This window comes from Wolbachia endosymbiont (group A) of Sympetrum striolatum (assembly GCF_947250715.1).
Classification (GTDB): domain Bacteria; phylum Pseudomonadota; class Alphaproteobacteria; order Rickettsiales; family Anaplasmataceae; genus Wolbachia.
Genome location: NZ_OX366342.1, coordinates 749,728 through 865,070, shown reverse-complemented (window position 1 = coordinate 865,070; position 115,343 = coordinate 749,728). Strand labels below are relative to the sequence as shown.

The 115,343-nt window shown below is 35.6% G+C and carries 102 protein-coding genes, 1 tRNA gene and 10 pseudogenes (2 of these 113 only partly in view); 58 read left to right on the top strand and 55 right to left on the bottom strand.

The window, feature by feature from the left end; all coding sequences use genetic code 11:
* The 6 genes and pseudogenes from OOK87_RS04245 to OOK87_RS04220 form a co-directional block, all read right to left on the bottom strand.
* A pseudogene (locus OOK87_RS04245) lies at nt 1-953 on the bottom strand (phage terminase large subunit family protein) (it extends 886 nt beyond the left edge of the window).
* Between the two features lie 157 nt (nt 954-1,110).
* Nucleotides 1,111-1,314: pseudogene (locus OOK87_RS04240) on the bottom strand (hypothetical protein); the annotation flags it as partial.
* On the bottom strand, nt 1,310-1,807 hold the full coding sequence (locus OOK87_RS04235) for a hypothetical protein (protein WP_264688163.1): 498 nt from the start codon (nt 1,805-1,807) through the stop codon (nt 1,310-1,312). The pseudogene OOK87_RS04240 and the gene OOK87_RS04235, both read right to left, overlap by 5 nt.
* A gap of 35 nt (nt 1,808-1,842) precedes the next feature.
* The gene (locus tag OOK87_RS04230; RefSeq protein WP_264688162.1) at nt 1,843-3,084 is read right to left on the bottom strand and encodes a DNA modification methylase; all 1,242 of its coding nucleotides are present in this window, start codon (nt 3,082-3,084) and stop codon (nt 1,843-1,845) included.
* A 190-nt stretch (nt 3,085-3,274) separates the two neighbouring features.
* Complete coding sequence (locus tag OOK87_RS04225; protein ID WP_264688161.1) at nt 3,275-3,742, bottom strand: RuvC family protein; 468 nt, start codon at nt 3,740-3,742, stop codon at nt 3,275-3,277.
* Nucleotides 3,743-4,031: 289 nt separating this feature from the next.
* The gene (locus OOK87_RS04220; protein ID WP_264688160.1) at nt 4,032-4,451 is read right to left on the bottom strand and encodes a hypothetical protein; all 420 of its coding nucleotides are present in this window, start codon (nt 4,449-4,451) and stop codon (nt 4,032-4,034) included.
* Between the two features lie 486 nt (nt 4,452-4,937).
* Here OOK87_RS04220 and OOK87_RS04215 point away from each other — a divergent pair, with 486 nt between their 5' ends.
* From OOK87_RS04215 to OOK87_RS04200, 4 genes are all read left to right on the top strand, one after another.
* On the top strand, nt 4,938-5,369 hold the full coding sequence (locus OOK87_RS04215; RefSeq protein WP_264688159.1) for a hypothetical protein: 432 nt from the start codon (nt 4,938-4,940) through the stop codon (nt 5,367-5,369).
* A 252-nt stretch (nt 5,370-5,621) separates the two neighbouring features.
* A complete protein-coding gene (locus OOK87_RS04210) occupies nt 5,622-6,614 on the top strand; it encodes a leucine-rich repeat domain-containing protein (RefSeq protein ID WP_264688158.1) in 993 nt (330 codons plus the stop codon).
* A 326-nt stretch (nt 6,615-6,940) separates the two neighbouring features.
* Nucleotides 6,941-7,837: a hypothetical protein gene (locus OOK87_RS04205; protein ID WP_264688157.1), complete on the top strand. Its 897-nt coding sequence runs from the start codon at nt 6,941-6,943 to the stop codon at nt 7,835-7,837.
* A gap of 8 nt (nt 7,838-7,845) precedes the next feature.
* A complete protein-coding gene (locus OOK87_RS04200) occupies nt 7,846-8,319 on the top strand; it encodes a hypothetical protein (RefSeq protein ID WP_264688156.1) in 474 nt (157 codons plus the stop codon).
* Nucleotides 8,320-8,492: 173 nt separating this feature from the next.
* On the opposite strand, the gene OOK87_RS04195 is transcribed toward OOK87_RS04200, so the two are convergent.
* Together OOK87_RS04195 and OOK87_RS04190 are read right to left on the bottom strand one after the other, a co-directional pair.
* Complete coding sequence (locus tag OOK87_RS04195; protein ID WP_264688155.1) at nt 8,493-9,098, bottom strand: hypothetical protein; 606 nt, start codon at nt 9,096-9,098, stop codon at nt 8,493-8,495.
* A 261-nt stretch (nt 9,099-9,359) separates the two neighbouring features.
* A pseudogene (locus tag OOK87_RS04190) lies at nt 9,360-9,599 on the bottom strand (transposase); the annotation flags it as partial.
* A gap of 68 nt (nt 9,600-9,667) precedes the next feature.
* On the opposite strand from OOK87_RS04190, the pseudogene OOK87_RS04185 reads away from it, so the two are divergent.
* The 4 genes and pseudogenes from OOK87_RS04185 to OOK87_RS04170 all read left to right on the top strand — a co-directional run bounded on the left by OOK87_RS04185 (nt 9,668) and on the right by OOK87_RS04170 (nt 15,164).
* Nucleotides 9,668-10,899: pseudogene (locus tag OOK87_RS04185) on the top strand (IS256-like element ISWpi15 family transposase).
* A 236-nt stretch (nt 10,900-11,135) separates the two neighbouring features.
* The gene (locus OOK87_RS04180; RefSeq protein WP_264688154.1) at nt 11,136-11,351 is read left to right on the top strand and encodes a hypothetical protein; all 216 of its coding nucleotides are present in this window, start codon (nt 11,136-11,138) and stop codon (nt 11,349-11,351) included.
* A gap of 7 nt (nt 11,352-11,358) precedes the next feature.
* A complete protein-coding gene (locus OOK87_RS04175) occupies nt 11,359-12,906 on the top strand; it encodes a hypothetical protein (RefSeq protein WP_264688153.1) in 1,548 nt (515 codons plus the stop codon).
* Nucleotides 12,897-15,164: a hypothetical protein gene (locus OOK87_RS04170; RefSeq protein ID WP_264688152.1), complete on the top strand. Its 2,268-nt coding sequence runs from the start codon at nt 12,897-12,899 to the stop codon at nt 15,162-15,164. The genes OOK87_RS04175 and OOK87_RS04170 overlap by 10 nt, the downstream gene beginning before the upstream one ends.
* 89 nt (nt 15,165-15,253) lie before the next feature.
* Here OOK87_RS04170 and OOK87_RS04165 read toward each other — a convergent pair whose 3' ends face one another.
* From OOK87_RS04165 to mgtE, 6 genes and pseudogenes are all read right to left on the bottom strand, one after another.
* Nucleotides 15,254-16,231, bottom strand: a complete 978-nt coding sequence (locus tag OOK87_RS04165) for a hypothetical protein (RefSeq protein WP_264688151.1) — start codon at nt 16,229-16,231, stop codon at nt 15,254-15,256.
* 95 nt (nt 16,232-16,326) lie between these two features.
* A pseudogene (locus OOK87_RS07455) lies at nt 16,327-16,572 on the bottom strand (ankyrin repeat domain-containing protein); the annotation flags it as partial.
* 12 nt (nt 16,573-16,584) lie between these two features.
* On the bottom strand, nt 16,585-17,430 hold the full coding sequence (locus OOK87_RS04160; RefSeq protein WP_264688149.1) for an ankyrin repeat domain-containing protein: 846 nt from the start codon (nt 17,428-17,430) through the stop codon (nt 16,585-16,587).
* A gap of 170 nt (nt 17,431-17,600) precedes the next feature.
* Nucleotides 17,601-17,816 carry a hypothetical protein gene (locus tag OOK87_RS04155; RefSeq protein WP_264688148.1) on the bottom strand — a complete coding sequence of 72 codons (216 nt, stop codon included), beginning with the start codon at nt 17,814-17,816 and terminating at the stop codon, nt 17,601-17,603.
* A 174-nt stretch (nt 17,817-17,990) separates the two neighbouring features.
* Nucleotides 17,991-19,181 carry a WD_0033/WD_0034 family tandem repeat-containing protein gene (locus tag OOK87_RS04150; RefSeq protein WP_264688147.1) on the bottom strand — a complete coding sequence of 397 codons (1,191 nt, stop codon included), beginning with the start codon at nt 19,179-19,181 and terminating at the stop codon, nt 17,991-17,993.
* Between the two features lie 445 nt (nt 19,182-19,626).
* A complete protein-coding gene (gene mgtE, locus OOK87_RS04145) occupies nt 19,627-20,997 on the bottom strand; it encodes a magnesium transporter (protein WP_253308930.1) in 1,371 nt (456 codons plus the stop codon).
* A 154-nt stretch (nt 20,998-21,151) separates the two neighbouring features.
* Between mgtE and prfB the strand changes: the two genes are divergently transcribed.
* Together prfB and OOK87_RS04135 are read left to right on the top strand one after the other, a co-directional pair.
* A protein-coding gene (gene prfB, locus OOK87_RS04140) for a peptide chain release factor 2 (RefSeq protein WP_264688146.1) occupies nt 21,152-22,256 on the top strand; the annotation gives its coding sequence in 2 pieces (ribosomal slippage) (nt 21,152-21,226 and nt 21,228-22,256; 1,104 coding nt in all).
* Between the two features lie 64 nt (nt 22,257-22,320).
* Nucleotides 22,321-23,811 carry an ankyrin repeat domain-containing protein gene (locus tag OOK87_RS04135; RefSeq protein ID WP_264688145.1) on the top strand — a complete coding sequence of 497 codons (1,491 nt, stop codon included), beginning with the start codon at nt 22,321-22,323 and terminating at the stop codon, nt 23,809-23,811.
* A gap of 23 nt (nt 23,812-23,834) precedes the next feature.
* On the opposite strand, the gene OOK87_RS04130 is transcribed toward OOK87_RS04135, so the two are convergent.
* The 3 genes from OOK87_RS04130 to OOK87_RS04120 form a co-directional block, all read right to left on the bottom strand.
* A complete protein-coding gene (locus OOK87_RS04130) occupies nt 23,835-24,179 on the bottom strand; it encodes a DMT family transporter (protein WP_264688144.1) in 345 nt (114 codons plus the stop codon).
* A gap of 16 nt (nt 24,180-24,195) precedes the next feature.
* Nucleotides 24,196-24,510 (bottom strand): DMT family transporter, encoded by a 315-nt coding sequence (locus tag OOK87_RS04125; RefSeq protein WP_064124961.1) that lies wholly within the window; start codon nt 24,508-24,510, stop codon nt 24,196-24,198.
* 108 nt (nt 24,511-24,618) lie between these two features.
* Complete coding sequence (locus OOK87_RS04120) at nt 24,619-25,725, bottom strand: D-alanyl-D-alanine carboxypeptidase family protein (RefSeq protein ID WP_253308928.1); 1,107 nt, start codon at nt 25,723-25,725, stop codon at nt 24,619-24,621.
* A 1,338-nt stretch (nt 25,726-27,063) separates the two neighbouring features.
* On the opposite strand from OOK87_RS04120, the gene radC reads away from it, so the two are divergent.
* Entirely contained in the window at nt 27,064-27,738 is a 675-nt protein-coding gene (gene radC, locus OOK87_RS04115) for a RadC family protein (RefSeq protein WP_264688484.1), read from the top strand.
* 152 nt (nt 27,739-27,890) lie between these two features.
* Nucleotides 27,891-28,181: a GIY-YIG nuclease family protein gene (locus tag OOK87_RS04110; RefSeq protein ID WP_264688143.1), complete on the top strand. Its 291-nt coding sequence runs from the start codon at nt 27,891-27,893 to the stop codon at nt 28,179-28,181.
* A gap of 643 nt (nt 28,182-28,824) precedes the next feature.
* Here OOK87_RS04110 and OOK87_RS04105 read toward each other — a convergent pair.
* Nucleotides 28,825-32,274 (bottom strand): UvrD-helicase domain-containing protein, encoded by a 3,450-nt coding sequence (locus OOK87_RS04105; RefSeq protein WP_264688142.1) that lies wholly within the window; start codon nt 32,272-32,274, stop codon nt 28,825-28,827.
* 81 nt (nt 32,275-32,355) lie between these two features.
* Between OOK87_RS04105 and OOK87_RS04100 the strand changes: the two genes are divergently transcribed.
* From OOK87_RS04100 to pstB, 7 genes are all read left to right on the top strand, one after another.
* A complete protein-coding gene (locus OOK87_RS04100) occupies nt 32,356-33,222 on the top strand; it encodes a 4-(cytidine 5'-diphospho)-2-C-methyl-D-erythritol kinase (RefSeq protein WP_264688141.1) in 867 nt (288 codons plus the stop codon).
* A gap of 4 nt (nt 33,223-33,226) precedes the next feature.
* Nucleotides 33,227-33,583, top strand: a complete 357-nt coding sequence (locus OOK87_RS04095) for an Mth938-like domain-containing protein (RefSeq protein ID WP_253307338.1) — start codon at nt 33,227-33,229, stop codon at nt 33,581-33,583.
* 1 nt (nt 33,584) lies between these two features.
* A complete protein-coding gene (locus tag OOK87_RS04090; RefSeq protein WP_264688140.1) occupies nt 33,585-34,394 on the top strand; it encodes a metal ABC transporter permease in 810 nt (269 codons plus the stop codon).
* Between the two features lie 131 nt (nt 34,395-34,525).
* Nucleotides 34,526-34,714, top strand: coding sequence for a hypothetical protein (locus OOK87_RS04085; protein WP_096618007.1), 189 nt, complete (start codon nt 34,526-34,528; stop codon nt 34,712-34,714).
* A 5-nt stretch (nt 34,715-34,719) separates the two neighbouring features.
* Nucleotides 34,720-35,736 (top strand): DNA polymerase III subunit delta, encoded by a 1,017-nt coding sequence (gene holA, locus OOK87_RS04080; RefSeq protein WP_264688139.1) that lies wholly within the window; start codon nt 34,720-34,722, stop codon nt 35,734-35,736.
* A 364-nt stretch (nt 35,737-36,100) separates the two neighbouring features.
* Nucleotides 36,101-36,886 (top strand): 4-hydroxy-tetrahydrodipicolinate reductase, encoded by a 786-nt coding sequence (dapB, locus tag OOK87_RS04075; RefSeq protein ID WP_264688138.1) that lies wholly within the window; start codon nt 36,101-36,103, stop codon nt 36,884-36,886.
* Nucleotides 36,883-37,641, top strand: coding sequence for a phosphate ABC transporter ATP-binding protein PstB (gene pstB / locus OOK87_RS04070; protein WP_253307333.1), 759 nt, complete (start codon nt 36,883-36,885; stop codon nt 37,639-37,641). The genes dapB and pstB overlap by 4 nt, the downstream gene beginning before the upstream one ends.
* A 206-nt stretch (nt 37,642-37,847) precedes the next feature.
* Here pstB and OOK87_RS07450 read toward each other — a convergent pair.
* The 3 genes and pseudogenes from OOK87_RS07450 to OOK87_RS04050 form a co-directional block, all read right to left on the bottom strand.
* Nucleotides 37,848-39,251, bottom strand: a pseudogene (locus OOK87_RS07450) (hypothetical protein).
* A 193-nt stretch (nt 39,252-39,444) separates the two neighbouring features.
* A complete protein-coding gene (locus tag OOK87_RS04055) occupies nt 39,445-40,776 on the bottom strand; it encodes a DNA recombination protein RmuC (RefSeq protein ID WP_264688135.1) in 1,332 nt (443 codons plus the stop codon).
* A 434-nt stretch (nt 40,777-41,210) separates the two neighbouring features.
* On the bottom strand, nt 41,211-42,410 hold the full coding sequence (locus OOK87_RS04050; RefSeq protein WP_264688134.1) for a phage major capsid protein: 1,200 nt from the start codon (nt 42,408-42,410) through the stop codon (nt 41,211-41,213).
* Between the two features lie 92 nt (nt 42,411-42,502).
* On the opposite strand from OOK87_RS04050, the gene OOK87_RS07475 reads away from it, so the two are divergent.
* A complete protein-coding gene (locus OOK87_RS07475) occupies nt 42,503-42,760 on the top strand; it encodes a hypothetical protein (RefSeq protein WP_264688133.1) in 258 nt (85 codons plus the stop codon).
* 229 nt (nt 42,761-42,989) lie between these two features.
* On the opposite strand, the gene pyrF is transcribed toward OOK87_RS07475, so the two are convergent.
* From pyrF to OOK87_RS04020, 5 genes are all read right to left on the bottom strand, one after another.
* The gene (gene pyrF, locus OOK87_RS04040; protein ID WP_253307329.1) at nt 42,990-43,658 is read right to left on the bottom strand and encodes an orotidine-5'-phosphate decarboxylase; all 669 of its coding nucleotides are present in this window, start codon (nt 43,656-43,658) and stop codon (nt 42,990-42,992) included.
* Between the two features lie 36 nt (nt 43,659-43,694).
* On the bottom strand, nt 43,695-45,047 hold the full coding sequence (locus OOK87_RS04035; protein WP_264688132.1) for a coiled-coil domain-containing protein: 1,353 nt from the start codon (nt 45,045-45,047) through the stop codon (nt 43,695-43,697).
* Between the two features lie 90 nt (nt 45,048-45,137).
* On the bottom strand, nt 45,138-46,436 hold the full coding sequence (locus OOK87_RS04030; protein ID WP_264688131.1) for a coiled-coil domain-containing protein: 1,299 nt from the start codon (nt 46,434-46,436) through the stop codon (nt 45,138-45,140).
* Nucleotides 46,429-46,620: a hypothetical protein gene (locus OOK87_RS04025; RefSeq protein WP_264688130.1), complete on the bottom strand. Its 192-nt coding sequence runs from the start codon at nt 46,618-46,620 to the stop codon at nt 46,429-46,431. The genes OOK87_RS04030 and OOK87_RS04025 overlap by 8 nt, the downstream gene beginning before the upstream one ends.
* Before the next feature lie 65 nt (nt 46,621-46,685).
* Nucleotides 46,686-49,268 (bottom strand): valine--tRNA ligase, encoded by a 2,583-nt coding sequence (locus tag OOK87_RS04020; RefSeq protein WP_264688129.1) that lies wholly within the window; start codon nt 49,266-49,268, stop codon nt 46,686-46,688.
* A gap of 439 nt (nt 49,269-49,707) precedes the next feature.
* Here OOK87_RS04020 and OOK87_RS04015 point away from each other — a divergent pair, with 439 nt between their 5' ends.
* Together OOK87_RS04015 and OOK87_RS04010 are read left to right on the top strand one after the other, a co-directional pair.
* Nucleotides 49,708-50,550, top strand: coding sequence for a hypothetical protein (locus OOK87_RS04015; RefSeq protein WP_264688128.1), 843 nt, complete (start codon nt 49,708-49,710; stop codon nt 50,548-50,550).
* Nucleotides 50,551-51,017: 467 nt separating this feature from the next.
* Nucleotides 51,018-52,292, top strand: a complete 1,275-nt coding sequence (locus OOK87_RS04010) for an MFS transporter (protein WP_264688127.1) — start codon at nt 51,018-51,020, stop codon at nt 52,290-52,292.
* A gap of 542 nt (nt 52,293-52,834) precedes the next feature.
* Here OOK87_RS04010 and ftsL read toward each other — a convergent pair.
* Together ftsL and rsmH are read right to left on the bottom strand one after the other, a co-directional pair.
* Nucleotides 52,835-53,146 (bottom strand): cell division protein FtsL, encoded by a 312-nt coding sequence (gene ftsL, locus OOK87_RS04005; RefSeq protein ID WP_264688126.1) that lies wholly within the window; start codon nt 53,144-53,146, stop codon nt 52,835-52,837.
* Nucleotides 53,143-54,096, bottom strand: a complete 954-nt coding sequence (gene rsmH, locus OOK87_RS04000; RefSeq protein WP_264688125.1) for a 16S rRNA (cytosine(1402)-N(4))-methyltransferase RsmH — start codon at nt 54,094-54,096, stop codon at nt 53,143-53,145. Before rsmH ends, ftsL begins: the two co-directional genes overlap by 4 nt.
* Nucleotides 54,097-54,315: 219 nt before the next feature.
* Here rsmH and OOK87_RS03995 point away from each other — a divergent pair, with 219 nt between their 5' ends.
* Nucleotides 54,316-55,527 carry an MFS transporter gene (locus OOK87_RS03995; RefSeq protein ID WP_264688124.1) on the top strand — a complete coding sequence of 404 codons (1,212 nt, stop codon included), beginning with the start codon at nt 54,316-54,318 and terminating at the stop codon, nt 55,525-55,527.
* A gap of 50 nt (nt 55,528-55,577) precedes the next feature.
* Here the strand turns inward: OOK87_RS03995 and map are convergent, their stop codons facing one another.
* The 3 genes from map to ftsA all read right to left on the bottom strand — a co-directional run bounded on the left by map (nt 55,578) and on the right by ftsA (nt 58,192).
* Entirely contained in the window at nt 55,578-56,360 is a 783-nt protein-coding gene (gene map, locus OOK87_RS03990) for a type I methionyl aminopeptidase (protein WP_264688483.1), read from the bottom strand.
* 150 nt (nt 56,361-56,510) lie between these two features.
* Nucleotides 56,511-56,816, bottom strand: a complete 306-nt coding sequence (locus OOK87_RS03985) for a nucleoside triphosphate pyrophosphohydrolase (RefSeq protein ID WP_264688123.1) — start codon at nt 56,814-56,816, stop codon at nt 56,511-56,513.
* Between the two features lie 137 nt (nt 56,817-56,953).
* Entirely contained in the window at nt 56,954-58,192 is a 1,239-nt protein-coding gene (gene ftsA / locus OOK87_RS03980) for a cell division protein FtsA (RefSeq protein WP_264688122.1), read from the bottom strand.
* A 137-nt stretch (nt 58,193-58,329) separates the two neighbouring features.
* Here ftsA and def point away from each other — a divergent pair, with 137 nt between their 5' ends.
* Together def and OOK87_RS03970 are read left to right on the top strand one after the other, a co-directional pair.
* Complete coding sequence (def, locus tag OOK87_RS03975; RefSeq protein WP_253309681.1) at nt 58,330-58,869, top strand: peptide deformylase; 540 nt, start codon at nt 58,330-58,332, stop codon at nt 58,867-58,869.
* The gene (locus tag OOK87_RS03970) at nt 58,859-59,680 is read left to right on the top strand and encodes a uracil-DNA glycosylase (protein ID WP_253309680.1); all 822 of its coding nucleotides are present in this window, start codon (nt 58,859-58,861) and stop codon (nt 59,678-59,680) included. Before def ends, OOK87_RS03970 begins: the two co-directional genes overlap by 11 nt.
* Nucleotides 59,681-59,769: 89 nt before the next feature.
* On the opposite strand, the gene OOK87_RS03965 is transcribed toward OOK87_RS03970, so the two are convergent.
* A complete protein-coding gene (locus OOK87_RS03965; RefSeq protein WP_264329155.1) occupies nt 59,770-60,042 on the bottom strand; it encodes a hypothetical protein in 273 nt (90 codons plus the stop codon).
* Between the two features lie 520 nt (nt 60,043-60,562).
* Between OOK87_RS03965 and OOK87_RS03960 the strand changes: the two genes are divergently transcribed.
* Entirely contained in the window at nt 60,563-61,582 is a 1,020-nt protein-coding gene (locus OOK87_RS03960) for a leucine-rich repeat domain-containing protein (protein WP_264688121.1), read from the top strand.
* 345 nt (nt 61,583-61,927) lie between these two features.
* On the opposite strand, the gene OOK87_RS03955 is transcribed toward OOK87_RS03960, so the two are convergent.
* Together OOK87_RS03955 and OOK87_RS03950 are read right to left on the bottom strand one after the other, a co-directional pair.
* Nucleotides 61,928-62,221: a transcriptional regulator gene (locus tag OOK87_RS03955; protein WP_264688120.1), complete on the bottom strand. Its 294-nt coding sequence runs from the start codon at nt 62,219-62,221 to the stop codon at nt 61,928-61,930.
* Nucleotides 62,203-62,883, bottom strand: a complete 681-nt coding sequence (locus tag OOK87_RS03950; protein ID WP_264688119.1) for a helix-turn-helix domain-containing protein — start codon at nt 62,881-62,883, stop codon at nt 62,203-62,205. Before OOK87_RS03950 ends, OOK87_RS03955 begins: the two co-directional genes overlap by 19 nt.
* Nucleotides 62,884-63,862: 979 nt before the next feature.
* Between OOK87_RS03950 and ltrA the strand changes: the two genes are divergently transcribed.
* The 9 genes and pseudogenes from ltrA to OOK87_RS03905 all read left to right on the top strand — a co-directional run bounded on the left by ltrA (nt 63,863) and on the right by OOK87_RS03905 (nt 70,972).
* Nucleotides 63,863-65,113: a group II intron reverse transcriptase/maturase gene (gene ltrA / locus OOK87_RS03945; RefSeq protein ID WP_253309676.1), complete on the top strand. Its 1,251-nt coding sequence runs from the start codon at nt 63,863-63,865 to the stop codon at nt 65,111-65,113.
* 557 nt (nt 65,114-65,670) lie between these two features.
* A complete protein-coding gene (locus OOK87_RS03940) occupies nt 65,671-67,464 on the top strand; it encodes a reverse transcriptase/maturase family protein (protein ID WP_253309139.1) in 1,794 nt (597 codons plus the stop codon).
* 168 nt (nt 67,465-67,632) lie between these two features.
* Nucleotides 67,633-67,827, top strand: a pseudogene (locus OOK87_RS07345) (PD-(D/E)XK nuclease family transposase); the annotation flags it as partial.
* 359 nt (nt 67,828-68,186) lie between these two features.
* Entirely contained in the window at nt 68,187-68,453 is a 267-nt protein-coding gene (locus OOK87_RS03930; RefSeq protein ID WP_264688118.1) for a hypothetical protein, read from the top strand.
* Between the two features lie 8 nt (nt 68,454-68,461).
* The gene (locus OOK87_RS03925) at nt 68,462-68,701 is read left to right on the top strand and encodes a reverse transcriptase N-terminal domain-containing protein (protein WP_253309103.1); all 240 of its coding nucleotides are present in this window, start codon (nt 68,462-68,464) and stop codon (nt 68,699-68,701) included.
* A 147-nt stretch (nt 68,702-68,848) separates the two neighbouring features.
* Entirely contained in the window at nt 68,849-69,448 is a 600-nt protein-coding gene (locus tag OOK87_RS03920; RefSeq protein ID WP_309166908.1) for a group II intron maturase-specific domain-containing protein, read from the top strand.
* Entirely contained in the window at nt 69,445-70,230 is a 786-nt protein-coding gene (locus tag OOK87_RS03915) for an Rpn family recombination-promoting nuclease/putative transposase (RefSeq protein WP_264688117.1), read from the top strand. Before OOK87_RS03920 ends, OOK87_RS03915 begins: the two co-directional genes overlap by 4 nt.
* A 20-nt stretch (nt 70,231-70,250) precedes the next feature.
* Entirely contained in the window at nt 70,251-70,775 is a 525-nt protein-coding gene (locus tag OOK87_RS03910) for a pyrimidine dimer DNA glycosylase/endonuclease V (protein ID WP_253309106.1), read from the top strand.
* Nucleotides 70,748-70,972: a hypothetical protein gene (locus OOK87_RS03905; RefSeq protein WP_253309107.1), complete on the top strand. Its 225-nt coding sequence runs from the start codon at nt 70,748-70,750 to the stop codon at nt 70,970-70,972. The genes OOK87_RS03910 and OOK87_RS03905 overlap by 28 nt, the downstream gene beginning before the upstream one ends.
* A gap of 81 nt (nt 70,973-71,053) precedes the next feature.
* Here OOK87_RS03905 and OOK87_RS03900 read toward each other — a convergent pair whose 3' ends face one another.
* From OOK87_RS03900 to OOK87_RS03885, 4 genes are all read right to left on the bottom strand, one after another.
* Nucleotides 71,054-71,791, bottom strand: a complete 738-nt coding sequence (locus OOK87_RS03900) for a latrotoxin-related protein (RefSeq protein WP_264688116.1) — start codon at nt 71,789-71,791, stop codon at nt 71,054-71,056.
* A gap of 372 nt (nt 71,792-72,163) precedes the next feature.
* Nucleotides 72,164-74,680, bottom strand: a complete 2,517-nt coding sequence (locus tag OOK87_RS03895) for a J domain-containing protein (protein ID WP_264688115.1) — start codon at nt 74,678-74,680, stop codon at nt 72,164-72,166.
* Between the two features lie 16 nt (nt 74,681-74,696).
* Nucleotides 74,697-74,951, bottom strand: coding sequence for a DUF1016 N-terminal domain-containing protein (locus tag OOK87_RS03890; protein WP_264688114.1), 255 nt, complete (start codon nt 74,949-74,951; stop codon nt 74,697-74,699).
* Between the two features lie 145 nt (nt 74,952-75,096).
* A complete protein-coding gene (locus OOK87_RS03885) occupies nt 75,097-75,783 on the bottom strand; it encodes a TerC family protein (protein WP_253309112.1) in 687 nt (228 codons plus the stop codon).
* Between the two features lie 334 nt (nt 75,784-76,117).
* Between OOK87_RS03885 and OOK87_RS03880 the strand changes: the two genes are divergently transcribed.
* From OOK87_RS03880 to mutS, 3 genes are all read left to right on the top strand, one after another.
* Nucleotides 76,118-77,209, top strand: coding sequence for a Fic family protein (locus OOK87_RS03880; protein WP_264688113.1), 1,092 nt, complete (start codon nt 76,118-76,120; stop codon nt 77,207-77,209).
* 185 nt (nt 77,210-77,394) lie between these two features.
* The gene (locus OOK87_RS03875; RefSeq protein ID WP_264688112.1) at nt 77,395-78,204 is read left to right on the top strand and encodes an ankyrin repeat domain-containing protein; all 810 of its coding nucleotides are present in this window, start codon (nt 77,395-77,397) and stop codon (nt 78,202-78,204) included.
* A gap of 598 nt (nt 78,205-78,802) precedes the next feature.
* Nucleotides 78,803-81,316 carry a DNA mismatch repair protein MutS gene (gene mutS, locus OOK87_RS03870; RefSeq protein ID WP_264688111.1) on the top strand — a complete coding sequence of 838 codons (2,514 nt, stop codon included), beginning with the start codon at nt 78,803-78,805 and terminating at the stop codon, nt 81,314-81,316.
* 186 nt (nt 81,317-81,502) lie between these two features.
* Here the strand turns inward: mutS and OOK87_RS03865 are convergent, their stop codons facing one another.
* Together OOK87_RS03865 and OOK87_RS03860 are read right to left on the bottom strand one after the other, a co-directional pair.
* Entirely contained in the window at nt 81,503-82,666 is a 1,164-nt protein-coding gene (locus OOK87_RS03865) for a porin (RefSeq protein WP_253309116.1), read from the bottom strand.
* Between the two features lie 62 nt (nt 82,667-82,728).
* On the bottom strand, nt 82,729-83,544 hold the full coding sequence (locus OOK87_RS03860) for a hypothetical protein (protein WP_253309117.1): 816 nt from the start codon (nt 83,542-83,544) through the stop codon (nt 82,729-82,731).
* A 505-nt stretch (nt 83,545-84,049) separates the two neighbouring features.
* Here OOK87_RS03860 and OOK87_RS03855 point away from each other — a divergent pair.
* The 5 genes from OOK87_RS03855 to OOK87_RS03835 all read left to right on the top strand — a co-directional run bounded on the left by OOK87_RS03855 (nt 84,050) and on the right by OOK87_RS03835 (nt 88,806).
* Complete coding sequence (locus OOK87_RS03855; RefSeq protein ID WP_253309118.1) at nt 84,050-84,196, top strand: hypothetical protein; 147 nt, start codon at nt 84,050-84,052, stop codon at nt 84,194-84,196.
* Nucleotides 84,197-84,403: 207 nt separating this feature from the next.
* A tRNA-Arg gene (locus tag OOK87_RS03850) sits at nt 84,404-84,481 on the top strand.
* Between the two features lie 82 nt (nt 84,482-84,563).
* Nucleotides 84,564-85,682, top strand: coding sequence for a molecular chaperone DnaJ (gene dnaJ / locus OOK87_RS03845; RefSeq protein ID WP_264688110.1), 1,119 nt, complete (start codon nt 84,564-84,566; stop codon nt 85,680-85,682).
* Nucleotides 85,683-85,899: 217 nt separating this feature from the next.
* The gene (locus tag OOK87_RS03840; protein ID WP_264688109.1) at nt 85,900-87,534 is read left to right on the top strand and encodes a ribonuclease J; all 1,635 of its coding nucleotides are present in this window, start codon (nt 85,900-85,902) and stop codon (nt 87,532-87,534) included.
* Nucleotides 87,535-87,543: 9 nt separating this feature from the next.
* Nucleotides 87,544-88,806, top strand: coding sequence for a Tol-Pal system protein TolB (locus OOK87_RS03835; RefSeq protein ID WP_253309121.1), 1,263 nt, complete (start codon nt 87,544-87,546; stop codon nt 88,804-88,806).
* Here OOK87_RS03835 and OOK87_RS03830 read toward each other — a convergent pair.
* Complete coding sequence (locus OOK87_RS03830) at nt 88,797-88,961, bottom strand: hypothetical protein (protein ID WP_253309122.1); 165 nt, start codon at nt 88,959-88,961, stop codon at nt 88,797-88,799. The genes OOK87_RS03835 and OOK87_RS03830 overlap by 10 nt on opposite strands.
* Before the next feature lie 93 nt (nt 88,962-89,054).
* Here OOK87_RS03830 and OOK87_RS03825 point away from each other — a divergent pair.
* Nucleotides 89,055-89,273, top strand: a pseudogene (locus tag OOK87_RS03825) (IS66 family transposase); the annotation flags it as partial.
* A 34-nt stretch (nt 89,274-89,307) separates the two neighbouring features.
* Here the strand turns inward: OOK87_RS03825 and OOK87_RS03820 are convergent.
* The 6 genes and pseudogenes from OOK87_RS03820 to OOK87_RS03795 all read right to left on the bottom strand — a co-directional run bounded on the left by OOK87_RS03820 (nt 89,308) and on the right by OOK87_RS03795 (nt 96,167).
* Nucleotides 89,308-90,538 (bottom strand): annotated as a pseudogene (locus OOK87_RS03820) (IS256-like element ISWpi15 family transposase).
* A 192-nt stretch (nt 90,539-90,730) separates the two neighbouring features.
* A complete protein-coding gene (locus OOK87_RS03815; protein WP_064125248.1) occupies nt 90,731-91,324 on the bottom strand; it encodes a Maf family nucleotide pyrophosphatase in 594 nt (197 codons plus the stop codon).
* Nucleotides 91,302-91,565: a translation initiation factor IF-1 gene (gene infA, locus OOK87_RS03810; RefSeq protein ID WP_164224845.1), complete on the bottom strand. Its 264-nt coding sequence runs from the start codon at nt 91,563-91,565 to the stop codon at nt 91,302-91,304. Before infA ends, OOK87_RS03815 begins: the two co-directional genes overlap by 23 nt.
* A 146-nt stretch (nt 91,566-91,711) precedes the next feature.
* Complete coding sequence (locus OOK87_RS07530; RefSeq protein WP_264688107.1) at nt 91,712-94,039, bottom strand: hypothetical protein; 2,328 nt, start codon at nt 94,037-94,039, stop codon at nt 91,712-91,714.
* Nucleotides 94,040-94,210: 171 nt separating this feature from the next.
* Nucleotides 94,211-94,633, bottom strand: a complete 423-nt coding sequence (locus OOK87_RS07525; protein ID WP_264688106.1) for a hypothetical protein — start codon at nt 94,631-94,633, stop codon at nt 94,211-94,213.
* Between the two features lie 256 nt (nt 94,634-94,889).
* Nucleotides 94,890-96,167, bottom strand: coding sequence for an adenylosuccinate synthase (locus OOK87_RS03795; protein ID WP_264688480.1), 1,278 nt, complete (start codon nt 96,165-96,167; stop codon nt 94,890-94,892).
* 180 nt (nt 96,168-96,347) lie between these two features.
* Between OOK87_RS03795 and OOK87_RS03790 the strand changes: the two genes are divergently transcribed.
* Entirely contained in the window at nt 96,348-98,015 is a 1,668-nt protein-coding gene (locus OOK87_RS03790; protein WP_264688105.1) for a hypothetical protein, read from the top strand.
* 67 nt (nt 98,016-98,082) lie between these two features.
* Here OOK87_RS03790 and OOK87_RS03785 read toward each other — a convergent pair whose 3' ends face one another.
* Nucleotides 98,083-98,250 (bottom strand): hypothetical protein, encoded by a 168-nt coding sequence (locus OOK87_RS03785; protein WP_264688104.1) that lies wholly within the window; start codon nt 98,248-98,250, stop codon nt 98,083-98,085.
* A 71-nt stretch (nt 98,251-98,321) separates the two neighbouring features.
* Complete coding sequence (gene ccmC / locus OOK87_RS03780) at nt 98,322-99,032, bottom strand: heme ABC transporter permease CcmC (protein ID WP_264688103.1); 711 nt, start codon at nt 99,030-99,032, stop codon at nt 98,322-98,324.
* A 150-nt stretch (nt 99,033-99,182) separates the two neighbouring features.
* On the opposite strand from ccmC, the gene OOK87_RS03775 reads away from it, so the two are divergent.
* The 4 genes from OOK87_RS03775 to OOK87_RS03760 all read left to right on the top strand — a co-directional run bounded on the left by OOK87_RS03775 (nt 99,183) and on the right by OOK87_RS03760 (nt 100,669).
* Entirely contained in the window at nt 99,183-100,001 is an 819-nt protein-coding gene (locus OOK87_RS03775; protein ID WP_264688102.1) for a pyruvate, water dikinase regulatory protein, read from the top strand.
* Nucleotides 100,002-100,070: 69 nt separating this feature from the next.
* Nucleotides 100,071-100,199: a type B 50S ribosomal protein L36 gene (ykgO, locus tag OOK87_RS03770; RefSeq protein ID WP_006279631.1), complete on the top strand. Its 129-nt coding sequence runs from the start codon at nt 100,071-100,073 to the stop codon at nt 100,197-100,199.
* Between the two features lie 49 nt (nt 100,200-100,248).
* Nucleotides 100,249-100,563, top strand: a complete 315-nt coding sequence (locus OOK87_RS03765) for an FtsB family cell division protein (protein ID WP_264688101.1) — start codon at nt 100,249-100,251, stop codon at nt 100,561-100,563.
* On the top strand, nt 100,532-100,669 hold the full coding sequence (locus tag OOK87_RS03760; protein WP_264688100.1) for a hypothetical protein: 138 nt from the start codon (nt 100,532-100,534) through the stop codon (nt 100,667-100,669). Before OOK87_RS03765 ends, OOK87_RS03760 begins: the two co-directional genes overlap by 32 nt.
* Nucleotides 100,670-100,858: 189 nt before the next feature.
* On the opposite strand, the gene OOK87_RS03755 is transcribed toward OOK87_RS03760, so the two are convergent.
* A complete protein-coding gene (locus tag OOK87_RS03755) occupies nt 100,859-101,788 on the bottom strand; it encodes an AEC family transporter (protein WP_264688099.1) in 930 nt (309 codons plus the stop codon).
* 306 nt (nt 101,789-102,094) lie between these two features.
* A pseudogene (locus OOK87_RS07520) lies at nt 102,095-102,238 on the bottom strand (N-acetyltransferase); the annotation flags it as partial.
* Nucleotides 102,239-102,254: 16 nt separating this feature from the next.
* Between OOK87_RS07520 and OOK87_RS03750 the strand changes: the two are divergent.
* Complete coding sequence (locus OOK87_RS03750; protein WP_264688098.1) at nt 102,255-103,418, top strand: multidrug effflux MFS transporter; 1,164 nt, start codon at nt 102,255-102,257, stop codon at nt 103,416-103,418.
* A 28-nt stretch (nt 103,419-103,446) separates the two neighbouring features.
* Here the strand turns inward: OOK87_RS03750 and prfA are convergent, their stop codons facing one another.
* Nucleotides 103,447-104,526: a peptide chain release factor 1 gene (prfA, locus tag OOK87_RS03745; RefSeq protein ID WP_253308954.1), complete on the bottom strand. Its 1,080-nt coding sequence runs from the start codon at nt 104,524-104,526 to the stop codon at nt 103,447-103,449.
* A 103-nt stretch (nt 104,527-104,629) separates the two neighbouring features.
* On the opposite strand from prfA, the gene yihA reads away from it, so the two are divergent.
* The gene (gene yihA, locus OOK87_RS03740; RefSeq protein ID WP_373457554.1) at nt 104,630-105,226 is read left to right on the top strand and encodes a ribosome biogenesis GTP-binding protein YihA/YsxC; all 597 of its coding nucleotides are present in this window, start codon (nt 104,630-104,632) and stop codon (nt 105,224-105,226) included.
* 4 nt (nt 105,227-105,230) lie between these two features.
* Nucleotides 105,231-106,142 carry an acetylglutamate kinase gene (argB, locus tag OOK87_RS03735; RefSeq protein ID WP_253308952.1) on the top strand — a complete coding sequence of 304 codons (912 nt, stop codon included), beginning with the start codon at nt 105,231-105,233 and terminating at the stop codon, nt 106,140-106,142.
* A 424-nt stretch (nt 106,143-106,566) separates the two neighbouring features.
* Here argB and OOK87_RS03730 read toward each other — a convergent pair whose 3' ends face one another.
* A complete protein-coding gene (locus OOK87_RS03730; RefSeq protein ID WP_264688095.1) occupies nt 106,567-106,752 on the bottom strand; it encodes a hypothetical protein in 186 nt (61 codons plus the stop codon).
* Between the two features lie 272 nt (nt 106,753-107,024).
* Between OOK87_RS03730 and OOK87_RS03725 the strand changes: the two genes are divergently transcribed.
* From OOK87_RS03725 to OOK87_RS03700, 6 genes are all read left to right on the top strand, one after another.
* A complete protein-coding gene (locus OOK87_RS03725; protein WP_264688094.1) occupies nt 107,025-108,740 on the top strand; it encodes an ABC transporter ATP-binding protein in 1,716 nt (571 codons plus the stop codon).
* 686 nt (nt 108,741-109,426) lie between these two features.
* Nucleotides 109,427-109,999 carry a hypothetical protein gene (locus tag OOK87_RS03720; protein ID WP_264688093.1) on the top strand — a complete coding sequence of 191 codons (573 nt, stop codon included), beginning with the start codon at nt 109,427-109,429 and terminating at the stop codon, nt 109,997-109,999.
* A gap of 76 nt (nt 110,000-110,075) precedes the next feature.
* Complete coding sequence (locus tag OOK87_RS03715; protein ID WP_264688092.1) at nt 110,076-110,861, top strand: hypothetical protein; 786 nt, start codon at nt 110,076-110,078, stop codon at nt 110,859-110,861.
* A 69-nt stretch (nt 110,862-110,930) separates the two neighbouring features.
* Complete coding sequence (locus OOK87_RS03710; RefSeq protein ID WP_264688091.1) at nt 110,931-111,347, top strand: hypothetical protein; 417 nt, start codon at nt 110,931-110,933, stop codon at nt 111,345-111,347.
* A gap of 348 nt (nt 111,348-111,695) precedes the next feature.
* Complete coding sequence (gene argS / locus OOK87_RS03705) at nt 111,696-113,402, top strand: arginine--tRNA ligase (RefSeq protein WP_253308947.1); 1,707 nt, start codon at nt 111,696-111,698, stop codon at nt 113,400-113,402.
* A gap of 54 nt (nt 113,403-113,456) precedes the next feature.
* Nucleotides 113,457-114,383: an ankyrin repeat domain-containing protein gene (locus OOK87_RS03700; protein ID WP_264688090.1), complete on the top strand. Its 927-nt coding sequence runs from the start codon at nt 113,457-113,459 to the stop codon at nt 114,381-114,383.
* Nucleotides 114,384-114,520: 137 nt separating this feature from the next.
* Here OOK87_RS03700 and OOK87_RS03695 read toward each other — a convergent pair whose 3' ends face one another.
* Nucleotides 114,521-114,640 (bottom strand): WPE palindromic element domain-containing protein, encoded by a 120-nt coding sequence (locus OOK87_RS03695; RefSeq protein ID WP_264688089.1) that lies wholly within the window; start codon nt 114,638-114,640, stop codon nt 114,521-114,523.
* A 386-nt stretch (nt 114,641-115,026) separates the two neighbouring features.
* Nucleotides 115,027-115,343 carry the 3' portion of an FtsW/RodA/SpoVE family cell cycle protein gene (locus tag OOK87_RS03690; RefSeq protein ID WP_253308944.1) on the bottom strand. It continues 790 nt past the right edge of the window, so only the last 317 of its 1,107 coding nucleotides appear in the window; its start codon lies off the right edge, out of view; its stop codon occupies nt 115,027-115,029.

Here is a 115,343-nt window from a genome sequence, read left to right as displayed (position 1 = left end):
ATCTTCCACTGCTTGTTTCCAACTATACCAGCCTACTGGGCTATACAAGCTGAAAGGTGGAATCCTATTTTTGCCCCTTCTTTTGCCTCTTTTTTTCCTTCTTTCCCTGTAGCTCTCCATTTTCCACGGGCTAGCATCTCTGTTTTCTGATGATTTTTTATTTCTCCCCTACACTCTATGCAAACGTAGTGGGCTGTTGAGGGATCTTTATCTTTCCACTTTATCTGTGGCCATTTTAACACCTGATAGTAATTACAATGCGGACATGGGAGAAAGAAATATCGTTTGTCTGAACTCTCAAATTCCTTCTCTATTCTGCTGATTCCATGAACCGTTGGTGTTGAAACTAAGAATATTTTTCGCCGCGTAAATGTATTAGTTCGCGCGATACTGAGAAGAACTGGATCTCCTTCTCCTCCTGAATCTCCTGGATATGCATCTACCTCATCTAAAAAAAGATATTTTACCGGCATTGAACGCAGACCCACTGGACTATTGGCACCTGTTACTACTACCGTTCCTCCCGGAAACTCTTTGCTCTGCACAGTATTCCCTGAATCTCTCGACCTTGGATCTTTTATTTTACTCCTTAAACATGGGGTATCTTCAATGAGCGGCGCAAATCTTCCCTTTGACCAACGCGTGCCCATTTCTACTGTTGGCTGTACTACCAGCATTGGCCCTGGCGTCTGATCAATAATATAACCTATCCAGTTATTCCCTGCTTCTGTTCCTCCAATCTGCGCTCCTTTCATGAATACCACCTTTTCAGCCGGTGAAGACGAAGATAGTGAATCCATTATTTCTCTAAGGTACGGCGTTCTCTCTGTTCTCCATTTCCCTGGCTCTGATGATGCTATTGTTGAAAGTTGACGACTCCTATCTGCCCACTCTGATACTTTAAGTAGCGGATCTGGCTTTAACCCTGTATAAAAGCTACTGCTATAGATCATAATGTTATTTGCTGCAATTGTTGCACTTTTAAGGAGAAAAAGAGGTATTTTTTGTCTGCAGTAAGTATCTGCTGACGCTTTACTTAAAATCATTATTGCAACTAATATAGGCTCACTAAGGCGATAAGACGCTTTTTTAGTAATTTATATGTAGTCATTAAAATACACTTTGTGTTAGTTCTTCCAATGCAACTCTGATTTCCTCAGTCAGTGTCTCATGGATCTTCTCTGTGTCGTTCATCGATGCTAGTAATGCTGATACTCTGTCTGGGATATTGAGGAGATTGTTTCTCACTACTCTTGCCACGTTAAATGCTTCAGTCTTTACTTCCTCTACTGAGATAAGTTCACCAATTTCAGCAAAATACACTTTGTGTTAGTTCTTCCAATGCAACTCTGATTTCCTCAGTCAGTGTCTCATGGATCTTCTCTGTGTCGTTCATCGATGCTAGTAATGCTGATACTCTGTCTGGGATATTGAGGAGATTGTTTCTCACTACTCTTGCCACGTTAAATGCTTCAGTCTTTACTTCCTCTACTGAGATAAGTTCACCAATTTCAGCTTTTGCTTTTGCCTCCAGCAGTTTTCCCCGCTCCATCTCGTTTTTTATCCGGGTTTTAAGCAACATCGTGGAAAGTTCATTATTTCCTCTTTTTTCCCCTTCTTCTCCACCTTTTCTCCTCAGTGGTTGACTTGGATCTCTAATTGCTTCTATTGCTCTATTTGCTTGTTCTCGGTCAATCAAACCATCCTCCAGCTCAACTATTCCTTTCTTTACTAAGTAACAGACGTACTGCTTTGAAACTCCCAGTTCTCTTGCCCATTCCGTCTGCGTGATTTTTCCTCTTTCCACCTTTCTTTCCCCTCTTTTTTCCCTTATTTCGTCCCTTACTGTCTTGATTCTTGAATTTGTGCGAAAGTTTTACCAGAACCAAAAAGGGTGGAATCTCTTCCCGTATACACCTGCCAACGCTTTATCGTTACATCTACAAACGTAGGATCTAGCTCTATCGTCCTACAGATTCTTCCTGTCCTCTCACAGGCAATTAATGTACTCCCAGAACCACTAAATGGATCAAGAACTATGTCTCCTGGTCTACTGCTGTTTACTATCGCTCTCTCCATTAACTCCACTGGTTTCATCGTTGGGTGCAGCGAGTTGTACGTTGGCTTATCGTAAAACCATAGGTCACTTTGATTGCGTCCTCCATGCCACTCACGTTTATTGCCGTTTTTCCAACCGTAGAGTATTGCTTCGTATTGTCTTTGGTAATCAGATCTTCCTAGCGTAAAATGATTCTTTGCCCAAATGATGAATGTCGACCATCTTCCACCTGCTTCTTCAAATACTTTTTGCAAGGTCGCCAAAAGCTCAGATGATGATGCACAAATGTAAATTGCCCCTTTGGTGTATGCTAAAACGTGAGTACAAATGTCATACAGAAAAAGTTCGTATTTTTCACCTTGATCATCGTTTAATATCTTCTTGTCTTCTCTCTCTTGACTGTCACCATATGCTACGTTATACGGAGGGTCACACACCGTAATATCTGCCATTTTATCGTCTAATACCGCTTTAAACGATTCAACCAGACAACTATCACCACAGTAGATTCGATGACCACCTAAAATCCACAGATCCCCTGGTTTTGTTATTTCCACTTTTTTGTCATCACCAGCTAAATCAGAAAATTTTTCTCCCTTTTCCCCTTGTTCTTCCCTTCCATCAAGGTTATCAAGAAAGCGTTGGACTTTTTCTAGCTCAAATCCAGTCATTTTGAGGTCAAACTGCAAATCTTCTAACTCTTGAATTTCTACCTTTAAAAGATCATCGTCCCACTTTGCCCAGTTAGCTGATTGATTTGCCAGTAACCGAAAAGCTTTGGTTTGGGCATCACTTAAGTTATCACTGAGCACCACTGGAATACTTTCCATACCCAGTTTCCTTGCTGCTTTAAGCCTTAAATGACCATCAACTACAGTTCCATCGCTTTTTGCAACTATCGGAATACGAAAACCAAACTCCCGAATTGAAGCGCACATTCTGTTTACTACATCGTCATTCTTGCGAGGGTTGCGATCATATTCGACAAGATTTTCAATAGGATAGTAGTGTATTGCTAAATTCATATTCTTAATATTTTATTAAATTGCTATATTTAAATTCTTAACAACTAATTAAAAAGTTAATAATCAAAATACGTCTGACGCTAGAGAAGGTTTGGGCTTTTTGCTACCAAGTCAGCCTGGCTGGCGGGAAGGACCCATATTTCACTCTGGTCCTTTGTTATGAAAATCGTTATTTATAGTAGAATTAGTATTAAAACTCATTATGTAAAATATTAATATCACAGCATTCGCTAAAACTCATTATGTAAAACATTAATGCCAAAGCATCTACTTCATTATCGTCTTGAGGAAAAAAACCTTTGCCTTTCACAGCTTCAATGACTTCACCCTTACTTGCATTGCCTTTGCCTGCTATGAAACGTTTTATCGTCTTCACCGGAACACCTTTGTATGGTATATGATGCTTTTCACACCAAGTAGCTAAAACAGCAAAGAAACCACCATAACAATGCGCAGCATCAGTTCCAAGGTGTCTTCTTACTTCTTCAAAATACACTACAGAAATGTCTTTCAAGGAATTAAGCCAATTACTAAAACTTAAGAAGCACATGCCACCTCCGCTGAAACGGCTACCATGAAAATTTTTGCTCCCACTTTGAATTACTCCATCTGTAAGAATAGCCCAGCCAGTTTGTTTGCCGAGGTCGAGTGTTATCATTTGCTATAATTTTACTGTTTAAAACTATGAGTAGCCTGTTTGACAATCAAAAACTTGCTAATGCCCAATAAGCTGAGTTTCCTCCCCCTAATAGTTATATACAGTAAATGTAACTTTTTGTTCAGTATTAATTATCATTTTATTGCACAATTTGGTAAAGGTGTTTGAGATAATCTAAATCTTGATAGTTGCTCCACTACCTTATTTCTTTTATCCATTGTTTCTTTTTCAGTCTTTTCCACTTCATTTCTACATTTTTCAATCTCTTCTAAGTTTTCTTCTGACTCTTTTATCCTTTTATCCTTTTATCCAGTAGGTCAATGAAGGCATTGGTGTCAGATTTTAAGTTTTCCACTTCTTTTTTGTCTTTACTTTCTTCTATCCTTTTTTTTATCCGGGTTTCGATATCAGAATCTAAGTTTTCTTCTATTTCTCTTCTCTCTATACTTTTTTCCAGCAAGTTGATTAAGATATTAATATCAGATTCTAAGCTTTCTACCTCTTTTCCAAAAACTTTTATATAATCCAAAATAAGATCTAGTATAAATTTATCTCCTCTATAATTCAGCTCAGGTTGTATTGTCAATAGCCTTATGAGCTCAATCGTTGCTTCTTTTCTTTTTTCTACATAGCCATAGATTTCAGCCTCTTCTAAAAGTCTAAAAACATCAATATTGTCGCGCAAAAAGTCTAAGTTCCTTTTCTGCATGATTTCTCATATTTGTTAGTCTCAGCTTTAGTTTTTTTAGGCAAAAGCTTGTCTAAGTTGCTTTAAATCTTTATCATGAGTTGAAGAGTGCATAATGAACATAAGACGCCTAAGCAAAGAAACCTGTTATTGCTTTTGCATTAAAAGGGTTGTTGTTATCATCGAAATATTCCATGAGCCTCTCATCCGGTGTTTCTTCTTCTATGGCAGTAACTTCAAACTTTTTTCCTTGAGCTACCTCTACAATTTGCTGATTTCATCACTGAGAGTTTTGCAATTAATTGCTCAGAGATTTTAAACAAAAGCTGTTCTACTGACATACTTTGCTATACCGAAATTATGAAAACTGTTCACTTTTTTGAAAAAATATTTTACAACGAATAAAAAACGTGATAAACTAAAGCAGGGATTTTTTTATAACAAGTAAAAGTTTAAAATAAAAAATAATTTAGAAATGCCTTGTAATCGAGTTTTAAGCTACTCTACATGAGCAACTTAGGTCTTGGTGGTATCTCTATTGCTTCTTCAGATGATATTAGAAATCAAATACAAGAGAAAAATGATGAACAACGAATAGGAGTACAATCTGTATGTAATGGTTTAAGTGGTAGTACACAAACAAAATTCAAATCAACAAGCAGTAAAGCCTATGCTATAGAAATAGGGTGTGGTATGATTATTGGAGTAGCTATAGCATACCTTGCAGGAGCTGCTGCTTTAACCTCTGTTGCTACTGTTATTGCAGTGTTGCTTGTAGCTGCAGTGATTGGCGCACTGGTGGGTTATGGTATTAGCAAGTTTTGTGAAAAAGTTAGTGAAGAGAAACGAGAGAATTCTGATATAAGTACATGTGCTGCTGTTAAGAGTGTGCTTTTTGGTGCATTTGCTACTGGGTATTCTAAAACGTTGCAGTTTTAGTTCAAAATTAGCCTATTTTCACAACGCCGCTTTTATTTGAATTGTTCTCACAAATATACGTACCTTTTCGTGTTTTTGGGGAAAGTAAATAAACAAATTTGTTATGACACTAATTGACATGGTATCTTTGTTAAAATATTTTGTGAAAAAGTGGTTGACTTATAGTTTGGATATCTTAACGATAGCGTTAGTATAGGTATATTTGTTATGTATGCTTGTATGTTACATGATAGCATTAATATAGAGGGTAAAATGAACTTTTCTCAATATGTCAAAGATGACGCTTTAGTATCATATAACGCCACAATAAATATAAGCGAATTGGTAGGCTTTTTACAAAGTAAAATACACATTACAAAACTTTTTTTACCGTTTTGCGATATTGATGAAAAAGGTGCAGAGGTCTTAGCTAATGGGAATCTTTCACATCTTACTTCACTTAATTTATGGGGTAATAGTATAGGTGAAAAAGGTGCAGAGTTCTTAGCTAAAGGTAAGCTTTCAAATCTTACTTCACTTAACTTACAGTCTAACAATATTGGTAAAAAAGGTGTAGAGGCCTTAGCTAAAGGTAAGCTTTCAAATCTTACTTCACTTAACTTACAGTCTAACAATATTGGTGAAAAAGGTGCAAAGGCCTTAGCTAACGGTAATCTTGCAAATCTTACTTCACTTGGTTTAAGGGGTAATAGTATAGGTGAAAAAGGTGCAGAGACCTTAGCTAAAGGTAAGCTTTCAAATCTTACTTCACTTAACTTACAGTCTAACAATATTGGTGAAAAAGGTGCAAAAGCCTTAGCTAACGGTAATCTTACAAATCTTACTTCACTTAACTTACAGTCTAACAATATTGGTAAAAAAGGTGCAAAGGCCTTAGCTAACGGTAATCTTACAAATCTTACTAAACTTAATTTATATAATAACAGTATTGGTGATGATGGTGCAGGAGCATTAGCTAAACTGAAAGAAAGACGTGAAGCTGAAACAACAAGATTAAGAGAAATGGAAGAAAGTCAAAATAGGGTGAGAGAATTAGAAGAGAGATATCAAATTGAAATAACAGCATATAGATTAAGAGAAATGGAAGAGATGCACCAAACCGAAATAACGAGATTGAGAAAAGAAAGACAAGATATGGCAAGAGAAATAGAAAAGTTAAAAGAAGAAAGGCAAAACACGGCAAGAGAAATAGAAGAAATAAGAGCTCAGCTTATGGAATTTAGAGCTGCAAGAGATTCACAGTAAGCAACTACTAGCCCTGCAAATCAAACTAATGATCAGCCAGATCTAAGTAGCAGGTTAAGTGAAGCGCAATCAGTGCCGGCATGTTCAGTTACTAAGCTCGTTGCATTCTGACGATAGTGATATTGAAGTAATCAGCAGACCGTAATGTCGTTAATCTGGCAGGCATAGCTAATTAACAAGCAGAAGCATAGCAGGATCAGAGGTGTGCACATCAATGTCAGTGAAGTTTGTGGAAGTCAAGAATACTAAAGTTAGAAAAATTATTCTTGCATTAGCTTTTATCCGTGCTATGTATATTATACATAATATCTTTATCGAGGGGGTGTATGACTGAAGGTATTTTCGAACCTGAGCAGGTTTCTAATGCAAAAATAAATCTCAAAATAAGTGAGACAGAAGAATCACCTAGTGGGTCAGTTACTGAAGAACTGTATGCAGAACATTTTGATCGGCAAACTCTTGAAAGTGGTACAGTATCGTCAAGTCAAGAACAAAGTGATGATTCTGATTACTGGGATGAGTCCGGTATTGCAGATAAAAATACTGTTGTTGAAAATTCTCTTATTTCAGCAAACTCAGTTTTAATGGGGTTAGGAAAGCTGTTAACTGAAAGCGAAAAAGTTTTGATTGATGAATTTTATAGAAAGATGGAAAATATAGTAAGAGCAAAGGTAGAAATGCCTCGCCAAGGTGAACACAGAAATTCTACAAAGGTTACCCTGGAGAATATGGAACATTTAATAGATGAATATTTGAAAAAGAAAATAAAGCTAAATTTACGCTGTGATGGCTATGAGTACACTGTAGCGAACTTTGTGTTCAAAAAAATAATTGATATTGCTAATGCTGATAGTGTTATGCGTATAACGCCTACTACTAGATCACGGTATAAAGATTATAAGGAAGAGGAAGAGGCAATAGATGAGTGGACAGAGGGTGAAGAACCTTTATTCAATATTGTCAATAAGATATTATCAGCAGGTGCAAAAATAGAGTCTGATTTTTATGATCATAGTATGGTAAGTGAAGTTATGTGGGGAAATGATGAACCTATTTTTGCAGAATGCGGAAAAATTGAGAAAGAACTAAAAAGTATAGCATATAAAGGTTTAGTAAACAAGAATGAACAAGCTCAAGATGATGATCTAACAGTAGAAGCGGATAACAATCTTGTTTTTTTAGGTGGCCACAAAACAGTATTGTTGAAGTTGCAAAGGTTATAAATAGTAAGGTGAATGAAAATTTCAATATAGAAAGTGGCATTTTACAGATTGGAGAAAGTATAATAAGAGTTGAAAATGTAGGAGGAAAAAGAAATTACACAGATGTCTTAGAAGGCAGCGTCGAGATGTCTTTTACTACTGAGGTAGGAAAGATTAGTATTTATCTAAGTTCTAGGGATGAAGGTAGTAATAGAATAAAAGTAGAGCTCGATGAAAAGAGCCAGGGAAAGTTTGATAAATTAAAAGATCAATTAAGTTTAGGAGAAAGCTGCTTTTTAGGAGGGAAAAGTGTTCTACAAGCTGTAAAAGATGGAGGTTTTGAAAGAAACGGTGGTATACCTATAGAGTTAGCTGAAACTATTAAACAATCAGATTGTGTAGTGAAAGAATCAGGCGTTCCGTCTACTCTTGTGAGTCCGATTGGTAGTTTAGACTCGCCGAAAAAGAAGGAAGCTTCAAGTCAAACAGTAGGCCATTTATAGGGTGGAGATCCCTATGGTGATATTAAATTAATAGCTTAGGAGTTTTTCTAAAGAAATTATCTTGTTTGAAAAATTACTTGACATTTATGGTCTTTCAATCATACTACTAGCTTTAAGATTCTGTAGATCCAGTTGTTCTATGTCTTCCACTTTTTCTAGCTTTGTGCCAGGCTTTAGAGCATTATACACAACGCAAAACCCATACAAACCAACCCAACAATCCCTCCAACTACCGCTATAACGTGTACTTTGGAATATTCAATCAGTAGATAAGATGCAACACAACTTACCAATAACACCGCACCAACAACACCAGCCAGGATTGCTTGCCTTTGTTGCGTTAACGGTTTGTTTTTTTCGTCTACAGAATTGCTAAATCTACTATCAAAACATGGTTCGGAAGTTGGCTCTACAGTAGTTTCTATTTGCGCTTTTTCGCTGCTTTCACTTATAGGTTGAAGATCTTCACTATTTATATTACATAATTTTGTGTCAGTTTCTGTAGCTTTATCAATTACGTGAGTAGTATCTTTATTTGTTACACCATATTTACATACTTCACGCACTTCCTTACTATTTTCATCTTTAGCTGTAGTAGTTTTGGTTGTAGGTGTGGTTTGCTGTTCTATGGTCGTTTTTATGCTAGGAATATCTTCTAAAATTTTTTGCCTTCTTCTCTTTTCTGTGCTGCTAGAAACACTTGGCTCTTGTTCTTTTGCGGCAGCGCTATTTTTGAATTTTTTAGCAATACTTTTCCATATTTTTTTCGGTGTTCTCATAATGTTTTTCTCCTATTGTTTTTATAAATTAAGATCATAAAACTTCTCCAGATACTGTCTTTCATGTCAATAGTAATTTTAAAAAACTTTTTAAACCGAATTTAAATTCCATTGATTAGTGTAGCTGTGCTTTAAGTTTGTGCGGACGCACAGCTACACTAATTTAGGGAAGCTGACCTATTTGTTACATTTCTCAGTAAAAACTCTACTATCTCTGGTCAAAGAGTTAGAAAAGGTAAGCAACTTTCTCATGTCAATGAGTCACTTAACTAAACCACCATTGAATGGTTGATTGTTTTTAAGAATACCAAAAAATACATGCATTAGTTTTCTCATCAGCGCAACAATTATAACCATTGGGCATTTTCCTCTACTTTCTAAACGTTGGCAAAACTTTTGAAAGTGAGAATTATGATTCTTGGCTACTATAGCTGGCATATAAAGAGCTTTGCGAATACGCTCAGATCCTATTTTACATATTCGACTTTTTTTACTTAGGGAGTGTTAAATAAACTGTGTCAAACCGAAAAAAAAGTAATAAATTGATATAAAAAAATGGAGGTTTGACAATGAGTCAGAAAGTAGTAAACAGAACTACCGGTTTGGTAGATTATAAAGAATTAGAAACAAATATCCTGTCGTCTATACGAGAAGGAAGACCGTTGACAGGAAGAGATGGAGCATTAACACCGTTTATAAAAAAGTTGCTGGAGGTAAGCCTGGAAGGTGAAATAGAAAACCACTTGTCGGCTGAAAGCGAAGAGAATAATCGAAGAAATGGGAGGAATGCAAAGACTTTACGTACAAGCGCAGGGTCATTTGAGCTTTTGACGCCAAATAGATAGGGAAGGAAGTTTCGAACCACAAATAGTCAAAAAAAGGCAAACAAACTTACATCCAGAGCTTGAAACGAAGATTTTGAGCACATTTGCCAGTGGTATGGGCTATAGAGATATAGTGTCACATGTTGAGGAAATTTATGATCACAAAATATCGGCGGCAGAGATATCAAGTATTACTGACAAATTGCTACCAGTAATCAACGAATGGCGTAGTCGCCCGCTGCAGTCTGTATATCCGATAGTTTTCATGGTTTTTTAAAGTCAAAGAGGACGGGCATTGCGTAAGTAAATGCATGTATAACATATTAGGCATAGATCAAAATGGCAAAAAAGAAGTATTAGGTTTTTATTTGGCTGAAAGTGAAGGAGCTAACTTCTGGTTGGGAGTGCTAAATGACCTCAAAGAAAGAGGAGTAGAAGATATCCTTATTGCCTGCGTTGATGGGCTGAAAAGCTTTCCTGCAGCTATAAACAGTGTCTTTCCTAATGCGGAAGTGCAGATGTGTATAGTGCATCAGATACGCAACTCACTGAAGTATGTGGCCAGTAAAGATGCGAAGAGTTTTTTGAGCGATTTAAAGAAGGTATATCAAGCTTCAAGCAAGGAAATTGCCGAGAATTATCTGTTGGAATTGGATGAAAAATGGGGCACAAAGTACCCTATGGTTATAAAATCTTGGCAGAATAATTGGGAAAACTTGTCTGGTTATTTTAAGTATTCTGGTCCAGTTAGGAGGATAATCTACACCACCAATCCCATAGAGGTGCTACATAGGCAAATTAGGAAATTCACTAAGACCAAAGGCTCATTTACCAGCATAAATGCCTTGTATAAGCAGGTATATTGTGCTATAAAGAAGGCAGAGGAAAAGTGGACGATGCCTGTACATGATTGGGCATTAACTATCTCTCAACTTGATGTTTTCTTTCCTGGCAGATTGAAAATTGAGTTGAACTAAAAATGCGGTTTGACACAGTTTATTTAACACTCCCCCAAGCTCTGATATAGACGAGCCTGTATTGTCTAATCACGTAAGTAATAACCTCAGCAGATGATTTATAATGTTATAGTTATAAGGGGGTTTTTGTGAAAAATAGGGATCTTGTAGTCCTCTTATTAATTTTAGCATTAGTGGTTCTTTTGCTTATTTTATTGTTAATGTATTTTTTTAAATGGAAAAAGGAGGGTAGTAAAATGTTACCAAATAAAAATGGTGGTGCTAGTAGCACTGGTATGGGAAGTGTACAACATAAAGAAGTTCCTAATGTATCACTTAATTCTCAAGGTGTAGAACGTAAGGATAAAGAAATTCCTACTGCATCTAATTCTCAAAGAGAACAGAGGCAAGATGATTTAACAGTAATAGATCATATGACTTTGGAAGATACGCTCAGGATACTTAAATCTTGATAACGTGTTGTCTGAGCTTGATGATGATCTAAAGGACGTTAAAGCGGGAAAGAGAACTATAGAAAACCACAAGGAATATTTTAAAACACAAGTTGACAAGAAACTTACACAACTTTGTAAAAAATATCATCCTAACTCGCCAAAATGGCACAGTATACCTGAAGAAGAAAGACCAAAAGCTCAAGCAATACAGGCAAAATTAGATGACATACGAAGTATATTGAAGCATTTTAATGAAAACTTTTCCCAATGTGATAATTTTAAATACAGCTATTTTAGCAAAGTACGAGTTGATTTTTTAGGTAACAAGGAAAAATTAAAAAACATAACTTACACAGTACTAAACAAGCTAGGCGAGTTATCTCATATTAAGTACGAGAGGTTGGTACCTGATCTCAATGGGTTTTTAAGGTCAAGTCAAGCTAGCATGAAAGGTTTTATCTCAAATAATGTGGACCACTTCCAAAAAGAAAAAGATAATGCTGAATGTTATTTTCAAAGTTATTTAATTGGTTATGAAGAATTGCGTACTAATCTAGAGTTGTTTTGTGATCTATGCAAAGAAAATGATCGCATGGAACCTATTGCAACTCAGATGTTAGAAGAGTGTAAAACTCAGGGTAAAATATTAAATAAAGTTTCTGGTCATTTAATAAATCACGAATATTCTTATTGCATTAATGATAAACGAAGTTACGAACAAGCAGAGAAAGATTTTACTTTACCGTTTATAGAGTATACTAACATTTTAGCTATATGTAATGAGATAGTTAATACAAAAAGGTGGAGAGAGCTTGTTAGTAATGAAACGATATATAAAACTGTGGCTGATAACAAGGTTATTAGAAATTTAAATAGCTTTTTATCATTGCATGAACTTTCTCATTACCTTGTAACATATTATTGCTATGGAAATGAGGAAAATGGAAAATTAGCTGCTAAGCTTTTGCATATTAACTCATTGGATAAAGAACATGCATTACAGCTGCTTGTTCAAATAATCAATGTATACTCAAATTGTCTAGAAAAGGAATTTCAGCCTGAAAAGGATTTTTATGAAAAAGTTGCAGAAGTGCAGATGAATTTTCTGAGGACAATGAAAAATTTGGGTGATGAATTTTGTAAAGATCTGAGGCAATACAATGAGCAACTTTACGAAGTGCATTTGGAGCGGAATGAAGTAGTATCAGAGATGTGCGAACAAATTCGCGAGCAAGGAGAATTTTATAAACAAGCTTCAGAGCTTTGTGAACAAGCTTCAGAGTCTTGTAGGCAAGATTCAGAGTTCTTAATAGGACATTTAGAACGTGAGGAAGCAGCCAGTGCAGAAAGGGAGGAAAGGTTAAAAAAAATGATTGAAAGTGTTAAAGAACAACGCAACAAACTTAGTTGTAGCTCATCTAGCCAGCAACAGCCTGCAAACCAAGCAGATGATCAGCCAGATCCAAGTAGCGAGCTAAGTGGAGTGCAGCCAATATCGCGCAGTCAGTCACTGGATTCTTCACATTCTAACGATAGTGATGTTGAAATAATCAGCAGATCACAATGTCGTTAATGTGGCAAGAAGAAGCAATTAATTTTCTTGCTGGGCAGAGAAAATATAGAGTACTATGGTGGGGTTTTGGCCCCACTCTGCTTGAGAGTTTATGCAAAAAGAAAGGCTTTAATGCTAAAAAACTTTTAGAAGATAAGTTTTCTGAAGGAATAAAAGAACAGTGTATAACATTGCTTGAGGCTTTTGGTGAGGAAAAGTTGTATTGGTGGTGGCCGTGGAGTGGTAAGCTAAAAGATGCTCAAATAGATAAGAAACAATGTCAGAGGGCAGGAGAATATGGGAACTATTCTTGGTTTTGGAAGATAGTTTTGGGTCTATTTACTTCAGTTTTGATTCATTGCCGGGTTCTACAATGGAACAGTTTAGTTACAAATTATTATGGGGGTTGTATGTTTAAAAAGGGAAGTTTTGAAGGCAGAAATCAAGCAAGAAACAGAAGTCAAGAAGTACCAACAACATCGACTAATATTTCTGATAATTTAAATAAAGGACCTGATTTGATGACTCTGGGTGATGTATTAAAATTGTTTGGTTTACCTAAGCTGCTACAAGAACTTGACGTTAGTCTTGAAGAGGTAAGAAGGCATATAAAGGATGAAAAAGAACATGAACAACGTGTTAAGGATGCTGATAAGGAAATCAGGAATTTGTCTTTAAAGTATCACCCTGATAGAGTTCAAAATAGAGGTGGCTCTGATGAAGAAGTAGCACAAGCTAAAGAGATGCAAACCGCACTGGGTACAACAAGAACGGTATTAAATAGCCTTACTAAAGCATTTTTAAAGGATCTTGATGTTGACTATAAGTATGGGTTTTATGCAAAAATGGAAATTAGTTTACTAGGAAATGAAGATGAGGTAAACAAGCTGAATTTTGGAATATTAAATAAATTAGCTAGAGTGTCAGAAATTAAACAAGGGAAAATAATAGCAAACATAAATAGCTTTTTAAAGGCAGGCCAATGTGGTATAGAAAGCTTTATTAATGATGAGTTGGATAATTTTAAAAGAAATAGAGATGATGCTCTACTCTATTTAAGCATGTGTGTTAAGGGATATAAAAAATTAGTTAAAGAGTTTAATGAAGTAAAAAAAGAGTGTGGGAAAGTGTGCGAGAAAGATAAAGAACTGAAAGGTATATATTCTTCAATATGTAATATGTTAATTGAGAGTGAAATGCAATTGGATATGTTGCAAGAATTAGATGAGTTTGCTACAGACTCCTTACAAAAAAAGTTTCAACCTCCCAGAGTTTATGAAGATGCGGATGAATATTTTGTGCTACCGTTTATAGAATATGTTAGCGTTTTATTGATGTGCAGTAAGATGTGTGTTAACGTAGAAAAAAAGAAAAACAAAGAGAAGAAATCATGGTTTTCTTTCCTTCTGGAAGGGAATTCATCACAGGAAACGAAGGAAAATTCAGAGATTAATTTTGAACAAGAAAGGGTGTTATACGGTTATGCGCATTGTTTAGCATCGTATTTTAACGGCAATAATGAATACGGAAAAAAAGTAAGAGACATCCTTGAAATAACAGGTAATAAGGAAATCAGCCATGAAAAAGTGAGAAATAGATTTTTTGAAATCATAAAAATAATCAAGAATAATTTAGCACATAAATTTAAACCTGATTCTTATATAGAAGGTGGTGTTGGAAAATATATTATGGAAGAGTACATTAAATGGACAAAGATTATGGATGATGTATTGAAAAGAGCAGAGAAGTCTATAGCTGATACTGACACTTATATAGAGAGCTCTAGAATAGAGAATAAGAAGCTTCGAGAAGATTGTGATAGGGTCATAAGAGGGAATGCAAAACTTGAAGAAGAATGTAGGAGATCTACAGAAGAGAGTAGAAAAACGAGAAAAGAGTTACAAAACTTTACGCAAGAATTGTTTAACTATATAGGATATAGCAGAATAGCTCAGAATGAAGAGGCAAGTACTAGCCAACAACAACCCTATGCTCAAGGTACTAACGATCAACAACAAGAATCAGCTATTCAGGCTTCTAATGCTAAATTTGATCAGCAACAAAAACCAAATGCTCAAGCTGCCAATGATTCAAATGTGCTGCCAATGTCGCGTAGTAGGTCGTCAAGCCTGTCAAGTTCTGGCAGTAGCAATAACGATCAGTCAGGTCCAAGTAGCAGGTTAAGTAAAGTGCAACCAATTCCACACAGTCAGTCATTAAGTTCTTTATATTATAACGATAGTGATATTAAAATAGACAGCAGATCACAATGTCGTTAATCTGACAGGCGTAGCAAGTTAAGCGGAAATGGCACAAGTGTGAAAGGAGGTAATGTTAGGTTAATGGTTTAAGAGATTTTCTAAAGAAATTATCTTATAGCTTCAAGATTGTGTAGGCCAGTCACTTGACATATTACATTGGTAGGAATACCCACTTCAAGTAGATTTTTTGCCATTTCTGTTCTCCCTATTTTTTTACCCTTTTCTTTATCAATCTGTATTCTTTTAGATACTGACATAATTAATGAATAAAATTTATCACGTATTTCTTCATCCTCAATTTTATTATACTCTCTCACTAAATCTAGTACTCCATTTTCTCCTTCTCTATCCTCATTACTTCTTTCAATTTCAACATTGCCTTTTTCTATTAGTTCACTAATTTTCGGCAGTAGAGTTTGAGCGTGCGTTGATAATTTGTCTGCTGCGTTACATAGTTTTCCTATTGTCATGATATGTGTTCCTTGCTCATAGCGTCGTATTTGACCACCTGTTAAACCGACTTCATTTCCTAAATCCTCCTGAGAACGTCCTCTTGCTAGCCTCCAGTCTTTCATATTTTCCCCTGTTTTATAGGCTATAAAATTAACTATCTCTGTTTTATTATGTTTCTCAAGTTCATCTTTAGACAAGCCTGTTGTTTGGAGAATGATATCAACAGAAATACCCGCTTTAAGTAAATTCTTTGCTACTTTAATCTTTCCTGCTTTTTTACCTTCTTCTTCCCCCACCTGGATAGATTTATTTAATGCATAGGCTATCTTACATAATTCCTGGTTCCTAAATTTTTTACATTCTCTAACTAGATTTAATGTTTTTTCTACCTCACCTTTCTCTGATGCCATCGATTCAGGCAGTAGTTTTGCCATATCAATCATTAGTTCCACTACTATCATACAGAATATAATGATTGAAATCGGATTTTCCCCTCGCTCATATCTGGACATTTGCTTCTCTAATACTCCGACTTTACTTCCTAGACCTGCCTGAGTATATCTTTTCTTTTCCCTCTCATGTTTTAATTTTTTCCCTACTTCGTAGTCTGTTAACTTTGTGTCATTAGTCATGTCTCTTTAAAAGAATCTCAAGAAAAGATATACTCTTTAACCTAAGATTCTATTAAAGGAGACTTTCCTTTGCACTACCGTAAGAGAGTAAGACTTCAGTAAAAATCATATTTGATGATGTCCAAGCTGTCCTTCTCAACGTTTTCAACATTTTCGGGAATAGTTAATTTTCTTGTTCCTGCTATGTATTCAACTACCTCTAAATAATCATCATTCCATTGACCATTAAGGGCATAATGTAATGGTGTATTCCCATATTTCTTAGTGGCCTTAATTTCAGCTCCTCTCTCTATGAAATATTTTACTAAATCAATGTTAGCGTGGTAAGCAGCCCAATGTAGAGGCGTTCTGCCCTAATTGTCAGTTACATTTATATCCACGTTTCGCTTCTCCACAAGATACTCTACTACTTCACTATTATTCCAATAAGCTGCCCAATGTAGTGGTGTACTACCTAGATTATCAGTGACATTAAAATTTATTCCTTCTTCTTCTACTAGATATTCAAGGACACATGACATACCAGACTCATCGCCTATAGCTGCATAATGTGCTAGCGTACAACCATTGCTACTAATGGCATTCTTGTCGGCACCATCTTCTATAAGATTTTCTACCACATATGAGTACCCACAAAAAGCAGCTATATGCAAGGGTGTTATCCCATGTCTATTAGTTGCTTTCACGTTTGCTCCTTTTTCTACTAGATATCTAGCTGTTCTCTCACAACCACCATGAGCAGCGTGATGCAGAACAGTATTACCCTTCTTGTTTGCTGCATTTATGTTGAAGTTTTTTTCTTCCACTAGATATTGAACTATTTCTAACTTACCGTCTATAGCAGCTATATGCAGAAATGTTTCACCATTTTCTTTAGTAGCATTAATATTAGCTCCTTTTGCTATAAAATGTCTTACTATATCTAAGTTACTTGCTTCATGTAGAATGTTATCACTAACATTAGCCCCTTTCTCTACAAGATATACAGCTATATCTGTGCTACCTTTATAAGCAGCAATATACAAAGGAGTATATCCATACCTATTAACAGCATTAATACCAGCACCTTTTTCTATAAGATGTTTAACTGCTTCAAGATTACCTTCTTCCACAGCTAAATGCAAAGGCGTATTCCCTTCATCATTCTTAACATTAACATCTTTCTTATCTACTAAATACTTTTCTATGATATTACACATACCAACCTCACTAAATTAATAAAACTATTCCATTCTACAGACACAAACATTATTTTTTTATTAACTGTAAAACCCGTATAAATTCCTATATGCACTGCTTATTCTCTCTCATGAGGATACTCCTAATCGTGTTAATATCTTATATGTATTAATTAATAAACTCACTTTCTTCACTCTTCAATGGCCTCTTCTATAACAGCAGCTATTTCGTTCAGCTTCTTCACCTGATTAACCTCTGGGTTCTCACGCATTTCCTTTAGCACCTTTTGATAAAGATCTTGTCTTTTCTCATTATCGAGCAGTTTGCAGTATAGTTTTAGCTGCTCAGGGGTCTTTGATAGTAGTCGTGCTAACACTGATTCTCGGTTATTGTTATTATTACTCATGTAAAAATCCTCACTAATTAACGCTTCAATTTTTTTTAATGTTTACTACTATTTTCTTAGTAGTATTGGCATAAAGCCATCTATTTTGGCGGAAGTCAAGAAATTTTTTAAATATTTATTTGTTATTAATAATAGTAAGGATATCAATATATTAATTTCGGTAGAGCATTTCCTTCACAAACTAGGAAGAGATTTCACATCTAGTTGCTCTACATTTTCCACTTTCTCGAGCTGTGTGCTGGGCTTTAGTGCATCATACAACGCAAAACTTATACACGCTAATCCAACACTTCCCCCAATAATCGCTATGGCATACATTTTCAATATATAAGCTACAACACTACTGACTAGTAACGCCGCACCAACACTACCAGCCAAGATTGCTCGTCTTTGTTGCATTGATGGTTTTTCTTTTTTGTCTGCAGTATTTTCTTTGCTAGATCCATTATCAAAACATGCAGCAGAAGAAAGGCTGTTGGAAGCATTTGGTTCTTGTATGTCAGTTTCTGTTACAGCAGTTTCATTTTTTTCGCATATTCCAGTATTATCAAGCTTTTCTATTGAAGCAGCGATGTGCTCTATAGCTATTGTATTACTTTCATTACTATTTTCGCATGGCTCAAGATATTCATGTTCTATAGATTCTTCAAGACTACTTTTATTACTATTTTCATATGCGTCAGCCGGTGTCTCGATATTACCAATAGTATCTTGAAGCACTTTTTCACTTCTAGCTGTAGTAGTTTTGGCTGTTACAACAGTGGGCTTCTGGGTTGCTCTCCTACTAACAAGTTCTCCGGAGAATTTTAAGATTTCTTCTACAGCCTCACTATTTTTACGTGCTTCAGCATAGGTAAATGGGGTGTAAGTCATTTCCTCGCCATTTGAATGTTTTATCGTTATTCTTTTTTTGACAATCTCTTTCAAGATACCATTTTCCTCAGAGATCTTTAACACTGCTCTAATCATGTCATTGTCTCTACGTGATATAGCATCTGTAAGTATTGTATGAGTTTCTTCCCGACCATCTGAATGTTTTGTGGTTATTTCTTCATTCAGAACTTCCTTTAATAGTTTTTGTTTTTTGGCTTCTTCTAAAAGATCTTTTACAGCTTGATTATTTTTATGACTTATAGCATAATGTAGTAGTGACAATGTCTCCTCTCTACCCTGATACTCGTAAGTTATTTTCGCTAAAAGAATCGTGCTTGCGTTATAGCTGGACTTTTTGAATATTCTATTTCTAAACTTTTCGGCAACACCTTCCCCTTCTTCTATTTTTCTTGCTAGTTTTTGAATATTCTTTCTATCTTTATTTATTAATTCATATATGTCACATACTAATGTCAATTTTGACGTTTTCATAATGTTTTCCCCTATTAAGATTTATTGATTTAGTGGTAGTAGTTGCAGTTGCTCACCCCATAAAGTTGGTGCTTTCTTTCAATCAAAGGTATTCTACTGTTTTAAATTCCATGTAAAGATTTAGCTTATCTTTTACATCTAAACAGCATTAACACGATTTGGCTTTTTGTAGATGAGTAATTCTCTAGGAATTATCCTATTGAATTCTATGATATTATTTTTTGTAACATTGTCTAAAGTGCCCAGACACTGGGATCCAGGAATTTTATTAAGTTGGTAAGCATAAAAGTAGCCATTTTATGTAAAAATACAACATTTTGATGATTATGAAAAGGCTAGATTCCAGTGTCAAGCACTGGAATGACACCATTCGCTGTACAGTTTACCTTTAAAAATGAATGTTCGTACAGCTATGGAATAAATCGCGGTATAGCTATAGATAGTATCAGCTGTTTAATAAAAAGATCGTAGCTAAACCAAGAAACATAAGAGCTGAGAGAATATCAGTTGTTGCCGATGTTAGGATTGAAGAAGAAACTGCAGGGTCAGACTTTAAACGGTGAAGCATTATAGGAATGAAAGTTCCGATGAACGTTGCAATAATTGACATCATAATCATGGAGACCACAAAAATCATCTCCACTTTGAAATTGTGAAATCTTATTGCTAATACTACGAGTGAAATGGTAGATAAAATTACCCCGTTTATAAGACCTATTAAAAATTCTTTCATCAGTACTCTTTTTGCATTTTGCTCAGTTAGATATTTTGTTGCGATTGCCCGGATGGTTAGCGTTACTGTTTGGGATCCTGCATTTCCGCTCATTGATGCAATTATCGGCATGATTATTGGCAGTACTATAAAACTTTTTATTACATCATCGAAAAAGCCAACTACTATGGAACACATTGTTGCAGCTAAGAGGTTAAACAGTAACCAAGGTAGCCTTTTAATTATAGTTTTATGTATAGGGGCATTTATATCGGCTTTAGAAGATACACCGCTTATTTTGAGTACATCCTCTTCTGTTTCTTGTTGAACAACTTTTATCACATCTTCAATTAAGATCACACCAATAATTTTACCATTCTTATTTACTACCGGAGCCGATAATAGAGAGTAATCTTTAAATATTCTTGCTACTTCCTCTTGGTCTACTCCAGTTTTAATGATTTTTATGTCATGATCCATTATCTCTTTTATTATTGTGTCTCCTGAGTGAGATATTACCTTATTTAAATTAACACTGCCTATAGGCTCTAATTTTGAGTTGATAATGAATATCTGGTGAAATCTTTCTGGTATTTTTTTATAGTTGCGCAAGAATTCCATTAGCTGATTTATCGTCCAATAATATGGAGCTATAACCATATTTTTATGTATCAACCTTCCTGCACTTTCTTCTGGGTATGATAACAACTCCTCTACTAATTTTTGAGTTGCATTGGGTAAGTAGTTAAGTATGTTTTCTATAGACTTTCTATCCAAATCTTTCACTATGGTTACTATATCTTCTACATCAAGGAGCATTAGTAACTTTGCTGTATTTTCTATTCCCAATGTTTCTATGATCTCTCTTTGTAAATCTGGCACTACATGCACTAGGGCATCACTTAACAAATGTTGATCGAGGATATTAACTAATTTCTCCCTGTGATCACTGATTGAAGTAGATAAAAAATAAGCTAACTGAACGCTATCTATCGTTTTTACAATATTACAAACATTTTCTAGCTCCTCGTTATCAAGTGACTCTATTAAGTCATCAATAGCCTTTTTGTCTAAACCATAATGAGAACTTATTTTAATATTCATTACTTTACCTTATTTTTTAATAAATATACACACTTGATTTCCTTAAACATTAAAGTATAATGAAATTATTTTGAATTAACTATCATATGGTTAAATTTCTATTTTGTTTGCTGTTATTGTTAGTAATAGTAAATATATTAAAATCTAAAGTATAATGAAAACTTATTCAGAAATTTTCGAATACTTTCAAGGCTTAAATAAAAGTATTTCTCTTATCAGGAGGTGTCTTTGACATAGAAAAATTAAAGTTGCGTCTTGAAGAGCTGGATTCCCAAGCGTCGAATGATAATCTGTGGCAAGACAATCAAAAGGCACAAGAAATTTTAAAAGAACGTTCTAAAATTAAGCATGACGTAGAGTTGTTTTTAAAGTTGGAAAGCGATTACAACGATGCCATTAGCTTAATGAAGTCTGCTATTGATGAGAATGATGAAGAATTTTTCTCTGAAGTTGAAAGTGAATTAGCTAAGCTAGAGAAATTAATCAAACTTAAAGAGACAGAATCCTTATTTACTGGTGAAGCAGATAACAATAACTGCTTTTTAGAAATCCACTCAGGAGCTGGTGGAACAGAGAGCAATGATTGGGCTGAAATGCTGATGCGCATGTATGTAAGATGGGCAGAAATTTATCACAACTTTAAAGTTGAAGTTGTAGAAAAATTAGAAGGAGAGTCGGTTGGTATAAAGTCTGCAATGATAAAAATCGTTGGAGAAAAAGCTTATGGGTGGGCAAAAAGTGAAAGTGGAATTCACAGGCTGGTTAGAATATCGCCGTTTGATGCAAATGGTAAACGTCATACCAGTTTTGCAAGTGTAGGAGTAACTCCAGTGATAGAAGATTCAATTGATATTGCTGTGGATGAAAAGGATCTAAAGATCGACACCTACCGTGCTTCCGGAGCAGGCGGTCAGCACGTGAACAAGACTGAAAGTGCGGTACGCATTACGCATATTCCAACTGGTGTTGTAGTTCAATGCCAAAATGGTCGTTCTCAACACAGAAATAAGGATGAGGCGTTAAAATTACTTAAAGGACGTTTGTACCAAATTGAAATGGAAAAAAAAGAACAAAAGATGGCTGAAGAATATGGTAAAAAATGCGATATAGGCTGGGGCAATCAGATCAGATCGTACGTTATGCATCCATATCAAATGGTGAAGGATTTAAGAACTGGACATGAAGTGGGTAATATAAATTCTGTTTTTGATGGTAATATAGATTGTTTCATAGTTAGTGTGCTTACTAAGCAAAATTAGGTAGGGTTAACTTTCTTGTCATAATATATGATAATTAAAATATTGTTAAAGTAGGAGTAAAGTTATGACAATTGAACACGAGCAGTGGGAAAGAATGCTAAGTGCAATTGATGCTGACAAAAATTTAAGTAAAGATAACGTAATTGGGAAGATAAAAGAGAAATTATCACAATATTCAGATGAATATAAAGAGTGGGAAGGAGCTGGTTTTGGTGTAAACCACTTATTTGCAGTAGAATATGGATTATTGCATTTAGCTATCCACAATAATTTAGAAAATGTGGTGAATGCTCTATTGGGAGTAGAAGGAATCAATGCTAATGCAAAAAATGGATATGGAGACACTCCTTTATGTAAGGCTGCTCGCCGTGGCTGCACTAAAACAATAAGAGCTCTAATAGACAACGGAGCAGATGTTAATGAAAAAGATAATCATGAATGTACTCCTTTGCATTTGGCTTGTGAAAATGGTCAAACAGAAGTAGTAAATCTCCTATTGAAAAGAGAAGATATAGATGTTAATGCAATAAGTAAAGATGGGTATACTCCTTTACATTTGGCTACTGAAAAAGGTTACATAGAGATAGTAAAAACTCTAATAGAAGGAGAAGGAGATGTCAAAGCGGTAGATAAATATAGGAATACTCCTTTACATTTGGCTGCTAAAAAAGGTCGCATAGAGATAGTAAAAACTCTAATAGAAGCAGGAGCAAATGTTGATGCAATAGATAGAGATGGACGCACTTCCTTACATTTGGCTATTCAATATGGTTGTAAAGAAACAGTAAAAACTCTAATAGGAGCAGGAGCAAATGTTAATGCAGCAGATGAAGATAAACGCACTCCCTTGCATATAGCTACTCAATTTTGCCGTAAAGAGATAGTAAAAATTCTAGTAGAAGCAAGAGCAAATGTTAATGCAGCAGATAAATATGGATGTACTCCTTTACATTTTGCTGAAGATGCAGAGACAGTAAAAACTCTAATAGGAGCGGGAGCAAAGGTTAACGCATTAGATAAAGATAAACGCACTCCCTTGCATAATGCCAAGAATGAAGAGACAGCAAAAGCTCTAATAGGAGCAGGAGCAAAGGTTAATGCAGTAGATAAAGATAAATGCACTCCCTTACATATGGCTGCTCGACGTGGTTGCAAAGAGGTAATTGAGACTTTAATAGGCAAAAGAGCAGATCTTTTGTCAAAGAATAATGATAATAAAATTCCGAGCGATTTTGACAAAAATCATTATATAGTTCGGCATGTGAATTTTCTTTTATCTGAAGAAAGAATGAAACGACATGACCAACAGGGTAAAATATCTCTTGTTGCTTTCAGTTTAACAATATTGTTTGGTACTGCTATAACGATAACACTTTTTGCAATTGGAACAATTACAGCTGGGCTATATCCTGTAATAGGAGCAGTAGTTACAGTTGTAGCAGCAGCATTAGCGGTAGCTTATACTACAGTTAGAATGTTAGAACCTAGTACTAAAATGGATGAAACGAAAGAAGCGCAAAACGTAAATGGGAATGTGCAGGAAGTATTTCCTTAATATAATTCCAATTGTGGGATCTCTTATTCCATTTTATCAACAGTTTGTTTTGCAGTATCAAACAATTTTAATCCTATAATCCCGAATGTAACTAAAATAAAGCATATTACTTCGAATAAATTAACTGGTTCATTAAATAGGTAAACTCCAAGTATCGAAGCTCCTATAGCACCTACTCTAGTCCAAATTGCATAGCATACTCCGATAGGTATAGAACGTATAGCGAGCAAAAGTAAATACGTACTAAGAGCCATGGAGAGTATGCTAATTATTGATGGTACGAGATGAGTAAATCCACAACTATGCTTAAGTGTTATGACCCAGAACACTTCAATTAGTGACGATAAGAGTAAATATATCCAATTCATGCATAAATTTTTAGGTTTAAATAGAGAGCTTTAGCCCTATGGTTCCTATTACAATTAAAATGATACATAAAACTTGAGATAAATTAATATTCTCTGTGAAAGCGGTTGCACCAATTATAGTTATTCCAATTGTGCATATTCCAGAGGAAACTGCATAGCATACTCTAATAGGTAGAAAGCATGCTGCAAGAGATAAAAAGTAAATGCTAATGATCATAATTACCAATGTTGCAATCGAAGGCACAACTTTAGTAAAACTGTTACTAAACTTTAACGTTACAGCCCACAGTATCTCTAGGATACTAGACAGCAACAAATATAACCAGCACATTTTCGTAACATTTCAATCTTGTATTGTAACAGAAATTGTTAGTTAAAACTACACTAAAGTGCAATAGATCTCTCTTTCGAAATTGCTTTGAAAGCCAATATATTAAACTTAAAATAACATTCTAAAAAACTTTTCTACGAAATTCAATTCCTGTACGTCATTTGCTGCATAAAGAGGCGTAGTTTGTTGCTCAACACCTGGTATTTCTACAAAAACTTTGCCCACTTCTTGACCTTTTTTAATGGGTGCAGGTATCATATCTTTATATTCAATACGCACCTTAATTTGGTCATGCAATTTGCGGTTGTAAGTTATGGTAACATCGTTTGCAACTGTAATAGGCACTTTTTTATCTTTTCCATAGAGAACATTTACTTCCTCAACTACACTGTCTTTAGCAAATATTTTCTTAGTATTAAAATGTTTTAAGGAGTATTGTATCAGTCTTTTTGCTTCTTCTATTCGCTCTTTCTCAGTGTTTAAACCATTTACGACAGCAAAAATTCTCCTATCATTTCGTTTTGCAGATGCTACAATGCCATAACCACCAGCATTTGTATAACCGGTTTTTAAACCGTCAACCCCAATGTCGTGAAAAAGTAGAAGATTTTTATTCTTTTGTGCAATTTCGTTATATGTCAAATATTGTTCAGAAAATAAATCGTAATATTCAGGAAAATCAGTGAAAATCCTTTTTGCCAGCATTACCAAGTCTTTTGCGCTCATAAAATGATCTCCATCTGGCCACCCGCTTGAGTTGACAAAATGACTGTCATTCAGGTTCAAATTTTGTGCAACCTCATTCATTTCAGCCACAAAATTCTCTTCTGATCCTGCAATACCCTCGGCTAGTGTTATGCAGGCATCATTACCTGAGACTATTGTAATTCCTTCGAGTAATTCCCTCACCGTAACGGATTGACCTTCTTTCAAAAACATAGAAGAGCCTTTTCTTTCCCACGCTTTTCTGCTTACTCGAAATTTATCCTCCATGTGTATTATTCCAGCTTTTAGATAATCGAAGGCTATATATAAAGTCATTAGCTTGCTCATTGAAGATGGGGCCATTTTTTCATCAGAATTATGGTCAAAAATGAATGAATCTGAAGCTAAATCTAAGACTACTGCTTGCTTTGCTTTGGTTCTAAACTGGTATGAGTATGAAGAAAAAGGAAGTATAAAAACTAATAGCAAAATTACCAATCTGCTTAACATATCTATAATTTTAAATTTACAGTGCACTAATTAATAGTATAATTTTACAGGGGCATTTCAATAGATCTCTTGCATAAAACTTGCTTGACAAACTCCGCCAGCCCCCTTATTATGATAGTGAAGGTATTCAGTTATCTTCATCTGTGCAGATTAAACAGCAAGAAAACAACGTAGTTGGCGTCTTATTTTTAATTTTTTGCACTATGTGCACCTTATGTCTTCACAACATTTCTGGGTTTTTACCTATATAAGCTGAAACGCGCTTATAAGTCGTTTAAGACAGTATAGTACGCCAATTTGCAGGATTAGAGAGTGACAACTAGCTAACACGGGGTTTCTTTTGCCTTTTTTTCTGCTTAGTAAATTTCTTAAACATTTAAACAAAGGTGAGTTGCATTTAAAAGCAGCTAAATTGCAGTGTTTAAGACTTAAAAAACGCCAATACTGAAAGTAGACAATGACTAGGGCTTCTTTTGCCTTTTTTTTCGTTTGGTAAATTTCTTAAATATTTATGGCTAAACGACAACCGTCATCCCGCTACGTGTTAGCGGGATCTCTTGTTAGCGGCTGAGATACCGCGAATGAATCGCGGTATGACGGTTAAGTATCCCGCTACGTGTTAGCGGCTAAGAGATACCGCGGCGGTATGACGGTGTAGATAGTAATTCGTCATCCCGCTACGTGTTAGCGGGATCTATGCTAAGAGATACCGCGGCGGTATGACGGTGTAGATAGTAATTCGTCATCCCGCTACGTGTTAGCGGGATCTATGCTAAGAGATACCGCGGCGGTATGACGGTCTGCGGCGATATGACGGTTCGCGGTGGCATGACGATAACTTCGTCATCCCGCTACGTGTTAGCGGGATCTATGCTAAGAGATACCGCGGCGGTATGACGGTCTGCGGCGATATGACGGTTCGCGGTGGCATGACGATAACTTCGTCATCCCGCTGCTTGTTAGCGGGATCTAGAGATACCGCGGCGGTATGACGGTCTGCGGCGATATGACGTTTCGCGGTGGCATGACGATAACTTCGTCATCCCGCTGCTTGTTAGCGGGATCTAGAGATACCGCGGCGGTATGACGGTCTGCGGCGATATGACGGTTCGCGGTGGCATGACGATAACTTCGTCATCCCGCTACTTGTTAGCGGGATCTGCTGAGATACCGCGAATGAATTGCGGTATGACGTAGAGCTCGCGTCAGCTACTTTGATGACACAATTTACTGTCTTTAAAAATGAATGTTCTTACAATTGTGCGTCATGCGCTTTATTAAATATTTTACTTAAAAATCTAACTTCTTATTATACAAGAGATAAGCAATTCACTAATGATGAAAAATTACGAAAAGGGGCATAAAAAGCGCCTAAGAGAGAAAATTATTTTAGATAATGGACAATCATTACTTGATTATGAAGTTTTAGAGCACATTTTATATTCAGCATACAGTAGAATTGATGTAAAGCCGATAGCAAAGAGTTTGATAGAAAATTTTGGCAGTTTGAATAAAGTTTTTAATGCTGACCTGGAAGCACTGCAAAATGTTGATGGTGTCAGCAATGCAGCAATATCTGCCATCTTTTGTGTGAAACAAGCCTTTGTTCGTTCTGCAAGAGAAGAAATAAAAGACCTGCCTATAATCGATAACTGGGAAAAATTGCTTGATTATTTAAGAATAAGCATAGGAAGCCTCAATAAGGAAAATTTTCGCGTCATCTATATGAATAAAAAGTATCGTCTAATAGCGGAAGACCTGCAAAACGTTGGTACAGTAGATCAAACTCCTCTTTATGTCAGAGAGATCATCAAGCGCGCACTTTTGATTGGTTCAACATCCATTGTAATATCTCACAATCATCCAAGCGGAGATACACAACCTTCAAATAGCGATATATCTCTCACTAGGCAACTAGCAGAAGCTTGCCAAAGTATAGGAATAGAATTAATAGACCACATTATTATTACATTCAGTAGCTATTTTAGTTTCAAGGAAAATAGGTTGTTGTGAAAGCTTTTATAGCTACAGTAACTTAGATTTACCGACAATCGTCATTCCGCTACGTGTTAGCGGCGCGGCGGGATGACGGTAAGTTTTATTGTGGCACGATGGTGTAGTATAATGTTGGTAAACCTCAGTTACTTTAGCTATAAACGATTAAGATGAAGTTATCATATATCTATATACTTACAAATAAAGCTAATAGCACATTATATATTGGTGTAACTGCAAATTTGATCAAGAGGATTTGGAAACACAAAAACAAAATTGTTTCAGGTTTTACATCAAGATATAATGTAAATAAACTTGTATATTTTGAAGAGTTTGAAGATATAAGTTTAGCTATTGCAAGAGAAAGGCGCCTGAAAGAATGGCCAAGGCAGTGGAAAATTAATTTGATCAATCAAAAGAATCCTAGCTGGGTTGACTTATATTACTTAGCTTTAAGATAGCTATGCTGAGATCCCGCTAACACGTAGCGGGATGACGAGAAAGGAGCAGCAGGATAACGGTTAAGTAATTCGTCATTCCGCTACGTGTTAGCTGATGAGATACCGCGAATGAATCGCGGTATGACGGTTTGCGGTGGTATGACAGTTAAGTAATTCGTCATCCCGCTACTTGTTAGCGGGATCTATCCGCAGCGGTATGACGTAGGACTGCTGTCATCCCGCTGCTTGTTAGCGGATGAGATACCGCGAATGAATCGCGGTATGACGGTTCGTGGTGGCATGACGAGAAAGGAGTGGCGGTATGACGGTTCGCGGCGGCATGACGATAAGCCTCGTCATCCCGCTGCTTGTTAGCTGATGAGATACCGCGAATGAATCGCGGTATGACGGTTCGTGGTGGCATGACGAGAAAGGAGTGGTGGCATGACGGTTCGCGGCGGCATGACAGTTAATTAATTCGTCATCCCGCTACTTGTTAGCGGGATCTATCCGCAGCGGTATGACGTAGGACTGCTGTCATCCCGCTGCTTGTTAGCGGATGAGATACCGCGAATGAATCGCGGTATGACGGTTAAGTAAGGGATCTATGCTAAGAGATACCGCGGGGTATGACGTAGTAGCTATTTCTTGTAATCAAGTTTCGTTAAAGGTCAGATTGAATGGTTAAATCTTCCACCCAAATAACCACACACTCTACTTGCTTGTTTGGATATATTTCTTGTACTAAGGTTTTATAGGTCAGCATTTGCTTTTTTATTTCATTTAATAAGGAAACAGAAACGTTACGGTGTGATTTGTAGTCAATTATGATCGCTTTATCTTGCGTTATGCATAGCCTATCTAGTCGTACTAATACTGGTTCGCCATCGATTATTCCACTCAGTGTAATCTCTGATTTGCCTTCTAAGTCAAACAAATAGCCATATTTTTCATTAAAGGCCAATATTTTACTGTAAATTTCATCCTTATCTTCACTGGTGTTTATATTGTCAAGATATTTTCTGACCCAGTTTTTTCTCCTTTCTTTTTCTATCTTGGGCATATATTGTAATATGCTGTGGATTATTAAGCCTCTTGTATAACCATCTGTCATCCAAGTAGCTGATGCTGATTTTCCTTCTTTTTTACTGGATCCCAGTGTCAAGCACTGGGATGACAGGGGAGGACGCTGGGATGACAAGGAAGGATGTTGGAATGACGAAAGAGGGCGCTGGAATGACATTGATAGGTTTGGCGGAAGGGAAATGACTGGAACGTCAAAATAATCACGTTTTTTATAAATGTAAGGGTAGTTTGCGTTCACACATAGCACTTCAACTTTTTCTTTAAATATTGGCTGTAAGTATGCTTGTTTCTTTTCATATCGTTCTCCATACTGAGTGATTAGATCATACCAAGAGCCCTTTTGCACTGGCTCTTTACTTAAGATGTATAACTCATCTTCAGCACGTGTGAGTGCTACGTATAATAAACGCAAATATTCGTTATAATCCTCTAGTTTTTTCTCTCTTTTTACTTGATCACAATAAGCGTTATTGTTTTTTCCACACCAAAATGGCACTTCCGTTCCATCAAAGATAATGCTTTCACTGTTTCTTGGCACTGTGTTTGTATCAACCAAAAATACTATGGGAGCTTGCAGACCTTTTGATTTGTGAATTGTCATTATTCGCACAGCATTGCGTTCTGATTGCATATCATTCTTAATCTCCGGGTTATTCTCCTTGATCCACTGAACAAACGCTTGAAGAGATGGGTTTTCAAATTGCAACACAAGGTTCATAAATTCGTCTAGAACCTCGAAGCACTCAAGACCTAGCCTTGCAGCAAATTTCTTCTTACCTGTACGCAATATATGTGTAAATAGTGCAAGAGGAGACTCTATGCGAGATAAGTTAATGAGATAGTTTAATTCACTATAGATAACCACAGAATAATCCCGAATTCTTTCCCATAGTGAATGCTCTTTACGGTCATATGCAATGTTAAATAAATCATCCTCGGTAAAATTGAATAACGGTGATTTTAAAGCATTTGCAAGAGCTAAATCATTTGCCTGGAGGAGTAAAAATTCGGCCAAAGCTATTAAGTCCTGCACGGCTATATAGTCCATAATTCTAAAATAATCTCGGCCTACAACTGGCACGTTTGCTTTTTTAAGTTCGCTTATTATGTAATCAACTAACACGTTTCGTTGCCGTACCAGAATCACAATGTCCCTTGGCTCTATATGGCGATCTTTAGCGACTAAAATCCGCCCTTCGTTTAACCAATTGTGAATTCTGTTGGCTATTGTTTGAGCAAGTAATCGATCTGTTATTATATAATTTTCCCTGCATGTCAGAGGAATTTGTAAAGCTCGCTGTTCTTTCTCTTTACACTTTGGTAACGCTGGCCAAATTTCAATATATCCTTGGTCATTCTCTCTATGTGGAACATGTTTTATTTCATTATCAACAAAAGATATTTCTGCGCGGAAGTTATTAAATATTCTATCTACAAGCATTAAAACTTCTGGAGTTGAACGAAATGACTTTTCAAGTTGGCATGATATCCAATCTCTGCCACCAGTTTTCGTATGAAAGTATTGTTGCATGTAGTTGAATAGATGGGGATTTGCTCCTTGAAATCTGTATATGGATTGTTTTACGTCACCAACTACAAATAAGGTTCGCTTTTCATCATTACCGGCAAAAAATTCATCGCAGAGATTTGTTATAATTTTCCATTGGCTGATGCTATTGTCTTGTGCCTCGTCAACAAGGATGTGATCTATTTTTTGATCCAAGTTAAACAATATCCAATCTTTGTAGTTTGGATTGCTGAGAAGATTTGTTGCTAAGCCAATTATATCATTGTAGTCAAGCAGTGCGTTTTTTGATTTTTCGCTACTGTATAGATCAACATATACTTTAAATATACCAAGTAAGCTACTGGTTCTATTGAATATTTGATAAGAGTTCATGTCTTTTATATGAGTAAACACTACATTCTGAACGCTCTCTATTATTTGCTCTGCATCTCTAAATTTTTCCAAAGTACTTTTTGTTGCAATGGATAATATGCTCTTTTTTTCGTGCGATTCTGATTTGAGAAATACCTTGGCTAGGTTTTCTATTTTGGTGTCATTCCAGCGCGTGACGCTGGAATCTACACTTCTTTTCTTCTGGATCCCAGTGTCAAGCACTGGGATGACAGTAGAATAAAGTATTTCACTATAACTCTGATCTCTTTTACTGCCTTCACTTAATATCTCGGCTAATCTTTTTATGTGCTCAGTCGTTTCACTCTGTAAGTCATGAATTTCATCTGGAGCACTGAGTTTATCTTTGATATATTCTGAATCATTTTCTGATATCGATCTTTTTATACATAAAGTATAAAGCAAATCGCGTAGCTTATTTTCATCAAATTCAGCCGCAATAAGATTGATATCATCCTGCACAGTTTCGTTATGAAGCACTTTATTGAATATGATGGAATGTAATTCTTTACATTCACTCAGCGTACAATTTGGGGCGATGCCAGCTTCTATGGGAAAGTTGGAAATTAGTTTGTAACAGAAAGCGTGTATGGTTTGTATAGTTAGACCAAGATTTTCCAATTCAGAGAAAAGCCTTCTTGCTCTTGTTAAATAATCTTTATTTTTTCTGGATCCCAGTGTCACGCACTGGGATGACAAATAGGGGTGCTGGGATGACGTCGAAGGGTGAGCTACTGGATTTTCACTTAAATCGTGATTATGTGGTGCTATCACCTCAGCATCATTCTCCGTTATTTCTGCGTCATCCCCTGTCATCCAAGTAGCTGACACTGGGATCCAGGTTTCTTTTTTTCTGATTTGCAATAGGTCTAGTTGTTCCAGATCCATTATTAATTCACTTTCTGAGCATATTGCCCACTTACTGAGTATGCTGTGAATGCGATTCTCCATCTCGTTTGCTGCAGCGTTGGTGAACGTTAAGCAGAGAATATTTCTTTTGTTTTCTAATAAAAGTCTCAATACTCTGTCTATTAAGATTTTTGTTTTGCCTGTACCAGCGGACGCATTTACCCATACAGAGAAATTGGGATTTATGGCATTTGATCTCATCAGAAGTGCGAAAACCTTATAGAAGTTGACTAAAATAGCATTATACATATAATGTAAAAATAATCTTAGTGAAGATATATAATGAAAAGTTTTTGTGTAAAGGCGCCTGCAAAAATCAATCTTTTTTTGCATGTTGTAGACAAAAAAGAAACAGGGTATCACTTGATTGAAGGTTTATTTGTCTTTGCTAATCTCTCTAATTTTTTGGAAATAAAAGTAGGTGAGAAGGATTCTAGATACGATAACTCTACAGTTGAATTTGTAAATTCCGAACTTAGAATTAATAACAGGTACAACACCGTAATGAGAGCAGTTAATCTATTGCTTAGATATGCTCCTGCGCGAACTAAAGTCATTGTAAAGGTTGTGAAAAATATACCAATTGCTGCGGGTTTGGGCAGTGGCTCCTCAGATGCTGGAGCTGTGGTACGCATACTAGGGAAGCTGTGGAAGATTGATAGGACGATTTTAAATGAAATAGCTTTAAGCGTTGGTGCTGATGTTCCTGCGAGTATAGATAGCAAGCCAGTTTTTGTTAGAGGTATTGGTGAAGAGTTGTGTCCCATAAAAAAATTCTCTCTACCCACAAATATAGTACTGGTGAAGGCGAAAAAAAAGTTTTTGAGCACACTAGAGGTATTTTCCAAACATGAAGGAGAATTTTCTGAGCCAATTAAATGGAGCGATGACGCTGAAAAGGATTTGTTGAAGTTTCTTAAAGAGACGAGAAACGATCTTCAAGAAATAGCAATAAGCCTTGTACCTGAAATTCAGGATGTGATATCAACACTTGAGTCACAAGAAGGCTCTATACTTTCTCGCATGTCAGGCAGTGGTGTATCATGCTTTGGAATATTCGATAGTGAGGAAAATGCAAAAGCTGCTGCAGTTAATATCAGAGAAAAGCAACCAGAATGGTGGGTATGTGACACTCAATTAATAGTTTGACTTTATGCCCTTAATTTCCGAGAATAAAAATCTTATAAATGGTTACAGGGAAGGAAAATTTTTGGTGAATAATAGAGAATATTGCGGCTCAATTATAGTTTTTCCTGAAAAGGTGATTAAATTGAAAGAAAGTGATATAAATAGCAAGGAACATTTTAAATCTTTTTTAACAGAGGAAATAGAAATTTTGATAATAGGTACTGGTAAAACACGCAATATACCAAGTTCTTCAGTGAAGTCCTATCTTATGGAACAAAAAGGTTTAAATTTTGAATTTATGACAACCGGTGCAGCATGCAGAACCCATAACGTTTTAATATCCGAAGATAGATTTGTTGTCAGTTATCTAATAGCCATATAGCATGCTTGAAATGTTTACCCAGGACTTTTTCATCAATAGTCTAGTTGCAGTAGTCGTAATTAGCCTAGTAACAGGCGCTTTAGGATCGTTTATGATATGGCAAAGGTTATCTTATCTTGGTGATAGTTTGTCCCATTCTTCGTTGCTTGGTGTTGCACTTGCTTTAATCTTTAAGATTAGCCCATCGCTTAGCATAATGCTCATTGCAATTACATTTGCTATACTACTTTCTCTTGATTTTAACAGATTATATTCTGCTGATACGATATTGAACATCGTTACCAATGTAGTTTTATCATCGAGTTTAATACTTATGTCTTTTCTTCCATCGGGCAATAATAGTATTATTAGCTCACTGTTTGGTGATATATTAACGCTCGATCAAAGTGATATAATATTGATTTTTTTAATCTCTGTAATAGTTACTTTGATATTAATATTTAGATGGCGTTATTGGTTAATGATTTCAATTAATCAAGATTTAGCAGTAGTTGAGAAGATTAATGTTAATTTTGTTAGACTAGAATTTTTAATCACTCTTGCTATATTTATAGCAATTGCTGCCCAATTAATAGGAATATTACTCATTGCTGCATTTTTGCTAATACCAGCAGCATCTGCAAGGCTCATTTCGAAAACTCCAATGCAGATGATTATTGTTGCAACAGTTTTTTCTGTGATTTCTGGGATATCAGGTCTGATGTTATCTGCAAGTTTTGATTTGTTAACTGGACCTGCAATTATACTTGTTGCAGCCGTATATTTAATTATCGCTTATTTTATAAGGTTAGTATTAAGCAGTTTGGCTTGATTTTAGTCTCGAATGTTAATAATTTTGTAATATACTCATTATAAAACATCACTATCTTAGCACAAAATAGTCTTTGCTATATTATTGTTTATGTGCTAATGATAAGCTGTTAATTTTATGGAGTAAGCAATATGAGCGAAGAAGGATTTTTTTCCAAATATATATCTCAACCTGTGAAAAAATTTTATAATTATATTACAGGAAAAACAGAAGAGTCGGATAATGTGCAGAGTACGGCAGATGATGTGCACAATATTGCGCAAGAAAACTCAGAGTCTTTGGATACTCATGTACAATCAAATGAGAATGATATCATATAGATGGCATGAGGGTCATACCATCCAAAGTTAAAAAATTCCTAGAGAAACCTGATGCTTTAAGTGGTGTGTTAATTCATGGAAGTGATAACAGTAGGGTTGGTTTTTATGTACAAGAAATAATTGCCAATTTGGATGAGTATTCAGTTCAGGTGATGGATTTTGCAATAGTGAATAAGTCACCCGGTTTACTGTTTTCTGAATTGGCAAACATTTCGATGTTTAACAGCAAAAAATTAATTAAGCTGATAAATGTGAGTGGAGGTATATCCAAAGAGTTAAAAAACGTATTGGATTATAACGCAAGTGGTCACTATGTAATGATGGTAGCAAGTGATCTTCCATATAATTCTGCGACTAAAAGTTATATGGAGAGTTCAAAAATTTTTGGTGTGATTGCTTGCTATAAGGACAGCAACAGCAATCTTTATGACATTATATCAAGTTACTTAAAACAAAATGATATAAAATGCACAAATGAGATAATCTACCATTTGCAATCTTACTTTAATCATAGCAAGCTGCCTATATGTTCAGAACTTGAGAAGTTAGTTTTGTACTTAGGGGAGAGAAAAGACCTAAAACTTACTGATATAGAATTATGCTTTTCAACTTCCGGCAACGACTATGCTACACTTGATGATCTATGCTCTGCCATAGCAAGTAAAGATATGTCGCGCTTCATTAGAATTTCTGATGCATTGATATCGCAAGAAAATTTTTCACCGATAGCGCTAATTCGCATTATATCAAATTATTTCCTACGCCTTGAAAACGTTTTGCTGTCAGTGCAAGGTGGAATGAGTGAGCAGGCTGCGATTGATCAGCTAAGCCCTCCATTGTTTTTTAAACAATTGCAGAGCTTTAAATCTCATTTGAAAAGTTTGCAACTTTCAGAACTTAAAAAGATTTTGGAAGAATTGATAAGCTTAGAAGTTACCTGTAAAAAAACTGATTTAGATCATAAAATGATTTTTCAGCAGGTGATTTGTCATATTACAAATACAATTACTTGCTATAGCTAACAAAAATAAGGTGTAACCAGACTGCATTCTGTGATTTTTAGCAAAACATGATCTTTCATTTGAGCTTTCTTCAATTTAAAATAAATACAGAAAATTGCTGCCTATAGCTAAACTGACTTAGATTTACCGACAATTTGAAAAACCGTCATTCCGCTACTAGTTAGCGCCGCGGCGGTATGACGTGTTGCTTGGGTCAGCTATAGCTAAAGTAACTTAGGTTCACCGACAATCGTCATTCCGCTACTAGTTAGCGGAATCTATCCGCAACGGCATGACGTGTTGCTTGGGTCAGCTATAGAATATAGATCAGAAGTGACAGAGCTTAAAAAAAGGCATAACATTCTTAATAAACGTAAAAAGCTTTATGAAAATCAGAGTTGGAGTAATAGGCTGCTTAGGCAGAATGGGCAAGAAAATACTCAATGAATTAATTACAAATGCCGAAGTGGAAATAGCAGGTGCTGTTGCCCGTTCAGGCAGTAAGTACATAGATTCAGATATTGGACCAATTATAGCCAATCTAGGAATCAAGGTTACAAGTTCTATTAGTGGCATATTTGAGTTATCCGACGTTGTAATAGATTTTACAACTAAAGAATGTATGTTAGACTGCCTTAAAGCAGCTGTAAAATTTAAAACACCGCTGGTTAGTGGCACAACTGGAATAGAAGGTGTCGATTTGAAAGGATATGCTGCTGAAGTTCCAATATTATGGTCAGCAAATATGAGTGTTGGGGTTAATGTGTTGCTGAAATTGGTAAAAAAAGCTGCTGAGCTTTTAGGTAATGAATATGACGTTGAGATTTGGGAAATGCATCATAACTTAAAAAAGGATTCACCATCTGGAACAGCTATAGAACTTGGCAAAACAATTGCTAACGCTTCAAAAGTGGATTTTCAGTCCAATCAATATTTACATAGTGGTTCAAACATAAGAAAAAAGGGGGGAATAGGTTTTGCAGTATCTCGTGGAGGTGGAGTAATAGGAGATCACAGCGTGATGTTTGTTAATTCTGATGAACGGATAGAACTAAACCACAAAGCAATTGATCGCACAACATTTGCTAGAGGAGCTGTTCAAGCAGCAGTATGGCTATATGAAAATAAAAGAGAAATTCCGGGGCTCTATTCAATGCAGGATGTGATATGAGCAATACACGTGCCTCTGTTAAAGATTTAAATCTCTGGTATGGCTCTAAGCAAGTTTTATTCGATATAAATTTGAATATTTATAAAAGAAAAGTTACTACTTTTATCGGACCATCCGGGTGCGGTAAATCAACATTTTTGCGTTGTTTTAATCGTATGAATGACTATGTACCTGGATGCAAAACTGTTGGTGAATTAGATATCGATGGGCTGGGTGATATATATTCACGCGATATGGATGTTGTGCTACTCAGAGCAAAAGTTGGCATGGTATTTCAAAAGCCAAATCCTTTTCCAAAATCAATATATGACAATGTTGCTTATGGGCCAAAACTGCATGGTATGGTGAAGGATAAGCAAAAATTGAATGAGATGGTGGAAAATAGTTTAACTAAAGTTGGCTTATGGGAAGAATTAAAAGACAGATTGCAAGATAGTGCACTCGATTTATCCGGTGGCCAACAACAGAGGCTATGCATCGCTCGCGCAATTGCAGTGAAGCCAACTATTTTATTAATGGATGAACCGTGCTCCGCTCTTGATCCAATGGCAACCAATGCAATCGAAAATCTTATACAAGAGCTGAAATTAAGGTTTACTATAATTATGGTAACTCATTCAATGAAGCAAGCTAAAAAGTTATCTGATAGTGTAATTTTCTTTCATAATGGCAGAATTGTTGAGTCTGGAAGCACTCAAGAAATATTCGAAAATGCTCAATCTCCCTTAACAAAGGAGTATATCCTGGATCATTAGGTTTCTGTCATCAAAGTAGCTTGGCTACTTTAAAAAATGTATCCGTATGCCGTATTTGTCATTCAGCATGGTAGCGGTTGGATCATTCAAAAAATACCACTTCATTCTTTTTGCTTCTAACTTTTCTATTTTTTACTGTAAATTTTTGCAGAGTTCTCTCACATTTACTCTCTGATTACCTTTTTGTCTTGCTTTGTTTATCTGTTTTAACGCTCCACTAAACGGATACCCAATTGTTCAACACTGTCTATTTCAATTTGTAAAGTGTCCTTTATAAACTTATCAGCCTGGTCTGTACTCATAAAAACTGTATGTTTATTGGGCATTAATTTTTCTATAGTGGCTCTATCTTTTTCGTCATATGTATATTTAAGAAGCTCATCAATTTCTTTGTCCTTCAGATGAGATGTGCAATTATAGCTATGCTTTTTGAGATCCAGAAATTTAGCAAAGCTATTACAATCGTTCTCATGGTGAAAGGTTACATTTATACCTACTATTTCGTCCGTTTCTTGCAACTTTCCATCTTTAGCTATCTGTGCCTTAGCAAGCGCAACTGTAGGTTTATGGCCATAATTTGCTCCAATAATCCTTCTTATTGAGTATTCTATTGCCATTTTTTGCACTTTGGGATTTTCATCGAACTCTTTCAAAAAATTAAGGTGTAAGTTAATATATTCAGAGTATTTCAACCTGTGTTTTTTATGTATAGTTGGTTTGCAGGGCAGTTCATTTGTAGGTGACTTATAGCTTGCAAGAAGCAACTTTTGTTCATACTGTTCATTATATTCTTTTACCCCTTTAAAATGTCTTTCATATTGAGTCAATCCATCTTTTCCTTTTTTCTCCATCCTTTTCAAGAATTCCTCTGCTGGCTCTTGTTTAGCTGGAATAATTTTGCGTATAAACGGAATTTGTTTTTGCAAGCCAACTCAATATGGTAAGCAGACAACTTTTGCATCTTTCGAAAATAGACCTTCTAATTTTTTCACTGCATTGTATAAGTTTGCTGATTCTGGTTTATAATGCCCACTATTATTGTCTATATAAGTTATTTTACCATTTACCACTTTTATTAAACCAGAACATAAAACTGGCCTACCACCTGCAAGAGTTGAATGACGATAAGCCCACTCGTTTTTATTAACATTAATATGTTCATGAGTTACCAATCTGCCATCAAGCGTGATCACATAAGCTACACAACCTTTTTTACCCTTACTAATTTTATCAGTTGTATCATATAGCTTGCCTTCTAAGTCGTATAACCTTAGTTCCCCATCTTCCTCACCAATAAATTTGCTTTGATCAAACTGTTCATCAGAGTTAAAATACTTAACCTTTGTATTAGTTCTAGGAATTTTTCTTCCTTTAACTCCAACTTCTGAAAATAAATTATAGCGTGGAAAAAAATATGTAAATTTACTTTCTATCCAGTGTAAAATTCTGTTTATAATACCAAAAACTTTTTTGTTACCTAAATCAATAGAGAGTTGCTGTTCTTTTGGTACTTTTTTATGATTGGACTTTGTACCAGATTTGCCAAATTCTTTGGCAGCATATTTAAACTTTTCTAGTAAATATTCCTTACGCTCTTTTGATACTGACATTTTTACCTCACCAACTATTATTTTATTTTATATTATCTTAGACAAAAAGTCAACTTTTTCCTTAATATATTAATAAATAGCTATTTCATTTGCAGCATTGAGCACAATACTATTTGTTTGTGGAGCAGAAGAACTTCCATGTTAGCGCAGGAAAACGCCTATGGTCTGGCTCTTGAATAGTTATGTAAGAAGTCTAATCCACTTTCAGTTCCTCAGTATGTAAATTGCGTGGTAAAGATTCTAATTCCTTTGCAGCACTTAAACTTTTATTTTTTGCATGTATACCAAGCTTATTGAATTCTCGGGCAGCAGGAAACACCCTTGCTTCAAGTGAACCAGCAGTTTTATTATAATGATCGACAGCACTTTTTAAGCTCCTGCGCAAATTATCAAAGTTTTCGCCCATTGTGCAAATGCGCTCATATAAAATATGACCTAGTTCACTGATTTTCTTTGCATTTTCAGCTATCATCTCTTGCTTCCATCCATATGCTATTGCTCTCAGCAATGCAATTAGAGTGATCGGTGTTGCAATGATCACTTTTTTTTCCACTCCAATCTCTATCAAAGCAGGCTCATATTCCAGTGCTGCGCTAAAAACCCCCTCCCCTGTTAAGAAAAGCACCACAAGTTCTGGCGTATTTTTAAATTGATTCCAATACTCTTTTTTACCCAAGTCATTTATGTGTTTTTTTATTGCCAGGGAATGATTCTTTAATTTCTCCTTTTGTATTTGCAAATCATTTTGTGATATAGCATCCATGTAAGAATCAAGCGGCACTTTAGCATCTATTATTATTTGCTTTCCAGATGGCATTTTGATTATTAAATCAGGACGCAATAAATTATCCTCGTTTTTATCAACCACTGACGGCTGAGTAAAAAAATCGCAATATTCAATCATTCCCGCCATTTCTACCACTCTCTTTAACTGCATTTCACCCCATTTTCCTCTAATGTGGGGCTTTCTCAAGGCATTAGCAAGGCTAGAAGTTTGGTTCATCAGCGCTCCAATTTGCTCCTTTAAACCTTCATAGGCCCCTACCCTCTCCTTTTCTAGCTCACGTATTTCGTTATCGAATTTTTCTAATTTTTCTTTTATTGGCGTTACAACTTCGTTGATCGTTGCTTGTCTTTTTTTGAAATCGCTTTCTGTTTCTTTTAATTTACTATCGATTACTTCCTTTGCTAAGTTCAGAAAATTATTGTTATTTGTCTGCAAAGCATCAAGAGAGAGCGCTTTAAAAGTGTTTGTTAATCTCTCCTCTGCTTTTGTTAGTAACTCTATTTCCTTTTTCTTTTCCTCACGTTCTTTTTGCAGAGTTACTTCAAGCTCTGCTCTTTTGACCCTTAAATCAACTATTTCTTCATTCTTTGTAAGTAAAGTTTGCTTTGTTTCTTGAAGCTCACGCTCTAATTTACATAAATTACCCTCAAGGTTTGCTTTCTTTTCGCTCAGTTTTTTTACAATAATGTAGAAAAATAGTAATAGAGAGACAACCAGAGCTATAGAATTGAAAAGCATCAGAATAAAAAAACTGCGTTTACAATTCTATATGATTTTTGTGTGTATAGCTATAAGTAACAACGTCATACCGCACACAACTGTACGAATGTCTAGTTTAGTTATAAAATGTATATAAAATATTAACCGCTGATGTCATCCCAGTGCGTGACACTGGGATCCAAATTTTTTGGACTGGATCTTATGGTCAAGCCCACAGATGTATGAACATTGTCTACCAGGAGGGTGTCATCCCAGTGCTTGACACTGGGATCCAGGAATTTTATTAAGTTGGTAAGCATAAAAGTAGCCGTTTTATGTTAAAATACAACGTTTTGATGATTATGAAAAGGCTGGATTCCAGACTGGAATGACAAGAAGAGGGCATGGGATGACAGGAGCGGAGCTATACAAAAAGAAGTAAAACGGCTCTAAAGATGATGCTATAGAAGTTTTTAGTACTTGCTCGCAACTTTCAACAATTTAATAGCACTGGTGTTTACAACCTCTCCGCCGACACGCTTAGTGACAAAAAACCTCACATAAGGTTTATTCGTATAAGGGTCTCGTAATATTCTCATTCCTCTGTTATCTACAATCTTATAAGCTTGTTTGAAATCTGCCATCGCAATTACCGGTAGCTGATTGTTTGGCACCGGTGGCATATCGGCAGATTGATATACTGGTATTCCCATTAAGGTATCTGGAGCTTCAAGCGACAAACTTGGTTGCCAAAGATATTGACCTGTTTGAGCTTTTAGTAGCCTAACATTCTTCAACGTACTCCTGTTCATCAAAAATGATGCATTTTTGGAATAATATTCATCCAGAGAGTAATACAATATCATTATTGAATCGCTATCCAATTTTTCAGTTTTAACTTGCTCTATTTTATTGTAGCCCTTTCCATCATCATAAGCTAAAATTCCTTTGGGTTGAAAAGTGCCATCACCCTTAATGAAGGCTTCGTTTTCTTTCTTACTAAAAGTCTCGGCAATCTTTTCCACCAGCCAACTCTCAACATCGACAAACGCATCATCGAGTAACTTTTGTGATATCTGTGGTTGAGCATATAACTCGTAAGTCGTGATAGAAATCTTTTGGATTTTAGGCGTGTCCGTATCTTTTGCAAAATCATACTTAGATTTATTGCCACCGTCCTCATCATCTACTGTTTCACTGCTCCAACCTGCACCGGCACGGTCAAAATCTTCTATAATGTAATCCAATGTTTCAGTAGAGATTCTTTGACTGGAGCATATTTGTCGCATTGGGGACGAATCAGTTACGCGCTTGTTTATGCGTTTTACAATATGCGGAGTAACTAGATACCCTCCGATATCATTATCATCTCCACTGAGGGTTTTGTGTGATAAACCGCTTTCCATTCCCTTGCGGATATAATCAGAAAAATATTTATCACTTGTGCTAAAATCTGTATTTACTTCTGGACGTTGAGCTGCAGTTTCGATCAAGTCTAAACGCTCTTTGCAACTATCAATGGCATTATTTACCTTGCATAGCTGCTCAATCGTTGCAGAATCAGCACGCCCTTTGCTCTCAATTTCTTTTAATTTGCGATCATTTATTAATTTAAATTGCTCCCATGATGAAGCGAGTTCATTGATACGGTGAGCGATATCGGTAAGTGACATAATAGCCTCCTTTGAAAATAAAATTAGAATGGAAATAAGGTAATAGGAATGGCACCCATAGATGTTTCCCACAGTTGTACGAATATTGCAATATGGTACATAGTAAACGATGTCATTCCAGTGTCTGGGCACATAACTGTACGAACATTGTAGTTTGGGAGCAATTCCCTACCAGTGGGGTGTCATCCCAGTGCCCAGACACTGGGATCCAGCTTCTATGCAACTTAATTAAAAACGTTTGTTTTAGCGTAAGACAACTACCTTTAGCTCATCAGCTCAGTTATAAGCAAAATTTCTGGATTCCAGACTGGAATGACATCATCTGTTGTGCAATTTATCTTCAAAAATGAATATTCGTACAGTTATGTGCCCAGACACTGGCATGACATCATTTGTTTATCTGTTGAAAATGTAAATCGGAAAATAGCGTGGCACTTTGTACCACGCTTAGTGTTGTAAGCTTAATCGAGTAATTAAATTAAGCGAGGTAAAACAAAAGACAACAACAATATATAATGTTCGTTTTTTTATGTCAAGCACTTTTTTTATCTGCTTCAAACTTTTTTTTATCTGCTTCGATTAGATAAGGGATTTCAATATTAATTCTGCACTACTTGCAGTTTTTGTAATGGGTCTGCCAATGACGATATAATCAGCTCCTAAATTTATTGCTTCTCTTGGTGTTGCTGTTCTTTTTTGGTCGTCATGACCTGGATCTATACGAATTCCTGGAGTAATAATTTTAAAGTCTTCACCGCATTCTCGGCGCACTTCTTGAGCTTCTAGTGCAGAACAGACTATTCCATGGAGTCCAATCTTTTTTGCAAGCTTTGCAAGCAAAATTACCTGTGATTTTACCTCTCTTGCTACTCCAAGCTCGTTTAAATCCTCATTGCTCATACTAGTTAGCACTGTCACTCCAATCAGCTTTATTTTTGTGCCTTGCACCACACTTAGCGCTTCTTCAAGCATTTTTGTTCCGCCACTGATGTGCAGAGTTAACATTTCAACACTTAGAACTTTTATTACTTCAACTGTTTTAGCCACAGTGCTCGGAATATCATACAATTTCAGATCTAAAAAAATTGGTACATTGCATTTTGCAACTTCTTGCACTCCAGAGAGACCATGAGCAGCAAAAAATTCTAATCCCAGCTTTACCATGCCAACTTTACCACGCAGAGCATTAGCTAGAGAAATAGCCTTATTTAAGTCTTGTGTATCCAGTGCGCATATTATTGGGTTCATTATCTTGCATAATTTTTTTTATAATAAAGCTAATTATTATGTTTTGCAAATACCTTCACTCTGATTACGTTCATAAGATTCTGTCAATAGTGAATTTGGCAATTTGATCGGGGTGGATGAGCGACTGTTATATCCAGAATCTTCCTCGGATCCATATCCAGGATCTCCTGCATGTAAAGGAACAGATGTTTCGTCTGGCGATGATGCATATACAAGATCTTCCAGCGAAGAAGAAGGCGTTTTGTCTGGCAAAAGCCGTGCAAATTCTTCTTGTAACGCAAACTTTAATATTTGAATCGTATTTAATATTGCTTTTCCATCATTATTTCTTATAGGTTCTTCTATATTGTCTGTTACGCATCTTATCAACAGTTGCACAAAATTCACTTGTTTTTCTTTCTCTTTCAAAAAATCTTCTATTTGACTGTCTCGTTCTAAAAGTGAATTTCTTAAACTTTTCACTTCGTTATTACAATCTTTTCTTATCCCATCTAACTCAAAAGATTGATTTTTAATTAAATCATCTGCTTTATATAGCTCTTCAAATTTCCTTTTTAATTCTTGAGATAAGTTTTTATTTTTCTGATTAATTTCTTTAAATTTACATTGTAATTCATCTAATTCTACACAAAGTTCTTCTTGTCTTTTATGTAATTCTTCTTTTTTTTCACATAATATATGTTTTTCCTTACACAATTCCTCTTTTTCTTTAGATAATTTTTCTATTTCCTTATATAATTCTTCATTTTTTAATTCTGCATGTTTATTATTGTCTATTTTCCTTTTCAATTCCGTCATGCGTTTTTCTTTTTCAGCTAGATTACCTTCTTTTTCTTGTAACTGTTCACGTAAACGCGAGATTTTAAGATGCAATTCTTCTTCTCGTGCAACAAGCTTATCTATTTCCTCTTTTGTTTTGTCCAATTCATTGTCTATTTCAAACGTACGATTCTTTGCTGTTTCTAATCTTTTCTCTAAAGATTTTTTTTCTTCAAGAAGAGATTCTCTCTCAACTTCTGACTCATTTACTTTCTGATCCAATTTTTTTGCTCTCTTGTCTAAATTTTGCTTTTCTCGAGTTAATTCATGTTTTAATTTTTCCACTTCTTTGTTTGCAGCTTTTTCAGCTTCCTTTCCTAGAGTTATTTTATTTTCTAACTCTTGCTCTTTCTGAGCGAATTTACTTCTCTCAACCTCTATTTTTTTATTATTACTAATCATTTTATACGAAAGTGCAAGCACCAAAACAGATAATGCAGCTAAAGCAAGAATTAGAGGAAGAGGCACATTAGAAGTTACAGTAAGCGCTAAAGATGTAAGTAACGTAAGAGTAGCTAAGGAACTAGCTACAAAATAAAATGTGTTAGCTTTGTTAAACAAATTGCTCATTACTCCCCTCCCCTCATGAACAAAACTTCAGCAGTCTTGTATATATTTATTAAAATTCTCTTATCTGTGGAGGTCCCTGCACTTACATCGTTAAGGTGTGATAGGAATTATTTGTTGCATCTCTAAAAGCGATAAATTAGGGCTGCCGGTACTTGTATTAGGATTTTCGTGATTTAGTTGCTCTGAATTTTCTTTATTCTCATCCTCATCTTCCTTTTTAGGAGATAGAGATTTTCTAGAATATCTTCTTGGTGTGGATGTGCGAGGAGAAAGTGGTTTCGGGAAAGTTAGTCCATTAGCAAGCTTATTTTCACCTGTTCCTTCAAATTCTGATGAATGTTCACTGCTTATATCTAGTTGATTATTTATACCTAACTTTTCATATATAGGTTGCATAAATTCATCAACTGCTTCTTGTATACGGTCTGTATCTTGCATGTCTTGTTCTTCTAAATTAAAAAGTCCTTGCTCTACTCTTTCTTTCACTACACTGAGTACAGTAAATACTGTTTTCGTTACATATTCTCTCTTTTTTTCTTCAAATTTATTTACATTTTTCTTGTAATCATCCTTAACGTTTATTGATTGATTAACAAGTTCTTCCTCGTCTGCTTTTAAAGATAATAATTCCTTTTCCAGCTCCTCAATTTTAGATAAGTGCTTTTTCTCCTTTGTACTTAATTTGTCAACTTCATTTTTAAAACGAGTGTGCTCTTGACGCTCATAACTAACTTCACCTTCTAATCTTTTCTTTTCCCTTTCCAACTGGTATAACTTCTTCTCTAATTCTTTTATGTCGTTACTTAATTCTTTTTCTCTTTTCTTTAATTCCTCCTTCAGAGAGGAAGCTTCATCACTTTTTATTCTTAACTGCACTACTAATTCTTCTACTTCTTTTCTTAATTCTGTTTCTAATTGTATCTTTTCTTTTTCTAACATAGTTAATTGATGATTTAGAGAAGAAACCTTCTCTTTTAATTTACAAGGTAAGTCATTGTATTCATGTTCTAAGTTGCTCAGTTTGTTCTTCATCTCACATAATTCACCTTGTAAATTACCTTTTTTTTCATTTAGTTTCGTATTTTCATCACGTAACTCTTTAGTAAAATCAAGAGAATTTTTCTTTTCACATTCTAACTGACTTACTTTCTTATTCAATTTTTTTATTCTCTCATCTAAACCTTGCTTTTCTCGAGTTAATCTATTTAGTTGATTATTCAATTCCTCCACTTCTTTGCTTGCAGCTTCTTTAGCTTCTTTTTCTAGAGTTATTTTATTTTCTAACTCTTGTACCTTACTCTCAAATTGTTGTTTTACGCTTTCTAACTCTTGCTCTTTTTCAGCAAATTTATTTTTCTCAACCTCTATTTTCTTATTATTACTAATCATCTTGCATGAAAGTGCGAGTATCAAAGTAGATAGTATAGATAAACTCAAGGCAACAGACTGCAACTGAAGACAAGAACTCAACATAATGGGCAACAGCAAGTGTCCCAGATGCAAGCAATACCAAAGTAGCAAAAGCACCAGCTATAAGATATGGTGCATTGGCTTTATTATATAAATCCCCCATTATTATTCCCTCACAACTAAAGTATTATAATAGCATAAATGTCAAGGGAAGTAAAGCTATACAAATCAGTATAAGTCTATATTCACTATGTATTTCCCGTCTTCAGTTTCAAGCTCAGACTGCATCCACTCTATCATTTCCGCATTGCAAACTGCTTGTAGGTCATTCTGCGCGGATTGATTCAATTTGTCCTCTCGTAGATCTGCTTTTATCACTAATTTCTTTATCAAATGCTTAACTGATACATTATTATCTGCTTTTATCTTTCTGATAATGTTTAATATCTGCACGCAATTGTCTCCCATTTCCTCTGAATATTTATCGTAGATAAGCTCTTCTAATTTTGGCCAATTACTTTGATTGTGTACAGAATTATAACTATACAACTGGTGGTATATCTCTTCTGTAATGTAAGGCAAAAAAGGTGCAAATAACCGCAAAATAACATTTAACACATACGCCAAGCTTTGTTTTGCACTTAAGGTTGCTTCACTGCTTCCGTACGCGCGTTTTTTTACTAATTCCAAGTAGTTATCACAAAAATCCTTCCAAAAAAATTCCTCTATTACGCCCAAAGCTTCGCAGTATTCAAACTGTAATAGGTTATTCGTTGCTCTTTCTATAACTTTGTATAACTTAGACAATATCCACTTATCTATTGTCTCGTGAGCAGAATTTATGCTCATTACTTGATGCTTTTCCATGAACATGGAAACAAACTTGCTAGCGTTCCAAAGTTTTGTAACTAGGCGCTTGCCAATTTTAAATATATTTTCAGAGTAGACTGTATCAACTCCAAGCCTTGAGTTCGCTGCCCAATAGCGTACTACATCAGCTCCATAAGTTTCAAGTATTACATGAGGAGTGATGATGTTACCTTTTGATTTACTCATCTTTTTCTTATCATCGGCTAAACACCAACCGCTGATCATAATGTTTTTCCAAGGTAAAGAATCTGCATGATAATGTGCCTTTAAAATAGTATAAAAAGCCCAAGTTCTTATTATCTCATGGCTCTGGCTGCGCAGATCTGCAGGAAATATTGTATTATAGCGATGATTTGGTAAGCTAAACTCACTGTTTACTGCCAGTGCACTTAGTTGAGGAGTAATTGAACTTGTGGCCCAGGTATCCATTACATCTTGATCTGGGATAACCTCTTCTTTGCTATACCCTTTTGGCAAATCTTTGAGTGGATCTATAGGTAGGTCCTTTATCTCAGCTAGAATAATTTTACCTTCTTCTCCCTTACGTTTGGAATACCACGCTGGAAATGGCACACCAAAATAGCGCTGCCTTGAGATGCACCAGTCCCAATTTAGCCCTTCTATCCACACTTCCATGCGTTTACGCATATTGCTTGGATGCCAATTGCATTCTTTTACTTTATCTAATACTTGAGCTTTTTGCTCTAAGGTCTTGATAAACAATTGATAAGTAGGCAATATCTCAAGTGGTGCACCAGACCTTTCTGCGCACTTAACAGAATGAGAAATGCTAGTGCTTTCTATTAGTAACTCCTTCTCAGTTAGGATTTCGATCATCCTCTTTCTTGCTGCTGTAACTTTCAATCCATTGATTTCATTGTAGATTCCAGCGTCACGCGCTGGAATGACGCCGGGGTGTGGTGGAATGACGTCTTCTTTTGTCATCTGAGTAGCCCTTTCTCCTGTCATCCGAGTAGCCCCTATGGTGTCATCCCAGTGCCCAGACACTGGGATCCATGCTCTTTCCTTCTGACCATGTGGTGGATGCAGGTTCATCCTCCCATCCTGATCGATGATAATTTTCATCGGCAGATTATGCTTTTGCTGCCAATATATGTCGAGCTCATCACCGAATGTACAACACATAACAAGCCCAGTGCCTTTATCTACTTTAACCTTATCATCAGCTATTATTGGAACTTTTTCCTTTGTTATTGGCGCTACGGCTGTTTTGCCAATCAGATGGGTATAGCGTGCATCCTCTGGGTGGCAAAAAACTGCAACGCATGCGGGAAGTAACTCAGGTCGCGTAGTTGCAATATTGATCTGCTCATTTTCGTGAGTAGAGAAAACTATCGTGTTTAAGGATGACTCAAAAACTTTATCTTCTATTTCTGCTTGCGCAATTGCGGTTTTATCAACCGGATCCCAAAGAATAGGTTGCATTTTTCTATATGCATACCCTTTATTATATAGATCGATAAACGACATTTGAGAAAGTGTCACAGTTTCCTTGCTGATCGTGTGATATTCCAAACTCCAGTCATAACTAATGCCGACCGATTTAAATAGTTCCTTAAATTCTTGCTTTGATTTTTCAATAACTTCATGGCACATCTCTATAAATTTTTCTCTGCCAACTTCTTTTGCACGGGTTTTATAGGTTTGTTCAACCAATCTTTCAGTGGGGAGCCCATTATCATCAAACCCAATTGGATAAAACACATCTTTTCCCAGCATGCGCTGAAACCTTGCAATAAAGTCTGTGTGGCAATAGCTAAATATATGGCCGATATGCAATTTACCCGATATTGTTGGTGGAGGTGTGTCTATAGTGAAAGTGTTATCCTTTTCACCATTCCATTTATAAACTTTACTACCTTCCCATAATATGTTGCATTTGTCTTCAACTTCTTTAAAGCCGTATTTTTCTTTTAACATAAATATTTCTCAATTTTAAACCTTAAGCTAGCAACGTCATACCGCGATTCATTCGCGGTATCTAAGCCGCTAACAAGTAGCAGGATACTTAACCGTCATACCGCCGCGGTATCTCTTAGCATAGATCCCGCTAACAAGTAGCGGGATGACGAGGTTATCGTCATACCGCCACGAACCGTCATACCGCGATTCATTCGCGGTATCTCTAGATCCCGCTAACAAGCAGCGGGATGACGATTGTCGATAAACCTAAATTACTTTAGCTATAGCACAATTAAGTAAATACGGCAATTTTACGCCAAAATTTTTTGTTTACGAACATAAATTTTCTATGCTATGATAAAAATATTACTTGACCTTAGGTTCTAAAGGTATTATGTAATGTTAATTATATATATTGAGGTTCGTTACGATAGGATTTGAAAGATTAGCAGGGATTTTGGGTGCTTTAGATAAGAATGGTCATAATCTGGATGCTACAAAAAAAGAAGAGCTGAGAGTTTTCCTTAAAGGAGTGTTGGAAGGTAAAGAGGAAGAAACTTCAGAAAACATAGTAAGTGCATTCAGAGAGAAACTAAAAACAGAAGCTAAAGATGAACTTAAAGCTGATGATGCAATAAAAACTGAAGCTAAAGATGAACTTAAAGCTGATCAAGCAACAATAACGGCTGCAAAAGATGAACTGAAAACTGACCAAGCAACAATAACGGCTGCAAAAGCTGAACTCAAAGCTGATCAAGCAACAATAACGGCTGCAAAAGCTGAACTAAAAACCGAAAAGCTAAAAACTGAAGCTAAAAATGAACTATCAAATGAAATGCAAGAAAAAGTAAATAAACTTGAGCAGATAGAGAAGGAAAAAACAGACTTACAAACTCAATTGGGTGCAGCTAATACGCAAAAAACAGAATTAGAAAAACAATTAAGTAAGAAAGGCGAAGAATTAGAAGCTGAAAAGCTGAAAGCTGAGCAGGAAAAAACAGAATTACAAGCTAAATTCGATCAAGAAAAACAAGCACTAGAAGCTAAAAACAAAACAACTGAGCAACCAAAACAAGGCAATGGAGCACGGTACACCGCTACTGTTGGTATGGGTCTTGCTGCTGGACTGATAGCATTTACTGCACTTGAACGTACAGTTAGGTTAGAGATGTTAGTAATGATTGGTATAGCAGTAGCATCTGCACTCGTAGCTGGTAGTATTACATATGTAGCATTACCTAGTACTCAAGTAGATGGAGCGAAAGCACAAGAAGTAAATGAGAATGGGAAAAAGAAGTAACAAAGGCACTGGGCTGAAACCGTCATAAAGGAACCAGCGTCAGCTACTTGGATGACAAGAAGAGGGCGCTGGGATGAAATCATTATAGAGTGAACCAGTGTCACACTACTAGGATGACATCCTGACAATCGTCATACCGCTATTTGTTAGCGGTATGACGATTAATTATTCTGCGCGGGATGACAAGAAAAGAGCAGCAGGATGACGCCTCACCATGTCATTTGAGTAGCGGACACTGGAATGGCTTTGTTGCATCGCTAGCTATGATGGATTAAAGATAAAAAAGATGGAGAATATCAGTAGCTTATTATTCTGGTGTTTATAACAAGAACGGTCAGTGAATACCTAAATTTTAACAATCTCAATTATCACACACCATAATAAAACAGTCAACTTCACATGCTTAGGTTGCAAAATCCCAAAAAGCAGCCAGAATAGAATAAGCAAACATTTACGAATTAAATTTAGTGGATAATCACCAAATAAGGGTATTGATATCAACCATACTCTGCAGAATCGCAATATGGTATGACTACATGCTCTTCACTGATTTGATTAACATAATTAGCAGAGAGTTTTGTTTTGCAAAAGATGTCTACAGTAACATACTGCAATTATTTGGAATTGTAGGGCTAGGTGCAATTGTAAGGCCACTTGGTGCATTCATATTTGGTCACGTTGGTGACAGGTATGGAAGAAGGATAGCATTAATAATTATTATCTTGCTAATATCGATACCATCAAGTCTCATTGCATTTATTCCAAGTCACAATCAAGTAGGTATAATTTCTACTATATTGCTTCTTGCAATCCATGTGACACAAGGAATTGCACTTGGTGGTGAACAGGGAAGTTCTGTTTATCTTATAGAACATTTATCCAGTAGGAAAGAGAACTTAGGAATGTATTTTGGAATAATGGGCTGTGGTCGCTCCATTGGTGTCTTGCTTTCTGCGGTGATAGTAATTATCTGCAAAAAAACTACTGATTTTTGTACCTGGGGTTGGAGATTGCCATTTGTTTTCTCAGCTATTTTAGGATTAATTAGCGCGTATAGCATATACACATTGGGAGAAACTCCAGCATATGAAAAAAATCGAAAACAAAGAAATTTACCTGATTTGCCAATAATAGAGCTTATAAAGCGCCACAAGAGAGCTCTTATACTTGCTATTTTAATATCTGTACCTGTTAATGTTGCTGTCGGATTTACCATATTTCTTCGAACACTCGCAAAGGAAATAGCATCAGTGGATGTGTATGTAACGACATATATCAACGAAATTGTGCTCATTATAACCAGTGTATTAATGCCGATATCTTCAATAGCGTTTGGAATGTTGGCTGATAAAGTTGGAAAAGAGCGCACTGCAATCTTATTTATAGCAATTACAATGGCACTATGTTGTCCTGCGTTATCTATTGCATATTACTACAAAAATTACCTTATAATTATGCTTAGTGTAATGGCTCTTTCTATAATAGAAAGAGGTATAGTTCCCATAGGAATAGTTGCATCTGAACTCTTTCCCACCAATGTTAGATTTAGTGGTGTGAGCTTATCACGCAACATCTCTTATGCGTTACATGGAGGATTTACTCCTATGGTTTGTATTTGGTTGACTGTAACATTTCCTCAAACAAACCTTGCTGCTGGGCTTTTTATAGTCTTCTGCTTGTTGATCAGTGTGGTAGCAATATTGCAAATAAAACCGCAAGATAAAAAATGTGATTGGTCTTAGTTTTCTCTTATGTGATTTGATAGTGATCTCCACCGGAAAAGGGTTTCATCTAAGTAGCTGACACCCTGACAACCGTCATCCTGCTGCTTGTTAGCGGGATCTAGAGATACCGTAACGGTATGACGTAGGACTGCTGTCATTCCAGTCTGGAATCCAGAAAAAAGGGGCTACTTGGATGACACCCTGACAACCGTCATCCCGCTGCTTGTTAGCGGGATCTATGTTAAGAGATACCGCGAATGAATCGCGGTATGACGTAGGAATGAATCGCGGTATGACGTAGGACTGCTGTCATCCCAGTGCTTGACACTGGGATCCAGGAATTTTATTAAGTTGGTAAGCATAAAAATAGCTGTTTTACGTTAAAATACAATGTTTTTGATGATTATGGAAAGGCTGGATCCCAGTGTCAAGCACTGGGATGACACCATTTGTTGTAAACTCACTTTTACTCTATGGTTATACTACCTTGCCGCTATCCTGAACGGATACAAAGTAAGTTTTATTGTGATGTGCTCATCTGTAAAAAATAAGACTTAATCTCACTGTTGATCATGGATTTTAAGTTGTGCTAACACACTGCGGCCACTTAAAGAGTCAAGATTTTTAACCTGGCTAGCCAGTATTAAAGAGTTATTTTTTAGGTATTTCTTTACAAGGCTTGCAAGTCTTTTTGGATTATTCAAATAGCTCCACTCTGCTTGTAAAACTTTTATATCACTTTGTACTAAACTAATTTCACTTTTTATTTTTATTAGCTCTCTATTTAATGACTGAACATGTAGTTTTATCTTAAATAGTCCTACAATGCTAAGAAAAAACATAACTATTGAGATGATGCAGAAAGTTCTCATGAAAACTTCTGTATAGCTCTTAGTTTTGCTGAGCGTGAACGCGGATTTGCACTTACTTCTTCTATACTTGCTTTGATCACTTTTTTATTTAGAAGAGAGAATGTCTTACAATCAGTAGATCTTGGCTCACATAGATCTTTAAAAAAAGTTTTGACTATACGATCTTCCAAAGAATGAAAGGTGACAACAATTAATTTGCCATTCTCATTTAAAATTTCAGATGCAGCTTTAATGCCCCTCTCAAGTTCTCCCAGCTCATCGTTTACCCATATTCTGATTGCCTGAAATGTTCTGGTTGCAGGATCAATTTTGCTTTTTCCACGGAACACCACAGAACGTACAATGTTCGCAAGCTCAAATGTAGTTTTGATAGTTTTCTTCTTCCGTGCACTTACTATTGCTCTTGCGATTTTGCGAGAATGATGCTCTCCTCCGTAGTTATATATAGTATTTGCAATTTCTTCTTCGCGTAAAGCGTTAACAAACGTTGAAGCGTTTATATAAGAAGAGTTATCCATGCTCATATCGAGTGGACCATCATGTAAAAATGAGAACCCTCTATCTCCGTTATCAAGCTGCATAGATGAAACTCCGATGTCAAAAACCACCCCATCCACTCCGTTTGATTTCATTCCAGCGCGTGACCAGTTATTTTTTCCAGTATCAAGTACTGGGATGACAGGAGATGGCTCAACGCTGCTTAGTATACTTTTAATATTACTAAACTTCTCAATGAATAGTTTTATTCTATCGGGATATCTAACGCTTAAATCATCATAAAACTTAGTTACCGTTTCATCTCTATCAATTGCATATACCTTGCAATCAGCTGACTCCAATATTGCTTTGCTATACCCTCCAGCTCCAAATGTGGCGTCCACGTATATACCACCATCCTGCGGTGATAGTAGTGATAGCATCTCTTTTAACAAAACTGGAGTGTGTGTCATAGTGCTCCATCAAAAGACTCTGTGCATACAAATAAAAATAGCTTCCCACTAAAACATATGGAAATATATAGGCAATAATATAAAAATACTTGAATATAGTCAATGATATAAAAATATTAAGATTTAATAAGATACTATTATTAATATAATGTTCAAATTTTTCTATTATATAAAAAAAGTAATGTATATTACTAAATACTAAACAAACTATAGAAAATTATGCAGCAAATAACAAAAGTAATATTTTCAAGTTTGATTTGTAACACTTTATTGTGGTATGACCACATGCTTTTTGGCCACTTAATAAACATAATAGGTGGTGTGTTTTTTCCATCGGATGATCAACTAACCAGCGTATTGAAGGCTTTTGGAGTGTTTGCAGTGGGTTTCTTAATGAGACCAGTCGGCGCTGCTATATTTGGTCACATTGGTGATAAGCATGGCAGAAGAGTTACCTTATTGCTCTCGATTATATTAATGACTTTATCAACCGTATTAATTGCTTTTGTTCCAGGTTATCAAAGCATTGGAATACTAGCGTCAATGCTGGTAGTTTGTTTAAGATTATTGCAGGGTATATCCCTTGGAGGAGAAGCAGGAAATGCACCATTTTTAATAGAACACGCTCCTAAAAACAAAAAAGGATTTTTTGGCAGCATTGAAGTATTAAGCGCAATTTTTGGTTCAGTATTAAGCCTGATAGCAGTACTCATATGCAAAAAAGTATCTGATTTTGAATCTTGGGGGTGGAGATTACCTTTCATTTTCAGTTTAGCAATGGGATTAATCAGCATATATATGAGATATATACTTGATGAAAGCCCAGAGTATAAAAGACAGAAAAATCCATCTAAACTGCCATTAAAAGAGTTATTGAATAGCTATAAAAAACCTTTTCTGATATCAGTTGGGGTTGATATAGTTGAAAACTCATCTCTTTACATATATCTGGTATTTTTCAATGTGCTTACATCAACAATAAATACTCATTTTAACCATATGGTAGAAATACTGAGTCAAATTGCGCTCGGAGGATTGACAATATTGTTTGCAATACTTTCTGATAAGGTAGGAAGAGAAAAAGTTATGAAATTTTCATTTATAGCTTTTGTAATAGTGAGTTATCCAGTTTTCTCAATGTTATGTAGTGGCAATTACTTACTCACTTTTACGGCACATATTCTTTTTATAATTCCAATAGCTGCATCGCTTGGTCCTGTCAGTGCATTTATGTGTGAATTATTTCCAACAAAGGTTCGGTACAGCGGATTTGGCTTGTCAAGAAATATAGCTGCTGGATTTTTTGGTCGCCTTGCACCATTTATATGCACAACAATTATCAAAGTTACAGGACAAGAGACTTCAGCTAGTTTTTACATGATTTTCTGTGCATTAATTGGGCTAGTTGCTATATCGCAAATTAAGGATTAGCTTTCTTCAAGATCCAAGTATAGTTGCAGTATAGCAGAGTTTAAAAAAATCTAATTATATGGTGGGAAGTGCCAATTTTTAGGTGATAATGTGAATATTTCAGCACCATCTTTAGTTACTCCGAGCGTATGTTCAAATTGAGCAGAAAGTGAAAGATCGCGTGTTGTCACTGTCCAGTCATCGATTTTACTGAGCAGAGTCTCATGTTTTCCAGCATTAATCATTGGCTCTATTGTAAAAAACATACCTTCCTTCAAGATGAGATTTTCATCTTGATCATAGAAATGCACTACATTTGGTGGAGCATGAAAGACTTTTCCTATACCATGTCCGCAGTAGCTGCGTACGATAGAATATCCAAAATCTCTAATATGTTTCTCTATAGCAAGCCCTATTTCATTTAACTTATTGCCGGGTTTAACTTGTTTAATTGCTTCCATCAATGCATGATAAGTAGCGTCACACAAACGTTTTGCTTTTATTGATGGCTTGCCAACCCAAAACATGCGACTTGTATCACCATGCCAACCATTTAAAATCACCGTGACATCAATATTTAAAATATCTCCATCTTTAAGCGTTTTATCATCGGGAACACCATGGCACACAACTGCATTTTTTGAAGTGCAAATCGATTTTGGATACCCCCTATAGTTTAGTGGTGCTGGAATTGCACCTGCATTAATTATAAAATCATGACATAGATCATTTAACTCATTAGTTGTCACCCCTACCTTTACGTACGGTGCAATGAAATCAAGAGTTTCAGCAGCAAGCCTGCCAGCCTTGCGCATAAATTCAAAATCTTCTTGTGAGTGTATAGTTATGTTCATATTTTCCATGTCTTATTGTAATTGGTACGCTTACTTGCAAGTACATAAATGTAATAACTTTACGTATTATGAAAATAAGCCCTATGGATCCTAGTGTCAAGTCATTTGTATGAAAGGTGGTCAAGCAAGAAGTCTATTTAATAATCTGAACTATACAACTACTATCTCAGGATAATCTGAAGGTTTTTTGTGATAGTAATCGATGCTATTAGAATTCACCTCAATGTAAGTATTGTAGATACGATTCTCAAAACCACCTCTCTCTTGTTTTTTAGAGATACGCTTTTCTTCAATTTGTTCTATAGATAGTCCACTTTCTTTGCCTAATGCATGTATGACCTCAAGTAAATCAGCTAACTCTTCAAGGTTTTCATCTGAGGTTTTAGAGGCAATAACTTCCTTTACTTCTTCTAAAAGTTTATCTTTGAGACGTTCAATGTATTCATCTTTTTCCATCACCCTCTCATAAACAATAATTCCATGGGAACGTATAATTTCAGTTGTATGATCACGAACAAGTTTATTAATTTTGAAACAATGTTTTTTATTCATAATGTTTCCTTTGACAGATATAAGAATTTCATTCAGTAAAATTAAACTGTAACTTTTGATTTAACCCAATGGTACAACTTACTTATTTTACCATCTTGACCGAGCATTCCAGAGTTATTCTTATAAAAAGTTTCAACTATTAGCTTTATAGAACCTATAGCAGCAGAAAATACAGGATTTTTATCATATTCGCCATCAAGACCGCTACAAGACTCAGGGCACCCAATTCGAACTTGCTTATTGAATATATAGCCTGCAATTTCCTTCATGCTTGTGAGTTGACTAGTTCCACCTGTGATCACTACTTTATTAATTGGATCTTTCTGCTCTTGAAATTGCTCTCTTACCATTTCAAGTATTTCTTCAACTCTTGGTCTTATGATGTTAATAAGCTCAGATTTGAATACTTGAGTAGGTTCATCATTTTCACTATTTTGGACTGTAATATATTCGTTCTCATCTATTGAAGTTACGATAGTGCTACCATACAGTATTTTTATATACTCTGCACGTTCTATGCTTGTGCATAGCCCGTAAGCAATATCTCGAGTGATATGAACGCCACCAATTGGAACGCTGCTTGCATACACAAGTTTCCCTCTTTTGAAAATTCCAATTGCAGTGCACCCACCGCCTATATCAACAATAGCAGTCCCGAGCTCTTTTTCATCTTCACTCAGACAGGCAAGACCTGCAGAATATGCAGAAGCAATACAACCTGCCATATTTAATCCACCATTATTGGTAATACAGTTTTCAATATTGGTAAGCGCTGGACGCGAAGCAGTGACAACATTAACATCAGCAGATAGTCTTTTTCCGTACAATCCACCAACTTCTTTTATGTCAGTCATGTCATCTAAGTGATATTTCAGTGGTATATTGTGAATGATAACATTTTCTTCAATATATTTCTCAAACGTCTGAAAAACTACACGTTTTATATCCCGGTCAGAAATTTCATGATTAGCTGCAATAATTTCATTATGTACATTAAAAGATGAGATGCCACATCCAGCAATGTTCACATATATCTGGTCTATAGTTTCCTCTGACACTTGCTCAGCTAAACCTATAGTTGATGAGATGGAGTAATTTGCGTGTTTTACATTAGTTATCGACCCACCGTTTACACCTTCTGCAATCTTATGGCCCGTTCCTGTCACTTTATAGCTGAAGTTGCCATTTATTTTAACGATTAGACAAATAATCTTTGTTGTACCTATGTCTAAAACAGCAAAAACGTTTCTCTTTGGTTTTGCTATTACTGCAGAGTACATTAGTTAACCTTATTACGCAATTTCATTTAAATTGTAGCTTTCTTTAATATTTATATTTCTATTATAGATATAGCAACATTTTAATATACACTAAATTCTGGACAAAAGGAAAAGCAAAACATAGAATTATAATTTTTATGTCCATATTACCAATTGTAATTGCCCCTGATGAAAGACTAATCACACGTGCCAGTGAAGTAACAGATATAAACGATAAAATTAAAGAATTAGTAAACGACATGTTCGAAACTGTGTACGATGCAGAAGGTCTTGGCCTTGCTGCAGTGCAAGTTGGAGTGCTGAGGAGAGTTTTTGTTATGGACATTCAGCTCTCTCGAGCTGAAGACGAGCCAGTAGGGTATGAATCGACTGGCAAATTTTACATGATTAACCCTGAAATTACGGAATTATCCGATGAACAAGTAATTCTCAAAGAAGGGTGCCTTTCAATTCCAGAGCAAAGCTATGAAATTAAGCGTCCAAAATATTTGACTGTGAAATATAAGGATTTAAATAATGAGGAACAGACGCTAAAAGCTTGCGGCTGGCTCGCAAGGTGTATTCAGCATGAGCTAGATCACTTAAATGGCATATTATATATTAGACATTTATCTAAATTAAAGTATGATATGGCCATGAAAAAAGCACAAAAGGTTAAAAAGCATTATGAGCAATGAAGACCTAGAATTATTAAAATTTTACCATGAAGTGGGCGTTGATTGCACACTAACAGAGGGTGAAGAGGAAAAAAAGTTGGAGAGCAAAGAGGGTGTGCAACCCTCTGTTATCCAAACTGGGACCCAGAAGAAAGATGCAGATACGCGCTGGGGTGACACTAAAGATGGAAAAGACATGTTTCCAAGTGATTGGATAATTGAAGCAAGGAAACTTGCAAGTAAATGTAGTAGTGTGGATGAACTAAGAAGTGCAGTTGAATCATTTGAAGGTTGTGAGATAAAAAAAACTGCAACTAATACTGTTTTTTCCGATGGTAATCCAAACGCAAAAATTATGCTCGTTGGTGAAGCTCCAGGAGCAAATGAAGACCTTCAAGGCATACCATTTTGTGGTGCAAGTGGAATGTTGCTCGATAAAATGTTAAATGCAATCAATCTTGATCGCACTAAGGTATACATAAGCAATACCGTATTTTGGCGCCCACCTGGCAATAGAAAGCCAACCGACCTAGAGCTTGATATGTGCAGACCATTTGTTGAGAAGCATGTTGCACTGGTTTCACCGCAAATTCTAATTTTGGTCGGGGGAATTGCGTGTTATAGCCTTCTTGACAGCACAAAAACTATATCGAATTTGCGTGGTAGATTTCATACGTACACTAACCAATATTTATCTCACTCAATCACTACAGCTGCTATATTTCACCCAGCTTACCTACTGCGTCAGCCAATGCAAAAACGTTTAGCCTGGGAGGATTTAAAGAAGATTAGGGAGTATCTTAATAATACCAATAACTGTACGAATACTTAACACCACTGGTGTCAAGAAGTAGCCCGCAGAAAGGAAAAAACTTACTTGACAAGTTTCGTCAGCCCCCTTATCATGAAACTGAAGCTATTTCATTTAACTTCGCAATCTGTGCAGATTAAAACGACAAGAAAACTTGTATTTGTCGTACTATGCTTAATTTTTTGCACGATGACACTCTCGCATATAAACTCACTACTTTCATTTGTTTCTTTCTCTCTATTTTCTTTTTTTCTCTTTATCAATCTCTCTATCAGTTGCCCGTATACATCCGATAAGCGTTTATCTGCTAACTCATCAGGCTCATATCGACAGGTAACAGTTAATGTTCTTTTTCTCATAGTTTCTCCTGTAAATGTTTTCATAGTTCAGGCACTCCTTTTTTCCATAAATCCATTTATCAGCTATTCTTGCGAAAAAGACGCAACTGTTAACCTTCGTTTTGTTTTACTTTTATGCACAATTTTGGAAACACATAGCGCTATCTTTCATCAATTAAGCTCTCTTCCAAATCATCAAGCTCCTCTTTTCCCTCTAATGATCTTCTTTTCCAAATGACACGTTCGAACTTTTCTTGTAATAATTTTACTATACCACAAAACTAGCTATATTGGCCTACTTTTACCATATTTATATACGAACCAATTTGCTTAACTTCGTTGCAACAATTTCAACCTTCTATTTTCACAACCTTATTTTTACCAAACAAGCTCTCACAAAGATACGTACTTTTTTGCGGTTTTAGAAAAAGTAAATGAACAAATTTTTTGTGACGCTACAGAGTCTGGTATTTTCTACAAATTTTCACGTAATTTGTTAACAAAATTGACAATCACTGAAATACTGGCTAAAATATTTATATGATAATTTTAGTAAGGAGAAGAAATGGATTTTAATGAACATGTTAAGTACGGTGTCCTTTATTGTCATTGCGCCGTAAACGTAAGTGAACTAGTAAGCTTTTTACAAAATAGAACAGACGTTACAAAACTTAGTTTGCACAGAGCAGAAATTGGCAATGAAGGTGCAAAAGCTTTAGCTAATCTTACAAATCTTACTACACTTGATTTGAAATATAACAATATTGGCAATGAAGGTGCAAAAGCTTTAGCTAGTCTTACAAACCTTACTAAACTTGAATTATCTGATAACAATATTGGTGATGAAGGTGCAAAAGCTTTAGCTAGTCTTACAAACCTTACTACACTTGATTTGACATGTAACAATATTGGTGATGAAGGTGCAAAAGGGTTAGCTGAAGGTAATTTTACAAATCTTACTACACTTGAATTATCTGATAACAAAATTGGTGATGAAGGTGCAAAAGGATTAGCTGAAGGTAATTTTACAAATCTTGAATGGCTTTGGTTAGGTAGTAACAAAATTGGTGATGAAGGTGCAAAAGCTTTAGCTAGTCTTACGAATCTTACTAAACTTGAATTATCTGATAACAACATTGGTGATGAAGGTGCAAAAGCTTTAGCTAGTCTTACGAATCTTACTAAACTTGAATTATCTGATAACAACATTGGTGATGAAGGTGCAAATGAGTTAGCTAATCTTATACATTGCGGGATATGTTTTAAAAGACACCCTAAATTACAAATAAAATCTAAAAACAACAACAAATACTATGTTTGTGGCGGTATAGCAATTGGTTTGTTTTTAGGTTTGAGCATAGCATATCTTGCAGGAGCTGCTACTTTAACTCCTGTTGGTGCTGTTGCGGTGTTTCTTGTAGCTGCAGTAATTGGTGCATTAGTAGGTTATGGTGTTGGAAAGTTTTGCGAGAGAGTTAGTGAGGAAAAGCAAGAAGATCCCGATATAGGTACGTGTGATGCTGTTAAGAGCGTCCTTTCTAGTGTATGGACTACTGGGCACAATAAATCGCCAGTGTATTCTTAAATCTTGATTCAAATTATCAGCATATGCACAAGCTTTAAGTAACCTAAAGTCCAATATGTTGGCCTATTTTCATCCTATTTAGACACATACTAGCAATGATAGTTTCGCGTTTTTAGAAAGAATTAAAGCAGTCAAACAAGCATGTAGTACCTAAAGATACATTTCTTTGAAGATTTATGTACTTTTTTTTTCAACACTTTCCCAAATTAATTCCCATTTCTAGTTGCTTTTTAAGATTAGGAATAACTTATGATTGGTTCTGATATTCTGAAGTAAAAAAAACTTGACATACGAAATAATGTTTGTATTTTTACCATATTGTTTTCATATATTGTACTTTTTAGACTAGGAGGTATATATGGGTTTTCTAGATAAGCCAGTTATTGAAGAAATAGCATCAACAGAAATACCTAGTATAAGTAGATTATTTGCTACTTTTATCCCTTCTGCTTTGTCGATCTTTTCTCTGTAGATTTGCCTTCTTTCGGACAAAAATTCTATTAGTATGTTCAGTTCATCTCTTGATTCCTGATTATCAATTCTTTTGAATTCTCTCGTCAAACTTAATAGCTCATTTTCCGCTTCCTCGTCTTCACCTTCATAGTAATCTTCTTCCGTTATTAGATCTTCAGCATCCACTGATAATATATTTCTGCAACTTTACACGCCACCTCGCTTAAAAAGGTACTCTTCCCTTGTTCATAGTTATGTATTTGTGAACGTGCTACACCTAGCTCTTTTGCCAATTCCTCTTGAGTATATTCTCTTATTATCCTCCATTTCTTCATCTCTTGTCCTTCCTTGTAACGCTTACAGACAACTAGCTCTTTATTATTATATTCATTTGTTGATAAGCCTGTTGCTCGGTAGATAATATCAGCATCAAATTCTAACTCGAGCATATTTTTTGCCATTCTTATTCTTGCTGCTTTTACATCACTTTCCTCTTGAGCTCGAATAAATTTGGTTAATGGATTAATTGCCTTGCGCGGTTCTCTCCCCTTTGTTTTCATGTATTTTCCCATGAAATCGTACGTCTCTTGCGCCTTATCTTTATCAAAACAACTGTCTTCTCTTGGTGGAGGAAGTAGATTACTAATAGGAACTGACAATGCCTTTGCTATACGTTTTAACTTTTCAGTTGGAATGCCACATTTTCCTTTTACATACCTTAGCAGCGTATAGTATTCTATACCTGTTTTATTTGCTAAATCTTTTTGGGTATATTTTCGCTTTAATATCCAGCTTCTTATATTTTGTGCTATTTTGTACCTTATGGAGATAGTAGTACGTTTTGCCATGCCGCTAACAGAAATAAACTACACATTATTACACAGGTTAGCATAAATTTACTATGAAAATGTTGACTTCAAGCTCTTTATTATGAAAGATGTGAGAGCTCGATGGTAGGTTTGAGCTTTTGGCTCGTATTTTATTAGGCTCTCACACCAAAAATAAGTATTTTTAAAGCTCTTTATAGCTACTAAATCCATGAATTCATTTGCCGGGGTTTTTAGGCGCTTTATGAGGGGGGTATAAAAAGATCTACAAAAGGACCTCTAAGGTGCGTAGTAGTATTCTAAAGCCACCTATGGGAGACATTTTTTTCATCAACGCATTCAAAACTTAAAAAAATAAACTAAAAATAAAGAAGTTGAATATTTTTTCAGAATTGTGTATAATTATTAATGCTTTTTAGGTTAGTTCGTTATGGCTCTTTCGAAGTTTCTCGATCCAAAGAATGATGGTGTGCTGCAGCAACAAACAGGGTAATGTCTGTGAGAAGCTTTATTGAAGATGAAGGAAGGTCCTTCGAAATCGGTTTTCAGGAGCAGGTTTCAAACCACCTTAAGTGGCTCTATTTAAGAGATAGGGTCATAAGCGTTAAGGAAAAATCAGCGTAAGAGCTGGAAGGTGTGGATCAGAAAGGCGAACGTAAGTGAACCACTGATGAACGTGTCGAAAAGGGAAGTGAACATCGAAAGGAGGAGTGAGTTGTTCTCCTCTTAAAAGCGTACAGGGAACCTGATTACTGTGTAGGCGGTGTTCGGCATAAAGGTGGCGTGAGTCTGATCTGGGCTTTAATAAGGAACTGCAGGAACCAGTCGATTTGATGCAAAGCGAGACAAGCAAGAGGCAAATCCTCAAGCTTTAGAGTAGCGATACAAATCACTGGGGCGGATCAACTCGTAGTAGTGAAGAAGTGGTTGTAATGACCATGGAGCGAAGGGGTTGAACTAGTCGACTTTAGTAAATCATTCAACTTGAAGGAGGATGAAAATGATTGAACGAACAAAGCCTTTTGATATACCGAAATCTCTAGTGTTTATGGCTTATAAAAGAGTGAAAGAAAACAGAGGAGGAGCAGGTATTGATGATCTAACAATTGAAAAGTTTGATCAAGACTTAAGCAAGAACCTTTACAGGCTATGGAATAGGCTATCATCTGGTAGTTATTTTCCACCTGCAGTTAAGGCTTGTGATATAACCAAGGCAGATGGAGGGACAAGGACACTTGGAATACCAACTGTCTCGGATCGTATAGCACAGGAAGTTGTAAGAAGTGTTTTAGAACCAGAACTTGAGAAGGTATTTGATGAGGATTCATATGGTTATAGGCCAAATAAATCAGCATTAGATGCCATAGGACAAACCAGGAAGCGATGCTTCGACCAAAATTGGTTAATAGAGTTTGACATCAAGGGAATGTATGATAACATAGACCACAATCTACTGATGAAAGCAGTCAGAAAGCACACTACAAACAAATGGGTTCTCTTATACATACAAAGATGGCTAAGTGCAGATATACAACTTGAAGATGGAACAAAGATAAAGCGTCTCAGCGGAGTGCCGCAGGGAGGTGTAGTTAGTCCTATCTTAAGTAACCTATTCATGCACTACAGCTTTGATGTGTGGATGAGAAGAAAATATCCAAGTGTAAAGTGGGCAAGATATGCTGATGATGGTGTTATACATTGTGTAAGCAAGATCCAAGCACAACTAATTTTAAGTCAACTTGAGCAGAGACTGAAGACTTGCAAGCTGGAAATAAAACATACAAAGACCAAAATCATCTACTGTCAAGATGGAAAACGAAAGGATAGTCATGAGAATGTGTCATTTACATTCCTAGGATATGAATTTCGCAAAAGGCTTGTAAGAAATAGAAAAGATGGTAGTCTATTTGTAAGTTTTACTCCAACCGTAAGTAAAGAAAGTCTGAGAAAGATGAAGAAAGAAATTAGAGGCTGGAAATTTGCTAGAAGAACAAACTTGGAAATAGAAGATATATCACGAATATGTAATCCAATTCTAAGGGGTTGGTTTAACTATTACGGGAAGTATCACATAACTGCGCTAGAGGACATAATAAGAATGTTTAATAGGAAACTCAGAAAGTGGTTTCAGACAAAGTACAAGAAGCTGAGTAGGCATAAAACCAAAGCAGCTAAGTTACTAGAAAGAATCGCAAAGAGTAGACCAAATCTTTTTGTGCACTGGAAATTAAGTATAGGGTTAGGGCAATGACTAGTGGGAGCTTTATGAGACGCGAGGGTGCGCCGTGGTACGCATTAAGAAATACTTAGCAGAGCTAAGCGGGGTTCAGAATAAATGGCCTCGAGGTGAACAACTAACTTTAACCCGAAAGGGAAGGAGGACAAGAGCATGTATGTAAAGCGAGAGTTATCTGAAGATGTGTAAGATAACGGCTTGCAACACCTGATCAATATGGTTAAAGCTAAACTGCTTGAATTCTAATCTTCAGGGGTGGGACTTCACATCCATGGGTATCGCATTTAAAACCCCATGTCTACGGTAAGCACAGATTAAACTTTCGTTTGTGTGACATTCTGGCTGTAGAACGATAAGTAGTGAACTTATTTAAGAGGATGAATGGAAAACCTAAGTTGATCTAGAACAGTTCTTAGTGACGGAACATGGGATGACCTAAGGAACGCGAGTTCTATGGTTACGGAGTCATCGTAGTAGTCGTGAAAGTAACGAATCACCGGGGAGCGTGGGAAAGCCACATACAGGGCAAAGGGTGACAGATAATTGAATGTTGAAATTGGGAGGTACGCAAGATGCGGAAAGCTGAAACAATACTTAACATTATACGTGAACGTGGACAAAGAAATTTGCCGGTTAAAAACGTATATCGCCTACTTTATCAGCGTGATCTTTACCTTCGAGCGTATGGCAAACTTTGTCGTAATAAAGGTGCTATGACAGAAGGTGTGACAACTGAAACAGTTGATGGTATGTCTTTGGAGAAAATCGATAAAATCATAGAGGATTTACGCTATGAGCGATATCGGTGGACACCAGTAAAACGTATCTATATTTTAAAGAAGAGTGGTAAACGCAGGCCGTTAGGATTGCCAACATGGTCAAATAAGTTACTTCAAGAAGTAATCCGATTAATATTGGAAGCCTACTATGAGCCTAAATTTAGTGAATGTTCACATGGATTTCGACCAAAGCGTGGATGCCACACTGCATTAAGAGCAGTAATGCAAAAAGGCAGAGGTACAAAATGGTTTATAGAGGGAGATCTCAGTGCATGTTATGACTCAATTGATCATACTATGTTGTTGAAAATACTGAGTGAAAGCTTCCAAGATAACCGTTTTATTCAGCTAATCAATCGACTGCTAAAAGCAGGATATATGGAAAATTGGAAGTACAATAAGAGTCATAGTGGGGTACCACAAGGTTCTATTATTGGTCCAATTTTGAGTAACATATTACTCGATCGGTTAGATAAACATGTGGAACATATACTAATACCAGCAAATAACCGAGGTAAGCGAAGAAAGACAAATCCAAAATATTTAAGGTTAACCATGCAAGTATCGATGATGAGAAAACAAGGGAACTGGGATCAAGCAAAACAACTGCGTCAATTAGTGCAGGGTATGCCATCTAAGGATTCTTGTGATCTAAATTATCGACGTCTTTGGTATGTTAGGTATGCTGATGATATTCTGGTAGGGTTTGCAGGACCAAAAAATGAAGCTGAACAAATTAAAAATGAGATTGCTAAATTCCTCAATGAGGAGCTCAAACTTATGCTTAATGAAGATAAAACGCTTATTACACACGCGTGTGATAGCAAAGCCAATTTTTTAGGTTATAAAATACACGTCTTGCATGCAGATGATAAACATGATCATCGGACACAACGATGTATTAACGGTAGTATTGGGTTACGTGTACCACATCATATAAAGCAGAAAAAGTGTTCTGAATATATGCGTTGTGGAAAGCCTATACATTTACCTCAACGTACACTTGATACAGCTTACAGTATTGTTGCTCAGTATCAAACTGAATATCGAGGAATTGTACAATATTACAAAATGGCCTACAACCTTCACACACTAAGTTATTTGAAGTATGTGATGGAAGTATCATTAGTAAAGACTTTAGCATCTAAATACAAAACAACTTGCAGGAAAATTTATAGAAAATTTGGTGCAATGATTGAAAACGACGAAGGTGAAAAACGAAAAGTCATCCAAGTCAGAGTAGATCGTTTACCATCAAAGATACCATTAATTACACACTTTGGTGCTGTGTCACTAAAATGGAATAAATGGGTAAGTATAAGTGATAACCTTATACCAATATGGAATAAGCGTAGTGAAATAGAGCAAAGACTATTGGCACAAACTTGTGAATTATGTAAATCACAAGAGCAGATTGAAGTACATCACGTACGTAAACTTGCTGATTTGCTAGGTAAACGTAATACTGAGCTACCGAAATGGAAAAAGAGAATGATTGAACGACAGAGGAAGACTCTTGTTGTTTGTCATGAATGCCATAAGAAAATCCAATATGGAAAATATGATGGTGACTCCTTAAAACGTTAGATTATTGGAGAGCCACGTGATACGGAAACTATCATGCGTGGTTCGGAGAGGGGTTGTTGGAAAAGTACTTAACAAGTAACTCGCTGGCTGCCCACTCTACCTCACGTAGGGTTCTGCGAGGGGCCAGGAAGGAAGTTTTCCTGGTCTACTCTCCTCGCATTTCGCCGTATCTTTGGTACTGAAAAAAATAAAGGTATCCTTATTCACTTCCTCAATGATATTCTGGGTTTTGCTGGCAAAAATGCAATACAGGATATAGAGTTTTTAAGTACTATTCAAGACCCTGATATCGCCGCTAAAAAGCAAAGTATTGTTGATGTTCTCTGTAGAGATTCTACAGGTGCTCAATACATTTGCGAGATGGTGCGACCTGAAAGTCTTCGGTCATATTGTTTAAAGGGAGAGGAATTCCTTCAGAAAGAAACTGAAAGAGTTCTAAAACTTATTAAACCAGATGTTTTGCCATCTGAGTCTACGCATCAGTGCGAATCGGGTAACCGGTTGGTGCCGAGCGATGCGGACAATGAACCTCCTCTTGAAAAAAGAAGATGCGTAATCGTAAGAGGAGCATAAACTACAAGCATCATGTGGTTGGAGGGCTAGGCTAGTGGTATGGTGAACGTAAGTGAAGCTTCGTAAGTATCGTAAAAATTGAAGAGCTAAAGATGCTGATAAGCTCTGACCAAAAGGTAATGTGGATAAGTTACATTTTTCATCTCTAGATGTACGCAAATAATAACTCCACCGGTATAGAGAAGTCACCTAACCCACTGTTGTATGAAAGAAGGAACAGGGTAAGCCTGTATTTCCGCCTATATGGCAAGCAAACCGCAAGGAACGCTGATGAAAATGCAGGTAAAGGAAAATGGAGAAAGCGAATGCCATTTTGTAACGAAATGGATAGAATTTGTAACATTAATTCGCGTGAAAACGAGCAGACTTCCATTTGGTCCCTCGTGACAAGAAACTTTGTCAACCACTTAAGGTAGGAAAGCAGATGATTACAAGTAAAACTGTAAGTGCACCTACCAACAGCTCCGAAGCATGGAACCAGTTGCCATGGAAGAAATGCCAAAAGGTTGTTATGAGGCTACAAAGGCGTATTGTTAAGGCTGTTCAAGAAGGAAGATGGAGTAAGGTAAAATCTTTACAACATCTCTTAACACGCTCTTTTAGTGGAAAAGCTTTAGCCATTAAAAGAGTAACTGAAAACCAAGGAAAAACACAGCAGGTGTAGATCGTCAACTATGGTCAACTTACAATGCTAAATTTCAAGGAATAAAGCAGTTAAAACAAAGAGGGTATAAACCTTCTCCGCTAAAACGAATTTATATCAGTAAATCTAATGGCAAAAGAAGACCTCTTGGAATACCCACGATAAAAGATAGAGCCTATTACAAAAGGGTTCGATTTTCTCGGTTGTAATGTACGTAGATACAGCAAGAAATTAATTATTACGCCTTCGAAGGAAAGTGTTAAGAGGTTTCTTAAAAAAGCGCGTGCATTAATAAAAGCAAATATAGGTAGTTCACAAGCTGTAGTAATTAAATCACTCAATCCTCTACTAAGAGGATGGGGAAACTATTACCGTCATGTGTGTGCTAAAAAAGCGTTTAGTAAGATCGACAATGAAATTTGGCATAGTTTATGGAAATGGGCAAAGAAAAGACATCCCCGTAAAGGGTTACGTTGGATAAAGAATCGCTACTTCAAAGTAACGAATCATCGTCAATGGGTCTTTGCTACTTCTGTATGCAAGAACAAACCAAAGGAAATAAGGTTTATGAGCTTACTCAAACTAAGCGATATTCCTATTAGACGTCATATTAAAATCAGGGCGGATGCAAATCCACTTGACTTAAAATGGAAAAAGTATTTTGATAAAAGAGTGAAACGAACAAGAATGTTAGCAAGCTCTTTCTCAAGAGAAGGTTCTCTACTGTTAGTGTCACCACTAAAGATGCTGTTTTCCGAGGAATCATGAAAGACAAGCCGGTTCGAGAAAAGAAGAACTTAGATAAGGGGCTCAAGCGCAGTGCTGGGAAACCTGCATGCTGCGTTTCTAAGGGAGGGAGTAGTAGTAATACTACTTCCTTACCTAACCAGGTCGCTAAAACTAAAGGCTTTGAAAAACGTGCCCAATACTATGCTGCCAAAGCCTATTCAAGACAGGCTGACAAGGGCGATCAATACCATGACCTTAAGGAAATTATCTTCATTGCTATAGCAGATTGTGTACTGTTTCCTAATAAATCTGAGTACAAATCAAAGCATACTATTCGAGATGAAGACACTAATGAACACGATCTAAAAGATTTTTATTTTATATTTATTGAATTGCCAAAATTTCCGAAAACAAAAGAAGATCAGTTAGAAAATATAGTTGAAAAATGGATATACTTCTTTAAATATGCAGATGAGACTAGTGAAGAAGAGCTGGAAAAAATAATAGGTAGTGATGTAATAATTAAAAAGGCCTATGAAGAGCTAAATAGATTCAATTGGTCAGAGAAAGAATTTATTGCCTACGAACAGGAAATAAAACGTATTCTTGATGAACAGGCTGTCCTCGCTCAAAAACTCGATGATGCTAAACAAGAAGGTAGACAAGAAGGTAGACAAGAGGGCATCCAAATCGGCGAAGAAAAAGGTGAAATGAAAGCTAAAATAGCAGTTGCAAAGAATCTACTTAAAGCAGGGGTTTCTATTGATATTATAGCTCAAACTACTGGTCTTACAGTTAACGAAGTCAAAGACTTAAGCTAATACTATCTTTGGGTGTATAGATGAACATCTTTATACTAGATGAAAACCCAGCAATTGCGGCTCAAATGTTATGTGATAAGCATATAGTAAAAATGCCATTAGAAACTGCTCAATTATTGAGTAATGTTTTTTCAACAGCATTGAAAGTGCCAAATCCTTTTGTCAGTATCATAAATCAGAATATAGAAGTCCCATATAAACTGACTCACAACAATCATCCTTGTTCTTTGTGGGCTAGGCAATCGAAAGGGAATTTTTGTTGGTTGATAGAGTACGGAAGAGAATTATGTAAAGAGTACACTTGGCGATACAAAAGAAAGCATAAATCAGAGGAAGTAATAAATTGGTGTGATAGTAATAAGGATTTACTCATTTTTCGATCAACTGATATGCAAGCTTTTATACAAGCACTGCCGGATCAGTATAAATGCAGCAGTTCTGTGGAAGCTTATAGGAGATATTATCTCAAGGAAAAGATGAGATTTGCTAAGTGGGAAAATGGCAGAGGAGCACCAGATTGGATAATAGGAAATCCTGCTACGTAATACCACAGCTAATACAGCTCATAAATAGAGAAGCCATCCAAATCGGACATGAAAAAGGCATCCTAATCGGCGAAGAAAAAGGTGAAATGAAAGCTAAAATAGCAGTGGCAAAAAATTCACTTAAGGCCGTTGTCTCTATAGATGTTATAGCTGAAATCACCGGACTTTCCCTTGACGAAATCAAACAGACTTTCTGATCAATCAACATTAGTTAGAGAAACAGTAGGAGCAAGTAGCCACAAAAAATGCAAACACCTGCTCCTTCCTTCACTCAGGCTCTATCTGATCAATTCAGTAGAATTAGTTGTAATTGATACGTTATTTAAATTGGTTCTAGGACCAGATAGAGCTACAGCTTTATTAGTACTTACTGATGAAGGATCAACATTTGCTTTGTCCAGTAAAGGCATCATTTCTTTCTGCAACATTTGCTCGATTTTACCTTTAAAAGACATTGAGAATTTCTCCTTTTGCTCTAATGCTGGACAAGCTTTTTCTGCATATGAGTACAGCATACCTGAGATTTCATGATAGTTTCCCGCTATGACTTTCTTAAGTACACTTAATTGTACTTCTTGAAAATTAATTTTTAATTGTTGTACCGATATACCACAACGAAAAGCTGCTTGTTTTAGTTCTGCTTCAAACTTATCTACGATATTTAATGAATAGCCTTGTGCCTCTTGCAAAGAAATCTGTTTATCTGCTGAAGAAGTATACATTTGTCTTTTACCTCTCTTGGCCAGCAACATATCAGCTAATAGTATTCTTCCATTTATATCAGATTGTGCTGAAATGCTTCTAATGTCTGGCACCACTTTAGTTTTATCGTCAATTCCTTTTACAAATTCTTTATTTACTAAAGGCGCTGATAATAGAGTCTGCTTGTTGGAAACGCTTTGAAAAGATAATCGACTCATTATGTTTACAAACCAACCTCGGATCTGGAACAAAAGTGGTTTTAAATAAGGTTGATTGATAGAACGACGGCTACGGTTCCCATTCTCTACTTCCATCGAAGAGTTTGCTACTTGAATTGTTTTGTAGTTTCTTTCCTTTACCAAACAATACGTTCGAACTTTTCTATATAATAATTCTACTATACTATAAAGTCAGCTATATTAACCTACTTTTGCCACATTTTAGATATGAACTAATTTGTTTGGCTTTGTTGCAACAATTTTGCGTTTTTATTTTCACAACGCTGCTTTTATTTAAATTGTTCTCACAAAGGTAGGTACTTTTTTGTGATTTTTGGAAAAGTAAATGAACAAATTTTTTGTGACGCTAAAGGGACTTGTGTTTTTATAAAAGTAATACTTTTTATGATAAAAAGAGCATACAAAATAATAGCCACAAATCCAAGTTTTTCACAAACTTTAAAACTCTTATCTCCTACAAGAAGGTCCTGCAATTGGTTCATTAGTTACATTGTTAAATACAGAGCTTGGCGCCTGCATATCTTGCAAAACAGTACTGTTATCAACTTCTATTACTACCTTCTCTACCATTTCTTCAACTATTTCATTAATAGTCAAAAAGTTTCTTATAACTACTTCTATCAATTCATCACTAACAGCGCCTTCTCTTACAACTCGTTCTTCATTAAACTTTATTCCTTCCATTATTGCACCTAGCACCTGCTCTAGAGAAAAGTTGTACTCCATAATACACTTCACAATCTTCCGTTTAATCTTTCTTTGATCTTTCAATATTGCTTTCCCTAATTTACTATCCATGTTGAAGTCAGATAACCTTTTCGTAAAAAGATCACTTACCTCCTCAGTAAGTTCTGCTTTGTGTTTTGCTTGTCTTAATTCTTCTTCTGATTTCTCTCGTTCTTCTTTCAATTGCTTAGATTCTTCTCTTTGCCTTTGGAAAGCTGTTTTCTTGCTTTGAAATCTATTACTCAATAATTCCTCTAAGCGTTTTAACATGAATACTATTACATTTCCTATTTCTTCTTTAGTCGGTACTTTACCTACCTTCGATTCCTTATAGGATCTCTTTACCTCTTCATTTAATTCATTATCATCATTCTTAACATAGGAATTTACCATAGCTCTTGTATGAAATAGTAATTCTCTGTAGGATAACTTATCCTCCTTTATGTTATCTTTATAAGATAATTGATTTTTCTTCTCTATTCTCTCTTCATGCGATGATTCACCCTCTACCTCTTCTTTGCTTTTTTCTTTCAAAACTTCCTTGCTATCTTTACTTTCTTTCAGTATGGAACTTATCTTATCAAGAGCATCTGAGTCGAAACGATAACCCTGAAGACTATAGCAATTCTTTTTGTCCTTAAGTAGTTTAGTAGCAAACTTATAGTATGCTTCCATCAAAGTAAAATAGTCTAACATAGGTAGTACAAAATTCTCATCTGGATTCACGCCATAAGATTGCCCTACTAGCATTTCATATTGTTCCTTGCTCTCTTTTAAGAACTTTTCTACTGCTTCCTTTATTACCTCAAGCAACTCAGATTTTTCACAACGAGCATTCAAAGACTCTAAGTAATCTACCCAACGTTTATAATATTCCTCCACATACCCATTATAAGCACTATCAAACTCCTTCCATCTTACTTCTATAACGTTGCTTAAAGACTCAATTTCTTTATATGTTATGTTCTTTATTGCCAACAACTTTTCACAAAGGAATTCAACAGATGCCTTTGCATCTTTTAAGTACCTATTTCTTGCCCTCATCAAAAATTCTTCTTCCTGATCAGCCAAGCGACTCAACTCAAACAAATCAGACATTCCATCTATGGACGACACCTTTACTACTCTAGATATATCTTTTTCATCACTACTTAATGTGCTTAATGGTATGCGGTTATACATTCCATACAATAAGTAACAGTCTTTATTGAGAATAAACGTCTCATCCTGCATGATGTATGAATGTATATTCCTCAGAGCTTTTGTAGTCTGGTTAATTATTTTTTGCATTTCTTCATCTTTAACTTTTCCCTTGTCTGGATGGTGCTTTAATGATAAGTTCCTAAATTGTTTAATAAGACTTTCAAAATATTTGTTATGTTCCTCTTCACTCTTTGTTTTTTTTCTCACTCCACCCAAGCTTTTATCAAGATAAAATGGCATCCACTTTTTTTGCAATAAATCAAGTGCCTGACTTAAACTCAATTCTTTGTTATCAACTCTACATATGGTCCTGACTAATTTATCAATCCTACTTGCCTCTTCTAACCTATTTTCTTCCCTATATGCTTCCTGTGCAGTTTCAGGTACTTTTTCATCACTAGAAATAAGATTGTTGCTTTGTAGTAATTTTTTACATGAACCTATTATATCAAACCCTAATACCATTTTCCCTCCAAGTTTATGATAACTATAAAGATAACTTAGCCTTGCAACGTAAAGTTGATGCAACGCAACGTTAGTAAATAAGGAATAGATTAAGCGTGAAGCAATCGAGTAATCATTGTAGTTCACTGCTCTATTTATTTGTTCTTTAGTGATCGTAATATCCTCTATCTGTTTACTCCATGGCCACCAACAATACTGCGGCATTCTCTCTAGTGCTTTCAGCAATTTAACACAATCCTCTTGGCTTACCACCCCAGCCTTTCTTTTTGTCATTTGATAGTCAACGGCAAGTGTAGTTATAATCCCTAGTACTATTAGGCTAGAAGTTACTACTGCAGCAAGATATACCCTGCGTGTTGATACAAATGAAACAAGCCCAGCAGAAAAAGCAACTATAGGAGTGAAAAAAGCTCCAACTCTTATATAGTCTGTGCGATAATCCCTTATCCTATATAACTCATCAAATAAAATTGGACCAAACTCCCATCCAAATAACCGATACTTTCTACGACTAGATAAGAACTCAACAACATTTTTTTGCCACTCAGGCAAACTGGATGCATGTTTCATCAATTTCTCCCCATTCCTATATTTGCACCATCCGAAACAATGAAGCTCTATCAAACCCACGTCCATATTTAATCTGAAGTTCTTTTGCAAGTTGGGAGATGATTCGTTTGCCATAGTCTGCACGTTTGTGCTTTAAGATATCTTGACCAATTCTGAAGCCAATTTCCCAATTTAACAATACTAGAGTAGAATTGAAATGTGTAGCAAGATGATTCTTTGCTCTATCTATTAAATTACTAATATCCCCTAATAAGCTAGTAGTGATATCCATCAACGCTATTTTCAATAAAGAACCATTATGGCACAAAAACTTATGTATGCAAGAGGTTACTTTCACCCCGAAAAAACATTACTACTTCCTCTTATTACCTTAAATCCACAGGAAAATCTCGCTTGAGTGAGGCTATATCTACACACTACGTTTTCTTTATTTTGCTTATAACTTCCACAAGCAGTGCAAACATAAATGAAGAATACAAATATCCTTTTGGTAATTCTATATGAAATCCATGAAGTATGAGGTACACACCGACAAGTAAAATAAATAAGATAGCAATTACTTTTAAACCTGGGTTAGATTTGATTAACTGGGCGGTATAACTTGATAAAAACAGCATTGCTAGCATGGAAAATGTAAATGCTGTAGCAATTATTATCATGTTATAAGTTAATGCTATAGCAGTTAATATCGAATCAACTGAAAAAACTAAATCTATTAATATAATTTGTAGCACAACTAAAAAAAATTTTGATTTAACGTTTGCTTTCTTTTTATTTTTCTTACATACAAAGATGTCATCCCATAACTCCATAGAGCTTTTAACAATAAGGAATAATCCCCCTGCGATCATAAGTAAATCCCTTGCTGAAATATTTAGCGATGCAGTGTGAAATATAGGTTTTTGCATTGACAATATAGATGATGTAAAAAATAGTATTACAAAACGCATTAATAGCGCTAATCCAAGGCCCATAAGGCGCACTCTTTCTCTCAGCGCATTTGGTACCTTATCTATTGCTAGAGAAATAAAGATTAAATTGTCTACACTAAGTATAGTTTCAAGTAGTGTAAGTGTCAGTAAAGTCCAAGCATCAGCTAGCATTTTTGTCCCAAATTCGGCTCTTCTTACTCTACAATAGATGTGTAAAAATTAAGTGACTTCACTCAGAAGTTTTATAGCAGCTCTCCAGAAAAACAGGATAATTGCTAATATAAAGTTCAGCAGCTTCTTCTATTTTTGTTTTTGAGCAAAATCGACAATAAGAGAGTTTCTTATTTTCATGCACGCAAATAAGATAAAGCCTTATTTTCATTTTTGACTTTATTTGAAAATAATATATACTATAAAAATAGTGTACTAGGTTGAATGAATATATATTAAAGGATCACCATCAGGCAAAGTATTCGCTGGTTATCAGGCATTTATACCTAACCCCTTGCCACCAAAATTTGAATGGGACAATGATTTAGTTAATAGTCTTTCCAGAGCAGATCATATTTTGGGTATGTTATCCAGGGAAAGGGCTAAATTGCCTAACCCTCATCTTCTCATACGACCCTTTATAGCACGTGAAGCAGTTCTTTCAAGTAGAATCGAGGGAACTCAAGCAACTCTTGGTGAAATTTTGGCTCAAGAAGCAGGTGCTAATGTAGATCGCAATCCCGATGATTTACAAGAAGTACGCAATTATATATCAGCGCTCGATTATGGACTAAAACGTTTACAATCTTTTCCACTGTCGCTTCAGTTGGTTAAAGAAATTCACGGAAAACTTATGCAAGGTGTAAGAGGTTCTCACGCAACTCCAGGAGAATTTCGCCGAGTGCAAAATTGGATTGGAAGCCCAGGATGTACAATAGACACAGCAAAATATGTGCCACCAATGCCAGGTGAATTGATGGGTTGCTTGGACTCTTTTGAAAAATTTTTACATGATAGAACATTACCCCCACTTATACATATAGCTCTATGTCATTATCAATTTAAAGCGATTCACCCATTCTTGGACGGCAATGGACGTATTGGACGTTTATTAATAACATTACTTCTGATCGAAAGAAAATTATTACCATTACCTCTGTTATACTTAAGTGCATTTTTTGAAGCTACAAAAAGTGAGTATTATGACCAACTTTACAATATAAGCAACAGAGGCACGTGGCATGATTGGTTCTCTTATTTCTTAAATGGTGTAGTACTGCAATCATTGGATGCATTGTCAAGAGCAGAACGAATTAACATTTTGATTGCAAATTGGCAAACTGAAGTTAGTTCTAAAACTGAGGGAGTTGCGAGTGGTATTGTAAGGTATCTCGCTGTAAACCCTTACTTTACTATAAGGAAAGTGGTTGAAAACTTAGGTGTCGTATTTACAACAGCCCAAAGAGCAATCGTAAAGCTTGAAGATTTAGGCATCGTTTCACAAACTTCTCAAGGAAAGAGAGATCGGGTTTATTGTGCAACTGATATTTTGAATATTCTAGAAGAACCAACTAAGATTACAGAGAACTTCGATAGCACATTGTAGCTATTGTGATGAATAAATTCAGCAAACAGCAAGCTTAAAGAGTCTGATCCAATGGACATGCTGAACAAAAAGTAAGGAGCTCCTTTTGGAGAATTATATTAACTTATTAATTAATTGCTTGACTTTTAGCAGGATTTATTATATTATTTATTAATGAGTAATGCAATCAAATCAAGGAGGATAGCATGACTGGTGACGATAACAGAAAAACTTTACAATCGATAATTGCTAGCGAAAATCACAGTATAAATAGAGTTGGAAAGTTAAAAGATTTCCTTAAACAAAACAAAAAAATAACTATTAATAAAGACACATTTGCATGTGCTTTACGATACCAAAAAACTACAAAGGAAGCAATAGTACACGAAATTCTGCTTCATTTTATACAAAATCCTGGCGAGCAATCACTAGAACAAGTGATACAATGCTTAGATAGAGCAATAAAACCTAGGATATATGCAAAAAACAACCCAATAAGAAATCTAGATGAGGAACTTCGTACTCATATAAACTTTAAAGATGAAAAGGGAAATACATTACTACATCATGCAGTTATAGGTAAGAAAACTGAAGAAATAATCACCCTTCTTGTTACATATAGTGCAAATCCTTTGATACAAAACGCGGATAATAAAATTCCTTTAGATTTAGCTCAAGGAGAAACAAAAAAAGTGCTTATTAAAAGTATGAAAGAACAAGCTAATACGAAAAAAGAAAGCGCTATGATAGGCAGTTTGGTGCCTGGCGTAATAATTGGTGGTTTTCTTGGTGTTGTACTTGGAGCTGGTGTGTGTGTTGCAGTAAGTCTTTCTGGTGGTATGATACTAGGTGTAATGATAGCACCTGTTCTTGTTGCTAGTATAGCTGTTGGGCTGGCCATGTATTTTTTGAGTCAAGACTATGAACAGGCTAAAGCGATAGAAAAAACTATTAGCACTGTTAGCTCTGAAATATCTGTTGATGGTGCAAAAAGAAGGGCCACAACCTACGTATAGCTGACCCAAGCAACACGTCATACCGCGATTCATTCGCGGTATAGATTCCGCTAACTAGTAGCGGAATGACGAATGTGTCGTTTTTCAAATTGTCGTAAGTCACTTTAGCTATAATACACACAAGGAGGGTGTCATCCCAGCGCCCCTATGATGTCATCCCAGTGCTTGACACTGGGATCCAGAAAAGTTTGCTTGTTCACAAGCAAACTAGCATGGAAAGTAGCTGATCTTACACTAAATGAATGTTTTTGATGAGGTTGCATAGAAGCTGGATTCCAGTGTCAAGCACTGGAATGACACCATTTGCTGTGCAATTTACCTTCAAAAATGAATGTTCGTACAGCTATGCGCGGTATAGATTCCGCTAACTAGTAGCGGAATGACGAATTTGTCGTTTTTCAAATTGTCGTAAGTCACTTTAGCTATAATACATACAAGGAGGGTGTCATCCAAGTGTCCTGACTACTTGGATCCAAGAAATTTAATTGTTTTAAATTTTCCCCTCTATACACCTATCTAAAATTTATGTTATTCACATGTGCAATATAATCTATAATAACATTGAATTTATTACCAATACAATATATTAAAAAATATTATGAGCTTCGTAAGAGAAAAAAACACCCCTGTGATGGAGCAATATTTGAACCTGAAAGCTCAATACAAGGATCATCTGCTATTTTATAGGCTAGGAGATTTTTATGAGTTGTTTTTCGATGATGCTATTAAAGCTGCGAAATTGCTGAATATAGTGCTAACCAAGAGGGGCAATTCAAATGGGCAAGAAATACCAATGTGTGGAGTGCCAGCACACAGTAGCGAATCTTACCTACACAAGCTAATAGATTTAGGATTCAAAGTAGCAATCTGTGACCAATTAGAAACTGCTGATGAAGCAAAAAAGAGGGGCTATAAATCCATAGTAAAACGTGATGTAGTACGAGTTGTAACTCCAGGTACAATTATAGAAGATTCGCTACTGGAGGATAAAAGCAATAATTATCTCGCATCCATAGTTGAACAAAATGACGAATATGCTATTAGTTGGCTTGAATTATCAACGGGAAAATTTTTTCACACTTTAACGAATTTGAAAGCTCTAGATAGTGATTTATTGCGTATATCACCAAGAGAATTATTAATTTCTGAAAAATTCACTGAGGACGAAAAAATTAGATCGATTTTAAAAAATTATAAAATATCAATTACACAACACGCACAGAGTTTTTTTGAGTATAGTAAATCTCACAGAACGTTATGCGAGTTTTATAAAATCAGGGAACTTGGGAGTATAGGAAATTTCAGCAAAGTAGAAATCATGGCGTGCGGTGCACTGCTTGAATATGTCAGAGTAACACAAAGGGGCTCCATTCCAAGGCTTGAATTCCCAAAAACCTATAAGCAACAAAATTTCATGCTTATTGATGCTTCAGCAAGGAGAAATCTTGAGTTGTTTTCAACTCAATTTGGTGAAAAGAAAGGTTCACTAATTTCAGTTATTGATCACACAGTTACAGCCTCTGGTGGACGCCTGCTCAAACAAATGCTCGCTTCACCACTTGCTTGCTCCAAGGCAATCAATTTGAGGCTCAGCACCGCTCAATTTTTTGTAAATAATCATGAGCCACGCAGAAAAATACGAGAAATATTATCTAACATTCCAGATATTGAGAGGTCTTTATCGCGCTTAATACTAGGGCGTGGTTCACCAAAGGATATGAACCTATTAAAAATAGGCCTAGAAAAAACTTTAGAGTTGTCTGAGTTCTTATGTAAAATTGAATCAGGTGAAAATGGATCTCTCCCACAACAATATGTCATCCAAGTAGCTGACACTGGAATCCAGATGCAGATTCCAGCGTCACGCGCTGGAATGACAGTAAAATCAGACGAGAGTGAACTAAGCACAATACATAAAAGTCTTGGTAATCATAAAGATCTATTCGAGCTTCTAAACAGCGCTATACTTGATAATAACCTCAGTTCCGTGAAAGAAGGAGGATTTATCAATCCAAAATACAACTCAGAATTATCTGAGTTATCTTATATATTGAACAACAGTAACAAGTTGGTAACTAAGCTCCGTGAGTCTTATCGCGACCTAACTGGCATTGCCGCACTCAAAATATTACACAACAATATACTTGGTTATTACGTTGAAGTGTCAGCAAATCACAAAATAACTTCGGACATATTTATTCATAGGCAAAGCTTAGCAAATAGCATGCGCTACACTACTAATGAATTGAAAGAACTAGAAAATAAAATTCTTACGGCACGTGATGCTGCAATCAGCTTAGAAGTGAAAATTTTTAGTGAACTGTGTAGTGAAGTCGCTAAAGAATCTGAAAAAATTGCTCTTGCTGCAAATGCTTTGGCAAAACTTGATATTAGAGCCACTTTTGCGGAGCTTGGAGTGCAAAATAATTACGTAAAACCCATTATCGATGACAGTAAAGAGTTCAATATTCGCAATGGAAGACATCCAGTGGTTGAAGTTAACGATAAATTCATTGCAAATAGCATCAATTTAGCTGGTATACATCTAATTACTGGTCCTAATATGGCTGGAAAAAGCACTTTCTTGAGGCAAAACGCTCTCATTGCAGTTTTAGCTCACATGGGGTCATTTGTGCCAGCAGAGAGTGCGCATATTGGAGTGATTGACAAGATATTTAGCAGGGTTGGTGCAACAGATAATATAACAGCTGGTTATTCTACCTTCATGGTAGAGATGATCGAAACAGCAACGATAGTAAATCAGGCAACAGATCGTTCCTTGGTGATACTTGATGAAATTGGTAGGGGCACAGGAGTGTATGATGGCTTATCTATTGCTCAGGCGGTGATTGAACATATTCACAATGTAAATAAGTGCCGCGCCATTTTTGCAACTCATTATCATGAATTAACTAAAGTAAGCAAATACTTGAAGAACGTGAAATGTTTTTGTGTAAAAATAAGAGAGTGGAACGGAGAGGTTATCTTTCTACATGAAGTAATTGAAGGCATTGCAGATGAGTCATATGGAATACATGTAGCAAAACTTGCTGGTTTTCCTGATTCTGTTTTAAATAGAGCAAGTGAAGTATTTGAGGAGCTAAAGGCTTAAGAGGAAATTCTGATCTTACCCAGAAAAAGTAGAGAGAACCCTATGATATTATTTTTTGTAACATTGTTATACACGTCATGATAAGGGGGCTGGCAAAACGTGTCAAGTAAGTTTTTCGTTTCTATGTTATCCGCTACTTGGATGACAGAAAAGAGTGCTGGGATGACAGGAGGCAATGTAACCTCATTAAAAACTTAATTTCAGTCCAGTCAAGAGCACATAACCAGAGTTGCTATTTTCTACTTCAGGCTCTTTGGTACTAAATTTTACAATATCGAAATAGTATGAAGTGCCCATAAAAAATGGATATTCAAGGCTTAAAGCATATGATGTTAACTCGTTTGCTGCAATATCCCTACCACTATTGAAATATGTTAAGCTCAATTTGCGAGAATCAGAATGGTAAGCAATACCTGCATTCATATAATACGTATTATTTATTTCAGGATTACGCTTCTCACCAGATTTACCGCCATTACCATACGAAAAAATGCAATCAAGATCGAACAATTTTAGCTTCAAACCAAAATTCCAGTGCAGTAATTGATTACGACATTCATAATTTTTAGAAGTTCCATCTGAGCAATCAGTTAAATTTTCTCTTGCAAATTCACCAGTTAAGGCAGTAGTAAAATTTATATCATCTGATAGGCCATTTTTATAGGAAAGGCCAGCAGCAATTAAATTGCTGTACTGTAAGTTATTTTTTCCTGGGACATAACTGAACCCGAGTTGAAAGTTATAGATTTCAGGGGAGATGTAGTTAATTGATGATTGTTTTAACCCTAGTTCGAGTCCATTATAATTACTGTAAATGTTGGGTTTTACCCAAAATACCTTGTCTTTATCATATCCAGGGCCATTATCTCTGTTTTCGTTACCACGCAAATTTGCATAGTTTGTCCAATGACCATTTACTCCTCCAGCAGCTGTATAAATTTTTGAAGTGTTAATTAACATGCCCTGACTAACTAAACTTCTTTTACCATATTCAATTGATCCAAGCACCTGATTTTTAATGATGAAATACCATTCCTCCATGTCTAACTTTTCTATGTCTAACGCTTTTAGGTTTGCAATACCAGAAACTCCTGCCTTAACATTAAACCCCATTTGAGTATTTGGATAAACTTGCTGTAAATAAAGAAAGCGCAAGTATGAATAACTTGAAGTTTTATCCTTAGCCTTAGCATTGAAAGAACCTCTGTTGAAGGCGTAGCCGAATCTCAAATCTATTTTTCCGTCTAGTTCTACATAAAATATTTCCTTATCCAAAATTGTTCTAGAGCTAGCACTACTCTGCAAAAATAATGATGAAAGCAGTGCTACCAGGTAGTACCTTAACTTCATAAATAAACTTAAATTTTTATAAAAATTTAAGTTTAAACTCAATATAAATAAAAAACAACTTTTCAGAAGGCGCCGCTGGTAGATTTTGCTGCCCGTTTTTGAGCTATATTCCCATAAATTATTGATACACTTGGTAATTTTCGCTTTAATAACTGCTTATTAATGGCAGAATGTATACGATTAATTATTTTAGACGTACTTTTTACATCGCAGTTAATCAAAACAAAAAGCACTTTATTCTCATCAATATACCCTAGAAAATCATCACTACGGCAATTTTTACAAAAATGTTCTATGATAACTTTCAGTGCATCATTTGTCTCACTACAGCTACTATTTAAGCCAATCACTCCTATAGCTGCATTAATTTGATGTTGAAAGGCAAAATTTAATATAACGTATAACTCTAGAATAGTAGACTCATTGTTTGGTATATCGAATAAGTCATGGTTTTTATATTTTTTACCCATTAGATATTCATCTCTAAAGATTCCTAATTTATGAGACAAGCTGATATCACGTATCAATAGCTCATAATTTATTTTATTACTAGCAAATTGTGCAGTGCGGAAAACTTTTACTTTTGTCTTTATATCTTCTCCTTTAGCATCAGTTAAGGAAAAACCTATCACTTTAGGTAATACATCAAGTAAATCGTGTCCATTTTCGGTATACTCTAAATAATTCTTCATGTCGTCAGCTGCTCTTGCACTTAAAATATTGATTAACGGCTTATTAAGTAAATTCCCTTCCTCGTATTTTAACAAATTCCTTGCGGCTTGATTGAGCCCTAAAATTAATACGTTTTTTTTCTTATTATCCTGACAAACAGATACTACAGCATCATCTTTCCTTCTTGCAGTTATGAAATCATCCATACTTTCATTCCATACAGCATATTTATAAGTATAATAAGATTATATTAAAATTTACTTACTTATTAATATGCTTGATTAGATATAGATAAAATGTCATACGGGATGGCTTTGTTAGCTATTTTAGGTGGTAATAAATGGATAGTCAAGCAAAGTTACAAATGTAATTTTGCTTGACTTATCCGTTTTTTTTATATCTTTATTACAATCATAACCTCTAGCTCTGAGTTATACCCCTTTGTTACATTGTATTAGATGGAAGTAGAACAAGTCACGTTTAGTTGTTCTGAAAGATCTACTATAGCTAACTGAAAAAAGATTACCCCAGAAGGGATAAAAAGGTATAAAATGGCTTTAGATAAGGTAGAATGATGCCAAAGTGAGAATCTGAGGGGACGTGTTTTGAAAGTAGGTAGCTTGTGCTGTTTACCCAGTCTTACCAGTGTGGGGTTTAGCTATCCTTGGCGTTAATTCTCTCGTATGTTTTGCTGGTGGTTTAGCTTTTCATATGAAGCATGAGAAAGAATCAGACAATATTGAGGAGGCTGAAGAAGCAGTTAGGAATTATGGACCACCTCCTCCTTACTCTCCTCCTTATAGTGAATTTAATAATTCTAATTCGGAACAGCAGTTTGGGAATTGTGAGGGGTTCTAAACCCACAACTATACGAACATTGCAATTTCAGATCCCAGTGCCTTGACTACAAATGTTCGTATAGTTGTGAGCTTGACCATAAAATGATTCTTAAGAAAACAAATGCAATTTTTTGCAGGTTTCACGTATGATAAAAATTAACAGTTTTATTTTTAGCCAAATTAATTGAATCAAGCTACAAAACCTGCTAAAGTTAACTTTATGAAAGCACCCTTAGCTCAGTTGGATTAGAGCATTTGACTACGGATCAAAAGGTCGGGCGTTCAAGTCGCTCAGGGTGCACCACATTTTATAGGAAACAGAAGTCACACTTGAAATTAATATATGCAATACCTATCTTTAAAGGTTAAACACTAAACTATTATATATGAGCAAAAAAGACTACTATGATCTGCTGGAAGTAGGAAGAAATGCCAGTATTGATGAGATAAAAAAAGCGTATAAAAAATTAGCGTTAAAATATCATCCTGATAGAAATCCTGGCAATCAAGAAGCAGAGGAAAAATTTAAAGAAGTAACAGCTGCATATGAATTTCTATCTGACTCTGAGAAAAGGGCAAGCTATGACCGTTATGGCCACGAAGGTGCTTCTGGTGGGTTTCAAGGCTTTAGCTCTGCAGGAGATTTTAGCGACATATTCAATGACTTCTTTGGTGGAGGATTCGGTGGTGGTGCAAGTAGATCAAGAGCAAAGAGGAGCACAACAGGAGTGTCTGGAGCAGACCTACGTTATGATCTTGAAATTACCTTAGAAGATGCATTTAAAGGAATACAAGCGCCTATACATTATGTGACAAATGTAAAATGTGACACATGCCAAGGCACAGGTAGCGAAGGAGCAATTAAACCAGTTCAGTGCCCCACATGCCAGGGAAGCGGTAGGATTAGAACTCAACAAGGCTTTTTTACCATCGAAAGAACATGTACTACATGCTATGGGGAAGGAGAAATAATACAAAATAAATGTAAGAAATGTGGTGGAAGTGGACGTAGAAGAGATGAAGTAAATATATCCGTTTCAATTCCAAAGGGCATAGAAGAAGGAGCTAAGGTAAGGATAAGTGGTAAAGGAGAAGCTGGAGCAAGAGGTGGAAAAAGTGGAGATTTATACGTATACGTGAAAATAGCTCCCCATAAAATCTTTACTCGAAATAAGGCAGATTTACACTGTAAAGTACCTATAAGAATGACACTAGCTGTGCTTGGTGGTGAAATTGATGTTCAGTCAATTGATGGAGCTAAAACAAAAGTAAAAGTTCCAGAGAGCACTCAAACTGGTACCAAGTTACGTTGTAAGGAGAAGGGTATGCCGCATATGAGTTCACATGTTCGCGGTGATTTGTATGTACAGGTAATAGTTGAAACCTTAAATCTAAAAAGTTTAACCAAAAAGCAAATTGAGCTATTAAAAGCGTTTGAAGAAGAGGAAAATGCAAATGTACAACAACGATCTGAAGGGTTTTTTAGTAAAGTAAAAAAAAAATAAGAAATCTGCTAAATGACATGAAGGAGTAACTGTTTACGGGTTTTCATTTAATCCTGCAATTCTTTGACCTTATTAATGGAAAACTTAACAATAGTGTTGATATCAACATTATTAGCCAACAGAAACTTCTTAGTTCCTTAAAATTATGTAAAAGCAATAAATTTCTTTATTTAAGGTCGAAGTTTTGCTATTCTCAGGTTTTAATAATTTAAATTTAATGAATATAAACAAAAATGAGTTTTTATTTCTTCCGCTTGGGGGAGTAGGAAGAATCGGGATGAATGTTAGCCTATATCATTATCAAGGTAAGTGGATTATGATCGACCTTGGTGTTGGTTTTGCAGATGAAACTATGCCAGGTGTTGAGCTGCTCATTGCTGATGTAGATTTTATTGCTCAAAGAAAAAAAGATTTGCTTGGAATAATAATTACACATGCACATGAGGACCACTGCGGTGCAGTGCCCCACTTGTGGGAAGAGTTGCAGTGCCCCATATATACAACAAAGTTTACGGTTAATTTTCTTAGGGAGAAACTAAAGGAGTTTCGATTAGAAGATACAGTACCTGTGAAAGAGGTGGACATAAATGGCAGCACAAATTTGGGTCCTTTTACCGTCGAGTTTATAAATATAGCTCATTCAATTCCTGAGGCAAATTCAATATTAATTAGCACTGAAATGGGTAGTGCACTCCATACCGGAGACTGGAAATTTGATCCAAAACCTGTTGTTGGATTAACTTCTAATATAGAGCGTCTAAAAGAAATTGGCGATAAAGGTGACCTGCTTGCAGCAATTTGCGATTCAACCAATATATTAAGCAAGCATCACCCTGAGTCAGAAGGTGAAATTTATAACAACATTTATAACATAATAAAGCGGTCTAAAAAATTAGTTGCTGTTTCGCTATTTGCTTCAAATGTGGCACGAATTGAAACGATAAGCCAAGCTGCAAAAGCACTAAATAGAAAAGTAGTTTTACTTGGTAGATCTTTATGGAGAATAGTGAAGGTTGCGCAAGATAGTGGTTATTTAACTGATTCTCCTCAGTTTCTTGAAGCAAAGGAAGCAGTAAATTTTCCAAGGGAAAAACTGGTGCTACTTTGCACAGGTTGTCAAGGTGAGCCACTGGCAGCAACTTCAAGGCTTGCTAATAAGAGTCATCAAGCATTTAAAATGCAGCAAGGTGATACCATGATCTTTTCGTCAAAAATCATTCCTGGAAATGAAACTCGTGCGCACAACATGCTCAATGCCTTTATTGAGATGGGGGTAGAAGTTGTTACTGAAAAAACAGAGCATGTTCATGCTTCTGGGCATCCAACAAGAGAAGAGCTAAAGGAAATGTATTCTTTAATAAAACCGAAGATGTCTATTCCAGTTCACGGCGAATATATTCACACGCATGCACATGTAAAATTTGCTAAAGAGTGCGGTGTGGCAAAAGCAATAATGATTGCACCAGGTGATATTGTTAATTTGGAGAACGGAGAAAAAGTTGATTCAATCGATGTTGACTACTTTGGTATTGATGGTATGCTGATACGTCATCCGGAGAGCAGTGTTATAAAAATGCGTAAAAGAATGAGAGATGCCGGAGTTATTGTGGTAATAGCAGTTGTAAACAAGAAAAATAAATTGCTTACTAAACCGAAAGTATTTGTACCTGGTGTTTTTGAAGTGCTAGAAGATGCAGCTATTATACAGAAAATTGTCAAGAAAGTTGAGTCGTTGTTTAGTTTGCAGCCAACAAAAAAAATTAAAAATAAGATTGAAAGTTCAATATTGAGTATCTTAAAGGAATATTTACTAAAAAGACCTATAATTGAAGTCCAGATAGAACAGGTATGAAATGAAAGAATGAAGTTATTCGTTCAATTAATATTGCTTGTTTCGTTATTTATTCCTTATTTTACAAAAGCTGCTTTATATGTTGATATAAAAAAAAGCAGTGTTGGTAACATTGGTCTTGTTGTATCTAAATGTACATGTAAAACAGCGCTGGAAAGCGAATTAAGCGAAAATATTGCAAAGGTAATAGGAACAAATTTATCTAATTGTGGCTTATTTAATGTAAAACGTGGCGCGGAAGCTGAATTTAAATCTTGGAAAAGCGATACTGTAGTCACAGTAAGTTTAAGCGAAGTATCTGGTAGTGCATTAGAGCTATCATTTCGTTTATTTGACACTTTTACAAAAAGAGAATTACTTACTCAGTCAGTTGTTTTTCCAGCAAAAGACTGGAGAAAAATTGGTCACCTCGTTTCGGATGTGATACATGATAGATTGATTGGTGAGAAAGGGCACTTCAACACAAAAATCACGTATATCGCTGAAGAAAAAGATAGCAACTACAAATCTGTGCGTAAAATTGCTGTGATGAATCAAGATGGAAGTAATATAAAATACTTAACAAATGGCGATAGATTTGTGTCAACACCGAGATTCTCACCAAATGGAAAGGGTATTGTTTATATCTCATACGCAAATGGTAAAAGTTATATAGTATTAAAAAATTTAAAAGACCACACTGAATCAATAATCAGCGCATTTGAAGGAGTTATTTCTGCACCAAGATTTTCTCCTGATGGTAAATCTCTTTTAATTTCCCACTCATTGGGTGGTGAAACGAATATATTATCTTTGGATTTAAGTAGTAAACGGACAAAAAAAATTACTAAAGGTTCAGCTATAAGCACTTCTCCCTCTTTTTCTCCAGATCAAAAGTATATGGTTTTTAGTTCCGATATGAGTGGGAGTCAGCAGCTGTATGTTATCGATTTTACTAACAAAAGTAAAAAACCTAAAAGAATTAGTTTTGGAAGTGGAAGATATGCTACGCCTGTTTGGTCGCCAAAAGGAGATCTGATAGCTTTCACAAAGATTCAGTCAGGAAAATTTTACATAGGAGTTATGAAGCCAGATGGCAAAGAAGAACGTCTACTTTCAGAAGGGCATAAAATTGAATCTCCGGCATGGCTACCAAATGGTAGAGAAATCATTTTCACAAGAACAGAATCACCAAGCAACTCTAAACTATATTTAGTAGACTTAGTAAAGAAAAATCAAAAAATGGTTTCCACTCCCACAAATGCTTCTTTACCGGATTGGTCTTATTCTTGAACTACTGAGCTGCATGCTCCACAGCATTGATTTATTGCCACATTAACAAGATATCCCGCTACACCACCTACTATAGTACCAGCGATTCCTGACAACACAACAGTTGCAATTACTCCAATAGCAGCAATTTCAGGTATAATTCCCATTGTAGCCATTGTGGCTCCTATAGCGCCAAACAATAATGCTGAGCTTATAATTATCCAGCTCCTCCCTGAAGATTGTTTTTGTAGAGAATTATGTATTAAGATGTATATGAACAAGTAGAGAGAGCAAGCAAAGTTTTGCATATTGATGAAACTAGCCATTATTCTAAAGGTAAACTTGGCTGGTGCTGGGTGTTTGCTAATAATGAAGCAAGCCTTATTAAATTAGCAGACACAAGAGGAGTTAAGTTTCTAGAGAGTAGTACATTTTCTAGTTATAAGAATTTGGTTGTTACCGATAGGTATGCGGTTTACAACTACTTCGGGAGTGTTAAATAAACTGTGTCAAACCGCATTTTTAGTTCAACTCAATTTTCAATCTGCCAGGAAAGAAAACATCAAGTTGAGAGATAGTTAATGCCCAATCATGTACAGGCATCGTCCACTTTTCCTCTGCCTTCTTTATAGCACAATATACCTGCTTATACAAGGCATTTATGCTGGTAAATGAGCCTTTGGTCTTAGTGAATTTCCTAATTTGCCTATGTAGCCCCTCTATGGGATTGGTGGTGTAGATTATCCTCCTAACTGGACCAGAATACTTAAAATAACCAGACAAGTTTTCCCAATTATTCTGCCAAGATTTTATAACCATAGGGTACTTTGTGCCCCATTTTTCATCCAATTCCAACAGATAATTCTCGGCAATTTCCTTGCTTGAAGCTTGATATACCTTCTTTAAATCGCTCAAAAAACTCTTCGCATCTTTACTGGCCACATACTTCAGTGAGTTGCGTATCTGATGCACTATACACATCTGCACTTCCGCATTAGGAAAGACACTGTTTATAGCTGCAGGAAAGCTTTTCAGCCCATCAACGCAGGCAATAAGGATATCTTCTACTCCTCTTTCTTTGAGGTCATTTAGCACTCCCAACCAGAAGTTAGCTCCTTCACTTTCAGCCAAATAAAAACCTAATACTTCTTTTTTGCCATTTTGATCTATGCCTAATATGTTATACATGCATTTACTTACGCAATGCCCGTCCTCTTTGACTTTAAAAAACCATGAAAACTATCGGATATACAGACTGCAGCGGGCGACTACGCCATTCGTTGATTACTGGTAGCAATTTGTCAGTAATACTTGATATCTCTGCCACCGATATTTTGTGATCATAAATTTCCTCAACATGTGACACTATATCTCTATAGCCCATACCACTGGCAAATGTGCTCAAAATCTTCGTTTCAAGCTCTGGATGTAAGTTTGTTTGCCTTTTTTTGACTATTTGTGGTTCGAAACTTCCTTCCCTATCTATTGGCGTCAAAAGCTCAAATGACCCTGCGCTTGTACGTAAAGTCTTTGCATTCCTCCCATTTCTTCGATTATTCTCTTCGCTTTCAGCCGACAAGTGGTTTTCTATTTCACCTTCCAGGCTTACCTCCAGCAACTTTTTTATAAACGGTGTTAATGCTCCATCTCTTCCTGTCAACGGTCTTCCTTCTCGTATAGACGACAGGATATTTGTTTCTAATTCTTTATAATCTACCAAACCGGTAGTTCTGTTTACTACTTTCTGACTCATTGTCAAACCTCCATTTTTTTATATCAATTTATTACTTTTTTTTCGGTTTGACACAGTTTATTTAACACTCCCACTACTTCAGTGACGAAAAAAGACAGATTTGTTGGGCACACTTGTTAAGGGATTTCGAAAGGCTATCTACCCACTTTAAATGGTGCTATATTGGGCCTTAACTTGACGCGTATGGTTTATTTAACACTCCCGGTTAAAATAATTACTTAGCAAACAATAGGTTTCATGTAATGGTAACCCTATAACGGAAGAGTAGGAGCCGCGTAAGAACAATACGAACATCCCAGCTAGGCCTTGTATATTGCATCCCCCTGCCCTATTTTTCCACTCTTCTGATGCTAAATAATACTTAATTTCTTGTTCACTGAGACGTTTAAATTTCACTATTGTAACCACAGTTCTAATATGTTGTTTAGATTGATCGGGAGTTAATAGACACACACTGGTATATACTCTATGCCTTCTTCCTGATAACAAGCGGATGCATTTTTCTGCTTGCTCAACGTTTTCAGCTTTAAGCAATATCCTTCTACCACAAGCAACAACTGTATCAACACCAAGCACAAAGTAATTTGGATTTGAACTTTGTATTTTCTCAGCTTTACTTTTTGCCATACGGATTGAGTAATCCTTCGGAAGTTCCTTTTTTAAAGGGGCTTCATCTATGTCTGCTGGCAAAATTAAACCTGGCTCAATATTTATTTGTTTTAGTAAAGCTATACGCCTTTTCGATGATGAAGCAAGAATAAGATTATTTAGAGATCGTTCTGTCACTTGTACCTTTAAGCCTTCTAATGATCCGACCTTTTTTCGCATTCCTATCGTAAATGCTCATCTCAACTAACACCCTATCCCCGATAATGATGCGTATTTTACTTCTTCTCACTTTCCCTGATACATGACAGATAATCTCATGTTCATTGTCCAGTTTCACTCTAAATTCTGCTGCAGGTAGTAAAGCAGTTACTGCCCCTTCCACTTCAAAAATTGTTTTCGATTTCTCGTCTTTTATCATATGTTATATTATAATTTAATAATCTTTTTCAGTCTACTATAGATTTTAAATTATTATCAACACAAAAGACTTTTTGCACCCCACTTAAGTATTTCTCTTGCAACTTAACCCCAACCATCTTCACAATAATGCGAGAGGAAGGTGAGCTACCTACCTACGTTTCTACTCCTTGCCTGTGCTCTGATAGGACTTACGGACCCTAGGACTAGAACTGAACTACAAGGATGATTATCACAATTCTCCTCATTGCTATCATATGCGCTATCATTGTCCCCTTCCTGTGGAACATAAGACTTATTATCAGATTCACTATCAAAGCTTAAAGATCTGGATAACTCTATCTTCTTTCGTGGAACATTATCAGGCTCACTAGAAATGTCTCCTGTTAGAGTATAAAATTGATTGTTGAAGCCTTTTTGTTTATCAGCAAACGTTTCTTCACTTAACTCTTCTACTTGACCACGGAAAAACTCTTTTTCTTTTTCACTGTTTTGTAATTTTTTCATCAGACCTTCAATATCCAAAACTTTACCTGCAATGATGTCGCTCAATGCATCAAGGTTCTCTTCCAATTCCTTAATCTCATCTTCATGCTCTTTTTCCAACCCTTGCATTTGACATTTTAAATTGCTTATAAACTGCTCCTTTTCCTCCATTATTTGTGCTTCTTGGTCTATCTCTTTTTCACGTTCTTTTAATTTTTCTTCTAATTCCTTCTTTTCTGTATTAACAACTTTCAGCTTGTCCTCTAGCTTTCTTTTTTCTTCATGCACACTTTTAAATTCTTCCTCATTCCTCTTCAGGTTTTCTTTAAGCTGCGTTAACTCCTTGCGCATTGCATCTATTTCTGCCTTTGATCCTCGCTCCTTTTTTTCAAGTTTATCTTGTAAATCGCTAGTCCATTTTTTTAATGTTTCAATTCTTTGCCCAGCTTCTGCAAGTTTCTGATTCACTTCTTTTTTTTCTGCTTCAGCACTTTTTAACTTATTGATTAATTCTTGGGTTACCTCTTCCGAGCATGATAATTTTTTTTGCAGATCTAATACTTGTTCTGAAAGCTGTTCTTGGTTTCCATCCATCTTCTTATTCAAGTGTTCTAAATGGTTAAACTTGTCCTCTAAATCAGATTTTCCTTCCTGCACATGATATAGTTCTTCTTGCGATTTCTTTAATTCACTTTTTAACTCCTCCTTTTTTGCATTAGCAACTCCCAGCTCTTGCCTTAGCTTTCCTTTTTCTTCACATACACTTTCAAGTTCTTGTGCTTTCCCTTGTAGCTCTGCTAACGCACTTGCTAACTTTTTATCTTTTTGTGCCAGTTCAGTTTGCAATTCTGTGTTTTTTTGCTCTTGCTCAATTTCTACAGGTCTCTGATCCGATACATAATGCTCATCACCAAGTCCACTATCAACGCTTGAAAATCTGCGTAATTTTTTCTTCTCTGGTGTAACATTAACGTTATCTTCATCTTCAGTGAGTTTAAGTATAAGCATTGTATCTCCTGGAAATTCCTCGTACTCGTTTTCTGGAATGTCGAATTCTGGTCTCTCTTCTCCAAGTTTATCTTGTAAATCGCTATTCTGCCTCTCTTTTACAATTGTTTGATTATCTTCTGCTTGGGTTGTTTCTAGTTTCTCCTGTAGTTGCTGATTTTCTTGTGTTAATTCATGGTGCTTTTTATTTATCACTTGCAACTCTGCTTCTTCTTGCTTCAATTCAACGTTTTCTTCGGACAGCATCTGATTATTTAAAATCAATTCATCCATTTGTTGTGAAGCAACTTCTGGTTGAGTTTCAGTGTGCTGTAAATTGACTTCTGTTTGAATTAATGCATTGCTATTAATAGAAGGAGAAGAAGGAAGGCTATTGTCATCATCAACTTTAGGGTCTGGACCTTTCGATTCCCCCCCTGGTTCCTTATCTTGATAGGCCACTATAGATTCATTTTGAAAATTATTATTAGCAGTAGGTACAATATCAGCAGCCTTACCCTTTTCTAGTGATTTCATTACAGCATCATGTAAGACGAGGCCTTGAATATATAATTCATCATTTTGCTTTATTAATTCTAGGATCTCCTCCGATGACACAAAATCTTCACCATCAAATTTTAGTACTTCAGTTATGCCGCTACTACTCACATTCATAATCATGGTACACATTCTGGATCCACTCTCTACAGGCCAAGTGCTTGTCATTTCATAATATGCGCCTTCTTTAAATTCATAATATCTTTTCTTATCTTCTTGATGAGCGTATATTTCATGTTTTTTATTGCAATAGATATTCAGTTCTTTAATATCTTTCTCTTGCTGTAAAATGTCACTAATCCTTGTTGGCTCACTTCTATTGTAATTAATAAGGTTAACATTCAAAACTCTATGAGCGTTATCAGTTTCTGTGTAATAAGCTTGAAGCTCTACGTCTTTCCTCTCAAAATATTTACTTGCAGCTTTTTTTCCCTGCTCTGCCAACTTTATGCATTTATTTATATCTTCCTTAAAGCTCTTATTAGCAGACTCTGTTACTGCTTTATCTATGTACGTTTGTTTAAAATCTCTATCGTTTATTAGGTCATAAAAACTCCACTCATCCCTATAAGCCTTTTGTATAGCAGTGAAGCCACTTTCTTCTTTTAAAAGTACTCAGAAGCCTACCTTGTCTTCTAGATCTTTTAGTTTAAAACCTGTTATTATCTTCTCTAATTGAGAATCAAATTCTTTATTGGCAAAATTTTCAGCAAGATTATTTAAATTTCTTAATTCTTTGCATAATTTATCATTTTCTGCAATTGAGCGGCAGAACTTTATTGTAGCAGAGTCCTTAGTGGAAGGATTTTCTTTTTCCACTTCATTGATACGGTTCTTGAGAGATATAAAAGGTAGTGTAAACCGTGATGAATAACATAATTTTTCTTTTTCTTCTCCATACAACACCAGTAGGCGATGTATTGCATACCAGGTACATGATGCTGCCCTTATAACTGATTCAACATCATAATTCTCTGACTGATCACTTGTTTTTCCTGCCTCTGCTGTTTTGTCTCCCTTAGTCAAACCTCCAATCATCACACACCTCCTTTAACTATATTTACATTATACTAATTAACATATATTCAAAAAAATCAAACTGTATAACCACGTTCTACACTAACTTTTATTATTAACTTAATTGTGTTGAAAATAACTGCAAGTGTTAAACTTAAGCTTTTGTCTTTCATTATGCACTACTCACTATAAGTTTACAATAATATCTTATATAATAGACTTAGTATTTTGAGTTATGCAAGTATTTTTTTTATTGGATAAAAGTTAAAAGACGTTTTCAGAAATCTTTAAGCTTAATAACATCCTCTCTTTTTGGACTAGTTGAAATTAGATGAATTGGTACACCTATTAATTTTTCTAACTTGTCTATATATTTTATTAAATTGATAGGCAATGCTTCAATCGACCTTTTACCCTGAGTATTTTCTTTCCAGCCAGGAAACTCTTCATATATTGGCTCTAATTCCTCCTGTATTGAATGCGATGCGGGTAAATAATCATACATTTTCCCGCTATACTTGTAACCAGTGCATATTTTAATTGTATCAAAAGAATCAAGCACATCTAATTTGGTTAATACAATGCTTGAAACTCCAGAAAGTTGCACAGCCTGGCGCACTAAAACTGCGTCAAACCATCCGCAGCGCCTTCTTCTATTGCTCACTGTTCCAAGCTCCTTGCCTATAGTAAATAAGCTATCTCCAATCTCGTTCTTTTGCTCAGTAGGGAATGGACCATTGCCCACTCTTGTTGTATAAGCTTTTACCACACCAATAATGTAAGCATTGGAGGCTAATCCTGAGCCTGTTATTGCTTGCGACGCTACAGTATTACTTGAAGTAACAAAAGGGTAAGTTCCGTGGTCGATATCTAAAAATGTGCCTTGGGCGCCTTCAAATATTATTTTCTTACCTTCTTTCACAAAGTCATTTAATATCCTCCACACAGGTTTTTTATATGAAAGAATTTTTTTTGAAATCCCTTGAATTTCTTTTAATATTTCTTCTTTTTTAACCACCTGGTAGTTAAGGCCTTTTCTGATAGCATTGTGGTAATTCAGAAGAGTATCCACTCTTTTATTGAGCTCATCTGCGTTTTCTAAATCACAAAGGCGTATAGCTCTCCTTCCAACTTTATCTTCATAACATGGCCCTATCCCTTTGTTTGTTGTACCAATTTTGTGATTTCCGTTTAAATCTTCAAATAGCTTTTCCTTGTCCTTATGTACGCTAAGTATTAATGGACAGCTCTCGGATACCATCAAGTTGTTATAGTTTACGTCCACTCCTTTAACTTTCAATGACTCTATTTCTGAGATTAGAGCATGTGAATCAAGAGCAACACCGTTTCCTATGATGGATATTTTGCCCGTTCTCAAAACAGCAGAGGGCAGTAAATTTAATTTATAAACCTCATCATCTATTACTATAGTGTGCCCTGCATTATTTCCTCCCTGAAATCTCACAACTACATCTGCATTCCCAGAAAGATAATCTACTATTTTACCCTTGCCTTCGTCACCCCATTGCAGACCAACAATTACAATGTTATTCATCATTATTTTCTAAATTAATACATAAATATTAATGCAGTACGCTACAAATGGAAAGAGAAATCTGCGCCTTTCCTGCACCTCTTAAATAAAGAAATATACTGTCGATTTTCTTAATATATTACCAAACTATTCATCATTATATGATATAACTTACAGCATATTTACAGTAAGGTGTTATTTATGAAAGAGGCAAAAGGAAAAAATAATAAGAGTCCAGTAGTTAGATTAAAGGCCACAGCTAAAGAGTTCAATTTTAGTAAATTAAGAGCAGGTCAAGATAATGAATTAGCAAATTCTGGTGAAACAATGTTCTTAGATTTTCAAAGGATGAATTTTATTATTAACGGAAAAGAAATAGATAAAAATCTTATTATTGCATTTAAGGAAGGAGCTAAGCACCACAAAAGCGAACTTTTTAATAGTGATGATATATATAATGACGAAATATTTAACAAAAAAGGAACAAGAGAAATAGATACGGATCATGGCAAAGCTTTTGTTGCTTCAGTACTCGAAGATATTGAGAAAGAGCTTGTAAGTAATGCATTGGGTGAGCTATGGAAAAATCACTGTGAAAATCCCAAAACTGCCAATCATCAAAAAACCGATTCATATAAGAAAGAATTTGAAGAATTTTACAATGCTGGCCAACATCTATTACCAACAGAGAAAGATGAAAACAAAGACTACCGTTCCTTTGCAAAAGAAGTTTTCAAAAAAATGTTTAGATACGCTGGAGCAGAAGTTCCAAGTAATGCTATTTTAGAAGAGCTAGTCACCAATTGTAATCAAGCAGGGTATGAGGCTGCTCCATTTATACAAACCCAACTTGCACTTGGACAGTCGTTCATAGTAGAAAATCCTAAAAAAGTAATAAATATTGATTGTGCTAACCAAAATAATGTAAGAATTAGATCTGACATGAGGCTACCAATACTATCTGTTAAAAATCAAGTTATGCATGGTGATAAGATATGTGATCTGTCTAACTCATTAGAATTTACACTTGAGTCTCAAGATGGTAAAGACTTTGTAACATACAGAGATGGTAAATTGTCACTTACTATTCCTAAAGAGTTAAAAAATTATAAAGATAATGGCAAGAGCTTGTTTGACATTATTAAAGAATATTTTCAGAAATTCTGTGCAAAATTAGGATTTAAACCTGAGACAAAAATACAAATAGAGCATAGCTTAGGTACTCAAAGTAACTATTTAGATGGTACAATATCTGCTACAGGATCGGATGCAAATAAAGAGTTTATCAATCTTTTAAGCAAAAATCTCAGAGGGAGGTTATTGGAATCAGGAGTTGCTTTAGGAAATGAAGATGTTGATGGTATTGTTGAAGTCAGAGTATCTACAGTTATGGATCTGTTGAGTAATTATGCTAAATTGGAAGATAATAAAGAAAACAGAGAGTTATTAACAAGTGAAGTAGCAGATAATTTAGGGCTTTCCACTCAAAATAAAATAGCATCAGAAGTATTGAAAGAGTTTGATGATGAAATAATAAATTTAATGCATACAGAAGGTATAAAGAATAACATAGGTCAACATATAATGGAATTAGGATCTTTACCTTCTTTGATAAAAGGTCAGGTTAATCATAATCAAGTGCAGTCTGTTGTAAATACTTTTATTAAGTTAATTATTGAAGGGAAAAGCGAAGTATACAAAGAAAAAAATGCAATTAATGCAATTGATGCAATTTATCAGAAGGTAGATAAGGCAATTGTTGAGCAAGAAAAAAGAGCAACCAACAAACAAGATATAGAAAATGATAAATGGACAGATAGAATCAAAAAACAGAAATTATCTGTGGAATCACATGAACATTTACTTTAAAGATACTGGTAGGCTCCTTGAATATTTTAGAGTTCATGGTTGCAACGGTTGCTATTTTACAATGCACCTAATCGTAAAAACTACGTGCCGTTGCATCATATGTTTCAAGAACGTTGGTAAAATGTTCAAGTTGATCTCGATTCAATACCTGATCTATTCTAGTTAGTTGGTCATTGCTGCTTTTAAAATTAGTTAGATCACATAACATAGCACGTTCTTCAGTTTCAGCAGGCAAGTATTTAAAGTGACCAAAGATATTTTACCTAATTTTCTCTAGCATATTTACCTGTATACTTACAAAGCTACCTAATACCGCATACTGATTTCTCTCTTTATTTTGTACAAATTAATTAAGTGAAGTGAGTATAGTATCCACACTACTAAAAAAAATGTGGCAAAAAACATAAACATTACAATGAGTGGCAACAGCAAAGAACTTTCTATTGCTACTCCACCTCTTCTCAAAATGCTTGCTGGCTGATGGAGAGTAGACCATAAATTCACAGAAAATTTTACTACGGGAATATTTATAGCACTAAAAATGGCAAATACTGCTGCTGATTTTTCTGCCCTCGCTTCATTATCAAAAGCGCTCCACAATGAAAGGTAGCCAACATATAGGAAAAATAAAATTAGCATTGAAGTAAGCCTTGCATCCCATACCCACCAAGTGCCCCAGGTTCCTTTTCCCCAGATGCTACCTGTGATTAAGCATATTGCAGAAAAGACTGTCCCTGCAGGAGCAGCAGCATGTGCCAAGACACTAGCAATGCTATTGTTCCACACCAATGAAATGAAACTAAGTGATGCAATGAGTCCATATATTCCAAGAGCAAGCCATGCAGAAGGCACATGAATGTACATAATTCGTACAATTTCTCCTTGTTTATAATCTTCTGGGGAGAAGAATAACGCTAAAAACATTCCAATTAAAAAACATGCGAAACAAATAACCCCAAGCCAAGGTAGTGCTTTTTTAGAAAAAGAAGTGAAATTTGTAGGCTTTAATAAAAACATTCGTTTTGAGAATAATTGCGTTAAGAATTTACCAATTAGTTTGAGTTTTATCAACAGGATAGTTTTTCTGCATTGACATAGATTAACAAATTAGCACAATTTCAGTAGCCGATTGCTTGCTATTATTTTTAGTATAACACTATATAAAACATGACCCTTAAAAAGCTTAATTTACACTTAGTATCAGATTCAAGTGGTGAAACTGTTATATCAGTTGCAAAATCAGCTCTGAAACACTTTCGTTCTGTAGAAACAATCGAATATGTTTGGTCTTTTGTGAAAGGAGAAGAGCAGATTGACAAAATTCTGGAGGAAATTAATAGGAAAAGTGATGAGCATAATTTTGTTATATGCACTATTACTGATGATGAGCTAAGAAAATATCTAAAAGATAACTGTATAAAGTTGAAAATTCCCTATAGAGCAATATTATCACATATTATTAGAGAAATTTCGTCCTATCTTGAAATTGAAAAAGACGAAAAGCTTGACTTGCATAATGAGATAAATAACGAATATTTTCAGCGCATTGAGGCAATAAACTACACTATTAATCATGATGATGGGCAAAATATTCAAGATATTGATAAAGCAGATATAATTTTGGTTGGAGTTTCACGTACATCAAAATCTCCCACCAGTACGTATTTAGCTTATCGAGGCTATAAGGTTGCAAATATTCCTTTTGTTAGTGGAGTACCCTTTTATGTCGACTTGGCAAAATTAAAAAATAAACTAACGATAGGGGTAACAATAGACGTAAGTAGGCTAATAGAAATACGCAAAAATAGACTTACTTCAATTAACAACGAAGATAATAATATATATGCTAATCCTAGAAAAGTAGAAAAGGAAATTAAAGAAGCAGAGGAACTATTTAAGCAGAATAACTGGCCAATTATTGATGTCACGCAAAAGTCAATCGAAGAAGTATCAGCAACAATTATACAGTATTTTAATAAAATGTGAAAAATTTATCAATTGACTAACTCTCTGTAAGTGATCATAATGTAAGGTAATTTAATTCTTACTATAGATATGAAAGTCAAAGGGTCGCTAAAATCTCATCGTAACAGAGATAAAAATTGTAAAGTTGTGAAAAGGGGTGGTAAGATTTACATTATAAACAAGGTAAAGCCAAGGTGTAAAGCGCGTCAAGGTTCTTAGCTTTTTGTTCACCTTTTCATGTTATACATTTCTTGTATGTGAAAGTACGGTGTTTATACCTAAAAAGAAGCAAAAGTTATTGTGTTTAAGCGCAGCCTTATTCATTTCTTCTCTTACATTATATTTTAGCATTAGCACAATTACAGGTAAACGTGGCTTATTGAAGTTAATCGACTTAAAAAAAGAGATTGAGTACAATAAGCTTTTGCTAAAGGATGTCTCTTCTGAAAAGGAAAAGTTGGACAATAAAGTATTTGGCTTATATGAAAAAAGCTTAGATTTAGATCTGCTTGATGAGCAAGCAAAAAATGCTTTAGGTTATGTGAACCCTAATGAACTTATGGTTGTTCTTGACGTGGAATAGCAGTAGACTTCTTGCGTTACCTCCTGTCATTCAAGCCCCTTTCTTGTCATCCCAGTGCCCCTATGATGTCATTCCAGTGCTTGACACTGGAATGACATCATTATAGAGTGAACCAGTGTCAGCTACTTTCATGACACCATTCTTTTTTCTGGATTCCAGTGCCAGTTACTTTCATGACACCATCATAAAGTGAAACTAGATTCCAGCGTCACGCGCTGGAATGACAAAAAAGAGTAGGTTTTTTATGTGATTATGCAAGAAGCTAGTGTAAATTTAAGTTTTATCTACCGCTTGATCAAAAAAGAATAAGTTTAGTAAAAAATAATGATATTATTAGTGGAACATAAAATAGTCCCACTGCAGTACTAATTAGAAGCAACAGAGTAGCTTTATCTGGTTGATAATTCAAAATATTAGCAAGTATTATACTGGACCCAGAAACTGGAATAATAGCCAGCAACATCAGTGCTTTATATATACTCTCGTCGTATACACCTATAACATGTTTGTCTAGAAGGACAATTCCTAAAACAAACAGTGGCCAGAATACGTACTTTGCTGTAATAGTGATCAAAGTAAGCTTCCAATCTACTTTAAAGCTTGTAATATTTGCAATGCTCACTCCAAGTAGCATCATCCCTAATGTGACAAATGTACTTCTAATATTCATCATAACATCTGTTAAAAAAGTAGGTATTTGTATATCATATATACTTAAAAAGAAGCCCAGAACCATCGCATAAAGCGAAGGAAGTTTGAACAACTTTAATATGCATTCTTTTGCGGTATAAATACCATTTGCAGCTATGTAAAATCCTAAGCTATTTTCAAACAACGCCATTCCTATATAACAAACAACATATACAGATACTGAATCTTCATCAAACAAAGCCATGGCAATCGGCAGGCCAAAATACCCCATACTTGTGCTGCCCGAGCTAAACGCTAATATGTTTCTCGTGTTATCCTTAAATAAAAAAGAAGAAAGATAATACACTGATAAGGACATAGTGCTACCTATAAACCATATCAAAATCGGCAGAGAAATTACTTTTAAATTAACTTCTGTATGAGAGACTCCATATAAAATCACTATTGGATTAGCTATATAAAAGAGTATTTGAGATATAGTGTTTCTGTCAATTTTAAGACATTTTCCTGATAAATAACCAATAAATATTGTAATATAAATAGGTAATATTTTTAGGAAAAGAGTAAGGAACATACTAGCCTATTGTGATACTTTTGACTGATAAAGTGATATTAGATCTTAAGGTATTATAAAAGTAAACAAAATTTATTTTCCAATTTATCCAGTTCATAGTTAATTAAAAAAGATTCACTTAGTGTCAAAATTTGTTTTTACATAAGACTTAAGAATGACATTTTTATGATAAAATTATGTTAAGTTTCTATAAAGCTCCTTGCATATTTTTGAATAATGATGAAAAATTAAACTGCTTGTGGTAATTTAGACGGACTGTTGAAAAAGTAAGAGGAAATAAGTAAAGTTAGGACAGAGAGTAAGGGCTTTAACATAGTTGTCATATTTTTCTTTAATTAACCCTAGTGTCCAATTTACCCACCATAGCTTCACATGAGGTGTTTCTAACCATTTTAATAACAGTAAAAAATGTTCTTCTTTCAACGCTTTAAATGTGATATTTTTATTCATTAATTAAAAATTTCAAATGTTACTACCCTTTCTATTAATCCTGTCTCTAATTGTTAAGTTCATTGAAATTGACATTTCCGTACCTAGTTTTCCTGATATGGTGCACTATTTTAACGTATCAGAAGGCACAATTCAATTAACTATTGCTTATAATTTCCTAGGCTTTTGCATAGGAGGGTTGTTTTTTGGTCCATTGTCTGAATGCTATGGCAGAAGAAGGATTATGATCATAGGTAACACTTTGTTATTAATCGGCGCTGTTGGTTGTGTTTTTGCACCGTCGATTTTTTGGCTTTTAATTTCTCGCTTTGTTCAGGGCATTGGTGTTAGCACATCTGTAGTTGTGTTTGCAATCGTTGCAGACAGCTACAAAGGCGACGAAGCGGTGAAATTTATTGGAATCATGAATTCTGTTCTTACAGTTGTCATGGCAATTGCGCCAGTGTTAGGCAGTTTCATTAATGAAATTGTAGGATGGCGTGGTAATTATGCAACTGTTGCAATACTTTGTTTGATCTCTTGGGTTTTGCTGCTTTTTCTGTTACCAGAAACAAAAAAGGATCGCGATGCTTTCAGTTTGAAAAAAATAATGAAAGATTACAGAAAACTACTATCTAGTCCGAGGTTTGTTACGTTGTCTTTAATGTCAAGCCTCTTTTCTGCTGCGTATATGTCATTCATTACTTGTGGACCTTTTTTGTATATGGAGACTTTTGGTTTATCTAGCACTATTTATGCACTACATCAAGGTGCAATAGTTGGGTGCTTCTCACTCATTAGTCTATTTGCTGGCAAAATCTTACAGAAACTTGGAGCAATATGGTGTGTAATTTCTGGTACAAGCGTGGGTGCTATTGGGTCTCTATTGCTTGTAATATTCAGTATAATTGTACCCCACTCTTTCTACTTAGTAACACTGTCTATGATTATTTTTTCTATCGGTTGTGCAATTTGCCAGCCAGTGATTTTTAATGCATCAATAAATGTTTTCCCTGAAATTAAAGGCACAGCTTCTTCTGCAGTCTCGTTCATTAGAGCTTTTATCATGGCTATTTTTATCGGCTTAACAAGCTACGTTTACAACGGTCAAGCAATTAGTGTAGCTGTTCTTGTTCTATCCGCGATAGTACTAGAACTTGTTTTTACTGCCTGTTTATTGTTTTTAAAAGATCCGGTATAATTAATGATCTTTTTACAGATGTGAGCGATTAACTTTCCCCGGCCAATCTTTCTGCTTCATTACGTGAAATTAATGCCTCAATAAATTCATCTAGTTCACCTTCTTTTATAATCTGCTCTAGCCGATGTGAAGTTAGATTAATTCTGTGGTCTGTTATTCTTGATTGTGGAAAATTATATGTTCTTATGCGCTCGGAACGATCACCAGAGCCAATCTGACTTTTTCTCATTGTTGACCTTTCCATTTCTTTTTTTTGTCTTTCAATTTCGTATAGCCTTGCCCTCAATACTTTAAGCGCTTTAGCTTTATTTTTGTGCTGCGATTTTTCATCTTGCTGTATTACAATTATCCCTGTTGGCAAGTGGGTGACCCTTACTGCGCTGTCAGTTGTATTCACTGATTGCCCTCCAGGACCACTGGATCTATAAACATCTATTCGTAAGTCTTTTTCTTCTATTTTAAAGTCAACTTCTTCTACTTCAGGTAATATCGCAACAGTAGCGGCAGAGGTATGTAACCTTCCTGAGGATTCAGTTTCTGGCACTCTCTGTACTCTGTGTGCTCCTGATTCAAATTTCAACCTTGCAAAAACTTCTGTTCCATTAATGAGTGCAGAAGCTTCCTTATAGCCACCTATACCTGTATTAGAAATGCTTATTGGCTCGAACTTCCAATTTCTTCTTTCTGCATATTTTTGATACATACGAAATAACATTGCTGCAAATAATGCTGCTTCTTCTCCTCCTGTACCTGCTCTGATTTCCAATATTGCATTTCTTAAGTCATCTTCATCTTTAGGCAATAATGCTAATTTTAGTTTTGCTTTTACTTTTGGTAATAATACCTTGTGCTTTTCGAAAAATTCTTCTTTTGCTAACTCTTTTATATCACCTTCGCTGTTTTCATCTTTCATTATTTCCTCTAAGTCTGAAATTTCCTCTTTCAGCGTGTTATATTCATCAATTATCTTGATTATTGGCCTGAGCTCAGAGTATTCCTTTGAAAGAGTAATGAATTCTTTTTGACTTAAATTGGCAGGGTTTTCCAAGTTCCTTTCTATATCACTAAATTTTTTCTTTAAGTCTTGTAAATTATTCTCTATATTCATATAGCACAGATCTAGTATTTTAACTAAGTAATATATACTGAAATAAAAAATTTCTTATATCAAGCAATAACACTATAATATATCTACTACCTTCTACTTGAATATAATGGCAAGACAGATAACATCAAGCTGCAATTTCATATTTGGAGCTTCGGACATGAAATCATTACCAGATGAGTCGGCTCCAGAGATTGCGTTTGCTGGTAGATCAAATGTAGGAAAATCCAGTCTGATCAACTTACTGATAAACAGCAAAAAAGCTGCCAGAGTTTCCTCTAAACCTGGATGTACTAGACAAATAAATTTTTACTCTATGTACAATGATAAATTCAGACTTGTTGACCTACCAGGGTATGGTTATTCTCATGCAGGTAAGGAGGAAATTATACAATATTTAAACTTAATTGAGTATTATCTAATTCAAAGAAAAAATCTAAGAAGAGTGTTTGTGTTGATAGATAGCAAGGTAGGATTAAAAGAAATAGACAAAGACTTCATTTATTGGTTAATATATAATAATATTAACTTTAACGTTGTGCTAACAAAAATAGATAAAGTGAGTCAAAAAAGCCTAGATGCCATTCTAGAAGATACTCAAAAATGGATTAATAATGAGAATGTGTCAATTCATCAAATAAGCATCCGTATTAAGCATAAAATAACCAAGGTAAGAGATGAGTTTTTCAAGTTTACAAGATAAAAAAATGAAGAGTAGTGAATTTTTAAAGGGTGAAGTATCATTTGAACAAAAAGCAGAAATATTACTTGAAGTGTTATCTAACATACCTAGCTTTGTGGGTGAAACTTTTGTCATTAAATGTGGCAGCGTAACGATCTCAGATGAAACACTATTCTATACTTTTGTGCATAATGTTGTCTTATTAAAGCAGCTTGGTATAAATCCGGTGATAGTTCATGACGGAGAATATGAAATTAACTCAGTGTTAAAAATGCTGGGTATGGACAGTAAGTTTGTGAATGGTATCAGACTTACAGACAAAGACACTATAAAAATCATTGAAATGGCACTGTGTGGTTCAGTTAATAAAAAAATTGTTCAGCATATAAATTCTGCTGGTGGTTCAGCTATTGGATTATGTGGAAAAGACGGCAACTTAATAAAAGCTGAAAAGATAAGCGCTACGCTTAAGGAAGACAGATCAAATAACATCGAAAAAATACTAGACATGGGATTCATCGGTAGGCCCACTGAAATCAATCCTGATATATTATTTTTTATTGAAGAATCAGATTTTATACCAGTTATTGCACCAATTGGTCATGGAAAAAATGGGGAAACATATCATATTGATGCCGATAGCACTGCAAGCACAATTGCAATTGCAGTTTCTGCATCTAAAATGATAACCTTTAGCGATACAGGTGAAGAAATAGATAAAATTGGTGGCAGGAAGATATCTGTTAAAAATTTAAATGCATCGATTGATTGTGGCAAAATTCAAGGAGAAAAATTTATTAGAAGGCTTATGGCATATACTAAAATGGTAGAGGAATGTGCTGGAGTTGTTCACATAGTTGATGGTAGAATACCTAACATTATGCTTGATTTATTTACTGAGAATAATTCAAGCATATCAATTGTGAGTGATTTATAACTAGACAACTACACGAATAGACTTCTTGCATAACCATATGACGAACTTTTCTTGGGAATAGAAACGAAAAAACTTACTTGACAAACTCCGCCGGCCCCCTTATTATGACAATAAGGGTATTTATGACTCAAAACTTGTTTTTGACCTGCAGGCTCAATGACAAAATTCAGTAAAAAACTTAGGGTATTTTTTGACGGATTACATAAAATTATAGCGGCTGCATGTCTTTTAAATTTTTTCTACATTCAGCCAAAACGCGCTTAAACTAAGCGTCAGCACATTATTACAGCGCCACTTACAGTAATATAGAGTCAAAACTCGCACCACGGGAGTTCTTTGCCTTTTTTTTCATTTGGTAAATTTCTTAATGTTTGTAGCTAAAAGAGCACAAGAGAGGTGTCATCCCGCTGCTTGTTAGCGGGATCTATGTTAAGAGATACCGCGAATGAATCGCGGTATGACGTAGGACTGCTGTCATCCCAGTGCCCAGACAATGGGATCCAGTTTTCCATATAATCTCATCGAAAATGTTGTAACCACTTTCTATGCTAGTTTGCTTGCTTACAAGCAAACTTTTCTGGATCCCAGTGTCTGGGCACTGGGATGACAAAAAAGGGGCTACTCGGATGACAAAGAAATAGGCACTGGGATGACGAGAAAGGAGTACTGGGATGACACCTACGCACGCTCACTTTGTCATTCCAGCGTGTGACCAGAAAAAACATAGACCCCAAGTGTCAGCTACTTGAACAACATCACTTTGCTTAAAAATTGCAACGTTTGTACACGGTATGACGTTAGCTATTGTGCTACACCTTTCCCCTTTCCCCTTTCCCCTGAAACTAAAATCTATATACTTAACTTTAGAAACTTCAAAATACGATGCGATCTAATATTAGAGAGTTATTTTGCTATATAAAGCCTAATCTATCTTATTTCATCATAGCTTTTATTGCAGTTTTATTTTCAGCCTTAACGATCCTCCTCTTTGGCAGAGGCTTAAGCAACATAATTGATTCTGGCACAGAGCACGATTTTACTACCAAACTATTAGTTGCAATACTTATAGTTTTAGCCATTTCTCTCACTGCATTTACTCGGTTATATTTCATTGGCATTGGCAGCGAGAAAGTTATCGCAAGAATCAGATATGACTTATATAGCAGTATCACTGACTTGCAACCAAGTTTCTTTGAGAACACAGGCGTACAAGATGTTATCTCAGCACTCATTACTGATACCTCTGCGCTGCAATCAATAATAAATAGCAGCCTACTCACCATATTGCGAAATTTTGTAATATTAATTGGCAGTGTTGCCATGTTATTATATACAAATCTGCACCTAACTGCGTATGCAGCCGCAATAGTACCTATACTACTCATTATCATGACCTCACTTGGAAAAAAAGTGCGTAGCTATGCACGCTTTGCCCAGGATAAATTAAGTGAGCTTGCGTCATTTAGTGAGGAAAACTTTCGATCTATAGTGACTATCAAGTCGTTTGTACTCGAAGAAAATGAAAAAATCCGTTTTCAAGAGTATTTAAACTCAGTATCAAAATCATACGTAAAATTAGTACTCTTGCGTGCTATTTTAGTAACTCTAGTTATCACGTGTGTGATAGGTTCACTAGTTGTTTTGCTCTTTTTTGGTATTAAAGAAGTCTTAAGCAATAATATAACTATTGGAGAACTCTCCTCATTTGTGTTTTATTCAGCGCTTGCGGCAGGAGCTATAAATAATTTGAGCGATAATATCAGTGATTTACAACGAGGTCTTGGAATAGTAGAGCGTTTATTTGAATTTAAAAATATGAAAAGCTCTATAGCAGATGCCAATGATCCTATAAAAATTTGTAGTGTTCAAAAAGGAATTTCGTTTAATGGCGTGACATTTTTTTATGAATCTCAGTCTGATAAGCCAGCGTTAAATAACATATCATTTTCTATAAAGGCAGGTCAAGTAGTATCAATTGTTGGACCATCTGGCAGTGGTAAAAGCACCATTTTAAAACTTCTGCTCCGTTTTCATGATCCAAGCAGAGGCAGCATTACTATCGATGGGCACAATATTAAGTCAATTGCGTTAAATGACCTCAGATTGTTGTTTGGCTTAGTGCCACAAGATAACATAATATTCTCTTGCTCAATAATGGAAAATATACTATATGGCAAACCTGGTGCTGAATATGAAGAAGTGAAGCAAGCAGCTATCAGCGCTTATGCGATGGAATTTATTGATAAGCTGCCTGATAAATTTGATACATTTGTAGGAAAAAGAGGATTAAAACTTTCTGAAGGACAAAAACAACGTATTATAATAGCAAGAGCCATGCTCAAAAACCCTCAGGTTTTAATACTGGATGAAGCAACCTCTGCCCTTGATTATAAAAGTGAGAACCTCGTGCAAAAAGCATTAAGCAAGTTAATGCAAAACAGAACAACGATCGTAATTACACACAGACTATCAACTGCACTTAAAACTGACAAGATTATAGTAATTAATCACGGAAAAGTAGAAGAAGTAGGGACTCATGACTCCCTAATAAGTAAAGACGGGTTGTATGCAAAACTGGCGAAGATACAGTGGAATTGAAAGAAAATTTACATCATATCGTTAGTTGATATGCTAGATTTATAATTAAAGTTATTAAATTTTTAATCATTTTAATTTATAATAATCTTATAGTATTTTTTTAAGGATCATTATGACTTATCATTACAGTAATTTACCAAAACTACCATGTACGGGTTATAATTTGCCAGCTTTACCAGCACCAGTATCGAACTGTGCACAAGCTTGTGCACCTGCATACGCACCTTGTGCTACTAATTCGTGCCACAATCATTTTAACTCATATCATAACTATTATGACACATGTTATAATCCTTGTGATGAATTTGGGTTTCTTTATTAGAAGATTGTTTTTAAACAACTCATAAACGCACGTCTAGCTATACGTGCTTCCAAGAGCACATGGTTTCCCATGTGCTTCACATTTTGCTTGAAAATATAATAAACAGGTGCTTACTTGTTATTCACAGTAACCATATATTACAATTTATTTCAGCAACACGACTAATTTGACTACTGACAGCTTCTTCTTGGAATCTTATCATTATTCTACCATAGTAAAACTTTTAACTCTAATATCTGCTACATTAAAGTCGTATTTTGAAATGTACTGTAAGTTTGTATATGCTAATTTTAGCCTCAAAATTATTAAATCATTAACTTTTTTATCCTATAATAATCTAATAGTTATTTTTTAAAGGATTCTTATGAATTATAATTTTTCCTCATCTCCACGTGTTGGTTCATGTATTCCTACGCGCACAGCTTGCACAACTGACCCACGGTACCATCATAATTTTGATCCACATTGTCATAACCACTTTAACCCACATTGCCATGACCACTTTGATCCGTGTTATGATAGACTCGAATTAAATATACAGCTTCCTGATATAAAAATACCTCCTTGTCCTGATGTAAAATGTCCTGATGTAGAAATACCTCCTTGTCCTGAGTGTCCTGCTTGTCCAGAACCTAAAAAACCAATTGACTTTTCAAAACTTACAATAGCAGTTGACGCAACTTCTGGAGAGATTAAAGATGCCATTACTAAGAAAACTAGTGGCTTAAAATTTGCAGACTGTAAAGAAATTATAGATAAAACTGACAACAACCTTGAAATTGATCCAGACAATCGTCTCAAAGGAGGATGTGATAGCAATTCTGAATGCAAAGCTTGTGTGGATGCGATAAATGCTTCTATAATAGACTCACGCAAAGAACCAGCATTTTTTTCTGAAAAAATGTCAGTACCAGAAGATACTGTTCATATTATATAAAGGCAACCAAGGTGTGTACATTGTTAGTACACACCCCCATTTTATGTTAATTCTTATTTATTAATGGAGCTATTTTATGTTAAAAAACACTTTTCCTTATTCAAATTATAAGCATGCAAGTCATGTACGTCAGCTGCCACGTATGTTAAAAATTAATTTACATACAAAGCTAGATGATTGTAAAGACCCTAAGTCCGAGATTGATGATAAGACTAAGAATGAACTGAAAGAAAAGATTAAAAATGAACTAGAGAAAGATCTTAAATTTGAGATTGATGATAAGACTAAGAATGAACTGAAAGAAAAGATTAAAAATGAACTAGAGAAAGATCTTAAATTTGAGATTGATGATAAGACTAAGAATGAACTGAAAGAAAAGATTAAAAATGAACTAGAGAAAGATCTTAAATTTGAGATTGATGATAAGACTAAGGATGAAATAAAAGAAAAGATTAAAAATGAACTAGAGGAAGATCTTAATTGTGAGATTGATGATAAGACTAAGGATGAAATAAAAGAAAAGATTAAAAATGAACTAGAGAAAGATCTTAATTGTGAGATTGATGATAAGACTAAGGGTGAATTGATAAAGGAAGTAGAAAAAAAAATAGACAAAGAATTAAAGGTAAAGTTAAATTGTGACATATTAAAAACGTGTAACCTTGAAGAGAAAACTAAAGAAATAATTGATGATGGTGGGTGTAACCGAAAAGGATGTGAAAACAGCAAAAAAGATGGTAACTATATTGACGTAAGTAACGATGGTAAGCTTTATATAAGAGAGGCAATAAATAAATTATACCCTGACTTAAGTGCAGACATTATTGACAAGATTAAAACTAATGATTATTATGTAAAATAATTTGGTATAACGGCAACTGACTGCAATAAGAATGGCATGGAATACCCTTTTATCACTTGGAGAGGAACTATGAATTCATGGTGCGTTACTATTCCTTCGAATAGTACTTGCAAAGAATCTTATAATATACGCCAAGTTGGTAACAAAGATCATTGGCCTGATTGGTATGCATCTTGTAAGAATGACATGTTTTCTGACAATAGTTATTTAGTTAACACAAGAGCATATTACTACCCTGACAGTATTGACAGAGGCAAGCCAGTGGTGGTGCTCTCTCAAAGTCAATCACTGATGATTGCTGACAAGAAAACAGATAGACTTGTAAGAAAAGATGGAACAATAAGTAATAAAACTTTTGATGAATGCAGAACATTTTTTGATCAGAAGAAAAGAATAACTGATTGTACAGAAGGTGGCAGAGATTGTGAATTGTGCAAAGAAGTAATTTGGGATTCTTCGGAGGTAGTGCCAGTGTTTTTTATATAAATGATATTTTGAACAGGGAATGGTATAAGCTTATACGATTTTGATACATGTGCCATTAAAGAAAAGACTGCAAGATTAGGCTTTTGCATAACCATATGAAAAACCAATAGCCCATTCTTCTTTGTCATTCCAGCGTTACGCGTTGGAATGACAGGGCTATAGGTGTCATCCAAGTAGCTGACACGGAGCAACACGTCATACCACCGCGGCCGCTAACGGGTAGCGGAATGACAGTTCTTCAAATTGTCGGTAAACCTAAGTCACTTTAGCTATAGATTACATCAGATAACCCTTCAACTCCTTCCATTTATCCACTATACTGCTACAAGTCTTATAGCTTTTTAGTTAATGAACATTTTCAAACAGGTTTCCTCTCTAATTTCCAGCAAATTAAATGAGTTGAAGCAAAGGGGTGTCATAAATACAAGTGCGGCAAATTTTATTGTAGAGCCTCCAAGCAATAGAGCGCATGGAGATATTTACACAAACGTTGCCATGGTGCTTGCAAAGCATGAAAAGAGGAATTCAGTTGAGATTGCAGGGATCTTAGCAAGAGAATTTAAACCTTTTGATGAAGTTGCAAAAGTGGAAATAGCAGGCCCTGGTTTCATCAACATGCACTTAAAAATAGAAGTATGGCATGGAATTTTAAAACAAATAAATGAGCTAAAAACAGAGTTTGGCACCCTAGATATAGGGAACAATCAGGCCATCAATGTTGAATTTGTATCGGCAAATCCAACTGGTCCACTGCATATTGGTCATGCAAGAGGAGCAGTATTTGGTGACGTTTTGGCAAATTTATTGAAAAAAGTTGGTTATAAAGTTACTAAGGAATACTATATTAATGATGCTGGAGCGCAGATAGATACACTAATAAAGTCAGTATATTTGCGGTATAAGGAAGCTCTGGGAGAAAAAATCAGCATTGAAAAAGGTTTATACCCAGGTGAATATTTAAAACCGATAGGGAATGGGCTAGCCAAAAAATATGGCAAGGAGCTTCTAGAAAAGCAAGATAATCAGGTGATTAGGGAATATACTTTAAGTTCTATCTTAGAAATCATAAAGGAAGACATGAACTTACTTGGGGTAAGTCATGATGTTTTTACTTCAGAGTATGAGCTACAAAAAAGTGGCAAAATTGAAGAGAGTATAAAGATATTGTCTGACAAGGGTTTGGTGCATGAAGGGTACCTGGAGAAACCAAAAGGCAAAGAAAGTGAAAACTGGACTTCCAGAAAAGAAATGTTATTTCGCTCTACAAAATTTGGTGATGACGTTGACCGCGCATTGAAGAAAGAGGACGGCAGTTGGACTTATTTTGCCTCAGATATCGCTTACCATTTTGATAAGATATCACGTGGTTTTAATAATATGATAGTAGCAGTCGGTAGTGATCATAGTGGTTATATCAAAAGGCTAAAAGCAGTTGTCTCTGCACTAAGTGATGATCAAGCAAAAATAGAGGTAAAACTGCATAATATTGTGAATTTTTTCGAGAATGGCAAACCTGTTAAGATGTCCAAAAGATCAGGAAACTTCCTCACAGCAAGAGATGTAGTGGAAGAAGTTGGCAGGGACATAACTCGTTTTATAATGTTAACACGCAAGAATGATATGGTCTTGGACTTTGATTTTGCTAAAGTTAAAGAACAGTCAAAAGACAACCCTATTTTTTACGTGCAATATGCGCATGCTCGTGCTCATTCGTTAATGCGTAATGCTCCAAAAGAGCTCCCAACAGCAGACCCTTCACTTTTAAAGACAGATGGGGAGCTCTTCCTCATAAAAACCTTAGCAAAGTGGCCAAATGTGATAGAAACAGCGGCAAGGCTTTATGAGCCACACAGAATTACTTTCTACTTACTTGAAGTTGCAGAAGCGTTTCACGTTTTATGGGGGTATGGCAAGAGTGATTTAAACATGCGGTTCATACTGGAAGACAACTTAAACCTCACCGCTGCAAGAATGTTCCTTGTACAAGCCTTAGCACACGTCATCGCTTCTGGACTTTCTATCTTCAATATAGAGCCTTTGGAAGAAATGAGTTGATTTTTTTGCCATAATACATGATAATTAAAATATTATTGAAGTAGGGGTAAAATTATGACAATGAACTATGAGCAGTGGAAAAGAATGTTAAGCGCAGTTGATAAGGAGGAAGGCTTAAGTAAAGACAACGTAATTGACAAAATAAAAGAGGAATTAAAGAAATATCCAGAAGAATATAAGAAATGGGAAGAAGCTGGTTTTGATGTAGATTACCTATTTGAAATTGAAGATGATACATTAATAGCATATGATCGATTTATGTTATTGCATTCAGCTGCTAAAAATGGTCATGCAGATGTAGTAAATGCTCTAATACAAAACGGAGCAAATGTTAATGCAGAAGATAATTTTAAAAGTACTCCTCTACATAATGCTGCTAGAAATGGTCATATAGATACAGTAAAAGTTCTAATAGCAAAAGGAACAGATGTTAATGCAAAAGATCAAGATGGATGGACTCCTTTACATTTGGCTGCTTACAAGTGTCATATAGATATAGTAAAAGTTCTATTAAAAAAAGGAGCAGATCTTTTATTAAAGAATAATTCTGGAAAAACTCCAAGAGATTTAGCTAGAACTGGTGATATAAAGAAGCTTCTGGAAGAAGAAGAAAAACAGCTAAAAAAACTAAACGAAGAAAAAAACGATTTACCGCAAGATAAGGATGATAATAAGGATACAACACCTCTTCTGGAAGAAACAGAAAAAAAACAACCTACATCAGCGATTAAAAAAGGTGTTTTTGCAGGTGGTGCAGTCGCAGTATTAGGCACTGCTGTAGCAGTGGCACTTTTTGTAACCGGAACGGTTGCAGTTGAGTTAATACCTATAGTAACAGCAGTGGTTGCAATTGCAGCAGCAGCACTAGCAGTTGGTGGTATCACATATATGATGTTAAAACCTAGTACTAAAGTAGAAGAAGTGAAAGAAGAACAAGGCCCACCAAATGAGCAGAAAATATATGCAGGGTATTTTATGTAATCCTATTGCTTGACAATATGGTCTAATTGTTATCTAGATTCCAGTGTCACGCGTTAGAATAACAAGTGGAGTGTCTGTAGGTGTCATTCTAGTCTGGAATCCAGTTTTCTTTACAAATTCACCAAAAGTGCTTCATTCTATAACGCAAAACCCATACTCACCAAACCCAATGCATTACTTGCAATTAAGTTTCCTGGATCCCAGTGTCTGGGCACTGGGATGACAAGAAAGAGGCTACTTGGATGACACCCTGACAACCTTCATCCCGCTACGTGTTAGCGGGATCTAGAGATACCGTGACGGTATGACGTAGGACTGCTGTCATCCCGCTACGTGTTAGCGCCACGCACAACTGTACGAACGTTGTAGTTTGGGCCACCAGTGGGCAGTGCCCAGACACTGGTTCTATGCAACTTAATTAAAAACGTTTGTTTTAGCGTAAGACAACTACCTTTAGCTCATCAGCTCAGTTATAAGCAAAATTTCTGGATTCCAGACTGGAATGACACCATTTGCTGTCTTCAAAAATGAATGTTTGTACAGCTATGCATAACTCTTTCAGATTTCATAATATCTCTTGCCACTCATCTGAACAGATACCCATTTTGGAGGGATACCAATAATAGTTGTGAGCGGGTGACCACTAGTCCACAAGCATAACACGCTCACGAAACTTTAATGCGATAGCTTGATTTCTACTGAAAGACAGCATTATGCCAAGTGCGATGCTCGAAGATAAAAGAGAAGAACCACCATAGCTAAGTAGTGGCAGGGTTATGCCGGTGGTGGGAAAAACACTCAATGTTACCCCTGTGTTTATTATGAATTGTGTGATGAATTGAATTGAGATACCAAGAATCACCAATAGATTGAATAATTCATTTTCTCTATATGCAACGTAAAGCAAGCGGGCGGAAATGATGCCAAATAACATCAATGTGGCTAAGCACGTAATCAAAC

What these genes read in the sequence shown, in the direction of transcription:
- OOK87_RS04165 (WP_264688151.1), bottom strand. Translation starts at nt 16,231, where the DNA reads ATGACTAATGACACAAAGTTAACAGACTACGAAGTAGGGAAAAAATTA.
- ccmC (WP_264688103.1), bottom strand. Translation starts at nt 99,032, where the DNA reads ATGTTTTTATTAAAGCCTACAAATTTCACTTCTTTTTCTAAAAAAGCA.
- OOK87_RS04215 (WP_264688159.1), top strand. Translation starts at nt 4,938, where the DNA reads ATGAGCAACTTAGGTCTTGGTGGTATCTCTATTGCTTCTTCAGATGAT.
- dapB (WP_264688138.1), top strand. Translation starts at nt 36,101, where the DNA reads ATGAAAATCAGAGTTGGAGTAATAGGCTGCTTAGGCAGAATGGGCAAG.
- mgtE (WP_253308930.1), bottom strand. Translation starts at nt 20,997, where the DNA reads ATGAATATTAAAATAAGTTCTCATTATGGTTTAGACAAAAAGGCTATT.
- OOK87_RS03755 (WP_264688099.1), bottom strand. Translation starts at nt 101,788, where the DNA reads ATGTTCCTTACTCTTTTCCTAAAAATATTACCTATTTATATTACAATA.
- OOK87_RS03720 (WP_264688093.1), top strand. Translation starts at nt 109,427, where the DNA reads ATGAATTATAATTTTTCCTCATCTCCACGTGTTGGTTCATGTATTCCT.
- OOK87_RS04180 (WP_264688154.1), top strand. Translation starts at nt 11,136, where the DNA reads ATGTTACCAAATAAAAATGGTGGTGCTAGTAGCACTGGTATGGGAAGT.
- OOK87_RS04095 (WP_253307338.1), top strand. Translation starts at nt 33,227, where the DNA reads ATGCCCTTAATTTCCGAGAATAAAAATCTTATAAATGGTTACAGGGAA.
- OOK87_RS03760 (WP_264688100.1), top strand. Translation starts at nt 100,532, where the DNA reads ATGAACTTATGGTTGTTCTTGACGTGGAATAGCAGTAGACTTCTTGCG.
- OOK87_RS04100 (WP_264688141.1), top strand. Translation starts at nt 32,356, where the DNA reads ATGAAAAGTTTTTGTGTAAAGGCGCCTGCAAAAATCAATCTTTTTTTG.
- OOK87_RS04195 (WP_264688155.1), bottom strand. Translation starts at nt 9,098, where the DNA reads ATGAGAACACCGAAAAAAATATGGAAAAGTATTGCTAAAAAATTCAAA.
- OOK87_RS03860 (WP_253309117.1), bottom strand. Translation starts at nt 83,544, where the DNA reads ATGGATGATTTCATAACTGCAAGAAGGAAAGATGATGCTGTAGTATCT.
- OOK87_RS04020 (WP_264688129.1), bottom strand. Translation starts at nt 49,268, where the DNA reads ATGTTAAAAGAAAAATACGGCTTTAAAGAAGTTGAAGACAAATGCAAC.
- def (WP_253309681.1), top strand. Translation starts at nt 58,330, where the DNA reads ATGTCCATATTACCAATTGTAATTGCCCCTGATGAAAGACTAATCACA.
- OOK87_RS03890 (WP_264688114.1), bottom strand. Translation starts at nt 74,951, where the DNA reads ATGGATATCACTACTAGCTTATTAGGGGATATTAGTAATTTAATAGAT.
- OOK87_RS03895 (WP_264688115.1), bottom strand. Translation starts at nt 74,680, where the DNA reads ATGAAACATGCATCCAGTTTGCCTGAGTGGCAAAAAAATGTTGTTGAG.
- pstB (WP_253307333.1), top strand. Translation starts at nt 36,883, where the DNA reads ATGAGCAATACACGTGCCTCTGTTAAAGATTTAAATCTCTGGTATGGC.
- OOK87_RS04025 (WP_264688130.1), bottom strand. Translation starts at nt 46,620, where the DNA reads ATGGGGGATTTATATAATAAAGCCAATGCACCATATCTTATAGCTGGT.
- pyrF (WP_253307329.1), bottom strand. Translation starts at nt 43,658, where the DNA reads ATGAACCCAATAATATGCGCACTGGATACACAAGACTTAAATAAGGCT.
- OOK87_RS04055 (WP_264688135.1), bottom strand. Translation starts at nt 40,776, where the DNA reads ATGCTTTTCAATTCTATAGCTCTGGTTGTCTCTCTATTACTATTTTTC.
- OOK87_RS03925 (WP_253309103.1), top strand. Translation starts at nt 68,462, where the DNA reads ATGATTACAAGTAAAACTGTAAGTGCACCTACCAACAGCTCCGAAGCA.
- OOK87_RS03985 (WP_264688123.1), bottom strand. Translation starts at nt 56,816, where the DNA reads ATGGAAAAAGATGAATACATTGAACGTCTCAAAGATAAACTTTTAGAA.
- OOK87_RS04160 (WP_264688149.1), bottom strand. Translation starts at nt 17,430, where the DNA reads ATGTGTAATATCATAGAAAAGTATTTAGTAGATAAGAAAGATGTTAAT.
- OOK87_RS04220 (WP_264688160.1), bottom strand. Translation starts at nt 4,451, where the DNA reads ATGCAGAAAAGGAACTTAGACTTTTTGCGCGACAATATTGATGTTTTT.
- dnaJ (WP_264688110.1), top strand. Translation starts at nt 84,564, where the DNA reads ATGAGCAAAAAAGACTACTATGATCTGCTGGAAGTAGGAAGAAATGCC.
- OOK87_RS03995 (WP_264688124.1), top strand. Translation starts at nt 54,316, where the DNA reads ATGCAGCAAATAACAAAAGTAATATTTTCAAGTTTGATTTGTAACACT.
- OOK87_RS04170 (WP_264688152.1), top strand. Translation starts at nt 12,897, where the DNA reads ATGTCGTTAATGTGGCAAGAAGAAGCAATTAATTTTCTTGCTGGGCAG.
- OOK87_RS03960 (WP_264688121.1), top strand. Translation starts at nt 60,563, where the DNA reads ATGGATTTTAATGAACATGTTAAGTACGGTGTCCTTTATTGTCATTGC.
- argS (WP_253308947.1), top strand. Translation starts at nt 111,696, where the DNA reads ATGAACATTTTCAAACAGGTTTCCTCTCTAATTTCCAGCAAATTAAAT.
- OOK87_RS04205 (WP_264688157.1), top strand. Translation starts at nt 6,941, where the DNA reads ATGACTGAAGGTATTTTCGAACCTGAGCAGGTTTCTAATGCAAAAATA.
- OOK87_RS04030 (WP_264688131.1), bottom strand. Translation starts at nt 46,436, where the DNA reads ATGATTAGTAATAATAAGAAAATAGAGGTTGAGAAAAATAAATTTGCT.
- ltrA (WP_253309676.1), top strand. Translation starts at nt 63,863, where the DNA reads ATGATTGAACGAACAAAGCCTTTTGATATACCGAAATCTCTAGTGTTT.
- OOK87_RS07525 (WP_264688106.1), bottom strand. Translation starts at nt 94,633, where the DNA reads ATGATTGGAGGTTTGACTAAGGGAGACAAAACAGCAGAGGCAGGAAAA.
- OOK87_RS03930 (WP_264688118.1), top strand. Translation starts at nt 68,187, where the DNA reads ATGTACGCAAATAATAACTCCACCGGTATAGAGAAGTCACCTAACCCA.
- holA (WP_264688139.1), top strand. Translation starts at nt 34,720, where the DNA reads ATGAGGGTCATACCATCCAAAGTTAAAAAATTCCTAGAGAAACCTGAT.
- OOK87_RS03710 (WP_264688091.1), top strand. Translation starts at nt 110,931, where the DNA reads ATGAATTCATGGTGCGTTACTATTCCTTCGAATAGTACTTGCAAAGAA.
- ykgO (WP_006279631.1), top strand. Translation starts at nt 100,071, where the DNA reads ATGAAAGTCAAAGGGTCGCTAAAATCTCATCGTAACAGAGATAAAAAT.
- mutS (WP_264688111.1), top strand. Translation starts at nt 78,803, where the DNA reads ATGAGCTTCGTAAGAGAAAAAAACACCCCTGTGATGGAGCAATATTTG.
- OOK87_RS03835 (WP_253309121.1), top strand. Translation starts at nt 87,544, where the DNA reads ATGAAGTTATTCGTTCAATTAATATTGCTTGTTTCGTTATTTATTCCT.
- OOK87_RS03775 (WP_264688102.1), top strand. Translation starts at nt 99,183, where the DNA reads ATGACCCTTAAAAAGCTTAATTTACACTTAGTATCAGATTCAAGTGGT.
- OOK87_RS04050 (WP_264688134.1), bottom strand. Translation starts at nt 42,410, where the DNA reads ATGTCACTTACCGATATCGCTCACCGTATCAATGAACTCGCTTCATCA.
- OOK87_RS03950 (WP_264688119.1), bottom strand. Translation starts at nt 62,883, where the DNA reads ATGGCAAAACGTACTACTATCTCCATAAGGTACAAAATAGCACAAAAT.
- OOK87_RS04090 (WP_264688140.1), top strand. Translation starts at nt 33,585, where the DNA reads ATGCTTGAAATGTTTACCCAGGACTTTTTCATCAATAGTCTAGTTGCA.
- OOK87_RS04110 (WP_264688143.1), top strand. Translation starts at nt 27,891, where the DNA reads ATGAAGTTATCATATATCTATATACTTACAAATAAAGCTAATAGCACA.
- map (WP_264688483.1), bottom strand. Translation starts at nt 56,360, where the DNA reads ATGAACATAACTATACACTCACAAGAAGATTTTGAATTTATGCGCAAG.
- prfA (WP_253308954.1), bottom strand. Translation starts at nt 104,526, where the DNA reads ATGAATATAGAGAATAATTTACAAGACTTAAAGAAAAAATTTAGTGAT.
- OOK87_RS03885 (WP_253309112.1), bottom strand. Translation starts at nt 75,783, where the DNA reads ATGCTAGCTGATGCTTGGACTTTACTGACACTTACACTACTTGAAACT.
- OOK87_RS03965 (WP_264329155.1), bottom strand. Translation starts at nt 60,042, where the DNA reads ATGAAAACATTTACAGGAGAAACTATGAGAAAAAGAACATTAACTGTT.
- ftsL (WP_264688126.1), bottom strand. Translation starts at nt 53,146, where the DNA reads ATGAGAACTTTCTGCATCATCTCAATAGTTATGTTTTTTCTTAGCATT.
- OOK87_RS04210 (WP_264688158.1), top strand. Translation starts at nt 5,622, where the DNA reads ATGAACTTTTCTCAATATGTCAAAGATGACGCTTTAGTATCATATAAC.
- OOK87_RS03840 (WP_264688109.1), top strand. Translation starts at nt 85,900, where the DNA reads ATGAATATAAACAAAAATGAGTTTTTATTTCTTCCGCTTGGGGGAGTA.
- OOK87_RS03940 (WP_253309139.1), top strand. Translation starts at nt 65,671, where the DNA reads ATGCGGAAAGCTGAAACAATACTTAACATTATACGTGAACGTGGACAA.
- OOK87_RS04035 (WP_264688132.1), bottom strand. Translation starts at nt 45,047, where the DNA reads ATGAGCAATTTGTTTAACAAAGCTAACACATTTTATTTTGTAGCTAGT.
- argB (WP_253308952.1), top strand. Translation starts at nt 105,231, where the DNA reads ATGAAGAGTAGTGAATTTTTAAAGGGTGAAGTATCATTTGAACAAAAA.
- OOK87_RS04130 (WP_264688144.1), bottom strand. Translation starts at nt 24,179, where the DNA reads ATGAATTGGATATATTTACTCTTATCGTCACTAATTGAAGTGTTCTGG.
- OOK87_RS03715 (WP_264688092.1), top strand. Translation starts at nt 110,076, where the DNA reads ATGTTAAAAAACACTTTTCCTTATTCAAATTATAAGCATGCAAGTCAT.
- rsmH (WP_264688125.1), bottom strand. Translation starts at nt 54,096, where the DNA reads ATGACACACACTCCAGTTTTGTTAAAAGAGATGCTATCACTACTATCA.
- OOK87_RS03865 (WP_253309116.1), bottom strand. Translation starts at nt 82,666, where the DNA reads ATGAAGTTAAGGTACTACCTGGTAGCACTGCTTTCATCATTATTTTTG.
- OOK87_RS03725 (WP_264688094.1), top strand. Translation starts at nt 107,025, where the DNA reads ATGCGATCTAATATTAGAGAGTTATTTTGCTATATAAAGCCTAATCTA.
- OOK87_RS03855 (WP_253309118.1), top strand. Translation starts at nt 84,050, where the DNA reads ATGAAGCATGAGAAAGAATCAGACAATATTGAGGAGGCTGAAGAAGCA.
- OOK87_RS03830 (WP_253309122.1), bottom strand. Translation starts at nt 88,961, where the DNA reads ATGGCTACAATGGGAATTATACCTGAAATTGCTGCTATTGGAGTAATT.
- OOK87_RS04150 (WP_264688147.1), bottom strand. Translation starts at nt 19,181, where the DNA reads ATGAAAACGTCAAAATTGACATTAGTATGTGACATATATGAATTAATA.
- OOK87_RS04155 (WP_264688148.1), bottom strand. Translation starts at nt 17,816, where the DNA reads ATGAGTAATAATAACAATAACCGAGAATCAGTGTTAGCACGACTACTA.
- OOK87_RS04120 (WP_253308928.1), bottom strand. Translation starts at nt 25,725, where the DNA reads ATGTTAAGCAGATTGGTAATTTTGCTATTAGTTTTTATACTTCCTTTT.
- OOK87_RS03700 (WP_264688090.1), top strand. Translation starts at nt 113,457, where the DNA reads ATGACAATGAACTATGAGCAGTGGAAAAGAATGTTAAGCGCAGTTGAT.
- OOK87_RS03900 (WP_264688116.1), bottom strand. Translation starts at nt 71,791, where the DNA reads ATGGAAGTAGAGAATGGGAACCGTAGCCGTCGTTCTATCAATCAACCT.
- OOK87_RS03790 (WP_264688105.1), top strand. Translation starts at nt 96,348, where the DNA reads ATGAAAGAGGCAAAAGGAAAAAATAATAAGAGTCCAGTAGTTAGATTA.
- OOK87_RS04230 (WP_264688162.1), bottom strand. Translation starts at nt 3,084, where the DNA reads ATGAATTTAGCAATACACTACTATCCTATTGAAAATCTTGTCGAATAT.
- OOK87_RS04105 (WP_264688142.1), bottom strand. Translation starts at nt 32,274, where the DNA reads ATGAGATCAAATGCCATAAATCCCAATTTCTCTGTATGGGTAAATGCG.
- OOK87_RS07475 (WP_264688133.1), top strand. Translation starts at nt 42,503, where the DNA reads ATGGTACATAGTAAACGATGTCATTCCAGTGTCTGGGCACATAACTGT.
- OOK87_RS04135 (WP_264688145.1), top strand. Translation starts at nt 22,321, where the DNA reads ATGACAATTGAACACGAGCAGTGGGAAAGAATGCTAAGTGCAATTGAT.
- OOK87_RS03915 (WP_264688117.1), top strand. Translation starts at nt 69,445, where the DNA reads ATGAAAGACAAGCCGGTTCGAGAAAAGAAGAACTTAGATAAGGGGCTC.
- OOK87_RS03910 (WP_253309106.1), top strand. Translation starts at nt 70,251, where the DNA reads ATGAACATCTTTATACTAGATGAAAACCCAGCAATTGCGGCTCAAATG.
- OOK87_RS04225 (WP_264688161.1), bottom strand. Translation starts at nt 3,742, where the DNA reads ATGATAACACTCGACCTCGGCAAACAAACTGGCTGGGCTATTCTTACA.
- infA (WP_164224845.1), bottom strand. Translation starts at nt 91,565, where the DNA reads ATGATAAAAGACGAGAAATCGAAAACAATTTTTGAAGTGGAAGGGGCA.
- OOK87_RS03875 (WP_264688112.1), top strand. Translation starts at nt 77,395, where the DNA reads ATGACTGGTGACGATAACAGAAAAACTTTACAATCGATAATTGCTAGC.
- OOK87_RS04125 (WP_064124961.1), bottom strand. Translation starts at nt 24,510, where the DNA reads ATGTGCTGGTTATATTTGTTGCTGTCTAGTATCCTAGAGATACTGTGG.
- radC (WP_264688484.1), top strand. Translation starts at nt 27,064, where the DNA reads ATGAAAAATTACGAAAAGGGGCATAAAAAGCGCCTAAGAGAGAAAATT.
- ftsA (WP_264688122.1), bottom strand. Translation starts at nt 58,192, where the DNA reads ATGTACTCTGCAGTAATAGCAAAACCAAAGAGAAACGTTTTTGCTGTT.
- OOK87_RS04085 (WP_096618007.1), top strand. Translation starts at nt 34,526, where the DNA reads ATGAGCGAAGAAGGATTTTTTTCCAAATATATATCTCAACCTGTGAAA.
- OOK87_RS03750 (WP_264688098.1), top strand. Translation starts at nt 102,255, where the DNA reads ATGTTACTACCCTTTCTATTAATCCTGTCTCTAATTGTTAAGTTCATT.
- OOK87_RS03970 (WP_253309680.1), top strand. Translation starts at nt 58,859, where the DNA reads ATGAGCAATGAAGACCTAGAATTATTAAAATTTTACCATGAAGTGGGC.
- OOK87_RS03795 (WP_264688480.1), bottom strand. Translation starts at nt 96,167, where the DNA reads ATGAATAACATTGTAATTGTTGGTCTGCAATGGGGTGACGAAGGCAAG.